This is a genomic window from Streptomyces scopuliridis RB72, assembly GCF_000718095.1.
GTDB lineage: Bacteria > Actinomycetota > Actinomycetes > Streptomycetales > Streptomycetaceae > Streptomyces > Streptomyces scopuliridis.
Map to the genome: position 1 here is coordinate 115,343 of NZ_JOEI01000012.1, position 111,024 is coordinate 226,366.

At 69.8% G+C, this 111,024-nt stretch carries 121 protein-coding genes and 1 tRNA gene (1 of these 122 running past the window's edge); 88 read left to right on the forward strand and 34 right to left on the reverse strand.

Translation table 11 applies throughout. The annotated features are described in order from the left end of the window. The first annotated feature begins 87 nt into the window (after positions 1-87). The 12 genes from IF11_RS0116765 (at position 88) to IF11_RS0116825 (ending at position 16,945) form a co-directional block, all read left to right on the forward strand. A complete protein-coding gene (locus tag IF11_RS0116765) occupies positions 88-1,422 on the forward strand; it encodes an ABC transporter substrate-binding protein (protein ID WP_030352410.1) in 1,335 nt (444 codons plus the stop codon). A 19-nt stretch (positions 1,423-1,441) separates the two neighbouring features. Next, positions 1,442-2,383 carry a carbohydrate ABC transporter permease gene (locus tag IF11_RS0116770; protein WP_030352411.1) on the forward strand — a complete coding sequence of 314 codons (942 nt, stop codon included), beginning with the start codon at positions 1,442-1,444 and terminating at the stop codon, positions 2,381-2,383. A gap of 1 nt (position 2,384) precedes the next feature. Further along, positions 2,385-3,296 (forward strand): carbohydrate ABC transporter permease, encoded by a 912-nt coding sequence (locus IF11_RS0116775; protein ID WP_030352412.1) that lies wholly within the window; start codon positions 2,385-2,387, stop codon positions 3,294-3,296. A 5-nt stretch (positions 3,297-3,301) separates the two neighbouring features. Next, positions 3,302-4,567, forward strand: coding sequence for a 6-phospho-beta-glucosidase (locus tag IF11_RS0116780; RefSeq protein ID WP_030352413.1), 1,266 nt, complete (start codon positions 3,302-3,304; stop codon positions 4,565-4,567). Positions 4,568-4,569: 2 nt separating this feature from the next. After that, a complete protein-coding gene (locus tag IF11_RS0116785) occupies positions 4,570-5,580 on the forward strand; it encodes an N-acetylglucosamine kinase (RefSeq protein WP_407706446.1) in 1,011 nt (336 codons plus the stop codon). A 284-nt stretch (positions 5,581-5,864) separates the two neighbouring features. Further along, positions 5,865-7,307 (forward strand): hypothetical protein, encoded by a 1,443-nt coding sequence (locus tag IF11_RS0116790; RefSeq protein WP_030352415.1) that lies wholly within the window; start codon positions 5,865-5,867, stop codon positions 7,305-7,307. Positions 7,308-7,318: 11 nt separating this feature from the next. Beyond that, positions 7,319-8,377: a glutamate ABC transporter substrate-binding protein gene (locus tag IF11_RS0116795; RefSeq protein WP_030352416.1), complete on the forward strand. Its 1,059-nt coding sequence runs from the start codon at positions 7,319-7,321 to the stop codon at positions 8,375-8,377. Positions 8,378-8,520: 143 nt separating this feature from the next. Then, positions 8,521-9,852, forward strand: coding sequence for a hypothetical protein (locus IF11_RS0116800; RefSeq protein ID WP_030352417.1), 1,332 nt, complete (start codon positions 8,521-8,523; stop codon positions 9,850-9,852). A 46-nt stretch (positions 9,853-9,898) separates the two neighbouring features. Continuing rightward, on the forward strand, positions 9,899-12,670 hold the full coding sequence (locus IF11_RS0116810; RefSeq protein ID WP_078490731.1) for a serine/threonine-protein kinase: 2,772 nt from the start codon (positions 9,899-9,901) through the stop codon (positions 12,668-12,670). Positions 12,671-12,673: 3 nt separating this feature from the next. Next, entirely contained in the window at positions 12,674-14,164 is a 1,491-nt protein-coding gene (locus tag IF11_RS0116815; protein WP_030352419.1) for a PP2C family protein-serine/threonine phosphatase, read from the forward strand. 118 nt (positions 14,165-14,282) lie between these two features. Continuing rightward, the gene (locus IF11_RS0116820; RefSeq protein WP_030352420.1) at positions 14,283-15,641 is read left to right on the forward strand and encodes a vWA domain-containing protein; all 1,359 of its coding nucleotides are present in this window, start codon (positions 14,283-14,285) and stop codon (positions 15,639-15,641) included. 125 nt (positions 15,642-15,766) lie between these two features. Further along, entirely contained in the window at positions 15,767-16,945 is a 1,179-nt protein-coding gene (locus IF11_RS0116825) for an FHA domain-containing protein (protein WP_030352421.1), read from the forward strand. On the opposite strand, the gene IF11_RS0116830 is transcribed toward IF11_RS0116825, so the two are convergent. Then, positions 16,926-17,999, reverse strand: a complete 1,074-nt coding sequence (locus tag IF11_RS0116830; protein WP_030352422.1) for a methyltransferase domain-containing protein — start codon at positions 17,997-17,999, stop codon at positions 16,926-16,928. The genes IF11_RS0116825 and IF11_RS0116830 overlap by 20 nt on opposite strands. Positions 18,000-18,134: 135 nt before the next feature. On the opposite strand from IF11_RS0116830, the gene IF11_RS0116835 reads away from it, so the two are divergent. Further along, positions 18,135-18,539 (forward strand): globin, encoded by a 405-nt coding sequence (locus IF11_RS0116835; RefSeq protein WP_030352423.1) that lies wholly within the window; start codon positions 18,135-18,137, stop codon positions 18,537-18,539. A 36-nt stretch (positions 18,540-18,575) separates the two neighbouring features. Here the strand turns inward: IF11_RS0116835 and IF11_RS0116840 are convergent, their stop codons facing one another. The 7 genes from IF11_RS0116840 to IF11_RS0116870 all read right to left on the reverse strand — a co-directional run bounded on the left by IF11_RS0116840 (position 18,576) and on the right by IF11_RS0116870 (position 27,608). Then, positions 18,576-19,274 carry a DUF8010 domain-containing protein gene (locus IF11_RS0116840; RefSeq protein WP_030352424.1) on the reverse strand — a complete coding sequence of 233 codons (699 nt, stop codon included), beginning with the start codon at positions 19,272-19,274 and terminating at the stop codon, positions 18,576-18,578. Further along, the gene (locus IF11_RS0116845; RefSeq protein WP_030352425.1) at positions 19,271-19,738 is read right to left on the reverse strand and encodes an acyl-CoA thioesterase; all 468 of its coding nucleotides are present in this window, start codon (positions 19,736-19,738) and stop codon (positions 19,271-19,273) included. Before IF11_RS0116845 ends, IF11_RS0116840 begins: the two co-directional genes overlap by 4 nt. 1 nt (position 19,739) lies before the next feature. Next, entirely contained in the window at positions 19,740-21,404 is a 1,665-nt protein-coding gene (gene ettA / locus IF11_RS0116850; RefSeq protein WP_030352426.1) for an energy-dependent translational throttle protein EttA, read from the reverse strand. A gap of 211 nt (positions 21,405-21,615) precedes the next feature. After that, entirely contained in the window at positions 21,616-23,040 is a 1,425-nt protein-coding gene (locus IF11_RS0116855; protein ID WP_240627687.1) for a Cys-Gln thioester bond-forming surface protein, read from the reverse strand. 223 nt (positions 23,041-23,263) lie between these two features. Further along, a complete protein-coding gene (locus IF11_RS0116860; protein WP_078490733.1) occupies positions 23,264-23,809 on the reverse strand; it encodes a single-stranded DNA-binding protein in 546 nt (181 codons plus the stop codon). A 152-nt stretch (positions 23,810-23,961) separates the two neighbouring features. Beyond that, positions 23,962-25,812, reverse strand: coding sequence for a YfjP family GTPase (locus IF11_RS0116865; RefSeq protein ID WP_030352429.1), 1,851 nt, complete (start codon positions 25,810-25,812; stop codon positions 23,962-23,964). A gap of 197 nt (positions 25,813-26,009) precedes the next feature. Further along, on the reverse strand, positions 26,010-27,608 hold the full coding sequence (locus tag IF11_RS0116870; RefSeq protein ID WP_030352430.1) for a dynamin family protein: 1,599 nt from the start codon (positions 27,606-27,608) through the stop codon (positions 26,010-26,012). Between the two features lie 316 nt (positions 27,609-27,924). Between IF11_RS0116870 and IF11_RS0116875 the strand changes: the two genes are divergently transcribed. Together IF11_RS0116875 and IF11_RS0116880 are read left to right on the forward strand one after the other, a co-directional pair. After that, positions 27,925-27,997 (forward strand) — tRNA-Arg (locus IF11_RS0116875). 112 nt (positions 27,998-28,109) lie between these two features. Next, a complete protein-coding gene (locus tag IF11_RS0116880) occupies positions 28,110-29,081 on the forward strand; it encodes a tyrosine-type recombinase/integrase (RefSeq protein WP_030352431.1) in 972 nt (323 codons plus the stop codon). 388 nt (positions 29,082-29,469) lie between these two features. Here the strand turns inward: IF11_RS0116880 and IF11_RS0116890 are convergent, their stop codons facing one another. Then, positions 29,470-29,844: a hypothetical protein gene (locus IF11_RS0116890; protein ID WP_240627949.1), complete on the reverse strand. Its 375-nt coding sequence runs from the start codon at positions 29,842-29,844 to the stop codon at positions 29,470-29,472. A gap of 246 nt (positions 29,845-30,090) precedes the next feature. On the opposite strand from IF11_RS0116890, the gene IF11_RS0116895 reads away from it, so the two are divergent. The 23 genes from IF11_RS0116895 to IF11_RS0117010 all read left to right on the forward strand — a co-directional run bounded on the left by IF11_RS0116895 (position 30,091) and on the right by IF11_RS0117010 (position 41,220). Beyond that, positions 30,091-30,372: a helix-turn-helix domain-containing protein gene (locus tag IF11_RS0116895; RefSeq protein ID WP_030352433.1), complete on the forward strand. Its 282-nt coding sequence runs from the start codon at positions 30,091-30,093 to the stop codon at positions 30,370-30,372. Next, positions 30,372-30,701 (forward strand): hypothetical protein, encoded by a 330-nt coding sequence (locus IF11_RS36725; RefSeq protein WP_037727924.1) that lies wholly within the window; start codon positions 30,372-30,374, stop codon positions 30,699-30,701. Before IF11_RS0116895 ends, IF11_RS36725 begins: the two co-directional genes overlap by 1 nt. Positions 30,702-30,846: 145 nt before the next feature. Continuing rightward, complete coding sequence (locus IF11_RS0116905; protein ID WP_030352435.1) at positions 30,847-31,242, forward strand: DUF6197 family protein; 396 nt, start codon at positions 30,847-30,849, stop codon at positions 31,240-31,242. After that, complete coding sequence (locus IF11_RS37795; RefSeq protein WP_051745989.1) at positions 31,239-31,958, forward strand: hypothetical protein; 720 nt, start codon at positions 31,239-31,241, stop codon at positions 31,956-31,958. The genes IF11_RS0116905 and IF11_RS37795 overlap by 4 nt, the downstream gene beginning before the upstream one ends. Continuing rightward, complete coding sequence (locus tag IF11_RS40880) at positions 31,955-32,098, forward strand: hypothetical protein (protein WP_157848436.1); 144 nt, start codon at positions 31,955-31,957, stop codon at positions 32,096-32,098. The genes IF11_RS37795 and IF11_RS40880 overlap by 4 nt, the downstream gene beginning before the upstream one ends. Further along, positions 32,088-32,480 (forward strand): hypothetical protein, encoded by a 393-nt coding sequence (locus IF11_RS0116920; RefSeq protein ID WP_030352437.1) that lies wholly within the window; start codon positions 32,088-32,090, stop codon positions 32,478-32,480. The genes IF11_RS40880 and IF11_RS0116920 overlap by 11 nt, the downstream gene beginning before the upstream one ends. Then, complete coding sequence (locus IF11_RS0116925; protein WP_030352438.1) at positions 32,477-32,884, forward strand: hypothetical protein; 408 nt, start codon at positions 32,477-32,479, stop codon at positions 32,882-32,884. Before IF11_RS0116920 ends, IF11_RS0116925 begins: the two co-directional genes overlap by 4 nt. Further along, positions 32,881-33,375: a hypothetical protein gene (locus IF11_RS0116930; RefSeq protein WP_030352439.1), complete on the forward strand. Its 495-nt coding sequence runs from the start codon at positions 32,881-32,883 to the stop codon at positions 33,373-33,375. The genes IF11_RS0116925 and IF11_RS0116930 overlap by 4 nt, the downstream gene beginning before the upstream one ends. Beyond that, complete coding sequence (locus tag IF11_RS36730; RefSeq protein WP_037727926.1) at positions 33,372-33,611, forward strand: hypothetical protein; 240 nt, start codon at positions 33,372-33,374, stop codon at positions 33,609-33,611. The genes IF11_RS0116930 and IF11_RS36730 overlap by 4 nt, the downstream gene beginning before the upstream one ends. Then, a complete protein-coding gene (locus IF11_RS0116940; protein ID WP_030352440.1) occupies positions 33,608-34,648 on the forward strand; it encodes a YqaJ viral recombinase family nuclease in 1,041 nt (346 codons plus the stop codon). The genes IF11_RS36730 and IF11_RS0116940 overlap by 4 nt, the downstream gene beginning before the upstream one ends. Further along, positions 34,648-35,424: an ERF family protein gene (locus IF11_RS0116945; RefSeq protein ID WP_030352441.1), complete on the forward strand. Its 777-nt coding sequence runs from the start codon at positions 34,648-34,650 to the stop codon at positions 35,422-35,424. The genes IF11_RS0116940 and IF11_RS0116945 overlap by 1 nt, the downstream gene beginning before the upstream one ends. Then, complete coding sequence (locus tag IF11_RS0116950; RefSeq protein ID WP_030352442.1) at positions 35,421-36,125, forward strand: 3'-5' exonuclease; 705 nt, start codon at positions 35,421-35,423, stop codon at positions 36,123-36,125. The genes IF11_RS0116945 and IF11_RS0116950 overlap by 4 nt, the downstream gene beginning before the upstream one ends. 29 nt (positions 36,126-36,154) lie before the next feature. Next, positions 36,155-36,526 carry a hypothetical protein gene (locus tag IF11_RS0116955; RefSeq protein WP_133243331.1) on the forward strand — a complete coding sequence of 124 codons (372 nt, stop codon included), beginning with the start codon at positions 36,155-36,157 and terminating at the stop codon, positions 36,524-36,526. Then, entirely contained in the window at positions 36,523-37,029 is a 507-nt protein-coding gene (locus IF11_RS0116960; protein ID WP_030352444.1) for a hypothetical protein, read from the forward strand. Before IF11_RS0116955 ends, IF11_RS0116960 begins: the two co-directional genes overlap by 4 nt. Next, positions 37,026-37,340 (forward strand): hypothetical protein, encoded by a 315-nt coding sequence (locus IF11_RS0116965; RefSeq protein ID WP_030352445.1) that lies wholly within the window; start codon positions 37,026-37,028, stop codon positions 37,338-37,340. The genes IF11_RS0116960 and IF11_RS0116965 overlap by 4 nt, the downstream gene beginning before the upstream one ends. A gap of 211 nt (positions 37,341-37,551) precedes the next feature. Next, positions 37,552-37,989, forward strand: a complete 438-nt coding sequence (locus IF11_RS0116975; protein ID WP_030352446.1) for a hypothetical protein — start codon at positions 37,552-37,554, stop codon at positions 37,987-37,989. Positions 37,990-38,062: 73 nt separating this feature from the next. Continuing rightward, on the forward strand, positions 38,063-38,920 hold the full coding sequence (locus IF11_RS0116980) for a helix-turn-helix domain-containing protein (RefSeq protein WP_030352447.1): 858 nt from the start codon (positions 38,063-38,065) through the stop codon (positions 38,918-38,920). Beyond that, on the forward strand, positions 38,917-39,246 hold the full coding sequence (locus tag IF11_RS40185; protein ID WP_106979190.1) for a helix-turn-helix domain-containing protein: 330 nt from the start codon (positions 38,917-38,919) through the stop codon (positions 39,244-39,246). Before IF11_RS0116980 ends, IF11_RS40185 begins: the two co-directional genes overlap by 4 nt. Before the next feature lie 39 nt (positions 39,247-39,285). After that, entirely contained in the window at positions 39,286-39,846 is a 561-nt protein-coding gene (locus IF11_RS37800; protein ID WP_051745990.1) for a WhiB family transcriptional regulator, read from the forward strand. Positions 39,847-39,931: 85 nt separating this feature from the next. Continuing rightward, positions 39,932-40,213, forward strand: coding sequence for a hypothetical protein (locus IF11_RS0116995; protein WP_133243335.1), 282 nt, complete (start codon positions 39,932-39,934; stop codon positions 40,211-40,213). Next, on the forward strand, positions 40,206-40,721 hold the full coding sequence (locus tag IF11_RS0117000; RefSeq protein WP_030352450.1) for a hypothetical protein: 516 nt from the start codon (positions 40,206-40,208) through the stop codon (positions 40,719-40,721). The genes IF11_RS0116995 and IF11_RS0117000 overlap by 8 nt, the downstream gene beginning before the upstream one ends. Before the next feature lie 23 nt (positions 40,722-40,744). Next, positions 40,745-40,954, forward strand: a complete 210-nt coding sequence (locus IF11_RS0117005) for a hypothetical protein (RefSeq protein WP_030352451.1) — start codon at positions 40,745-40,747, stop codon at positions 40,952-40,954. A gap of 44 nt (positions 40,955-40,998) precedes the next feature. Next, a complete protein-coding gene (locus IF11_RS0117010; protein WP_030352452.1) occupies positions 40,999-41,220 on the forward strand; it encodes a helix-turn-helix domain-containing protein in 222 nt (73 codons plus the stop codon). Positions 41,221-41,471: 251 nt separating this feature from the next. On the opposite strand, the gene IF11_RS0117015 is transcribed toward IF11_RS0117010, so the two are convergent. Then, positions 41,472-42,077 carry an FxLYD domain-containing protein gene (locus IF11_RS0117015; RefSeq protein ID WP_133243334.1) on the reverse strand — a complete coding sequence of 202 codons (606 nt, stop codon included), beginning with the start codon at positions 42,075-42,077 and terminating at the stop codon, positions 41,472-41,474. A 44-nt stretch (positions 42,078-42,121) separates the two neighbouring features. Next, positions 42,122-42,382, reverse strand: a complete 261-nt coding sequence (locus IF11_RS0117020; RefSeq protein WP_051745992.1) for a hypothetical protein — start codon at positions 42,380-42,382, stop codon at positions 42,122-42,124. A gap of 186 nt (positions 42,383-42,568) precedes the next feature. On the opposite strand from IF11_RS0117020, the gene IF11_RS0117025 reads away from it, so the two are divergent. The 36 genes from IF11_RS0117025 to IF11_RS40900 all read left to right on the forward strand — a co-directional run bounded on the left by IF11_RS0117025 (position 42,569) and on the right by IF11_RS40900 (position 68,865). Then, positions 42,569-43,375, forward strand: a complete 807-nt coding sequence (locus IF11_RS0117025; protein ID WP_051745993.1) for a hypothetical protein — start codon at positions 42,569-42,571, stop codon at positions 43,373-43,375. Further along, positions 43,372-43,518, forward strand: coding sequence for a hypothetical protein (locus IF11_RS41315; protein ID WP_165840703.1), 147 nt, complete (start codon positions 43,372-43,374; stop codon positions 43,516-43,518). Before IF11_RS0117025 ends, IF11_RS41315 begins: the two co-directional genes overlap by 4 nt. Positions 43,519-43,528: 10 nt before the next feature. Further along, the gene (locus IF11_RS0117035; RefSeq protein ID WP_030352456.1) at positions 43,529-44,053 is read left to right on the forward strand and encodes a hypothetical protein; all 525 of its coding nucleotides are present in this window, start codon (positions 43,529-43,531) and stop codon (positions 44,051-44,053) included. Between the two features lie 553 nt (positions 44,054-44,606). Next, positions 44,607-44,855: a hypothetical protein gene (locus tag IF11_RS0117040; protein WP_030352457.1), complete on the forward strand. Its 249-nt coding sequence runs from the start codon at positions 44,607-44,609 to the stop codon at positions 44,853-44,855. Positions 44,856-45,029: 174 nt separating this feature from the next. Beyond that, positions 45,030-45,452: a hypothetical protein gene (locus IF11_RS0117045; RefSeq protein ID WP_030352458.1), complete on the forward strand. Its 423-nt coding sequence runs from the start codon at positions 45,030-45,032 to the stop codon at positions 45,450-45,452. Then, entirely contained in the window at positions 45,449-46,801 is a 1,353-nt protein-coding gene (locus tag IF11_RS0117050) for a phage terminase large subunit family protein (protein ID WP_051745994.1), read from the forward strand. The genes IF11_RS0117045 and IF11_RS0117050 overlap by 4 nt, the downstream gene beginning before the upstream one ends. A 77-nt stretch (positions 46,802-46,878) precedes the next feature. Then, positions 46,879-49,086, forward strand: a complete 2,208-nt coding sequence (locus IF11_RS0117055) for a phage portal protein (RefSeq protein ID WP_037727930.1) — start codon at positions 46,879-46,881, stop codon at positions 49,084-49,086. Positions 49,087-49,175: 89 nt separating this feature from the next. Then, positions 49,176-49,466 (forward strand): hypothetical protein, encoded by a 291-nt coding sequence (locus tag IF11_RS0117060; RefSeq protein WP_240627953.1) that lies wholly within the window; start codon positions 49,176-49,178, stop codon positions 49,464-49,466. 1 nt (position 49,467) lies between these two features. Beyond that, entirely contained in the window at positions 49,468-49,818 is a 351-nt protein-coding gene (locus tag IF11_RS0117065; RefSeq protein WP_030352462.1) for a hypothetical protein, read from the forward strand. Then, a complete protein-coding gene (locus IF11_RS0117070) occupies positions 49,815-49,997 on the forward strand; it encodes a hypothetical protein (RefSeq protein WP_030352463.1) in 183 nt (60 codons plus the stop codon). Before IF11_RS0117065 ends, IF11_RS0117070 begins: the two co-directional genes overlap by 4 nt. Next, complete coding sequence (locus IF11_RS0117075; RefSeq protein ID WP_051745995.1) at positions 49,994-50,623, forward strand: HK97 family phage prohead protease; 630 nt, start codon at positions 49,994-49,996, stop codon at positions 50,621-50,623. The genes IF11_RS0117070 and IF11_RS0117075 overlap by 4 nt, the downstream gene beginning before the upstream one ends. Before the next feature lie 224 nt (positions 50,624-50,847). After that, a complete protein-coding gene (locus IF11_RS0117080; RefSeq protein ID WP_078490735.1) occupies positions 50,848-52,134 on the forward strand; it encodes a phage major capsid protein in 1,287 nt (428 codons plus the stop codon). Further along, positions 52,134-52,349, forward strand: coding sequence for a hypothetical protein (locus IF11_RS0117085; RefSeq protein ID WP_030352466.1), 216 nt, complete (start codon positions 52,134-52,136; stop codon positions 52,347-52,349). The genes IF11_RS0117080 and IF11_RS0117085 overlap by 1 nt, the downstream gene beginning before the upstream one ends. A 1-nt stretch (position 52,350) precedes the next feature. Next, positions 52,351-52,611 carry a hypothetical protein gene (locus IF11_RS0117090; RefSeq protein WP_051745996.1) on the forward strand — a complete coding sequence of 87 codons (261 nt, stop codon included), beginning with the start codon at positions 52,351-52,353 and terminating at the stop codon, positions 52,609-52,611. A gap of 3 nt (positions 52,612-52,614) precedes the next feature. Beyond that, positions 52,615-53,286 (forward strand): hypothetical protein, encoded by a 672-nt coding sequence (locus IF11_RS0117095; protein ID WP_030352468.1) that lies wholly within the window; start codon positions 52,615-52,617, stop codon positions 53,284-53,286. Positions 53,287-53,309: 23 nt separating this feature from the next. Then, positions 53,310-53,729, forward strand: coding sequence for an HK97 gp10 family phage protein (locus IF11_RS0117100; RefSeq protein ID WP_240627951.1), 420 nt, complete (start codon positions 53,310-53,312; stop codon positions 53,727-53,729). Beyond that, positions 53,729-54,178 (forward strand): hypothetical protein, encoded by a 450-nt coding sequence (locus tag IF11_RS0117105; RefSeq protein WP_030352470.1) that lies wholly within the window; start codon positions 53,729-53,731, stop codon positions 54,176-54,178. The genes IF11_RS0117100 and IF11_RS0117105 overlap by 1 nt, the downstream gene beginning before the upstream one ends. After that, positions 54,175-54,498 (forward strand): hypothetical protein, encoded by a 324-nt coding sequence (locus IF11_RS0117110; RefSeq protein WP_030352471.1) that lies wholly within the window; start codon positions 54,175-54,177, stop codon positions 54,496-54,498. The genes IF11_RS0117105 and IF11_RS0117110 overlap by 4 nt, the downstream gene beginning before the upstream one ends. A 44-nt stretch (positions 54,499-54,542) precedes the next feature. Beyond that, positions 54,543-55,121, forward strand: coding sequence for a hypothetical protein (locus IF11_RS0117115; RefSeq protein ID WP_030352472.1), 579 nt, complete (start codon positions 54,543-54,545; stop codon positions 55,119-55,121). A 94-nt stretch (positions 55,122-55,215) separates the two neighbouring features. Further along, positions 55,216-55,785, forward strand: coding sequence for a hypothetical protein (locus IF11_RS0117120; protein ID WP_051745997.1), 570 nt, complete (start codon positions 55,216-55,218; stop codon positions 55,783-55,785). 139 nt (positions 55,786-55,924) lie between these two features. Then, entirely contained in the window at positions 55,925-59,191 is a 3,267-nt protein-coding gene (locus IF11_RS0117125) for a phage tail family protein (RefSeq protein WP_030352474.1), read from the forward strand. 2 nt (positions 59,192-59,193) lie between these two features. Then, complete coding sequence (locus IF11_RS37805) at positions 59,194-60,609, forward strand: phage distal tail protein (RefSeq protein ID WP_051745998.1); 1,416 nt, start codon at positions 59,194-59,196, stop codon at positions 60,607-60,609. 17 nt (positions 60,610-60,626) lie between these two features. After that, the gene (locus tag IF11_RS37810) at positions 60,627-61,790 is read left to right on the forward strand and encodes a hypothetical protein (RefSeq protein ID WP_051745999.1); all 1,164 of its coding nucleotides are present in this window, start codon (positions 60,627-60,629) and stop codon (positions 61,788-61,790) included. Between the two features lie 3 nt (positions 61,791-61,793). Continuing rightward, entirely contained in the window at positions 61,794-63,002 is a 1,209-nt protein-coding gene (locus tag IF11_RS0117145) for a hypothetical protein (protein WP_051746000.1), read from the forward strand. Between the two features lies 1 nt (position 63,003). Continuing rightward, complete coding sequence (locus IF11_RS0117150) at positions 63,004-63,483, forward strand: hypothetical protein (protein WP_030352477.1); 480 nt, start codon at positions 63,004-63,006, stop codon at positions 63,481-63,483. An 11-nt stretch (positions 63,484-63,494) separates the two neighbouring features. Beyond that, positions 63,495-64,376: a peptidoglycan-binding protein gene (locus tag IF11_RS0117155; protein ID WP_030352478.1), complete on the forward strand. Its 882-nt coding sequence runs from the start codon at positions 63,495-63,497 to the stop codon at positions 64,374-64,376. A 63-nt stretch (positions 64,377-64,439) separates the two neighbouring features. Next, the gene (locus IF11_RS41320) at positions 64,440-64,616 is read left to right on the forward strand and encodes a hypothetical protein (RefSeq protein WP_165840702.1); all 177 of its coding nucleotides are present in this window, start codon (positions 64,440-64,442) and stop codon (positions 64,614-64,616) included. Continuing rightward, complete coding sequence (locus IF11_RS0117165; RefSeq protein ID WP_030352479.1) at positions 64,616-64,876, forward strand: hypothetical protein; 261 nt, start codon at positions 64,616-64,618, stop codon at positions 64,874-64,876. Before IF11_RS41320 ends, IF11_RS0117165 begins: the two co-directional genes overlap by 1 nt. Before the next feature lie 115 nt (positions 64,877-64,991). Then, the gene (locus IF11_RS0117170; protein ID WP_030352480.1) at positions 64,992-66,176 is read left to right on the forward strand and encodes a helix-turn-helix domain-containing protein; all 1,185 of its coding nucleotides are present in this window, start codon (positions 64,992-64,994) and stop codon (positions 66,174-66,176) included. Positions 66,177-66,280: 104 nt separating this feature from the next. Next, positions 66,281-66,769, forward strand: a complete 489-nt coding sequence (locus IF11_RS0117175; RefSeq protein ID WP_133243333.1) for a hypothetical protein — start codon at positions 66,281-66,283, stop codon at positions 66,767-66,769. Continuing rightward, on the forward strand, positions 66,766-66,927 hold the full coding sequence (locus tag IF11_RS40885) for a hypothetical protein (RefSeq protein WP_157848437.1): 162 nt from the start codon (positions 66,766-66,768) through the stop codon (positions 66,925-66,927). Before IF11_RS0117175 ends, IF11_RS40885 begins: the two co-directional genes overlap by 4 nt. A gap of 168 nt (positions 66,928-67,095) precedes the next feature. Beyond that, positions 67,096-67,566, forward strand: coding sequence for a DUF7848 domain-containing protein (locus tag IF11_RS0117185; protein WP_478212552.1), 471 nt, complete (start codon positions 67,096-67,098; stop codon positions 67,564-67,566). Further along, positions 67,563-67,685, forward strand: coding sequence for a hypothetical protein (locus IF11_RS42720; RefSeq protein WP_276311384.1), 123 nt, complete (start codon positions 67,563-67,565; stop codon positions 67,683-67,685). The genes IF11_RS0117185 and IF11_RS42720 overlap by 4 nt, the downstream gene beginning before the upstream one ends. A gap of 190 nt (positions 67,686-67,875) precedes the next feature. After that, positions 67,876-68,037: a hypothetical protein gene (locus tag IF11_RS40890; RefSeq protein WP_157848438.1), complete on the forward strand. Its 162-nt coding sequence runs from the start codon at positions 67,876-67,878 to the stop codon at positions 68,035-68,037. A gap of 95 nt (positions 68,038-68,132) precedes the next feature. After that, entirely contained in the window at positions 68,133-68,630 is a 498-nt protein-coding gene (locus IF11_RS40895; RefSeq protein WP_030352483.1) for a glycine-rich domain-containing protein, read from the forward strand. A 43-nt stretch (positions 68,631-68,673) separates the two neighbouring features. Further along, a complete protein-coding gene (locus tag IF11_RS40900) occupies positions 68,674-68,865 on the forward strand; it encodes a hypothetical protein (RefSeq protein ID WP_133243332.1) in 192 nt (63 codons plus the stop codon). 18 nt (positions 68,866-68,883) lie between these two features. On the opposite strand, the gene IF11_RS0117210 is transcribed toward IF11_RS40900, so the two are convergent. Next, the gene (locus IF11_RS0117210) at positions 68,884-69,138 is read right to left on the reverse strand and encodes a helix-turn-helix domain-containing protein (protein ID WP_030352484.1); all 255 of its coding nucleotides are present in this window, start codon (positions 69,136-69,138) and stop codon (positions 68,884-68,886) included. 861 nt (positions 69,139-69,999) lie between these two features. On the opposite strand from IF11_RS0117210, the gene IF11_RS0117215 reads away from it, so the two are divergent. The 3 genes from IF11_RS0117215 to IF11_RS0117225 all read left to right on the forward strand — a co-directional run bounded on the left by IF11_RS0117215 (position 70,000) and on the right by IF11_RS0117225 (position 73,444). Next, entirely contained in the window at positions 70,000-70,350 is a 351-nt protein-coding gene (locus IF11_RS0117215) for a hypothetical protein (RefSeq protein WP_133243233.1), read from the forward strand. Between the two features lie 177 nt (positions 70,351-70,527). Beyond that, positions 70,528-72,129 carry an amidohydrolase gene (locus IF11_RS0117220; RefSeq protein WP_425315194.1) on the forward strand — a complete coding sequence of 534 codons (1,602 nt, stop codon included), beginning with the start codon at positions 70,528-70,530 and terminating at the stop codon, positions 72,127-72,129. A 67-nt stretch (positions 72,130-72,196) separates the two neighbouring features. Beyond that, positions 72,197-73,444: a lysylphosphatidylglycerol synthase transmembrane domain-containing protein gene (locus tag IF11_RS0117225; RefSeq protein WP_240627639.1), complete on the forward strand. Its 1,248-nt coding sequence runs from the start codon at positions 72,197-72,199 to the stop codon at positions 73,442-73,444. A gap of 221 nt (positions 73,445-73,665) precedes the next feature. On the opposite strand, the gene IF11_RS42105 is transcribed toward IF11_RS0117225, so the two are convergent. Continuing rightward, entirely contained in the window at positions 73,666-74,016 is a 351-nt protein-coding gene (locus IF11_RS42105; protein ID WP_051746002.1) for a hypothetical protein, read from the reverse strand. On the opposite strand from IF11_RS42105, the gene IF11_RS42110 reads away from it, so the two are divergent. Further along, on the forward strand, positions 74,003-74,398 hold the full coding sequence (locus IF11_RS42110) for a fasciclin domain-containing protein (protein ID WP_051746003.1): 396 nt from the start codon (positions 74,003-74,005) through the stop codon (positions 74,396-74,398). The two genes, IF11_RS42105 and IF11_RS42110, sit on opposite strands and share 14 nt — an antisense overlap. Before the next feature lie 133 nt (positions 74,399-74,531). Here the strand turns inward: IF11_RS42110 and IF11_RS0117235 are convergent, their stop codons facing one another. Beyond that, positions 74,532-74,984 carry a hypothetical protein gene (locus IF11_RS0117235; RefSeq protein ID WP_240627638.1) on the reverse strand — a complete coding sequence of 151 codons (453 nt, stop codon included), beginning with the start codon at positions 74,982-74,984 and terminating at the stop codon, positions 74,532-74,534. Between the two features lie 444 nt (positions 74,985-75,428). Here IF11_RS0117235 and IF11_RS0117240 point away from each other — a divergent pair, with 444 nt between their 5' ends. Next, the gene (locus IF11_RS0117240; protein WP_030352490.1) at positions 75,429-76,388 is read left to right on the forward strand and encodes a phosphotransferase enzyme family protein; all 960 of its coding nucleotides are present in this window, start codon (positions 75,429-75,431) and stop codon (positions 76,386-76,388) included. Between the two features lie 94 nt (positions 76,389-76,482). Here IF11_RS0117240 and IF11_RS0117245 read toward each other — a convergent pair whose 3' ends face one another. From IF11_RS0117245 to IF11_RS0117255, 3 genes are all read right to left on the reverse strand, one after another. Next, complete coding sequence (locus tag IF11_RS0117245) at positions 76,483-77,301, reverse strand: SAM-dependent methyltransferase (protein ID WP_030352491.1); 819 nt, start codon at positions 77,299-77,301, stop codon at positions 76,483-76,485. An 84-nt stretch (positions 77,302-77,385) separates the two neighbouring features. Next, a complete protein-coding gene (locus IF11_RS0117250) occupies positions 77,386-77,619 on the reverse strand; it encodes a DUF397 domain-containing protein (RefSeq protein ID WP_030352492.1) in 234 nt (77 codons plus the stop codon). After that, the gene (locus IF11_RS0117255) at positions 77,619-78,479 is read right to left on the reverse strand and encodes a helix-turn-helix domain-containing protein (protein ID WP_030352493.1); all 861 of its coding nucleotides are present in this window, start codon (positions 78,477-78,479) and stop codon (positions 77,619-77,621) included. Before IF11_RS0117255 ends, IF11_RS0117250 begins: the two co-directional genes overlap by 1 nt. 136 nt (positions 78,480-78,615) lie before the next feature. Between IF11_RS0117255 and IF11_RS40190 the strand changes: the two genes are divergently transcribed. Continuing rightward, positions 78,616-79,326, forward strand: a complete 711-nt coding sequence (locus IF11_RS40190; RefSeq protein ID WP_157848439.1) for an ATP-binding protein — start codon at positions 78,616-78,618, stop codon at positions 79,324-79,326. 119 nt (positions 79,327-79,445) lie between these two features. Here IF11_RS40190 and IF11_RS0117265 read toward each other — a convergent pair whose 3' ends face one another. Continuing rightward, entirely contained in the window at positions 79,446-79,907 is a 462-nt protein-coding gene (locus IF11_RS0117265; RefSeq protein ID WP_030352495.1) for an anthrone oxygenase family protein, read from the reverse strand. A 386-nt stretch (positions 79,908-80,293) separates the two neighbouring features. On the opposite strand from IF11_RS0117265, the gene IF11_RS0117270 reads away from it, so the two are divergent. After that, positions 80,294-80,956: a helix-turn-helix transcriptional regulator gene (locus IF11_RS0117270; RefSeq protein WP_240627637.1), complete on the forward strand. Its 663-nt coding sequence runs from the start codon at positions 80,294-80,296 to the stop codon at positions 80,954-80,956. A 67-nt stretch (positions 80,957-81,023) separates the two neighbouring features. Here IF11_RS0117270 and IF11_RS0117275 read toward each other — a convergent pair whose 3' ends face one another. Then, on the reverse strand, positions 81,024-81,884 hold the full coding sequence (locus tag IF11_RS0117275) for an ABC transporter permease (protein WP_030352497.1): 861 nt from the start codon (positions 81,882-81,884) through the stop codon (positions 81,024-81,026). After that, on the reverse strand, positions 81,881-84,517 hold the full coding sequence (locus IF11_RS0117280; protein ID WP_078490738.1) for an alpha/beta fold hydrolase: 2,637 nt from the start codon (positions 84,515-84,517) through the stop codon (positions 81,881-81,883). The genes IF11_RS0117275 and IF11_RS0117280 overlap by 4 nt, the downstream gene beginning before the upstream one ends. Before the next feature lie 136 nt (positions 84,518-84,653). On the opposite strand from IF11_RS0117280, the gene IF11_RS0117285 reads away from it, so the two are divergent. Further along, positions 84,654-85,097, forward strand: coding sequence for a GNAT family N-acetyltransferase (locus IF11_RS0117285; protein ID WP_030352499.1), 444 nt, complete (start codon positions 84,654-84,656; stop codon positions 85,095-85,097). Here the strand turns inward: IF11_RS0117285 and IF11_RS0117290 are convergent. From IF11_RS0117290 to iolC, 7 genes are all read right to left on the reverse strand, one after another. Continuing rightward, complete coding sequence (locus IF11_RS0117290; RefSeq protein ID WP_030352500.1) at positions 85,094-85,687, reverse strand: DUF4291 domain-containing protein; 594 nt, start codon at positions 85,685-85,687, stop codon at positions 85,094-85,096. The two genes, IF11_RS0117285 and IF11_RS0117290, sit on opposite strands and share 4 nt — an antisense overlap. Positions 85,688-85,785: 98 nt before the next feature. Then, positions 85,786-87,627 (reverse strand): asparagine synthase (glutamine-hydrolyzing), encoded by a 1,842-nt coding sequence (asnB, locus tag IF11_RS0117295; protein WP_030352501.1) that lies wholly within the window; start codon positions 87,625-87,627, stop codon positions 85,786-85,788. A gap of 407 nt (positions 87,628-88,034) precedes the next feature. Next, positions 88,035-89,534, reverse strand: a complete 1,500-nt coding sequence (mmsA, locus tag IF11_RS0117300; RefSeq protein ID WP_030352502.1) for a CoA-acylating methylmalonate-semialdehyde dehydrogenase — start codon at positions 89,532-89,534, stop codon at positions 88,035-88,037. Between the two features lie 14 nt (positions 89,535-89,548). Beyond that, positions 89,549-91,423, reverse strand: a complete 1,875-nt coding sequence (iolD, locus tag IF11_RS0117305) for a 3D-(3,5/4)-trihydroxycyclohexane-1,2-dione acylhydrolase (decyclizing) (RefSeq protein WP_030352503.1) — start codon at positions 91,421-91,423, stop codon at positions 89,549-89,551. Beyond that, complete coding sequence (iolB, locus tag IF11_RS0117310; RefSeq protein ID WP_051746004.1) at positions 91,420-92,379, reverse strand: 5-deoxy-glucuronate isomerase; 960 nt, start codon at positions 92,377-92,379, stop codon at positions 91,420-91,422. Before iolB ends, iolD begins: the two co-directional genes overlap by 4 nt. A gap of 16 nt (positions 92,380-92,395) precedes the next feature. Next, positions 92,396-93,277: a Cgl0159 family (beta/alpha)8-fold protein gene (locus tag IF11_RS0117315; RefSeq protein ID WP_030352505.1), complete on the reverse strand. Its 882-nt coding sequence runs from the start codon at positions 93,275-93,277 to the stop codon at positions 92,396-92,398. Further along, positions 93,274-94,308, reverse strand: coding sequence for a 5-dehydro-2-deoxygluconokinase (gene iolC, locus IF11_RS0117325; RefSeq protein ID WP_063759177.1), 1,035 nt, complete (start codon positions 94,306-94,308; stop codon positions 93,274-93,276). The genes IF11_RS0117315 and iolC overlap by 4 nt, the downstream gene beginning before the upstream one ends. 155 nt (positions 94,309-94,463) lie before the next feature. On the opposite strand from iolC, the gene IF11_RS0117330 reads away from it, so the two are divergent. The 3 genes from IF11_RS0117330 (at position 94,464) to IF11_RS0117340 (ending at position 98,400) form a co-directional block, all read left to right on the forward strand. Further along, the gene (locus IF11_RS0117330; RefSeq protein WP_030352507.1) at positions 94,464-95,375 is read left to right on the forward strand and encodes a sugar phosphate isomerase/epimerase family protein; all 912 of its coding nucleotides are present in this window, start codon (positions 94,464-94,466) and stop codon (positions 95,373-95,375) included. Positions 95,376-95,681: 306 nt separating this feature from the next. Next, positions 95,682-97,934, forward strand: a complete 2,253-nt coding sequence (locus IF11_RS0117335) for a glycosyl hydrolase family 95 catalytic domain-containing protein (RefSeq protein ID WP_030352508.1) — start codon at positions 95,682-95,684, stop codon at positions 97,932-97,934. Positions 97,935-98,202: 268 nt separating this feature from the next. Then, positions 98,203-98,400 (forward strand): helix-turn-helix transcriptional regulator, encoded by a 198-nt coding sequence (locus IF11_RS0117340; RefSeq protein WP_030352509.1) that lies wholly within the window; start codon positions 98,203-98,205, stop codon positions 98,398-98,400. Positions 98,401-98,475: 75 nt separating this feature from the next. Here IF11_RS0117340 and IF11_RS0117345 read toward each other — a convergent pair whose 3' ends face one another. Further along, entirely contained in the window at positions 98,476-100,740 is a 2,265-nt protein-coding gene (locus IF11_RS0117345; RefSeq protein WP_030352510.1) for an MMPL family transporter, read from the reverse strand. 144 nt (positions 100,741-100,884) lie between these two features. Here IF11_RS0117345 and IF11_RS0117350 point away from each other — a divergent pair, with 144 nt between their 5' ends. Together IF11_RS0117350 and IF11_RS0117355 are read left to right on the forward strand one after the other, a co-directional pair. After that, positions 100,885-101,526, forward strand: a complete 642-nt coding sequence (locus IF11_RS0117350) for a TetR/AcrR family transcriptional regulator (protein WP_051746005.1) — start codon at positions 100,885-100,887, stop codon at positions 101,524-101,526. Positions 101,527-101,666: 140 nt separating this feature from the next. Then, positions 101,667-101,900: a heavy-metal-associated domain-containing protein gene (locus tag IF11_RS0117355; protein ID WP_030352512.1), complete on the forward strand. Its 234-nt coding sequence runs from the start codon at positions 101,667-101,669 to the stop codon at positions 101,898-101,900. Between the two features lie 506 nt (positions 101,901-102,406). Here IF11_RS0117355 and IF11_RS0117360 read toward each other — a convergent pair. The 3 genes from IF11_RS0117360 to IF11_RS0117370 all read right to left on the reverse strand — a co-directional run bounded on the left by IF11_RS0117360 (position 102,407) and on the right by IF11_RS0117370 (position 107,537). Then, positions 102,407-103,705, reverse strand: coding sequence for a citrate synthase (locus IF11_RS0117360; RefSeq protein ID WP_030352513.1), 1,299 nt, complete (start codon positions 103,703-103,705; stop codon positions 102,407-102,409). A gap of 133 nt (positions 103,706-103,838) precedes the next feature. Continuing rightward, positions 103,839-106,088, reverse strand: coding sequence for an SF1B family DNA helicase RecD2 (gene recD2 / locus IF11_RS0117365; RefSeq protein WP_030352514.1), 2,250 nt, complete (start codon positions 106,086-106,088; stop codon positions 103,839-103,841). A 174-nt stretch (positions 106,089-106,262) separates the two neighbouring features. Beyond that, positions 106,263-107,537 carry an MFS transporter gene (locus tag IF11_RS0117370; protein ID WP_051746006.1) on the reverse strand — a complete coding sequence of 425 codons (1,275 nt, stop codon included), beginning with the start codon at positions 107,535-107,537 and terminating at the stop codon, positions 106,263-106,265. Positions 107,538-107,751: 214 nt separating this feature from the next. On the opposite strand from IF11_RS0117370, the gene IF11_RS0117375 reads away from it, so the two are divergent. Continuing rightward, a complete protein-coding gene (locus tag IF11_RS0117375) occupies positions 107,752-108,747 on the forward strand; it encodes a GlxA family transcriptional regulator (protein ID WP_030352516.1) in 996 nt (331 codons plus the stop codon). Between the two features lie 30 nt (positions 108,748-108,777). On the opposite strand, the gene IF11_RS0117380 is transcribed toward IF11_RS0117375, so the two are convergent. The 3 genes in view from IF11_RS0117380 to IF11_RS0117390 are tightly spaced (at most 11 nt apart) and all read right to left on the reverse strand, a layout consistent with a single transcriptional unit that may run on beyond the window. Further along, positions 108,778-109,602: a sugar phosphate isomerase/epimerase family protein gene (locus IF11_RS0117380; protein WP_030352517.1), complete on the reverse strand. Its 825-nt coding sequence runs from the start codon at positions 109,600-109,602 to the stop codon at positions 108,778-108,780. Positions 109,603-109,613: 11 nt separating this feature from the next. After that, a complete protein-coding gene (locus IF11_RS0117385; protein WP_030352518.1) occupies positions 109,614-110,777 on the reverse strand; it encodes a dihydrodipicolinate synthase family protein in 1,164 nt (387 codons plus the stop codon). Further along, on the reverse strand, positions 110,774-111,024 hold the end of the coding sequence (locus IF11_RS0117390; protein ID WP_030352519.1) for a Gfo/Idh/MocA family protein. 901 nt of this gene lie beyond the right edge of the window; 251 of the gene's 1,152 nt are visible here — the last part of the coding sequence; its start codon lies beyond the right edge, outside the window — the gene reads right to left on this strand; the stop codon is at positions 110,774-110,776. Before IF11_RS0117390 ends, IF11_RS0117385 begins: the two co-directional genes overlap by 4 nt.

Below are 111,024 nucleotides of genomic sequence, written 5' to 3' on the forward strand. Positions count from 1 at the left end.
CGCGGATCCCCGCCCGACTCCTTCCACCGCCCGACACCCCCCGTATCTCCCTTACCGACCCCCGTACCCATCACCGGGAGTACCGCCATGCTCAGAAACCGTCGTTTCGCCGCCTCCGCCGTCGCGGTGGCCGCGATATCCGTTCTCGCCACCTCGTGTACCGGGCAGTCCGGCGCCGACGCGTCCGACGATCCGAACGCCAAGACCTCCATCACCTTCTGGCACGGCTGGAGCGCGCCCGCCGAGGTGAAGGCCATCCAGGAGAACATCGACCGGTTCGAGAAGGCCCATCCGAACATCACGGTGAATGTCGTCGGCAACATCAATGACGACAAGCTCAACCAGGCGCTGCGCGCGGGCGGTTCCAAGGGGCCGGATGTGGTGTCCTCCTTCACCACCTCGAACGTCGGCAAGTTCTGCTCGTCGGGCGCCTTCGCCGATCTGGCCCCGTTCATCGAGAAGTCCAGGCTGGACCTGGAGAAGACCTTCCCCAAGGTGCTCCTGGAGTACACGCGGTTCGAGGGCAAGCGCTGCGCGCTGCCGCTGCTCAGTGACGCGTACGGGCTCTACTACAACAAGGACGCCTTCAAGGAGGCCGGGATCGCCTCCCCGCCGAAGACCATGTCGGAGCTGGCGTCCGTCGCCAAGAAGCTCACGAAGACCAAGGGCGGCAGCTACGAGCAGGTCGGTCTGATGCCGACGTACCACGGCTACGAGACGGTCGTCGACCACTACATGTCCAGCTGGGACCACGCGTACTTCGACAAGGACGGCAAGTCCAACATCGCCAAGGACCCGGCCTTCGCGAAGATGTTCACATACCAGAAGAAGCTGGTCGATGACCTCGGCGGCTACCAGAAGCTGGAGAAGTTCCGCTCCACGTTCGGTGACGAGTGGGGCTCCAAGCACCCGTTCCACACCGGCCAGGTGGCCATGCAGCTGGACGGCGAGTGGCGGCTCGGCATGGCCGAGGACGCCAAGGTGCCGTTCGAGATCGGGGTCGCGCCGATGCCGGTGGCGGACGACGAGGCGGACAGCTACGGCAAGGGCTTCCTCTCCGGCACGATCATGGGGATCGCGCCGCAGAGCAAGAAGCAGAACGCCGCATGGGAGCTGGTGAAGTACATGACGACCGACACCGAGGCGGTCGTCCAGTTCGCGAACGGCATCCGCAATGTGCCCTCGACGCTGGACGCGCTCACATCGCCCGGCCTGAAGTTCGACCCGCGCTTCAAGACCTTCCTCGACATCGCGCAGCATCCCAAGTCCAGTACCCCGCCGGCCGCCGTCAACGGCTCGACGTACCAGCAGACGCTCCAGGACTTCGGGTTCCAGTACGAGCAGGGCAAGGTGAAGGATCTCCAGGCCGGTCTGGAGAAGACCGCCCAGCAGATCGACCGTGACATCGAGCAGGCCCAGTAGCGGGCCGGGAAGTCAACCGATGTCCACGCACACGCTCCGTTCGAAGCGCCGCAGGTCGGCGCTTCGGACGGCGGCGTTCATGTCGCCCTGGTTGATCGGCTTCACCGTCTTCTTCGCGTATCCGCTGATCTCGACCGTCTACTTCTCCTTCATGAAGTACGACGGCTTCAACTCGCCCGTCTGGAACGGTCTGGGGAACTGGTCGTACGTCTTCAGCGACTACCCGATGTTCTGGCCGTCCCTGCGCAACACCCTCTGGCTCGTCGTGATCATGGTGACCTGCCGGGTCGTCTTCGGTCTCGGCATCGGCATGCTGATCACCAAGATCAAGACGGGTACGGGGATCTTCCGCACCCTCTTCTATCTGCCGTATCTGGCGCCGCCGGTCGCCGCGACGCTCGCGTTCGTCTTCCTGCTCAACCCGGGTACGGGGCCGGTCAACACCATTCTCGGGGAGCTCGGCCTGCCGACCCCCGGCTGGTTCAACGACCCCGGCTGGTCCAAGCCCGCGCTCACCCTGCTGGCCGTGTGGGGCATCGGCGACCTGATGGTGATCTTCATGGCCGCGCTGCTCGACGTACCGAAGGAGCAGTACGAGGCGGCGGAGCTGGACGGCGCGTCGGCCTGGCACCGCTTCCGGTACGTGACCCTGCCGAACATCTCGCCGATCGTGATGTTCGCGGTGGTCACCGGCGTCATCTCGGCGATGCAGTACTACTCCCAGCCGCTCGTCGCGGGCAAGGTCGCCTCCGGCGTCATCGGGGGCTCCGGACAGCAGTTCGAGCCCGGCTATCCGGACAAGTCCACGCTGACCCTGCCGCAGCTGGTCTACAACCTGGGCTTCCAGCGCTTCGACTACGGCGCCGCCTGTGTGGTCGCGCTCGTCCTGTTCGCGCTGGCCATGGCCTTCACGGCGCTGCTGATGCGGCGGCGCGGCGGACTGATCGGATCGGGTGACTGAGATGACAACACTCCTCGGCCGGCCCGGCTCGCCGACGACCACCGCGCCCGACGCGCCGGACCGTACGCCCGCCGCCCGCGCCGCGCGCCGCAAGGCGCTGCTGCACTGGATCGCCGTGCACTCCCTGGGGGTCGCGGCCGCGCTCTTCTTCGTGCTGCCGTTCGTCTTCCTCTTCCTGACCTCGGTGATGAGCGACCATCAGGCGCTCACCCGCGATCTGACCCCCAACTCCTGGGAGTGGGGCAACTACGCGAAGGTGTTCGACACCCCGGGCTTTCTGACCTGGTGGAAGAACACCCTGCTGTACGCGGGGCTGGGCACCGTCCTGTCGGTGCTCTCCTCGATCCCGGTGGCGTACGCGCTCGCCAAGTTCCGCTTCCGCGGCCGGCAGCTGTCGCTGATGCTCGTCATCTCGATGATGATGCTGCCGCCCCAGGTGATCATCATTCCGATGTATCTGTTCTGGGCGAAGCAGCTCGATCTGTCAGGCTCGCTCTGGCCGCTGATCATCCCAATGGCGTTCGGTGACGCGTTCTCCATCTTCCTGCTGCGCCAGTTCCTGCTGACGATCCCCAACGAGTACCTGGACGCGGCGAAGGTCGACGGCTGCGGCGAGTTCCGTACGCTGATCAGGGTCGTCCTGCCGATGGCGAAGCCCGGGATCGCGGCCGTCGCACTGTTCCAGTTCTTCTACGCCTGGAACGACTACTTCGGCCCGCAGATCTACGCCTCGGAGAACCCGGCCGCCTGGACGCTCAGTTACGGCCTGGAGTCCTTCAAGGGCGCACACCATACCGACTGGAATCTGACCATGGCCGCGACCGTACTGGTCATGGCCCCTGTGATCCTCGTGTTCTTCTTCGCCCAGAAGGCGTTCGTCGAGGGAGTCACACTGACCGGAGTGAAGGGCTGAGAACCATGAAGCTCGCCGTGGTAGGCGGAGGATCGACCTACACACCCGAACTCATCGACGGATTCTCTCGGTTGAGGGACACCCTGCCGATCGAGGAACTCGTACTGGTCGACCCCGCGGCCGACCGTCTTGAGCTGGTCGGGGGGCTGGCCCGGCGTATCTTCGCCAAGCAGGGCCATCCCGGCCGTATCACCACCACCTCGGACGTGGACGCGGGCGTCGCCGGCGCCGACGCGGTGCTGCTCCAGCTGCGGGTCGGCGGACAGGCCGCGCGCAACCAGGACGAGACCTGGCCGCTGGAGTGCGGCTGCGTCGGGCAGGAGACGACAGGCGCGGGCGGTCTCGCCAAGGCGCTGCGTACGGTCCCGGTCGTCCTCGACATCGCGGAGCGGGTGCGGCGCGCCAACCCCGACGCGTGGATCATCGACTTCACCAACCCGGTGGGGATCGTGACCCGGGCGCTGCTCCAGGCCGGCCACAAGGCCGTGGGCCTGTGCAATGTGGCGATCGGTTTCCAGCGCAGGTTCGCGAAGCTGCTCGACGTCGCGCCCTCCGAGGTGTACTTGGAGCATGTGGGGCTGAACCATCTGACCTGGGAGCGTGGCGTACGGCTCGGCGGCCCCGGCGGCGCGGACCTGCTGCCCAGGCTGCTGGCCGAGCACGGCGACTCGCTCGCGGCCGATCTGCGGCTGCCGCGCGCGGTGCTGGACCGGCTCGGGGTGGTGCCCTCGTACTATCTGCGCTACTTCTACGCGCACGACGAGGTCGTACGGGAGCTGCGGACCAAGCCGTCCCGGGCCGCCGAGGTGGCCGAGATGGAGAAGCAGCTGCTGGAGATGTACGGCGACCCCGCGCTGGACGAGAAGCCGGAGCTGCTGTCCAAGCGCGGCGGCGCCTTCTACTCGGAGGCCGCGGTGGATCTGGCCGCTTCGCTGCTGCGCGGCGGCGGCAGCCCTGTCCAGGTGGTCAACACGTACAACAACGGCACGCTGCCGTTCCTGGCCGACGACGCGGTGATCGAGGTCCAGGCACGGGTGGACACGACGGGCGCGGTGCCGCTCCCGGTGGCCGCGCTGGATCCGCTGTACGCGGGCCTGATCGCGAATGTCACGGCATACGAGGACCTGGCGCTGGAGGCCGCGCTGCACGGCGGCCGTGACCGCGTCTTCAAGGCGCTGCTCTCGCACCCGCTGATCGGCCAGTACGAGTACGCCGAGGCGCTCACCGACCAGCTGATCGCCCACAACCGGGAGCATCTCGCGTGGGTGTGAGCGTGGCGGTGAGCACTGCCGGCGAGACGGTGGGGCGCGCGAGCGTCCTGGCCGTCGACGCCGGGAACAGCAAGACCGATGTGGCCGTGATCGGCGCCGACGGCTCGGTGCTCGGCACGGCCCGCGGGGGCGGCTTCCAGCCCCCGGTCGTCGGGATCGAGGCGGCGGTCGACGCGCTGGCGGTGACGGTCGCCGAGGCCGCCTCGGCGGCCGGGCTGCCGGAGCGCGATCTCGTCGGCCATGTGTCGGCGTGTCTCGCCAACGCCGATCTCCCTGTCGAGGAGCGGGAGTTGGCCGAGGCCGTGCAGGCGCGCGGCTGGGGGCGTACGACGGAGGTACGCAACGACACCTTCGCGATACTGCGCGCCGGTCTGCCGACCGGCGCGGAGCCGCGGGGTGTGGCCGTCGTCTGTGGCGCGGGCATCAACTGCGTGGGGATGCTGCCGGACGGCCGTACCGCGCGGTTCCCCGCGATCGGGCGGATCTCCGGTGACTGGGGCGGCGGTTCGGGCCTCGCGGAGGAGGCCCTGTGGTTCGCGGCGCGGGCCGAGGACGGCCGCGGCGAGCCGACGGAGCTGGTACGGACACTGCCCGGCCACTTCGGGCTCGGCTCGATGTACGAGCTGATCGAGGCGCTGCATCGGGGGCATATCCCGTTCGCACGCCGGCATGAGCTGACGCCGGTGCTGTTCGCGACGAGCGCGGCGGGCGACGCGGTGGCCCGTTCCGTGGTCGACCGGCTGGCCGAGGAGGTCGTCGTGCTGGCCGCGGTGGCGCTCGGCAAGCTCGGGCTGCTCGACGAGGAGGTGCCGGTGCTGCTGGGCGGCAGTGTCCTGGCGGCCCGTCATCCGCAGCTCGACGCCCGGATCGCGGAGCTGCTGGCGGCCAGGGCGCCCAAGGCGGTCATCGGAGTCGTGACGGCGCCGCCGGTGCTGGGGGCCGCGCTGCTCGGTCTCGACCAGGTGGGGGCGAGCGCGGAGGCGCACGCCAGGCTCGGGGCCCATTACGCCTGACCCGGTTACGCCCGGCCCGGGACGCCGCAGGACGGGATCCGGGCGGGCCGAACGCGTACGAAAGCCCCGTGAACGGGAACCGCTCACGGGGCTCCGGCGTATTCATGAGGGGAAACGGCGGGAAGACGGCGGCAAGCCCGACCGGCCGCGGTCGGCGCGAGCAGGACAAGATCCAGTCAACCCTGGTGTAGTTGTCAGTGCCTGCGGCCATACTGCTGACCTGGAGTTGTCTCCCGACCCGCAGGGGACGGGCCGCCGTCGTCCATGACCAAGGGGGAGGTCACGTGACAAACCAGCCGAATGTGCGCCCCGCGCCACCGTCGGCCCCGCAGCACGCGCCGGCGCAGCCTCCGATGCCTCCGTCGGCTCCGCAAGCCGGTCCGCCGCCCGCGCGCCGCGCGGCGTGGGCGGAGACGACGGAGCGGCTGCGCGCGGCCGCGACGACCGAGCCCGGCCGGCTGCGGATCATCGGCGCGGCCCTGGCCCTGCTGGTCGTGGCCTTCGGGGCGGTGACGGCATGGGAGGCGTCGGACCGGTTCACCGCCGCCGATGACGTGGTGAACCGCAGTCAGCCGCTGAGCGTGGACGCGGCGGACATCTACCGCTCGCTGGCCGACGCGGACACAGCCGCGGCGAGCGGCTTCCTGGCGGGCGCTCCGGAGCCCGCCGACATACAGAAGACGTACCGTACGGACATCACGACCGCGTCCGGGCTGCTGATCACGGCCGCCACGCACACGGACGGTGCCAGCGAGTCGGGCCGTCAGATCGCCACGCTCAACGAGGGGCTGCCGCGCTACACCGGCCTGATCGAGCAGGCCCGCGCCTACAACCGGCAGGGGCTGCCGCTGGGCGGCGCCTATCTGCGGTACGCGAACCAGCTGATGACCAACGAGCTGCTGCCCGCCGCCGAGAAGCTGTACGCGGCGGAGACGGACCGGCTCGCGACGGACAATGACGACGCGCGGCTGTGGCCGTTCGTCTCGACGGCGCTGGGGGCGCTGGCGTTCGGCGGTCTCTTCTGGGCCCAGCGGCGCAACTACCTGCGGACGAACCGGGTGTTCAACCACGGTCTGCTCGCCGCCACCGCCGCCTCCACGGTCCTGCTGCTCTGGCTGGCCGCCGCGCAGACCGTCGCGCGCTCGGACCTGGACAACGCGCAGACGCACGGCCAGGCATCGCTGAAGGTCCTCAACGACGCGCGGATCAACTCGCTCAAGGCCCGCGCGAATGAGAACCTCACCCTGGTCGCGAGGGGCGCCGTCCTCAACGAGGACAACAAGGACAAGTACGAGACGGACTACACCACGGGCATGGACAAGCTCAGCGTCGCGCTCGGCAGGGCCAAGGAGCTCGCCGACAACAGCGACGGACGTACACCGGTGAACGACGCGATCGCCTCGGTCTCCGAATGGCGCGGGCGCCACGCCCTGGCCAGCAAGGCCGACAAGGCCGGTGACTACAAGACCGCGCTGGCGAAGGTGATCGGGACGAAGGACGCCACGGGCGAGTCCTTCCGCCAGAAGGACTCCACCGGCGAGTCCTTCCGCCAGGTCGACTCGTCGCTGAAGCTGGCGATCGAGCTGGAGCAGAAGGAGTTCGACACCTACGCCTCGGACGGTCTCGGCGCACTGGACGGTCTGGCGATCGGGGCCGGCGCACTGGCTCTGGTGGCCGCGGTGGGCACGGTCCTGGGGATCGGCCGCAGGCTTTCGGAGTACCGGTGAGAGGGGGAGGGATGACCTCGACGGACAGGTCGCGCCGGCCGCGCGGCCCCGGCCCGTTCCGCGGACTCCGCGGCTGGGGCGGTGTCTCGGCCATGGCGGGCGCCTGTGTGCTGACGGCCGCGGTCACCCTGCTGCCGCTGACCCGTACGACCTCGGAGGAAACGGAGCGCTCCGAGCAGCGCATCGCCACGGCCCTGCCCGCGAAGGCCGACGACTGCCCGTCCCCGGAGGCCAGTCTCCGGCCCGTCGACGACGACAACGCGCCCGGCGTCAAGGCGATCAGAGACCGTACGGGTGATGACCGCAAGCTGATCGTCGGGGTCGACCAGAACAGCTACCGCTGGGGCGCCCGCAACCCGGACACCGGCGATCTGGAGGGCTTCGACATCGATCTCGCGAAGGCCATAGCGACGGACATACTGGGCAGTCCGGACGCCATCGTCTTCCGTACCATCCCCACCAACCAGCGGATCGAGGCGCTGAAGAGTGGCACGGTGGACCTGGTCGTCCGGACGATGACGATCACCTGCGAGCGACTCAAGGACGTCTCCTTTTCCACCGCCTACTTCCAGACGGGCCAGCAGATACTGGTCCCCAAGGGGTCGACCATCACGGGGTACGACGAATCGCTGGCCGGGAAGCGGGTCTGCACGGCCGAGGGTTCGATCGCGAACGAGACACTGAAGAGTGAATCGTTCGGCGCGATATTCGAGGACGAGAATGAGGGGAAGCCTTCGGACAAGGACCAGTTGACGGTGCCCAACCAGCTCGACTGCCTGGTCCGGCTCCAGTTGGGCGAGGTCGACGCGCTGATGACGGACAACGCCCTCGCGGCCGGCCAGGCCGCCCAGGACCCGGCGGTCGAGCTGCGCGGGAAGCCGCTCAAGCCGGAGTACTACGGTGTCGCCGCCAAGCGCGGCAACGACGACCTGGTGCGCCGGGTGAACCATGTGCTGGAGGAGTACCGCGCGGGCGGGCCCAACAGCCCCTGGATGACGTCGTACAGGGAGTGGCTGGCGGCCGGGCTGCCGGGCATCACGAAGCCGCCCACGGCCGCGTACAGGGACTGAGGGGCCAGGGACTGAGGGGCCAGAGACTGAAGGGCCAGGGACTGAGGGGCCAGCGGCCGGGACCAGCGGCCGAGGATCATCGGGATGTGTCGCGCCGCGCCGGCGTTCCGGCAGGGCCGAAGAGACGAGCGGAGAGGTGAGCGATGGGCGTCACGGGTTCCTTCCCCGACTCGACGGGGAGGCCACCGGGACCGGTGATGGACCGGGACGAGGTGGACCGCGCCCTGTCACGCCTCGAAGCGGAGTACGAGGCGATCGAGACGTCGCTGCTCGCCCTCCAGGACCACGCGGGCCGCAGACTCCTCGAAGGCGCCGAGCTGACCGGCGTCACCAGGGACCGCTGGGCCTCCGCCGAGCTGTCGATCACCCTGCTCTGGACGTACTTCGACAGCTACACCGCGGCGCTGAACGGGGCGCGCGAGGCGCGCGCCAGACGGCGCTGGCCCAACCGCGACGATCTGCTGGAGCTGACGGAGGCACTGCGCGGCCGTGCTGTCGTGATCGCGGGCGCCGCCGGGCAGCGGCCCGCGTCCCTCACGGGACCGGCGAAGCTCTCCGAGCGCTTCACGCTCGCGGAGCTGGTGGCCAGGATGAACGAGCTGTACGCGTCATCCCTGGACATGGTCGTGGCCGCCGACTCGGTGTGGTCCGCGCTGCCCGCGCGCATCGATCTGCTCTCCGCGGAGCTGCGGCGCACCCGCTCGCTGGCGCACTCCGTCGGCGTACGGCCCGGCGAGCATCCGGCCGGTGACGACCTGGAGTCGATCACGCGGGAACTGAGCACGCTGCGCGACCAGGTGATCTCCGATCCGCTGGCGTTCTGGCGGCCCGCGCCCGGCAGTTCGGCGCCGGGCGGCGGCCGTCCCGACACCGAGCGGTACGACCGGGCCGCCCGCGCGCTGGAGGACGTACGGCGCGAGATCGAGGCGGTCCTGCGAGTGCGCCAGGACTCCGAGGAACGGCTGATGCGGCTGCGGGACGTACTGTCGCGCGCGGACCGTACGCTCACCGAGGCCCGGTCGGCGCGCGGCGAGGTGCTGGCGAAGATCGCCGCCTCCGAGGTGCCCGCGGTGAGCGGTCCGCCGACGGCCCTTCAGGAACGGCTCTCGACCGCCGCCGAGTACCGCAGACACGCCCAGTGGCACCGGCTCTCGCCGCTCCTGGAGTCGCTGGAGCGGGACGCCGAGGACGAACTGCTGCGGGCCCGCGAGTCCTTGACCGCGGTCACGGCACCGCTGGCGGTCCGCGCGGAGCTGCGCGGCCGGCTGGACGCCTACAAGGCGAAGGTCGCCCGGCACGGACTGGCCGAGGACCCGGTGCTGATCGAACGGTACGACGCGGCGCGCCGGATGCTGTGGAGCGCGCCGTGCGATCTGCGCGTGGCCGAGGAGGCGGTGCTGCGCTATCAGCGGGCGGCGGCGGATGTGCTGGTCCCCCGCGGGCCCGGACCCGCGGACCGCAGGGGGGACTCATGACGGAGCGAGGCGCGACAGGGATGTCAGCGGGCCGACGGGGGGACAGATGAGCGGGACGAACGCATGCCAGCGCCCCGGCTGCGAGGGTTCGTACGAAGACATGGGCGGCGGTGAGCTGTACTGCGACACCTGCGGTCTGGCGCCCGTCGTCTCACCCAACGGATCGCTGTCCTCGCCGCCCACCGGCATCACGGGCGGCGGCCGGAGCAGCGGTTCCGGGCGTGGCTCGTCCTCGCGCTCGTCGTCCGGCTCCTCCGCACGGGCCTCCTCGCGGAGTTCCTCACGCTCCTCCACGTCCCGGCGCTCGGTCTCCGGCCGGCTCTCGCGCACGCTCTCCGGGCGGCTGTCGACCCAGTCGGTGTCGGTACGCAGCTCCGGCTCGTCCACGGCCGCGTCGGGCCGTAACCGGCTGGGCGCGGGCCTTGTCTCCGTACCGGACGTACCGCGCCCGGACCCGCGCTCCGCGGTGATGGAGCACCCGGAAGTGCCCGAGCGCAAGCGGTTCTGCTCGCGCTCGGACTGCGGGGCGCCGGTGGGCCGTGCGCGCGGGGACCGGCCGGGGCGGACGGAAGGGTTCTGCACCAAGTGCGGGCACCCGTACTCGTTCGTGCCGAAGCTGCACGAGGGCAATATCGTGCACGGCCAGTACGAGGTGGTGGGGTGTCTGGCCCACGGCGGTCTGGGCTGGGTCTATCTCGCGATCGACCGCGCGGTCTCGGACCGCTGGGTGGTCCTCAAGGGTCTGCTGGACACCGGCGACCAGGACGCCATGGAGGCGGCGATCTCCGAGCGCCGCTTCCTCGCGGAGATCGAGCACTCCAACATCGTCCGTATCTACAACTTCGTGGAACATCTCGACCAGCGCACCGGCTCCATGGACGGCTACATAGTCATGGAGTACGTCGGCGGCAAGTCGCTCAAGGAGATCGCCAACGAGCGGCGCACCGCCGCGGGCAAGCGCGATCCGCTGCCGGTGGAGCAGGCGTGCGCGTACGGCATCGAGGCGCTGGAGGCGCTCGGCCATCTGCACAGCCGCAATCTGCTGTACTGCGACTTCAAGGTCGACAACGCGATCCAGACCGAGGATCAGCTCAAGCTCATCGACATGGGCGCGGTCCGCAGGATGGACGACAACGAGTCGGCGATCTACGGCACCGTCGGCTATCAGGCGCCCGAGGTCGCGGAGGTCGGCCCGTCGGTGGCCTCCGACCTGTACACGGTCGCCCGCACCCTGGCCGTGCTGACCTTCGATTTCCAGGGCTACACAAACGTGTTCGTGGACTCGCTCCCGGACCCGGACAATATCGAGGTCTTCCGGACGTACGAGTCCTTCTACCGGCTGCTGGTCCGGGCGACGGACCCGGATCCGGCGCGGCGCTTCTCCTCGGCGCGGGAGATGGCGGAGCAGCTGACGGGCGTGCTGCGGGAGGTGGTGGCGCTGCAGACGGGGCGTCCGCGTCCCTCGCTGTCGACGCTGTTCGGTCCCGAGCTGCGGGTCACGGACACGGAGCTGTTCGCGGAGCTGACCGAGGAGGTCTCACGGCTGGGGGCGCGGCCCGAACCGGCGCGGGGCGGCGGCCTGTTCGGGCGGCGCGCCAGAGCGGCGGGCCCGGCCCTCACGGGCGGCAACGGGACGGGGGCCGGGGCGGTCCTGCCGTCGGGGGCCGGGGCTGGGGGCAGTCCTGGGGGCGGTGCGGTCGCGCTTCCGGCGCCGGGCGCACGGCCCGGCGTTCCCGGAGCCGGTGGACTCGTCCCGGCGGCCCCGCCGTATCTGCCGGCGCCCCGCACCGAGGCGGCCCCGGGCGCGATGGCTCCCGGGGCGGGCGTCTCGGGTATCACGAGCCCCACGGGCCCGGGCGTGCCGCGGCTCGCGCCGCTCGACACCCGCGCGGTCGCGCTGGCACTGCCCGTACCGAGAGTCGATCCGAACGATCCGAACGCCGGATTCCTCGCCGGTCTGCTCGCCTCGGCCCCCGCCGAGCTGATCACCGCGCTGGCCGCCGCCCCCGCCGACTCCGTCGAGCGCGGACTGCGCGAGCTGCGCGCCCGGCTGGAGATGGGTGAACTGGGCACGGCCGCCACGTCGTTGGCCGCCCTGGAGGAGCGGCGTCCGGACGACTGGCGGGTCGTCTGGTACCGGGGCGTCGCCTCGCTCGCCACGGGCGACCACGAGACCGCGGCGCTCTCCTTCGACGCGATATACGACGCGTTCCCCGGCGAGCCGGCCCCGAAGCTGGCGCTGGGTGTCTGCGCCGAGGTGCTCGGCCAGCTGGACAACGCCGCCGAGTACTACCGCCTGGTCTGGACGACCGATCCGAGCTATGTCAGCGCGGCGTTCGGCCTCGCCCGGGTGCAGCTGGCCGCCGGTGACCGGGCCGGTGCCGTACGGTCCCTGGAGTCCGTGCCCGAGGCGTCGATCCACTACACGGCGGCGCGGGTCGCTGCCGTACGGGCCAGGCTGCGGCAGCGTGGGGCGCCGGCGGCCGCCGCAGGTCCCGGCCAGGAGCGGCCGCTGATCGACGATCTGACGGCGGCGGCCCATCAGGTGTCCGCGCTCCAGCAGTTCGGTCTGGACGCGGTACGGCGCGAGCAGTTGTCGACAGAGGTACTGGGGACGGCCCTGGACTGGGTACTCTCCGGTAGTCCCGGCTCCCGTCCGGTGCGGGCCGTGCTGCTCGGCAGTGAACTGGACGAGCGTGGGCTGCGTTTCGGACTGGAACGCTCGTACCGGGTACTCGCCCGGCTCGCTCAGCGCGGCGAGGAGAGGATCGAACTGGTGGAGCGGGCCAACCGTTTCCGCCCCCGGACGTGGGTGTGATTGATGTCCCAGAAGCCCGAGTCGGCGCAGCTGCCGACCTGCCCCAGCTGCGAGGAGCCGCTGGAGTCCGGCGACCTGTTCTGCGGCGCGTGCGGTTACGACCTGTCGGTCGTGCCACCGCGCCCGGACGACAGACCGACCCTCGTGATGAACGGCCTGGGACCGGCGGAGCCCGAGGCCCGCGTGCCCGATGCCCCGGTGGCCGGTGCTCCGGTGAGTGGCGCTCCGGTGGCCGGTGTGGAGTGGCCCACGGTCACGGGCACCGACAGCTCGGGTACGCCGGCGCCGCTGCATCTGCCGGAAGAGCTGCTGGGGCTGGAGTCGAGCGGCTCGCGGCTGCCCGCCCATCCAGGTGACTTCGAGCTGCCCGCGCCCGGCGCCGTGGTCCGGGACAGCTCGGCGCGCGACTACGCGCATCAGGAGAGCACGGGCCCGGCGAGCACAGCCCCAGAGAGCGCCGGCCCCGAGAGCGCCGGCCCCGAGAGCGCCGGCCCGGAGAGCCCGAACCGGGACGTCGCCGATCCGCGCACCGCGGACCCCGGCGCGGCGCTCCCGTCCGGCGGCAAGCTCTGTGTCGCCTGCCGGGCAGGACGGGTCGACACGGACGGCTACTGCGAGAACTGCGGACACGCCCAGCCGCGCGAACGTGACCATGTGGAGCAGGAGTTGGGCGCGGTGGCGGCCGTCAGCGACCGCGGGCTGCGCCATCACCGCAACGAGGACGCGTTCGCCGTGTCGTCCGCCGCCCTGCCGGACGGCTCCCCCGCCGTGGTCGCGGTCGTCTGTGACGGTGTGTCGTCCGCGACCCGCCCCGACGAGGCCTCGGCCGCGGCGGCCGCCTCGGCGAACGAGTCCCTGCTGGCCGCGCTGGAGCGCGGTACGCATCCGCAGCAGTCGATGCACGAGGCGATCGTGGTCGCGGCGGAGGCGGTCAACGCCCTGGCCACGGCCCCGGGCGGCGGAATGGAACACGACCCGCACCGCCACCAGAACGCCCCCGCGTGCACCATCGTCGGCGCGGTGGTCGCCGGCGGTCTGCTGGTCGTCGGCTGGATCGGCGACAGCCGGGCGTACTGGATCCCCGACGACCGCGGCGGCCCGCCCGCCCGGCTCACCGAGGACGACTCCTGGGCCGCGCAGATGGTCGCGGCGGGTCTGATGAACGAGACGGAGGCGTACGCGGACGCCCGCGCCCACGCCATCACCGGCTGGCTCGGCGCCGACGCGTACGAACTGGAGCCGCACACCGCCTCGTTCAAGCCGGACCGGCCCGGTGTGGTGGTGGTCTGCACGGACGGTCTGTGGAACTACGCGGAGGGCGCCGACGAGATGGCCAGGGCCCTGCCGGCCGACGCGTCGCAACGGCCGCTGCACGCCGCCCAGGTACTGGTCGGGCACGCGCTCGACGGTGGGGGCCACGACAACGTAACAGTGGCGGTGCTGCCGTTCGCCCTGCCACCGCAAGGGGCAGGATCCGCCTACAGCTCGGCGTGAGTCCCGATCTCGATCACGCATGCCCTTGAACTGACCGATTACTGATCAATTGAAGACCTTTTACTGCCCCTTTCACTGACTTGTCTCTGCTGTGTGGAGCGTCAAGGAGCCGATACAGATGGCGAACTTCTCCAAGTCGAACGTGCCGCGGTTCTCCGTCGACGTGTACCAGAACGAATACCTGCCGGAAGGCGGGCGCGAGGTCAACGCGATCGTCACGGTCACCTCAACAGGGGGCGGCACGACCGGTGGAGTGCCATTGGCAGGAGCCTCGTCCACGCCCTCCGCCCTTCCCGGGCACAGCCCGAACGCGGCCGTGGTGATCATGGTCGACTGTTCGGGGTCCATGGACTACCCGCCGACGAAGATGCGCAACGCGCGCGACGCCACGGCCGCCGCCGTCGACACCCTGCGCGACGGCGTCGCCTTCGCGATCGTCGACGGTACGCATGTGGCGAGGGAGGTCTTCCCGGGCAACGGGAGACTCGCGATCGCCGACAGACAGACCAGAGCCCAGGCCAAGGAGGCGCTGCGCCGGCTGAGCGCGGGCGGCGGTACGGCCATCGGCACCTGGCTGCGGCTCGCCGACCGGCTGCTGGCCACGGCCGATGTCCCCATCCGGCACGGCATCCTGCTCACCGACGGCCGTAACGAGCACGAGGCGCCGGAGGATCTGAAGGCCGCGCTCGACTCCTGCGCGGGACGGTTCACCTGTGACGCCCGCGGTGTCAGCACGGACTGGGAGGTGAAGGAGGTCACGGCCATCGCCTCCGCGCTGCTCGGGACCGCCGATATCGTCGCCGATCCGGCCGGCCTGGCCGCGGACTTCACCAGCATGATGGAGAACGCGATGGGCAAGGAGATCGCGGATGTGGCGCTGCGGCTGTGGACACCCGTCGGCGTGGAGATCGCCTTCGTCAAGCAGGTGGCACCCACGGTCGAGGAGCTGACCGGCCGGCGTACGGAGGCGGGGCCGCGGGCCGGGGACTACCCCACCGGGTCCTGGGGTGACGAATCGCGCGATTACCACCTGTGTGTACGGGTTCCGGAGGCCGGGATCGGCCAGGAGATGCTCGCCGCGCGGGTCTCGCTGATCCTTCCCACGCCGGGCGGCGGCGCTCCCGAGGTGCTGTCGCAGGGGCTCGTACGGGCGGTGTGGACGGACGACATGGCGGCCTCCACCTCGATAAACCCCCAGGTCGCGCACTACACGGGTCAAGCCGAACTGGCGCAAGTCATCCAACAGGGTCTGGATGCACGTAAGTCGGGCGATTTCGACGGCGCGACCGCGAAACTGGGACGTGCGGTGCAGCTCGCCGCGTCGTCGGGGAACGCCGATACCGCGAAATTGCTTTCGAAGGTGGTGGACGTCGTCGATGCGGCGACAGGTACTGTGCGACTGAAGGCGAAGGTCGCGGACGCGGACGAGATGACCCTCGAAACGCGCTCCACCAAGACCGTTCGCGTCAAGAAGTAACCGCGCGACGAAGCGCGTAACGAAGCATCCGCGCAACCAAGAGTCCGCTGCACGAAGAGTTCGCGGTACGGAGACACAGAGAACAGCGGCCTGCGGGCCGGACGAGGAGAGGGGGAAGCGCCGACATGCCGACCTGCCCGAACGGACACCAGTCGGGTTCCGACGACTGGTGCGAGGTCTGCGGCCATCGCATGGCCGGTCCTGGCGCTCCCACGGGTGCCGTACCACCACCTCCCCCGCCGCCGCCCGCGCCGGGCTACGGCTATCCGCCGGGCCCCGGCCCGGGCGCCACCGCCCAGGCCGAGCTGTGCCCGCAGTGCCGCACTCCACGCGAGCCCATGGCTCCGTTCTGCGAGGAGTGCCGCTGGAACTTCCTGACGAACACGGCGACGTCGTACACCCCGCTGGCTCCCCAGCAGCCGAGCCCCGGCAGTCCCGTGCCCGGGCTGAACCTGCCGCCGGGCTTCCAGGCCCAGCAGCCGCCCCGGCCGCCGGATCCGTACGAGTACCAGGGCTCGCGGCCCTCGCAGCTGAACCGGCCCGCCGAACCGCTGTCGCCCGAGCCGCCGTCGCCGCCTCCGGCGCCCTCGCCGCAGAACCCGCACCAGCAGGGGCCGCCGCCTCCGCCGCCGTATCAGCAGCAGGGACCGCCGCCTCCGCCCGCCTTCCAGCAGCAGTCGCCTGCCCCGCAGGCGCCCTCGCCGGCGCGGCCGGCCGACGACGACTGGATGCTGCCGCCGCCCTCGGCGGCATCCGGCCCGGCCCAGCCCCAGGCCCCGGCCCATCCCCAGGCACCGCAGTCGCATCAGCAGTCGCCGTCGTCACAGCAGTCGCAGGCACACCCTCAGGCGCAGGTGCCCCAGCAGCACGACCCGATGCGGCAGTACCAGCAGGCACCGGCCACCTGGACGGCGGTCATCGGCCCCGACCGTGAGTACTTCATGGCGATGATGCAGCGCAGCGGCCCCGAGGCCACCGGGCTGAATCTGCCGGCGTACTCCCCCGAGCAGCATCTTCCGCTGGCCGGGAACCAGGTCTCCATCGGCCGCCGCCGGCACTCCACCGGTGAGTCCCCGGAGATCGACCTGTCCGTCCCGCCGGAGGATCCGGGCGTCTCGCACCAGCACGCGGTCCTGGTCCACCAGCCGGACGGCAGCTGGGCCGTGGTCGACCAGAACTCGACCAACGGCACCACGCTCAACGGCGCCGAGGACCCGATACAGCCCTATGTCCCCGTCCCGCTCAAGGACGGCGACCGGGTGCATGTCGGCGCCTGGACGACCATCACGATCCGTCGAGGCTGACACCGCCGGGGCTGAGGGGCCATACGTACGGCCCCGCCGGGTCGTCCAGCCAGGCCCACTGACGGCCGCCGGTGATGGTGACGCCGAACCGTTCCCGTTCCGGGCGGCGCTCGCGCTCCCAGAGGGAGAGCGCCTCGTGCGGATCCAGGCTGCCCGAGGTCAGGGTGAGCAGGAAGCGGAAGAGTTCGTTCTCGCTGGCGCGCCTCGGCAGTCCGCCGAGGGGCCGGCGTGCCAGGGCTCTGCTCCCGGGCACGCCGCGCAGCGGTACGAAGTAGGCGGCGGTGTTCAGGAAGTGCCCCTCCGCGCAGGTGCCGCGCTCCCCCTCACCGCGCCCTCCCGCACCGCCCTGCGCGCCGTTCCCGTGCGCCCCCCTCCCGACAAGGAGGTTGATCAGTCCGGTGGCGAGCGGTGCCAGGATCCGCGCCCCCGGCCGGCACTGTGCCAGCCAGGCCGTCGGCACCGACGGCAACGTGCAGGTCGCGATGATCCGGTCGAACGGAGCGCGCTCCGGGCAGCCGCGCGCGCCGTCGCCGGTGATGACGGCGGGCCGGTAGCCGGCCGCGGCGAGATGGCTGCGGGCGGACTCGGTGATCTCGGGATCGACATCGACGGTGGTGACGAGTTCGTCGTTCAGCCGGTGACAGAGGAGGGCGGCGTTGTAGCCGCTGCCCGCGCCGATCTCCAGGACGCGGTCCCCGTCCCGTACGTCCAGCTCCACCAGCATCCGGGCCATCAGCGAGGGCTGGCTGCTGGACGAGATGAGCTCGCCGTCGCGCACCCGGGTCGCGAGCGGCGCGTCCGCGTACGCCCCGCGCAGCCAGCGGCGGCGCCGCGCCGGGTCGGGGTCACCGCTCCACAGCCGGTCGTAGCCACCGGGGCGGCCGACGAAGTAGTACGGCACGAAGAGATGGCGCGGTACCGCCTCGAACGCCGCCCGCCAGGCCGGGTCGTCGAGCGCGCCGGTCACGGCGATCTCCCGGATCAGCCCGGCGCGTGCGTCGGCGACGTCCGCCTCGTCCGGCGGCCCGTACACGTCCTCCCGGTGTGCGCCCATCTCTCCACTGTCCTGGGTGAGCGGCCGGGAAGCGAGTGGGCCTTGGCATCTGCGCGCCAGTATCGGACAGGCGGGACTTTGAAGACAGGCCCTAGGCCGGAGGTCCTCCGCCGGGCCGTCTGAGACCATGGACTGGTGAACGAGATTCCGCGGGGCACGCTTCAGGAGCAGACCTTCTACGAGCAGGTCGGCGGCGAGGAGACCTTCCGGCGCCTGGTCCACCGGTTCTACCAGGGGGTGGCCGAGGATCCGCTGCTGCGGCCGATGTACCCCGAGGAGGATCTGGGCCCCGCCGAGGAGCGGCTCGCGCTCTTCCTGATGCAGTACTGGGGCGGCCCCCGCACCTACAGCGACAACCGCGGCCACCCCCGGCTGCGGATGCGCCACGCCCCGTTCACGGTGGACAGCGCCGCGCACGACGCCTGGCTCAAGCACATGCGGGTGGCCGTCGAGGAGCTGGGGCTCTCCGAGGCGCATCAGCGGCAGCTGTGGGACTACCTCACCTACGCCGCCGCCTCCATGGTCAACACCGCGGGCTGATCTCCCCCGCGGGTCCCCCTTCTTTTTGGGACGTGTTCAGAGCGGGGTGACCGTGAGGCCGCCGATCCCCGCGCGCCGTACCGCGATCGAGCCGTACGGCGTGCGGAGCCGGAGCCAGCTGCCCGACTCCAGCAGCGCCACCGGCTGTTCCTCGACGGGCGCGGCGGCCGGCACCATCGCGCGGACCGGCCGAAGGAACCCCAGCGACTGCGCGGCATGCACGGCCCGCAGCGGCAGACGCGTGTCGCCGAGGGTCCGGGACCAGATCTCCCGGCCGATGCGGTCGCGTTCCGCACGGGTCCTGTCGCCGGGCGACAACTGCTCGTCGCGGGACCGGAATTCGGCGACCGCGACGGTCAGCGCACGGCGCATGGCGTCCGCGCCGGGCAGCCCAGGCACCTGCCGCCAGCCGCCGCGCGGCGGCAGCACCCCGGCCCAGGGAGGGCCGGTGACGGCCGCCGGGACGACCGCGCTGCCCGCCGCCTCGTCGATCGCTTCGAGGAGTTCCCCGGCGGAGACGGTGACATCGAGCACGTACGGCGCGGCGAGCCTGGCCGTCCGGATGGCGAGCACCTCGAAGGACGCCGGCCGGCCGAACACGGCGAGCGCGCCGCCCCCGGCCTGGAGCCGTACCGCGGCGGCGCGGTCGTAGTGGATCAGCCGGGCGAGGAAGGCGCCGAGATCGGCCGCCTCCCGCGCGTCGGCGAACTCCACTGTCCGCTCGGGCGCTGTCATGCCGCGAGCGCGTCCTTGTCCTCGGCGTCCTCGGCACTCTTGTTCGTGCCGGTGGCGTCGTCGTCGAGGTACTTCAGGAGATACATCCTCTCCTCCTCGGTGATCCGCCGGGGCCGCCCGGCCGCCAGGTCGTACGGCACGACGACCGTCGAGGCCCGTACGTACACCTGGCCCTCGTCCTTGATCTCGTACGCGATCGTCAGCGACGCGGCGTTGATCTTCGTCACCCACGACTCGATGGTCACCGGCTCGTGCCGGTGGACCAGCGGGCGCTTGTAGTCGATCTCGTGCCGGGCCACCACGGACCCACCGGAGAAGGACGGCGAGCCGTCCCCCGGCGCCAGCCGGAACATGAAGTCGATACGGGCCTCCTCCAGATAACTGATGAAGACCGCGTTGTTGACGTGCCCGAAGGCGTCCATGTCCGACCAGCGGAGCGGGCAGCTGTAGAAGTGGCGGGACATCTCAGCCTCGCGTCAGCTTCTTGTAGGTGGCGCGGTGCGGACGGGCGGCGTCCGCACCGAGCCGCTCGACCTTGTTCTTCTCGTACGACTCGAAGTTGCCCTCGAACCAGAACCACTTGGACTCGCCCTCGTACGCCAGGATGTGCGTGGCGACCCTGTCCAGGAACCACCGGTCGTGGGAGACGACCACGGCCGCGCCGGGGAACTCCAGCAGCGCGTTCTCCAGCGAGGACAGCGTCTCGACGTCCAGGTCGTTCGTCGGCTCGTCGAGGAGCAGCAGATTGCCGCCCTGCTTGAGGGTCAGCGCCAGGTTCAGCCGGTTGCGCTCACCGCCGGAGAGCACACCGGCCGGCTTCTGCTGGTCCGGGCCCTTGAAGCCGAAGGCGGAGACATAGGCGCGCGAGGGCATCTCGACCTGGCCGACATTGATGTAGTCCAGCTCGTCGGAGACGACCGCCCACAGCGTCTTCTTCGGGTCGATGTTGCCGCGGCCCTGGTCGGCGTAGCTGATCTTGACCGTGTCGCCGACCTTGATGGTGCCGGAGTCCGGCTCCTCGATGCCCTGGATCATCTTGAAGAGCGTGGTCTTGCCGGCGCCGTTCGGGCCGATGACCCCGACGATGCCGTTGCGCGGGAGCGAGAACGACAGGTCGTCGATCAGGACCTTCTCGCCGAACGCCTTGGAGAGGTTCTCCACCTCGACGACGACGCTGCCGAGCCGGGGGCCCGGCGGGATCTGGATCTCCTCGAAGTCCAGCTTCCGCATCTTGTCGGCCTCGGCGGCCATCTCCTCGTAACGGGCCAGTCGTGCCTTGGACTTGGCCTGCCGCCCCTTGGCGTTGGAGCGGACCCACTCCAGCTCGTCCTTGAGCCGCTTGGCGCGCTTGGCGTCCTTCTGGCCCTCGACCTTGAGACGGGCCTGCTTGGTCTCCAGGTACTTGGAGTAGTTGCCCTCGTAGCCGTGGAGACGGCCGCGGTCGACCTCGCAGATCCACCCGGCGACATTGTCGAGGAAGTACCGGTCGTGGGTGACGGCGACGACGGTGCCGGGGTACTTGGCGAGGTGCTGCTCCAGCCACTGCACGGACTCGGCGTCCAGGTGGTTGGTGGGCTCGTCGAGGAGCAGCAGGTCGGGGGCTTCGAGCAGCAGCTTGCAGAGCGCGACGCGACGGCGCTCACCACCGGAGAGGTTGGTGACGGGCCAGTCGCCGGGCGGGCAGCCGAGCGCGTCCATGGCCTGTTCGAGCTGGGTGTCCAGGTCCCACGCGTTGGCGTGGTCGAGGTCCTCCTGGAGCTTGCCCATCTCCTCCATCAGCGCGTCGGAGTAGTCGGTCGCCATCAGCTCGGCCACTTCGTTGAAGCGGTTGAGCTTGCCCATGATCTCGGCGGCGCCGTCCTGGACGTTCTGCAGGACGGTCTTGGACTCGTCCAGCGGCGGTTCCTGGAGGAGCATGCCGACGGTGTATCCCGGGGAGAGGAACGCGTCACCGTTGGACGGCTGCTCCAGACCCGCCATGATCTTCAGCACGGTGGACTTACCGGCGCCGTTCGGACCCACCACACCGATCTTCGCGCCCGGCAGGAAGCTCAGCGTCACGTCATCGAGGATGACCTTGTCGCCGTGCGCCTTACGCGTCTTGCGCATCGTGTAGATGTACTCAGCCAAGAGAAACCGTCCGGCAATCGAGAAGGGCCAATGTGCGGCTCCGCCGCGTGAGGGCAGATACACGCCATCTTGCCGCATGTCCATCCCCTGATGGAAACCAGTACCGCTCCCCGGACCTCTCCCAGGGCCTCTCTCAAGCCCGTGGCCCCCGGCACGCGGGTGCGTACCGGGGGCCACGGGCTGCGAGGTCTCACTCAGCGCGAGATGTCGCTCACTCTCCGGGAGTCGAAGGAGTGGCCGCGTTCTTCTTACGGAGAAGGAACACGGCGCCGCCGCCGAGCACGACGAGCGCGATCGCGATGCCCGCGATGACCGGGGTCGCGCTGGAGGAGCCGGTCTCCGCGAGGTTGTCCGTGGCACCGGTGGAGGAGCCGCCGGCCGAGGCCGGGAGGGGCTCCGAGGACTCCTGCTGGGTCACGGGGCCCGAGTCGCTGGTGGTCAGGCAGTCCAGGACGCCCTTGAAGTTCTGCGTGAACCCGGCGGGTCCGGTGATGGTGAAGTCGTACGCCTCGTCCTCGCCGACCGGGACGGTGACGGTCTTGGACTCACCGGCCGGGACCGAGTGCTCGGTGCCCTTGAGCTCGAAGACGAACGGCTCGTCGCCCTTGTTGGTGGCGGTGATGTCGACGCCACCCTCGGCGCAGTTCTTCTGCGCGGTCACGGCGGGGATCGCGCCCTGCTCGGCCCAGGTCGCGGTCGCCGTCGCCGAGACCGTGGACTCGCTGGACCCGGCCAGGATCTGCGTCTGGCTCTTGGTCACACCGGCGAAGGCGCGGCCGACCGGTACGGAGGTCGTGGCCTGCACGCCGAGCGAGGCGGTGCCGTCGGAGGCGTCGGACGGGACGTCGAAGTACAGCTGCGTGCCGTTGGCGGCGGTGGTGACCGGGGCGCCGTCCTTGTCCGTGATCGTGACGCCGCTGGCGGCGGCGTCGGCGGGCGGCGTGACGGTGACACCGGCGGCGTCGGTGTGGACCGTGATCGGGCCGAGCTTCTCACCGGCCTTGCCGGAGACCGCGCCGGGCTGGAGCGTGAGGGACGCCTTGGGCTCGGCGGCGTCCTGGGCGCTCTTCTCCAGCCAGTCGGCGAGCTTCTCGGCCGCCGGGTCGCTGGCGTCGACATCGGCGTTGTCCGAGTAGCGCCAGATGGCGACCTGGGTGCCCGCCGCCGCCGTCTTCTCGGTGAGCGGCCCGGTCTCCGCGCTCTGGGCGAGCGCCGAGAGGTCGTCTATCTGCGGGTAGGAGTGCTCCAGGATCCAGCGGATCTTGCCGGCGTTCTTGTTGGCGCCGAGCGAGGTCTGATCCCAGGGGGTCTCCAGGTACTTCGCCTGGTCCTGCGTGGGGTTGTGGATATCGATGCAGTACGTCTTGAGCTTGCCGCCGCCGTCCACGGTCATCTCGAACAGCCCGGCGGGGAGTTGCTGGTCCTTGCCGTCGTTGTGGAGCACGGCGCCGTCGTAGGTCTTCAGTCCGTCGAGGGTGGCCGCGGCGCCGCCCTGATGCTGGGGGACCTCGTCGGCGGTGGCCGCCCCGGCGCCGGCCACCGAGCCCATGGCCACCAGTCCCGAGACGAGTACCGCGGCGGCGAGACGGGCGGCGCCTCGCCTCCGTACGGATGACGCAGATATCGCAGAAAACACAGAATTCCCCTTCGGGCGAGGTTCTTTCGCGGTGAACGCGTGGGGGGATGCCTCGCCAGCAGACTCAAGTGCCCCGTGAGTACTCGCGAATCCTATGGACGGCGAGAACCGCCGGAGTCCACTCACGCACTCTGATAACCGTTCCGAATCGGAATCGTTATCGACACTCCGGCAGAGCTATGCAAGGCGACCGAGTATATCGACATGTCTCCACAACTCACGCTCAGGGAACGGCAGTCGACGCCGTGACCAGCGCGCGGGCGGATGCCGCGTCCGGCGCCCGGTCCCGCGTCCCGTCCGGCGTCCCGTCCGGCATGGGAATCGGCACCTGGTCCGGTCCCTGAAGCCCCGCCCGCCCCCGCTCCTCCCCCTCCGTCGCGGACTTGTGACGCTCCGTCAGGGAAGGAGTCGCCCTGGTCACGCGTCTGAACGCGGCCGTCCCCCGCGTCAGATCGTGTCCGACCGCCACCGCGTCGATCTCCACCGATGTCCGGCGCTGCCCTTCCCGTTCGTCCTCCCGTACGCGCAATCGGCCGTGCACCACCAGCGGCTCACCGACGGAGACCGAGGCGGCCAGATTCGCCCCCAGCGTCCGCCACGCCCACACCGTGTAGAAGCTCGTGGGCCCGTCCGCCCAGCCGTTCTTCTGCCGGTCCCAGCGCCGCCCGGTCACCGCGAATCGAAACCGGGCCACCCCGCCCGAGGCCGACTCCCTGAATTCCACCCCTGTTGCGACATTCCCCACCACGGTTACCACGGTGTCGTTCATAACGGCCCCTCCCCGTCCGGCTGCATTGACTGATCCCATGCTGGACCGGATGGAAAGAATGCGCTGTCGCCTGTGCATTACCTGTCAGTTGTGGAAAACCCCGTCACCCGTTCACCGGTCCGGCATCGCCCCCGCCGACCCCGCCGGCCGCCTCATCCGCCCGAGCGGGAAACGGTCACGTACTGCTCCCGCACCTCCCGGTAGCGCATCAGCTCCGCCGAGATCGGGTCCAGCACCCTCGCCCGCCCGCAGGCCGCCGCCGCCTCGCGCAGCCGCCGCTCGGCGTCCTGCCCGTACCGCCGCGCCGGCCCCATCGCGGCCGCCCCGCACGCCCACTCCACGAACGGCCCGCCGACGATCCCGGCGAGCATCACCAGCACGGGCGGCAGCAGCCCCGGTTCCAGTACGCCGATGATCTGCCCCACCAGCCACAGCGCGCCGTAGATCTGGAGCAGCGTCATGGATGCCTGCGCCAGCACCGCGGCGGGCCACCAGGTGGGCCGCGGCGGCCGGCTGCTCGGGGTCGCCGCCGTCAGCGCCAGCTCGTCCAGCGCCTCCGGCAGCCCCTCCGCGCCCCGCGCCGCCGCCTCGCGCACGGAGTGCGCCCAAGGCGCGGGCAGCCCGGCGGACGCCTCCTCCGCCACCGTACGTACGGCCTGTTCGACCCGCTGGCGTGCCGTCAGCTCCTCCTCCGCGGTCTCCGGGGGCCGCGACGTCTGGCCGCCGGGCATCCGCGTGGACTCGTACCACCGCCACAGCCGCAGCCAGGGCGTCCCGCACGCGCGCCCCGCGTTCCTGCGCCAGGCGCGCTCCGCCGCCTCGCCCGCGGCCACCGCGCCGACCGCCCAGGCCAGCCGGTCGGCGAACTGCTCACGGGAACGCTCGCCGAGTCCGGCACGCCCCTCGGCGACGTACGCGGACCGCAGCCGCCACGCCGCCGCGTCCACATCGGCGGAGAGCCGCCGTTCCGCGGCGTTCCGCTCCTGGACGAACCGTCCCAGCAGCTCGCGCAGTTCGCCCACGCCGTGCCCGCTGAGCGCGGAGACCGCGAGGACCGTGGCGCCGGGCTCGCCGTGTTCGCCGAGGGCCATCCCGTCCTCGTCCAGCAGCCGGCGCAGATCGTCGAGCACCTGGTCGGCGGCGTCGCCGGGCAGCCGGTCGATCTGGTTGAGCACGATGAAGGTGATCTCCGCGTGGCCGGCGAGCGGTCGCAGATAGCGCTCGTGCAGCGCGGCGTCCGCGTACTTCTCGGGATCGACGACCCAGATCACCGCGTCCACGAGCGCGAGCACCCGGTCCACCTGCTCGCGGTGGCGGACGACGGCCGAGTCGTGGTCGGGGAGATCGACGAGGACCAGGCCGTGCAGCTCCTCGTCGCCGTCCCCGCCCGCCAGCGGCTTGCGCCGCAGCCGTCCGGGGATGGCCAGCCGGTCGAGCAGCCCCGCAGCTCCCTCGGACCAGACGCAGGCGATGGGGGCGGAGGTGGTGGGTCTGCGCAGGCCCGTCTCCGAGATCGGCACCTCGGCCAGGGCGTTGAACAGCGTCGATTTGCCGCTGCCCGTCGCTCCCGCGATGGCGACGACGGTATGGCGCGAGGAGAGCCGCTGACGGGCGGACGCCTCGTCCAGTACGCGCCCGGCCTCGGCAAGTACGGACCCTTCGAGCCGGGTCCTCGACAGTCCCACCAGCTCGCCCAGGGCGTCGAGACGTACCCGCAGGGAGCCGCCGTACGCGCCCCCGATGGGCGTGTGGGCCTCGGACTCGTCCGAACCGTCCCCCGGGCCGCCGTCCAGCCCGTCCACGCCGCTGAGGCCGTCCGGAGAGCCCTTCCCGCCGGCGCGGCGGGCGATCAGCCCGTCGTCCCAGCCGCCGGCGGAGCCGCCGGGCTCGTCGGGGGCGGGTTCGAAGGCGACGGACTCGGGGCCCTCATGGGGCTCTTCGGACTCCACGGCCTCGTCGGGCTCCCGGGGCTCCCCGGATTCCTCGGATTTGACCGACTTCATAAATTTCGCGGGCTTCATGAATTTCGCGAACTTCCCGGACTTCCCGGGCTCCGTGGCATTCTCGGCGCCCTCCACTCCATTCTCAGAAGCCTTATCAACGCCAGCAGCCCCAGCAGCCCCGGCAGCCCTGTTGGTCTTATCAACCTCATTGGCCTCGCTGGTCCCACCAGCAACATCAGTCACCTGAGACACATCGGTCACCTTTCCCTCTGGAGTACGGACAGCGCGGCGATCAACTCGGCCTGCGGCTCCGGGGTCACCTCAAGCGCGTCGAGGGGCGCCAGCCGCCGGTCGCGCTCCCCGTGCAGTACGCGATCGATGTACGTCGTCACCAGCTCGCCGCCCCGGTCGCGCAGCCGCAGCGCCACGTGCGCCCCGACCCGCTCCGCGAGCCGCTCCCCCGCGAGCCGGGCCCGCCGGCCGCCGAGCAGGGCCGCCGCGAGCAGCGCCGCGACGGTCTCGGCGTCGGGCGCGGGGGTCCGTTCGAGCCGGCGCACCTCCTCCTCGGCCAGTTCCTCAAGGACGCGGCGCCAGCGGCGTACGGCCATCCCGACCCGTTCCGCCGCCTCCCCGTCCGGTCCCGGCATGGGCAGCGTCCCGGCGGCCGGCTCGTGCCCCCACGCCTCCTCCACCCGCTCCTCGGCGGCGGCCACCGCGCACTGGAGGAGCGCGCCGAGGCTCTCCGCCAGCGAGTCGAGCAGCTCGCGCGCCGAGCTGTCCCGGGGATAGCCACGCCAGCGCGTGCGCGCGTCTCCGGCGAGCACGGCGCCGCGCTGGAGCTGCCGACGCACCCGGTCGCCCTCGCCCGCGTAGGCGTCCTCCACCGCGCCCGTCAGCCGCACGGCGGCGGCGTACTGCGCGGCCACCGCCCCCGCCAGCTCCGGCATCCGCGCGTTCAGCGAGTCGATGACCCCGGCCGCGGTACGCACCAGTGCCTGCTGACGAGCCGCCGGATCCTGCACCCGGTGCGCGAGCCAGGCGAGCAGCGGCGCGACGGCGGTGGTGGGCAGCAGCCCCCGCCCGGCGCCCGCGGACTCGGGCAGTTCGGGGATGGTGAACCGCGGTACGTCACCGAGCCCGGCCCGGGTCAGCAGTGCCGCGTACTGCCGTGACACCTCGTCGATCACCTGGTGCGGCACCCGATCGAGGACGGTCACCAGCGACGCGTCGTACTCCTTCGCGGTACGGAGCAGATGCCAGGGCACGGCGTCCGCGTACCGGGAGGCGGTGGTCACCATGACCCACACGTCCGCGGCGCAGATCAACTCGGCGGCCAGCAGCCGGTTATCCACCACGAGCGAGTCGATGTCGGGTGCGTCGAGCAGTGCGAGCCCGCGGGGAAGGGCGGCGGCGGTGTCGATCCGCAGCGCGCTCTGCTCCACGGCCCCCGTGCCGTCCGTACCGATCCCCGCGTCGTCCTCCTGCTGCGGCAGCCATACGCGCGTCAGGTGCGGCAACACCCGCATCCCGGCGAACCAGTGGTGGTCCTCGGGGTGGCAGACCAGTACGGGGGTACGTGTGGTGGGCCGCAGCACCCCCGCCTCACTGACCCGCCGTCCCACAAGGGAGTTGACGAGCGTGGACTTCCCGGCACCGGTGGACCCCCCGACGACGACGAGCAGGGGTGCTTCGGGGTCCCTGAGCCTGGGCAGCAGATAGTCGTCGAGCTGTGCCAGCAGCTCGGCCCTGGTCTGCCGGGCACGCGGCGCCCCGGCGAGAGGCAGTGGAAGACGCACGGCAGCGACACAGTCGCGCAGTGCGGAGAGTGCGTCGATCAGCTGGGGCCGTACATCCAAGGTCACCACATGCGAAGAATGCCCAATTTTGGAGCCTTTTTGAAGCGTATGGACATCCCTGCGCGCCGATCACATACTCGGGACAGACGGGACGAGTGGGGCGCAGGCATAACGACTGCACAACACCCGGGGCGCCGAGCGCCAAAAGCGATGCGGGAATCGCACCTGCCTGCGATTATCGGTTCGCTTCACTGAACCTCCACAACGTGCCACGGGCGTGAAGCAACCGGGTCAAGGCGATCGGAGCCCTATCCTTGTCCCGGCGAGGTCGCGGAACCACCCAACCAGGGCTCCAGGTCACCGAGGCCACCACCCGGCCCCCGTAGCTCAGTGGATAGAGCAGGTGCCTTCTAAGCACTTGGCCGCAGGTTCGAGTCCTGCCGGGGGCGCTACGCGCGATGACCAGCGGAAACGCTGGTCATCGGCGTTTCTGGCTCAATGTACATCGCTACCGGACCAAGTGCCTTGACTGTCCACGATAGTGGACGCCATGGTGGCTTCATGACAGCCGCGCGATACAACTTGGCCCCTATGTCTGCCTCTTGGATCCGCTCCCTGCGATCCCAGAACCTTGCCGACAACACCATCCGTGTCTACACGCGTGCCGCCAGTGACTTCGGTGCCTTCCTTCTCGACGAGGAGATCGGCTACCGTCCGCCGGTCGACGACGACGGCACCGAGGGACGCCCGGCGCCGACCTCGCTGGAAGAGATTCACCGCGAGCACGTCGAGGCGTACATCACGGCCACCATGAAGCGCACCTCTGCGAGCACCGCAAACCAACGCTTCCGCAGCTTGAAGACCATGTTCAACTGGCTGGTCGACGAAGAGGAGATCGACCGCTCACCCATGCGCACCATGAAGCCTCCGACGATCCCCGAGGTGGAGGTCCCGATCATCAGCGAGGGCGACCTCTCGAAGCTCTTCAAGGCGTGCTCGGGCAAGACGTACGCGGACCGGCGAGACACCGCACTGCTGATGCTGTTCCTCGACACGGGCGTCCGGCTCTCGGAGGCCACGGACCGAAGAGTCGAAGACCTTGACCTGGACTTGAAGGTGCTGCACGTCCTCGGCAAGGGCTCCGTGCGGCGTCCCGTGCCGTTCGGGCGGACGTGCGCGACCGCCCTGGACAGGTACCTGCGGGCGGCGGCGAAACACAAGGGCAAGCCGCTAGAGGGCGACATGTGGCTGTGGTGGGGCGAGCGCAATCGGGGGCAGCGGCTGACCTTGTGGGGTGTGGGCACGATGCTGAAGCGTCGGTGCGCGGAGGCCGGCATCGAGGAGTTGCACCCGCACCAATTCCGGCACACGTTCGCTCATCAGTGGAAGGTCAACGGGGGCAACGAGGACGACTTGATGCGGATCACCGGGTGGAAGTCTCGTCAGATGCTGACGCGCTACGCCGCGTCTGCGGGCTCGGAGCGGGCGGCGCTGGCTCACCGGAGGCTGAGCCCCGGCGACCGGCTGAAGTAGCCGGCCGCCGTTGGGGTTCAGCGTCCGGTCCGGGCCAGTTCGAGGCTGCCGACGAGCCGTGGTACACGCACACACAGGAGCGTGATTGCTACGGCTTCCTCGATCTGGCTGGGGTCGTACGCCATCCGGACACGGTCTCCGAAATCTCGGTACATCATGGGAATGCCGTCGTCCAGGTCTGCGCATTCCACTCGAACACCCGTCACATGGCCCCCTGTCCCGCTGGCTCCGGCATGCCGGTTCGCACACGCGTTCGTTTTGCGCGAGGTCCAGTAACCATACGGCTACGCAACCCATTGGTGCAGGCCATAGGGAGAATCGGGGGTGCACACTCCGTATTGTGACCGTTCAGAGATCGTTGCTTTTATATGACAAACAGGGCGGCTAGTCAGCCCTCTTCATCCCAACGCTCAGCCACAGCACGGGACTTGGGGGCGTCCGCGAGAGACGCGTCAAGGCGATGAATGAGGATGGCCGGCGCACCGCCCGCGAGCTCCGACTCGGCGTAACCGATCACCTGGAAGTGCGCCGCCGCTGCGACAACTTCGCGCGGCAGCCCGAGGCCGGCCGCGAGGGCGGACACCAGCGGAGGCGTGATGGTGTATCCGTTCCCGGCGATGATTTTTCCGACCAGCGACTTACTCGGGGACCATCCACTGTCCGGGTCCACGGCGATCTCCGAGAAGTCGCGCGTACTCCACCGCTTACCGATGCCGACGTGCTGTTGCACCAGCTCAGTCAGCGCATCACGCTGCTCGGGCACCACAGTCACCTCTCTCACTGCCACGTCCACACCTTCCGAGTGGGGATTCCCGGAAATGCCAGGTCAGAGCGCACAACCTTTCGCGCTCGCTGGCCATTGTCCACGATCAGGGGCGCAGCGGGGTCACCCCGGACGACTCCGACCAGATATTGCCTAACCGCAATCTCGCCCACGATCGTGGACACCGCTCAAGCGATGTGCTTTAGTGGGGCTGTCCACAAACGTGGGCAGCGCAACGGAGGCACCATGAAGGAACCCAGGCTCCGCCTGATCGACCCGCACGTCCTGCGGCACCTCATGCAGCACGCACCGGACGGGCGTCCCATCAGCGGCAAAACCCTCGGGGACCGAGTCGGCCTCTCCAAGAGCAAGATCAGTGCACTCCTCCACGAAGAGCGCGCCACCGTGACGCCAGGGACCGCCGAGCGCATCGCGACCACCCTCGGAGTTCACACCGGCGCTCTCTTTTTTGAGCCATTGTCCACGCCCATGGGCATGGACAGTCGGATCGGAAAGGACACACCCTGATGACCACGAGCGAGCGCTCCCAGCGCATGCGGCTCGCCGCACACAAGAGCTGGGGCAACACGGTCGACCGCGCCAGCCGTACGGCCGCCGCCCGCAAGGCGTCGCACCACACACGGTTCCTCAACAAGGCCCGCGAGATGCACCCGAACGCGACCGCCAAGCAGATCGAGAAGGTCGCCGAGTCGCTGCGGTCGGCGCACTACACGGAGCTGGCGCTCAAGTCGGCGCAGGCCCGGCGGATCAAGAGCGAGCAGGCGAAGACGGCGAAGCGGAAGCAGGTCGCGCAGGAGATCGCGGCGCTGTCGGCCGGCCGTCCGGCCGCTGCCTGACTCGCCTCATGAAGCGGGGCCGCCCGGACGGCCATCCGGAACGACCCCTGGCAGTCCACCAGAACAAAGAGAGAAGTGGATCACCTTGAGTACACAGACTATCCGTCCCACGGATTTGCCCGCCGGTCACCGGCGGACGGTCCGGGTGGACGTTGAGGTTCCCCGCCCGACGACTGTGTCGGCCGTGTTCCGGGCTGCGGCCCGTGTGATCGCGGCGAATGGGCACTACCAGGGCGACTTCGTGCCGGATGTGTTCGACCGGGAGATGTGCGTCCCGCACTTCCTGCGGCCGATGTCGATCGTGGCCGCGCTGAAGACGGCGGTGACCGGGGATCCGCACCGTACATCGCTGCTGGCGGATGAGGCGATCGCTGTGCTGGCGCTGCGGCTGGAGGTCAACGGCGAGATGGGCCCGTTTTACGGGGACATTTTCTCGCTGGAGGAGCACATCGCCGCGTGGGGCGATGTGCCGGGCCGGACCGTGGAGTCGGTTGTCGCGGTGCTGTACGCGGCTGGGGACGCTGCGGAGGTGTCGGCATGAGCGACTCGATCTCCGTCCGGATCACGCTGGACTCGTACGACCTGATGCACCCGCGTGAGAAGCAGACGCAGGTGTACGTGCAGATTCCCGAGGTGGCGCGCGTCTCGTACATGCTGCCCGCCGAGCGGTTCCAGGGGCTGAAGGACCGTGCTTGGCCCGAGGTGTTGGACGTGGCGGACGAGCACTACGAGCGCGGGTGGGCCGTCGAGGATTCGACGACGGTGGCGGCTCGCGCTGCCGTTCGGGCGTGGCTGCGGGACGACGCGAACCGCGATGAGATGCAGGCCGCGTTCGAGGCGGACCACGCCCGTCGGGACCCGGTGGCGCGGAAGCTGTTGGAGGAGAACGAGCGGCTGCGGGCCCGGGTCGCCGAGCTGGAGCAGCTGGCAGTAGCCGCCCGCGCCTTGCACGTTCAGTACCCGGACTCCGAGCACTGCCAGCACGACGGCGAGTCCTGGCCGTGCCCGACGGTGGAGGCGCTGAACGCGCACAACACCGCGCCCGGCCCGGACGGTGAGGCCGACCGCATCGTGGCCTACCGCAACTCGGACCGGCCCGGGGTGCTGCTGTGCCGGGAGCACGGCGACGGCTGGGTGGGTCTGACGCCGCTCACGTCCGAGGACCTGCCCGATGGCGGGCTGTGCACGTGGGGCTGGCCGAAGTCGGAGCAGTGCGGCAGGGACGTGCTGATCACCGAGGCGGGTGATCCCCGATGACGGTCCTGCTGTGGATCTCGTACGCCCTGATCGCGTGGGGCCTCGGCTGTGCCGCTCTCGTCGCGATCGTCGACGACCACCACCCGTTCGCGTACCTCGCCGCTCTGCTGCGCCCCCACGGAGGCCGCAATGCCCGCTGACCTGAACCCCAGCAGCAAGCCGCCGTTGTCCGTGCGGCTCCGCTCCGACTGGCTGCGCGGCATCCTCCGCGTCGACCCCATCCGCCACCACACTCTGATCGGCCTCGTCCAGCACTGGGGCGACGCGGACGCCCGCGAGGACGTCATCACCCAGCTCGACGCGCTCGCCGAGGCCGTCCAGTCCCCGCGCGAAGGGGAGTTGGACGCGCTGACCGAGGCGGTAGAGGACGCGGCGGCTCTGGACACGGCCGAGATCGACATCAGCCTGTCGGATGCGTTGCGGCTGCGGGATGAGCTGGACGAGGCGATCGATCGCCTGTCTCGGTTCAACCCGCAGCGGCTCGCAGCCGTGCCGTCCCTGCCCGAGCGGAGGACTGCATGAACGCCGAGACCCATCAGGCCGCGCTTATCGTCGCGGACCGAGCGAGCAGCGCGGACGACTGCCGGACGCTCCTCGAAATGCTGGGGCTCAAGCCCCAGTCGAAGCGGCGGCGCGGTGGCCGGCCGCCCGTGGACCACGGGCACGGCGACCACCGAACGTACAACAAGGGCTGCCGCTGCGACGACTGCCGGGAGGCTCAGCGGCTGCGCGGGATCAAGCAGCGCGCAGGGTGGGCACAGGACCCGTCGGCCGCTGACCGTGCCGGGCACGGCAAGCCGTCCACGTACAAGAACTACAAGTGCCGGTGCGAGCCATGCTCGAAGGCGAACAGTGCGGATGTGGCTGCGTTCCGAGCACGGCGCCGTCAGAGCGCCGCGATGGCGGAGACACGTGGTGCCGCATGAGCGCCCGCGAGACGTTGCACTCCGACCTCCTCACCACACCCGCCGCCCAGAAACTCCCGCAGCCTGAGGGATGGGCCAGCACCCGGATCAAGCGGTACCGGGACGAGGTCCGTACCGAGACGCTGGCCGAGGTCGCCGAGATGCTCGACCGAGTCGGGCACCCCGCCGCCGCGCTGGTCCTCCGTTACGCCGACGAGGCCGCTGGGCCGGAGGAGAAGACCACCCCGAACGCTGGGACTGCGGTCACTCCTCAGCTCGACAGCATCACACGCCAACAGCGGCTCCTCTCCACCATCCGCCAACAGCACGGACGCGGACGCTGGCGCACCAGCCGCGTCGAACACCTCTACCGCGACTGGGGCGTCCACTACCCCCGCAGCAATGCCCGCTCCGATCTGCAAGCCCTGCATCTGGCAGGCCACTTGACGGAGCGCGGACCGGTCGACGGCCGCTTCTACACCCTCAACACCCGGAAGGACGGCCAGCGATGACCGGACCCGAGCACTACCGCAAGGCCGAGAAACTGGCGAAGATTGCCGCCCGCTACCGGGAGTCGAGTGACGCACTCGCGCTGATCGAGCTGGCACAGGTCCACGCGACGCTCGCCCAGGTCGCCGCCACCGTCGAGCAGGCCAGCAACGCCGCCATCGCGAGTGACATCAACAGCAGCACCCTCGCCACCTGGTACGAGGCCACGCACACCGCGACGGGTGGCGATGCCCTGTGACGACCGTCGCGCAGGCCGGGGCGAGCACCGCCCCGGCCGCCGGCCGCCGGGTCACACCCACCGGCCGACTCATCCTCCCCGCCGACGCCGACCGTGCCGACTGGCTCACAGCGCGCCGCTCCGGCATCGGCTCCAGCGACGTCCCTGCCCTCCTCGGCCTTGTCGAGCAGAACCCGCCGCTGAAGGTCTACTTCGACAAGACCGGCCGCGACGTCGATGACGCGGGCGAAGCCGCCTACTGGGGCATCGTCAACGAAGAGAACGTGGCTCGCCGATGGGCCATGCAGTCCCGCAGCGTAGTCCGCCGCGTCGGCCTCGTCGCCCACCAGGACCACCCGCACTGGATGACCACCCTCGACCGGCGCGTCACCAAGTGCCCGCTCTCGGCCGACGAGCAGGCCCCCTGCGCGCTGGAGGTCAAGACCCGCTCGGCGTTCAAGGCCGCGCAGTGGCACGCCGGAGCCCCGGACGACGTCCTCGCCCAAGTCCTGTGGCAGATCGCCGTCAACGGCTACGAGCACATGCACTACGCCGTCCTCATCGGCGGCAACGAGTACCACCAGGGCACCGTCCGCGCCGACCAGTACACGGACGTGATGGCCGACATCACGACCGCGGTCGACCGGTTCTGGTTCGAGCACGTCCAGGCGCAGGTACCGCCCGAGCCGATCGGTGACGGCGACGCCCTCACGAGGCTGTTCCGTCGCCTGCATCCGGCCCGCTCCGGCACGGTCGACATCGACCGCCACGACGACGCCTTGGATGCGCTCCTCGACTACGGCCGACACCAGCGTGCCGAGTCCGCGGCGAAGAAGGCCAAGGCCGCGGCGAAGGCCCGCATGATCGCCGCTCTCGACAGCGCGCAGTCCGCGCTGATCGGCGGGGAGCGCGCCTACTCGCTGGAGCCCAGCAACGCCGCGCCGCGCGTCGACTTCGAGCAGCTCGCCGAGCGCTGGCCCGATGCCTACGCCGCGTGCGTCGCCCCGAACCCGACTGAACGCATCGACATCGCCAAGCAGTACAAGGGGGACTTCTGATGGGACTGCGCGAGAACGCAGCCGCAGCGGCCGGCCGTGAGCTGACCGCCAACGAGCACGACCGCCCGGCCGAGCCGGAGCCCGCGCCGCTGCCGGACCCGATGGCCGACTACGAGCCCGGCGACGACGACCCGGAGATGGTGCCCGTCCACATCGCCTGGCTCCGTGTCCGCAAGGACGTCCGCGCCATCGCCAAGGGCGAGCAGTACAACGGCGGCGGCACCCGCTTCAACTTCCGTGGCGTCGACACCGTGGTCAACACCTTCGGCCCGGTCACCCTCCGGCACGGCATCAACATCTTCCCCGTCGGCATCGACGCGGAGCACCGGGACACCACCACGTCCAAGGGCAACAAGATGCGCGAATGCACCGTCACCGTCTCGTGGATGGTCATGGGCCCCAAGGGCGACACCCTGCCCGCGCTGCTGAAGACGCGGGGCGAGGCACTCGACTCCGCTGACAAGGGCACGGCCAAGGCCCAGTCCGTGGCACTGCGGGTGCTTCTCCTGACCGGCGGCCTCACCCCGACGCACGACAAGGACCCGGACTCCTCCCACGTCGAGCGCGGTGAGGCGCCCATCCGGCCGGCCGTCCAGTACCTCGACGAGATCACCCACCCCCAGACCAGCGCCGGACGCCTCCGACAGATCCACTACGAGCTGAAGCAGACCGGCCAGCTGGGCGCGCTGCTCACGAACGAGGTCGGCGACGAGGAACGCGCGGGCGACATGGTCGTCCGCATCGGCAAGGAGCGCGCCGCCGGGGGTGCCGCATGAGCTGGCACCTCGGCCGTATGACCGGCTTTGACCTCGAAACCACCGGGCCCGACCCTCTCACCGCCCGCATCGTCACCGCGTGCATCGTCCAGTGCGGCGGCGGCTCTCCGGTCGACTCGGCAACGTGGCTGTCCGACGTAGACGGCGAGGAGATCCCCGACGAGGCCGCCGCCATCCACGGCGTGACAACCGTCCGTGCCCGTGCGGAGGGTGCGCCGCTCGCGCAGGTCGTCGCCGAGCTGCTCGCCGGTCTCGGGCAGGCGATCGTCGCGGGCCTGCCGATCGTCGCGATGAACGCAAGGTATGACCTCACGCTGCTGGACCGCGAGGCCGAGCGGTACGGCCTCGATCCGCTGCCCATCGGACCGGTCATCGACCCGTACGTCATCGACAAAGCCGTCGACAAGTGCCGGCGCGGCTCCCGGAAGCTGACCGCCCTGTGCGACCACTACAAGGTCCCGATCGGCGACGCCCACCAGGCCGACGCCGACGCGATCGCCGCGTGCCGCGTCGCCTGGCGACAGGCCACCCGGTACGAGCAGGTCGCACGGATGACGCTGCCCGAGCTGCACCACGCGCAGGTCGGGTGGGCGGCGGAGCAGGCGGCGAGCTTGCAGGAGTACTTCCGCCGCAAGGACCCGACCGCGGTCGTCGAGGGCGCCTGGCCGCTCATCCCACGCCAGCAGGGCGGTGACGCCTGATGTGGATCTCCCGCACCCGCTACAGGGACATGCGCACGCAGATCGAGCAGTTCGTCGACCAGCGTGACGAAGCCCGCCGCGACGCCGCCGCGCACCTCGGCGCCGCCCGGCGCACCGCCGCCCGCAACACGCACCTCACCGAACAGCTCCAGGACGCACGCGCCGAAGACCTCGGCGACAGCATCACGGACGCCATCGGCTACGAGCGGCGCATCGTCCGCATGACGCGCGCCGTCGCCCGCCTGTCCGCCGCCCTCACGAGCGAGACCCGCCGCGCGGACCGTCTCCAGCAGCGCCTCGACTCCGCGCTCGGACTCGACAGCCCCGCCATCGCAGACGGCGCCCTGTGGCAGCAACACCGCACCGACAAGCCCAAGCCCGAACCAGGGGGCAAGCCGTGACCGCTCTCTTCGATCTGACCACGCCCGTGGTCCCCGCCCCGGCCCTCGCACCGGCGGCGGGGACCACCCGGCCCACCTTCACCATCGCCCTCCCCACGGGCGTGAAGCTGCTGAACAGCAACCAACGCCTTCACCACGCGCCGAAGGGGAAGCTCACCCACGCGCTCCGCGCCGCCGCCATGGAAGCCGTAGGCGAGAACCCGGCGCTCATGGAAGCGCTCGCCGCCGCCAAGCCCGGCCCACTGTTCGAGCGCGCTCACATCCTCGGCATCTACCGGCCCCGATCCGTCGGCCGCTGCGACCCCGCCAACTGGTACCCCAGCTTCAAGGCCGCCGTAGACGGCATCGTCGATGCCGGGCTCCTCGACGACGACGACCACACCCGCCTCGTCGGCCCGGACATGCGCCTCGGCCGGAAGATCAAGGGCGGCCAACTGGTCCTCGTCATTCGCGGCCTGGCCGTCGGCGAGCAGTGGCCGGACCTCGGGCAGGTACCCCAGTGACCGACACTCTGTTCGACCTGCCCGCCGTCCAGCCGACGACGTGCGCCCGATGCGACGACCGGCCCGCCGAGGTCACCGTCACCGGACACGCCAACCTCCTCGGCGGCATGACGGCCGACGGGTTCGCCCCGTTCGCGCCCGTACCGGTCGGCCGAATCCCCTGGACCCGCCACACCGCCCCGACCGCCTGCTGCTACCGCTGCGCCCGCTACCTCGCATGGGCCTGGAACGCCCCGTACGAGGTGGCGCGCCCCCATCAGGAGCGCATCGTCGTCATGGCCGTACCGCTGGAATCGGCGGCGGTCGCATGACCCGCCGGCCGCGTCCTCAGCCCCCGCCCGGCCTCCTCGACTGGCGGGACAACTCCCACTGGTCCACCCGCGAACGGCCCTGCCGTTACTGCGGGTTCGGCACTCACCTACGCGATTCCCGACGGAAACCCGCACACAAGGTCTGCGCCGAATTCGCCCTCGCCCAACAGGTCGCCGACGCGGCCGAAGCCTACGGAAAGGACACCCTGTAATGCCGAAGCTCAGCCCCACCCAGGCCCCCGAGGTCAAGCTCGACTCCGCCGCCGCATCCGTCGAAGTCAGTCTCACCACCGAACAGCGCCGCGGCCTCTTCGAGAAGCCCGGAAGCGTCGTCGTCGCCATCGTCGAGCTGACCTCGAAGTCGTACACCGGCCACGCCGAGGGCGAAGAGAAAGAGCCCCAGGTCAAGGTCCGCGTCACCGGCTGCGAAGTCGCCCGCACCGACGCCGAAGCCGCGACGCTCCTCGAAGCGAAGCGCGCCATGTGGAGGGCCCGCCGCATGGACGGCACGTTGGACGAGGTCGGCCCCGGCCCCCGCGACCCCGAGGCCGTCATCGGTACCGCGTTCGCCGCATACCCCTCCGAGGACGAGTACAAGGCCCACGAGCGCGCCCGCGAGGCCAAGCGCCGCGACGAGTACGTGCGCTAACTGCCGCACTCCGGCCCGGGGCCACCGCGCCCCGGGCCCCATCCCCACCCGCACCACAGCGAGATGAGAATCCGTGAGCAGCAGCGACCGTGTGCAGACCGTCCGGAACGCGTGGATCAACGCGCTTCGCGCCGAAGTGCTGCGCGACGGCGTCCCCGCCGAGCTGCCACGGATCGCAAACGTGGGCGTGTGGATCGCCACGTACGCCGATGCGGACGGCGGCGGCGCGTTCCCCAGCCGCGAGACCCTCGGCACCCTTGCAGGGTGCGCGCAGGAGACCGTCACCCGGTGCGTCAAGGTCCTGATGGCCGTGGGGATGCTGGCCCGCAGGCGCCGGCCGAACGCCTCGTCGGTCTACCAGCTGCTCATCCCGGTGTCCCGGCCTGACTGGGCTGCTCACATCCACCTGTACACGGACACCCGGCAGCGCAAGGCCCACGCCGCGAAGAAGGCCGAGCAGATCACCGACGTGGTACGGAAGACGACTTCCACCGTACGGACAGCGTCCGTGGACGCGGACCGGACAGCGTCCATGGACTGTGTTCCGGACAGCGTCCACGGCGGGCGTTCCGAACCCCCTCCGGAGGGCCCGGACAGCGTCCATGGACGCCCCCGGACAGCGTCCATGGACGCCTTCCGGACAGCGTCCATGGCGGGCCCCTACCAGTACAACCACCCCTATGGGGTGGACCCAGACCCCGACCACAACATGGCTGAGCCCGAACCTCAGCCACAGGTCCGCGCGGGCGCGCGAGGGGAAAACGATTCCTCCCCCCAGCCACCCGCCACAACCAGCACCAGCGACGAACCACCACTCACCTTCGCCCGGTGCAGCACCTGCGGCGAACGCATGATCCCCGACCCCAAACGCCCCGACCGGACCACACACACACGCTGCACCCCCATCGCCGCCGAACGGACCGCGTCATGACCACCCGCCACTGCCTCCACTGCCCCAACCCCGCCGCCCACCAGCGCCGCGTCTGCAACCCCTGCCGCAACCGCCTCTACCGCAGCAACCGCCGCAACCGCCGCCGCCCCTACCAACCCCGACGCGACCCCGAGCCCTTCAACATCGACACCGCCGTCAACACCCGCCGCCCCCTCCCCGGCATGACCTCCGAAGAACGAGCCGCAGCAGGCGTCCAACTCACCGCACACGGCCTCTCCGCACGCCAAATCGCCGACATCTTCAGCGTCACCACCCGCACCGTCGCCCGCTGGCGAGCAGCAGCACGCACCACACAGGCAGCTTGACCAACCGCCCCACGACCAACCACCCCCAGGGGAGCCGACATGACCACCATCCCCGTCCCCGCGTTCCTCAAGGGCACCAGCACCGCGGCCTGCGCCACCAGCGACCACGACCCCGAGCTGTGGCACTCCACCGACCCGTTCGACGAACTCACGGCCAAGCAGATCTGCGGGGCCTGCCCGCTGCTCCTCGCCTGCCAGGCCCACGCCCTCGACACTCGGGAGCGGCTCGGGACATGGGGAGCGCTCACGGCCGGCGAGCGGCACCGGCTGCGCACCACGGATGGGTCGTGGCTGGACGCGGCCGGTCGTGTCCGGCTGCCGTGCGGTACTCCGCGGGCGTACTCGGCGCACCACAGGTTCGGTGAGACGCCGTGCGACGTGTGTGTGGCCGGGCATGAGGCGCGGGTGCTGAAGCAGCGGTTGCGGCTGTTGGAGGCCGCTCACGCCGCGGGCGGCACCTACGCGGGTGCGCAGCTGCACCGGCGGATGGGAGAGGCCGCGTGCGGGCCCTGCATGGCGGCACAGGCCCGGTACAACGCGACCCGCCCAAGGGCTCGTCAGCGCGGCTCACAGGCCCAGCCTCAGGCGGTCGCCGCGTGATCGACACCGTGCTGTTCGTGCTGCTCGTGGTCGTGGCGGCCGGCCTGCCGCTGGCCCACTGGGCGTACCCGCCGTGGCGGCGCCGGTGAACAGTCGCGCCCTCGGGCTCGTCTACCCGCTGCTGCTCCTCGGCGCCGTGCTGGTCCTCGTGGTCCTGCTGGCCGCCGAGGGCCGACGGGATCGGCGAGCGCGAGCCCGACGCGCGGAGCAGCTGGCCCGCCCGCCGGCCGTCTCGTTCGCCGCGCTCCTCGATGAACTGGCCATCCACCGCGAGGCCGTGCGGCACGCCTGCTGCGCGGGCTGGTGGACGCCCGGACACCTGTACCGGCATCACCCCGACTGCACCAAGGAGCAGCACCATGCCTGAACCCGCCCGCCTCGTCGCCGCCGCTATCGACCGACTGACGACGCAGGTGGAACGCGTAGCCGACGCCCTCACGACGACGCCCGTCACCACCACCGACGACACCCCGTCGACGCCCGACGACGAGCCCCGCTGCATCTGCGGCGACCCCATCGCACTGACCGGCGACCCGGCCCGCTGGGCTCACCGGCCCACCCCCGGCCTGCCCAACCTCGACGCCCACAAGGCCCGCCCGGCCGGCGCGCCGGACTTCGCCAGCCCGGTTGCCGGAAAGCGGCGACACACGGCCGACACGATCACCGACGACGAACTGGACGAGCTCTACGCCCGCATCACCACGCTGGAGGCCGTGGCCGCCGGCAACAAGCGGCACGTCCAGACCATCGTGCCCGAGATCGACCGGCTCACCGAGGAGCGCGACGGCCTCGTCGCCGAGCTGGCCCGCGTCCGCCGCGCTCTCAACGGAACCAACGAACTGACGGGCCGGGAGGCTCCCGGTCCGCCATCCTGAAATCGACCACCGAAGGGGAAACCATGCCCGACCACCACACCACCTACTTCATCCAGTCCCGCCCCGCGCCCAGCCAGCCGTGGCGGAAGGTACCCGGAGTCCATGTCGGGTGGGACACCAAGGCCAAGGCCCTGGAGAAGCTTGCCTATCGACGCGAGATGCAGCCGACCTGGGAGCACCGGCTGATGGAGCGGATCACCACGATCACCGAACAGCCGACCGACGAAAACTGACCCACTGCCCCGGGAACCGAGCCACACGACCGCGAGGAGACCCCGTGACCGAGCCCAGCCCCCGCAAATACCTCAAGGGCGACGAGCGCATCAAGGTGGCCGTCGACCTCAAGGCCCGGTACGAAGCTGGGTCCACCATCCGTCAGCTCGCCGAGGAGACCGGCTACTCACACGGTGCCGTGTGCGGTCTCCTACATTTCGTCGGCACTCGGATGCGGCCGGGCGCGGTGGATCAGGACCCCGCCCCCGGCAGCGAGCCAGCCTGACCGCGGCCCGCGAAGCGCGACGCCCCGCGCCGGCCTCCTACGCCGCATCGCCGCCCACATCGACGTACACGGTCTGATCATCAAGAACGCCGCATCAGGAATGCCCGTCGGTGACATCGCCGACCTCATCGGCGTCACCGAGTCATACGCCTACCGCGTGCTTCGAGCAGATCAACGCTAATCCGCGCCCCGGCCACGCAGACGCCCGCCGCCCCAACCCGGGACGACGGGCGTCGACACGTTCAGACGGCCTACGACGCGTACCGCGTCACCTCCGTCACTCGGCACTCCACCGTCACCGTGACCTTGTCCAGGCTCTGCGCTGTGGTCTCCACCTTCTGCCCCGCGGCGACGTTGTTCGACGCGGCAAGAGCATCACCCAGCCGCTTCCCCGACTCATCGACGAACTCGACGGACACGATGTAGTTCGACTCCTTGCTTGACCGATTCGTGATCAACACGTCAGCAGACGGCCAGTCCGTGAGGTCATCCACCGCACAGCCGGTGATTTTCACGTCCCCCTCCGGCCCGTCTGTCGGCTCGGCCTTCGCTGGAGCCTCGGCCGGCGCGGCTTCCGCAGAGCTGCTCGGCGACGAGTCCGCGGGGCTCGCCGCAGCTGACCGCTCCGTTGTCGCGACATCATCCGCGCCCGAGCTGACGAGAACACCGAGCAGCACCATCAGCACCAGGCCGCCCGCGATCGACAGGCCAACGATCAGGCCCGTGTTCGACTTTTTCGGCGGCGGTGCTCCCCAGCCCGGCCCCGGTGGCTGCTGCCCCCACGGCTGCTGCTGCCCATGCGGCGGCGGATACCCATTCGACACAATGACCCCCCAGGTCTGGAATGTGGCGTTCACCGTACGGCCGCCCGCCGACAACGGGCGTCGTCGTCGTCAATCCGTTACGACGACGACCGGTTCTTCCCTGCCGCGATCTGCCCCGCGGTCTCCCCCGTTGTCCCGATGCGCTCGCCGATCGCCCGGTACGTATGCCCCTGCGCCTTCGCCGTGATGACCGCCTGCTGCCGCACATCGGCCAACATCCGATGCAGCTCGGGCCACTCGCGCAGCAGCTCGGAGCAGGCCGCCGCCCGGTCCACCGCGTCAGGGATCGCCTCCAGCGCCCGCAGCGCAGCACGCACCGCCTCGACCTCGTTCGCCATCTCGCACCTCCGCGCGGAGCGTAGGGCTGCACAACCACTCACCCAAGGGGTACCCTCTGACTTCCAAGGGGTACCCCTTGGGCACGTCAGACGGGCTACGACGCCCGCCAGACACCCAACAACTGAACGAGCCCCGCAGGTGCGCTAACACCGAAACGGGGCTCTGACCACCGGAGAGTGACCTCCATGGGCTGGAAGAAGCCTCGCACATCCCCGCCCCCAGCGGGACCCTGGTACGCCAGACTCGCCACCAGCGCCGGCCGCCCCGCCGTCCTCGCCGCCACCCTCGTGATGTCGATGCCCGGCGAATACCACGTCGCCAAGTTCGCGGGCTGGTCCGACCCGTGGGCGTACGGCATGCCGTTCTCCCTCTCGGCCTACGCGGGTATCGCCGCCGTCGTCGCCGCGACCCGGCCCAAGGGCGCCCGCGGCCGGTTCTCCGCGACCGTAGGCGCAGTGTTCGCGATCATCCTTGCGCTGGCCGCACAGGTCGTCGCGCACCTCGTGAACACCGGACACATGGACCACAACCAGGCATGGTTGATCGCCGTGACGTCGATGGTGCCCCCGGCCGTCCTCGCGCACCTTCTGCACCTCGCCGCTACGCCCGACGAGGGTGACGCCCCGTCGACCAGCGTCGACACCCCCGCCACCGCGCCCGTCGTCGAACAAGCCGAGCGGATCGAGCAGGCGCCCGTGTTGCCACCCCTGCCGAAGCAACCCCCGGCCCCGCAACTCCCTCCCGTCGAGGAGCAGCAGCCCGCGCCGATCGTCTACCGCGATCCGCGCTGCGCCGCCATCCGCCCGCTGTACGACGGCGGCACCCGGCCCGGCACCGCCGCCATGCGCGACGCGCTCATCACCGCCGGACACGGCCGCGTCGGCGACTCTACTATTCGCGGCGTTATCCGCGCGGAGATCGAGCAGCATGAGCCGCGCCTCGCGCAGCTCCCGCCCGCGCTGCCCATGCCGCGTGCTGCGGGGCAGCCGTGATCGCCGCTGTGTTCTTCGCCGGGTGCGCGCTGCTCGCGCTCCTCGGCCTCTGCGCCATCGCGCTCGATGACGTCCCCACGATCTCCGGGACCGTCGCCCTCCTCCTCACCGCCGCGGCCATCGTCGCCGCCCTGTTCCACTGAGGACGCGCTCATGAACCTCGGCAACATCACCACGTACAACGTCGTCAGCCTCGGCGGCGTGACCGTCGGCCTGTCCCTCCTCGCGTGGGAGATCACGCGCTGGTGGCCCGGCCGTAAGAACCTGCTCAAGCTGAAGAAGCTGCTCGACCTGCTGCCGTTCACCCTCGCGGCCTTGTACGGCATGCTGCTCATCCTGTCCGCCGGAGGCATCCTCGGCGGCGGCGCGAACGTTGCTCTGTGGGGCGGTTCGGAGATCGGCGACGCCACCCTTCAGTACGGGCTCGGAGCAGGAACGCCGGATGCCACCCGCACCAGCAACCTCGTCTTGACCGATGGCGGGCATGCGTTCGTCATCGTCTGCACCGTGATCCTGTTCGCCATCTGGACGAAGCGCGGCGGGTTCCGGTGGGACCTGGCGCGCGCGGTCTTCTGCGGCATCACCCTCGGCCTTTCAGCTGGCGTCGCGGGCATCGCCGGGTACGTTCTCTCGCCGGTCGTGTCGGCCGCGGGTGACTCGATCGTGGGCCTGCTGTGAACGCCCGTGGGATCGCGGCGGACGTCGTCGCACGGGTCACCGGTCCAGTCGTCGCGGTGTATCAGCGGCTGTGTCTTGGCACTGGTCAGATGGTTCATGGGATCGGTGATCTGCTCGCCCCGGCAGCGTCCGGCTGGGGCTTCCTTCCTCGGTGCGGCGGGTGTGTTCTGGCTCTGTGGTTCGCCGGGCGCCTGTTCGAGCGGGCGCCGCATGCGGTCTTCGCGATGCCGGTCGTGTGGCTGCTGGCCGCGTGGCACATGTCTGATTCGTCCGCCACTCCCCCACCGGAAGCGACGGGCCCTCTTGGGGACATCTACGCAGATGAGAGCGCTGACGGCGCGAGAGTGGTCCGCTCCCCGGAAGGGGTTATGTGCATCGTGCACCCGGTACGGAATGAGGTGTCGGATCATGCCGCTCCGTAAGACCATGCCCATGGCCCCCGGAACCCGGCCGGACCCGAAGCAGGAGACGACCTACCAGGCGTCGCGGGGCGGCTGGGTCAAAACACCAAAACAGCCAACCCCGGACACACCGAAGACGGGACGATAGCGACGTGGATGTATGGATCGAATTCACGGACACGGGCAAGGACGCCCACATCACCATGGACTGCGTGCCTCGTGCGGGAGAGATCGTGCTGTGGCTGGACAGCGTGATCGAGGACGGGACGGAGTATGACCACGACGTTGAGTACGTCGTCGAGTCAGTCGACTGGACACTCAACAAGCGCGACGACGAACCGGGGCACGCGCGGCTGCGTCTCCGCCCGTCCGGACCGGATGAGGGAGTGACGCCGCTCTAAGAGCCGCGCCGCCTCCTGCCGTCATCCCTCCGCGCCTCAGGCTGCTGCGCCGCTGGACCCGAGCCCCTCACCGCACCCCGTGGGTGAGGGGCTCGCCCATGCCCGCGACATACAGACCCCAAGATCCCGCAGCGCCCGAAATCCGTACCCTCCCCACCAGGGAGGCGACTGCACATGGCGACCAAAACGAACGCGGACATCGCGCGACAGCGCGAGGACGAAGTCATGCTGCTCCGCACCCGCGACCGCCTCCAGTTCCGCGAGATCGCCGACCGCATCGGCGCTGACGTCAAGAACACGTACGAGGCGTGGAAGCGCGGACGCACCCGCCTCCATGCCGAGGCCGCCGAGGCGTTCGGCGCGTACGTCGGAGAGCAGCTGGCCACCTGCCGCCAAGTCATCGACGGACTGATGCCCATGGTGATCGCAGGAGGCATGCACGCGCCCAAGGCTGGCGAGGCCATCGTCCGCGCCATGGACCACGAGGCGAAGCTGCTGGGTCTGTACGCCCCCGTGCGCGCGAACGTCACCGTCACCGACGAGATGACCGCCCGCGTGAAAGCCCTCGCCGACGAACTCGCAGGGCTCGACGCATGACGACCGCCACCGAGGGCCTGGACGCGCGCCTCGCCGCCATGTCGCCGGCCGAACTGGCGCTGCTGGAAGAGGAACTGCGCGCGAAGGTCTGGGCGAAGCGGTGGGGGAAGTGGACCCCGTATCCGTGGCAGGTTCCGCCCGAGCACATCGAGACGCTCGGGTGGTGGCTCCAGCTCGGCGGACGCGGCACGGGCAAGACGGACGGCTGCGCCCGGTACATGGTGGAGCACGTCAACGGCCCGGCCTGCGACCCGCGGTTGAAGGGCGGCCACCGTATGGCGATCATCGCGCCCACTCAGGGAGACGCGGTTGAGGCGTGCGTGAACGGGCCGTCCGGGCTGAAGGGGCACGACCCGCGCGTGGTGCTGAGGACGACGACCGGCGGTACTTTCGCGCGCTGGCCATCCGGTGCCGAGGCAAAGCTGTTCGGCGCACACTCTCCCGACGACGTCGAACGCCTCCGCGCCGGCGGCAACAGGTGTCTCGTGTGGATGGAGGAGGCCGCCGCGATGCGCCGCCTCGGCGCGGCCATCACACACTCCGAGATGGGCCTCCGCATTGGCCCGAACCCCCACTACATTGCGTCCACCACGCCGAAGCCACGCACCGAACTGATCGAGCTGACCCGTCGTACGGACGTCACCGTCACCCGCGGCCGGACCCGCGACGCCGTGCACCTCCCCGAGGAGCAGCGGCGGAAGCTGATCGAAAAGTACGCGGGCACCCGCATGGAGAAGCAGGAGCTGGACGGGCTGCTGCTGGAGGACATCGAGGGCGCCCTCTGGAGCCGCGCCGGCCTGGATGGGACCCGCGCCGGCGCGGCCCCGCCCATGTCCCGAGTCGTCGTCGCTATGGACCCCGCCGCCACCTCGAACGAAGAGTCCGACGAGATGGGCATCATCGTTGCCGGGCTCGGCCAGCAGTACATTCCCGACCTCAACGGCACACAGCGCCAACACGGGTACGGGCTCGATGACCTGTCCGGCCGCATGCCGCCGTTGGACGCTGCCCGGCGCGCGATCAAGGCGTACCACCAGCACCGCGCGGACGCGATCGTTGCCGAGGTCAACAACGGCGGCGACTGGATCGGCACCGTGATCCGGCAGATCGACCCGACCGTGAACTACCGGACCGTACGGGCCACCCGCGGGAAGCTCACCCGCGCGGAGCCGGTGGCCGCGCTGTCGGAGCAGCAGGCCGTGCACATCGTGGGGAGCCTGCCGGAGCTAGAGGAGCAGCTCGTGTCATGGGTTCCCGGCGACGCGTCGCCCGACCGTCTGGACGCGTGGGTGTGGGCGCTCACGGATCTCATGCTCGCGCCCGCGGGCAATTTCGCCGCGGTCGCATAGGAGGACTCGTGAGGAACGCAAGGAACCCCCAGCTTCGCCGAGCAGCCGAAAGGCGCGCCATCGGCGGTGGGCTGGACATGCTTCGAGACCGGCGGCCAATCACCGTTGCGAGCATCGGTGGGCAGCAGTCCCTCACGCTCGATCTCGACGCGGAGGCCCGCGGCTACGCCCACAGCGCGGTCGCCTACCGGTGCGTCGCGGCGATCGCCGACAACGGGTCGTCGGTGCCGCTGGTCGTGCGCCGGCCGGACGGCTCGGTCATCGAGGGCCACGACATCGCCACCCTGTTCAACAAGCGGCCGAACCCCCAGATGTCCGGCCGCGTTTTCAAGAGCCTCATCCTTCAACAGGGCGAGTTGGCCGGGCAAAGCTTCGTATGGCTGGACCGCGGAGAGACAGGGCTCGGCCCTGTCACCGAGGCGCACATCGTCTTCGACCCTGTGGACGTCATCGTCGACAAGCCGGTGGCGCAGCGGCCGACGATCGCGAACGTGATCGGGTTCATCATCAGGCGGGCGGACGGCGTGCGGGTGCCGGTCTTGCCTGAGGAGATGCTCTGGCTGAGGTATCCGCACCCTTTCGACCCCCTGGGGTGCCTCGCCCCGTGGCGAGCCGCGCGCCACGCGGTGGACATGGATGCGTACGCCCGCGAGTGGCAGCGCTCCAGCTACAAGAACGGGGCGTCGCCGACGGGCGTCGTCTACCTCGGCCAGATGGAGCCCAGCGAGCTGACCAAAGCCCGCGCCATGTGGCGGTCCGAGGTCCAGGGCCCGGCCAACGCTGGGAAGAACCTCCTCGTCTCCAGCCCGCCCGGCGGCGGCACGCCCATCTCGTACGCCAGGGTGTCGCTGACGGCCGAGGAGATGGACTACCTCGAATCCCGCGTGGCCAATGCGGCTGAGGTGATGATGGCGTTCGGGGTACCGCACGACTACCTGAGCGCGGGCACCACGTACGAGAACCGCAGCGCAGCGAAGACGCTGCTGTGGTCGGACACGATCGCGTCGAAGCTGGAGCTGTTCGGCTCCGACATCGACCGTGTCCTGCTGCCGTCTGACTCGGAGGAAGCGGGATTCGATCTGTCTGGCGTCGAGGCGCTTCAGGAATCCCGCACTGCGCTCGTCGACCGCACGGTCAACCTGGTGGACTCCGACGTCCTGATGATCGATGAGGCACGCGCCGACATCGGCCGCGACCCCCTTCCGGGGCGGACCGGTCAGGTCACCATCAGCGCGTACCGGGCGCAGTACCAGGCCGCTCCGCCGCCGCTGAACAGGGCCTCGGAGATGCCGGAACTGGAGGACGCGTTCCGGCGGGCGGTCGTGGAGGTACTGGCGCCCGTCGTTCAGCAGATGACGCAGCTCAACGCCCCCGCGACGCCTCGTCGTCTGGAGCTGACGCGTGCGGACGACACCCCGTCGTCGCCGTCGCTCGCGGACATCAACGACGCGTACGACTCGCTGGAGGCGACCGGCCGCCGCGCAGTGGAGGCCCTCGCGAAGGAGCAGCAGACCCGCGTACTGCGGGACTTCGACCGGCTGATGGCCAAGCCCAACCGATCCGCCGAGTGGCTGACCGAGGTACGCGCCCAGGCGTGCGCCCTCGCCCGCGAGCAGCTGCTCACCCTGGCCCCACCGGACCTGGATGTCGTCCCCGCCGCGCGCGCGACCGCGCTGGACGTGGCCGGCGGCCCCGACGGCTGGGAGGAGCGCATCAAAGCGCGGGAGATCTTCGACCCTCGGTACTGGCGTCGTCGTACAGCGGAGGTGCTGCGCCCGTTCGTTGAGCGGGCGTGGAGGCGCGGGGGCGTGTCCATCACGGGTTCCTTCGACCTGGACGAGCCGGATGTGGCGGGCGCCCTGGACGACCGGGTCGACGAGTTGGCCGGGCAGGTGACCCGGACGACGGAGCAGGTACTGCGGTCGCAGCTGCTCGCGCACGGGGTGGCTGAGGGGGAGTCGGTGCCGGAGCTGCGGGCGCGGATTCAGCGGGTGTTCGCGGACCTCTCCGACTACCGGGCCACGATGATCGCCCGCACGGAGAGCGTGGGCGGGTACAGCGCAGCGTCGCACATGGCCGCGCTGGACGCTGGCGCCGTACGGAAGACGTGGCTCAGCACCGACGACACCCGGACCCGGGCGACGCACCGGGCGGCGCAGGGCTCCAGCGTGGCGCTCAACAAGCGGTTTCCGCTGACCGAGTCGCGGTGGCCTGCCGATCCGGCCGCCCCGGCGAATCAGTCGATCCAATGTCGATGTGCTCTCACGTTCGAGTTCGAGGAGTAGCCCCGGATGCACATGCCGACGCGGGAACCGAAGCGGGGGCCGGTCTGGCCGCCGCCTCCGCCGCCTCCACCACAGAAGGAGTCCTGACCATGGCCAAGCAGAAACCCCCGACGCAGATCTCTTCGGCGCAGCTCGGCTACGTCGGGCCGCCGCGCACCCCGGAGCCCCGCCTCTTCACGCTGGAGCGGGACCAGGACATCACCGGGGTATCCGGTACGGGCACGGTCGCCGACGGCGTGGTCTGGCCGGACGGCACCGTGTCGATCCGCTGGCGCGGCGAGCGCCCGAGCACTGTCTTCTGGGAGTCGCTGGAGGACGCCGAGGCAGTACACGGTCACGGCGGCGCGACGCGCTTCGTGTGGGCAGAGGAGTGCTGCTGACATGGCAACTCTGCTGCGGGGCGAGGCCCCCGTGATCCTCCAGCCTGCCGGGCACGACCAATACGCGGGCGCCTACTGCCCGCCCGGGGTGCCGTTCGCCGAGGTGCGCCGGGGCCCGTTCGACGGGAAGCAGGACATCGTCGTACGCCCCGACGCCGACGGCGGTTTGCCCCAGCACATGACGTTCGGTGGCGGCGCCGTCGTTTACGAGTACGACGGCCGCGACAAGAAGCAGCGCGCCGTCTACCGGTACGCCCCCCGCCTGTCCCCGTCCCACCAGGCCGTCATGGACGGCGTGGCCGAGGTCTACCGCGAGCACGCACTCAACCAGGCGAAGGAGCAGGGCCGATGAAGGTTCTGATGATCGAGTGCCCGTACTGCCACGTCCAGCAGCCCGCCCGCATCACCACCGTGGCAGACGTCGACCTCGCCCGCGATGACCTGCCCGACGTGGTGCCCGTGACGCAGACCGCAGACCTGCGGCCCGCTAAGACGCACGCGCAGACGTGCAGGAGCAGGAGGACCCGATGAGCGAGTTGGAGTTCAGGTCTCTGGAGGACATCGAGTGGCGAGTCGACGAGGGCGGCGAGGGCACGTTCCAGGGCCTCGCCTGCCGGTACGGGGTCGTCGACTCCTACGGCACAACGTTCCACCCGCGCGCGTTCCGCAAGGGGTTGAAGGGTCAGTACGCCCTCCTCTTCATGCACAGCCCGTTCAGCCCGGTCGGGACGTTCACCGCTGAGGAGCGGGACGATGGGCTGTACATCTCCGGCCGGTACGACGAGACGACGGCGGGCCAAGACGCTCGGACGATGGCTCGGTCCGGGTCGGCGTCCGAGCTGTCCGTGGGGTTCGTCCGCACGGATCTCCCGCCGTGGGAGAAGCTGAAGGAGATGTCCGACGAGGAGCGCGCGGACGTGCTGGAGAACATCCGGGGCGCCCGCCTAGTGGAGGTCTCGCAGATCACCGCGCGCATGGCCGCCGTGCCCGGGTCGAAGCTGAAGACCGTACGGTCCGCGCTCGGTGACCTCTATGAGCAGGTCGACGCTCCCACCCTTGACGACCACGCTCGCGTCGCCGAGGGCGAGACGACGGCCGATGAGCAGCGCATGGAGGAGCGTCTCCGGCGGGCCGCGCTGCTGCGCCTGGTGTCCTGAGCGACGGCCGACGACGTACGTCAACCACCGTCGTCGCCCTGCGGCATACAGACCCCGCAGACGCGACACCGCCGATTCGATCTACCCTCCCCCCATCCGGGCGCTTACACCGGACGTGAAAGCCGTGAGCATGCCGGGCGCGATCCACCGGCCGTGAAAGACGGACCGCAGACCCCCAGACCTCTGGGCGGCTGCGAGCCGTCCACGGACCGGAAAGGACCGCCATGGGCAACTTCGCCAAGGTGCGCCCCATCGGTCGCCGCCGCGACGGACGACCCATCTACCCCATCAAGGGCGGCGCCCCCACCCTCACCGAACAGCGCGACGAGATCGTCGCTCTCCTTCAGGACCCGAACTACGACGGCGACGTCGAAGAGTTGATCCAGCGAGCCGACGAGATCAAGGGAAAGATCGATCTCGCCGAGCAGCGCGCATCCCGACTGCGCACGCTCCAGGGCGCCGTACCGCCAGGCGACCCGCAGCCGACACCGGGCCAGCGGCAGACACCCGGCATGCAGCCCGACGAGCAGGGCAATCAGCACCCGCTCACCGTGGCCGAGAACTTCGTCCGCTCCAAGGCACTGGAGCAGTTCAGGGCGAACGGGAAGCGCGGACAGTTCGGCGTCGAACACCGCGCCGCACCGGCCGGCACCGTCACCACGGGCACGCAGCCGCAGCAGAACACCCGCATTCCGGGGATCATCCCGAACAATCCTGACTTCCCGCTGCTGGTGGCGAACCTGCTGGACCGGCAGACGTCGGACGGGACCACGCTGGAGTACATGCGGGACACGTCCGGCCCGCAGGCGACGTGGAACAAGGCGGCGGTTGTTGCCGAGGGTGCGGACAAGCCGAAGAGCGGCCCTTTCAGCTTCGACCTGATCACCACCACCCTCAAGACCGTTGCCCACTGGGTGCCGATCACGAGGCAGGCCGCGGACGACAACGGGCAGCTGGTCGGTTACATCAACGGCCGTCTCACCTACGGTCTGGACTACAAGCTCGACCGCGAGATCCTCACCGGCAACGGCACTACCGAGATGCAGGGCATCCTCACGACTGCTGGCATTGGCGCCTACCAGCCCGGCAGCGGTTCGACGGATGCGAAGCTCATCACGGTCCGCAAGGCGAAGACGCAGGGCGAACTGGCGATGTACCCGCCGGACGCCATCGTCATGAACCCGCTCGACTGGCAGGACATCGAGCTGGACACCGACGCGAACGGCCAGTTCCGCGTCATCACCACGGTCACGGACTCCGGCGCGCCCATGCGCATCTGGGGCCTGACCGTCGTCACCTCCGTCGCCATGACCGCGGGTACCGCGCTCCTCGGCGGCTACCGCACCGGCGCCACCCTGTGGGAGCGGCAGGGGATCACGATCCTCATGACCGACAGCCACGCGGACTACTTCACCGCGAACACGCTGGTCATCCTCGCCGAGCGGCGCGCGAACGTGGCGGTCCATACCCCGCAGGCGTTCGTCAAGATCACGTTTGCGGCGCTGCCGTAATGGCCGGGGTCCAGAAGCAAATCACCCTCGTCAAGGGCGGTACCCGCAAGGACGGCCAGGAGGTCAGCGACATGCGTGTCGTCGGCACCGCCCCGGCCCTCATGGACGGGACAACGAAGCCCACCGTCAACAACATCGCCGCCGCGCCCACGCAGGCGGACTTCAACGCGCTGCTCGCCGCTCTGCGGACGCGCGGCGTCATCGGAGGTAGCTGACATGGCAACGCGCAAGAGCGACGAACGGCCGGCCGCGACCGTTCGCACGCAGGAGTACGCCGCGGGCACCGGGTGGCAGGTGGGGCAGACCGCGCCGGAGGATGCATACCGGTCCCTCGACGGCCACGGCCACAACACCCCGGTCGGTCCGGTCGTACACGAGCACCCGGGCGGTCACGCGCGGCAGATCGTCACGAAAGGCGCGGTCGTCACCGACGGCGTACGGCGCGAGCTGGACGCGGCCGAGAGCGACGAGGGCTGACCGATGGCCTACTGCTCTGTGGCTCAGGCGCGCGACGCGGGGACGACCGGCACGGATGCCGAGGTCGCCGCGTGGATCGCCGCTGCCACGGAGCGCATCACCCGCTACACCCTTCAACTGTTCGAGCCAACTCCCCTGGTGGTGGTGGCGGACGTGGCGCCGGATGGACTGGTCATCCTCCCGCGCCGCATCCGCACGGTCACGTCGGTGACCCCCGTCGTCGTCAGCGACGACGCCCCGTCGTTGCCTTCGTCGGCATGGCGGGTCACGTCGTCTGACGTGCTCGGATCCATCGACGCCGTGCGTCTGCGGTGGGGTGGCTACGACGACCTGATCGCCGGAGCCGAGTCGTACAACGGTGGCTGGCGCGGGCTGTTCGACCGGTGGGGCATGGAGCAAGCCCGGGTCGAAGGGATCTTCGGGTACGCGGAGGTGCCGCTCCTCGTGACGCAGGCGTGCGCGCTCCTCGCCGCGCACATGCAGGCGCAGGCCGCCCCCTCGGACGCGGACGCCGTGCAGAATCCCGGGCTCGACGTGGACGACGAGGGCAACAACGTCCGCATCGAGGAGGAGACGACGACGCCCGTCGCCCCGTCGGCGTCCACCGGATCGACGCAGGTTGACGCCCTCCTCGTCGGCTTCCTGAACCGCGCATCGCTGATCGGCGGTGTCTGATGGCCGTCTCCGGCAGTTTCTCCATGGACGCCCGCCAGTTCGAGCGCGGGCTACGGCGGTGGGTCGGACGGCTCAGCACCGAGTCAAAGCGCGCCGCCGACCGCACCGGTACCCGCGTACAGAACGAGGCGCGCCGCCGGGCCCCGGTCGACACCGGTCGGCTCCGCTCCAGCATCGTCAGCCGGTCCGAGGACCGCGGCCGTACGTATGACGTGACCGTCGGCACGACCGTCACCTACGCCGAGGACGTCGAGAACGGCACGGCGCCGCACCGCATCTACCCGCGTACGAAGCGGGCGCTGTACTGGCCCGGCGCTGCGCACCCGGTGGCCTATGTCGACCACCCCGGCACTGCTCCGCATCCTTTCCTGGCCCCTGCTGTCGCCATGGCAGAGACGTTCCTCCGCGAGGAACTGGCGCGCGCCGGAAGGCGGGTTCGTTGATGGCCGCCACAACGTCCGGCGCCGTGAAGGCGTACTTGGAAGGGCTCGCGTTCGGTGTGCCGGTCTTCCGCGACGGGCCCCGCCCTGGGCAGGCCGAGCCGTACATCGTCGTCACCGAGGCCGTCTCGACGGGCCTCGACGGGCCTGGCAACGGCGACTTCGGTGCACCGGACGCTGAGATCAACATCATCGAGACCGTCACCGTGGATCTGATCCAGCGCGCCCGGATCAAGATCGGCGGCATCACACGGAACGCGGAGAGGTACGGGCTCGCCGAAGCGATTGCCCACGCCCTCCACGGATGCCGGCTCACTGCCCACACCGCCCCGGTGCACGCCGTGCGCGTCCAGGACATCGACCGATTCCCCATCAGCGACAACCGCACCCGGTCATCGATCACCGTCATCATCCGCCGCCAGCTCCTCGCCACCGAGGTGACACCCGCATGAGCACCGTCACGTACCTGTCCCTGCTCCGCGCCGCCGTCATCAGATCTCTCGGCCCCGCGTGGCCGGCGCCGGTCGGCTCCACCCAGCTCCGCATCGACCCCGCGGCCGAAGTCACGGACGGCGCTGTTGTCGTCTACGAGACCGAGGGCATGCCGGGCACCACCTGGTGGCTCGTCGATGGCGTGGTCCCGTCGCAGGATGCGGGGCTCGTCACCGAGCAGCTGGCGGCGCTGGTGCCTGGCTCTGTGCTGGAGACCATCCCGGATCCGTGGGCTGACGCTTCGCCGCCCACCGGCACGTACGGCCTCGACACCCCATAACCCGCCACCCGGGCCGAACTCCGGCACCAGGAAGGACAGACATCATGCCTATCTCGCGAGTGACCAAGCTGTACGCGGTGGAGGACTGCAAAATTTTTCCGCTGCTGTCCGATCCCGAGGGCGGTACCGCCTCGTACGGGGAGGGCATCGACGTCCCCGGCATCAAGAGCATGGAGATCTCTGGTGATGTGGAGGTCAAGGAACTGCGGGGCGACAACGGCCTGCTGGACTCCGACGCGTCGATCTCGAACGTCACGGTCAGCTACCCGCACGCGAAGCTCAGCCTCGATGTGCTGAAGGCGCTGCTCACCAGCACGGTCACGGACTCGGGCGTGAGCCCGGCGCAGAAGTCGAAGTGGTCGATGAAGCAGGGCGCTAAGCCCCTCCCGTACAAGATCATCGGGAAGACCCCGACGTCTGGTGGTGACCTCGTCGGCGGCGACGTCTACTTCACCCTCTTCAAGTGCGTCATGTCGTCCTTCCCCGGGCTCGGCCTGGCCGAAGAGGACTACCGCACGATCGAGAACGAAGCGCGCGCAGTGCCGCTGATCAGCACCGGTGAGTGGGTCGACGTCGAGATCCACGAAACCGCAGCCGCCATCCCGACCACCGCCACCCCGTGATCCCCGGGCGGGCGCCGTGCTGCACACACCGCCGCCCGCCCGGCCCATCCCTCTCCCGCAGGCCGAAACCCGGCACTCACCCACGGAGACCATCGTGACCACAGCAGCACCCCTTACCAGCCTCGGCCGAGAAATCACCTTCGCCGACGGCACCACCGCCCGACTCCGCTACAGCCTCGGCAGCATTGCCCTGCTGGAGCAGCGCCACGGTGGCATCGACGGCGTCCTGAGCGTCTTCGAGAAGATCGACGGCCAGTCCGGCATGACCGGCGTCATCATCGGCCCGATGCTCGAACTCGTCGGCGCCGGCCTCACCGGGTCGGGCGGGTTCGTACCGCACATCACCGAGCGCGTGACGACCGTCCGCGAGGAAACCCCCGACGGCCGGAAGACGTCCCGCGACGTACGGGAGATCACGGCCGTGCGCTACGTCCGGCAGAAGGACCGCGCCGAGCTGGGCGATCTGCTGGACTTCCGCGACTTCGAGGGCCTGGTGGACGCGATGACGGCCGCGTTCGCGGAGGCGTTCCCCCAGGGGGAAGCGGAAGCCCCGGCGGGGGCGCCCGTGACCGAGGTGACCATCCCCGACACCTTCCGTGGGACGAACTCTTCTACCTCGGAACCGTCCCCCTTGGACGCTCCGACGCCGCTTTCTGGGAGCTGACTCTCGCGCAGCTCCTCTCTCTGGCTGACCAGCACCGCCACGCCTCCGGCAACAGCGGACCGGCAGCCCCCGAGCCCTCAGGCGGAGAGTCCCTACTCGGATTCGCCGCGATGCGCCGTACCTGAACGGAGGTGACCCCATGGCAGGAGACGACCCGGACCTCACTGGCCGCCTCAGGCTCGACCTGTCCGGCCTCATCTCCGGACTGCGCCGCGCCCGCGCCGTTACACGCCGGGAAACGAGCCGGATGGTTCGGGATGCAAACGGCCGCCTCCGTGATATTGATACCGGCCGCTTCGTCTCCGACGTACAGCGCACCTCGCTCTCCCTGGCCGGACTGCTGACCGGCCTCAGAACGGGGCTCGGCCGCGTCGCCGGAATGATCGGCAGCCTCGGCCGGCTGGCCGCCCCGTTCGCCGCGGCGGGCGCGGCAGCCGGATCCCTGCTGCCCCTGCTGGCGAGCGTCGGGACTGCGCTTGCCCAGATCGCACCAGCGGCGGCACTGGCCGTGTCCGGGGTCCTCGCCATCGGCCTGGCCGTCGGAACGCTGAAGCTGGCCATGTCCGGGGTCGGCGACGCCGTCACCGCGGCGCTGGATCCCAGCGACCCGGAGGCGTACGCCAAGGCGCTGGAAGGGCTGGCCCCGGCGGCGCGGTCGTTCGTTGGTGTCATCCGGGAGATGCAGCCCGCGTTCGAGTCGCTGCAACGGGCCGTGCAGCAGCGGGTGTTTGCCGGGCTGGACAAGCAGCTCACAGCCACGGGCAAGGTCGCCCTACCCGTGCTGCGGCAGTCGCTGCTCGACACCGCGGGGTCTCTCAACGCCATGGGTCGGGGCGTGCTCACCGCCGCCCGTGGCCTCGCCAAGGACGGGACGCTCGGTACTGCGCTGAAGGGCGCCACCAGCGGACTGAAGGAGTTCGAGCGCGCGCCTGGCCAGATCGTCACAGCGCTGGGTCAGATCGGCGCCGCCGCCGCGCCCGCTTTCGCCCGGGTCTCCAAGGCCGGCGGGTCCGCGTTGGACCGGCTGGCCGCGAAGATCACGGCCGCGTTCGAGTCGGGCGGCATGGAGCGGGCCATTGAGCAGGCCATCAACTTGTTCGCTCAGCTCGGCAGGGTCGCGGGCAATATCGGCGGGATCATCGGCAACGTTTTCGGTGGGCTGACCGCGAGCGGCCAGGGGCTGTTCGGGACGCTGGAGCAGATCACTGGGGCCCTGAAGGACGCGACCGCCACCCCAGGGTTCCAGCGCGCTCTTCAGGCGCTCTCACAGACGATGGGCGTTGTCGCGCAGACCGTCGCGCCTTTGCTGGGGCAGGCCCTGGGTGTCCTCGGCCCGGTCATCGAGGCGCTTGCCGGGCCCGCGCAGCAGCTGGTGCGGACGCTCGGCGACGGGCTCAGCCGCGTGATGACCGCGCTCGGCCCCGTGCTGGTTGCCGTAGCGGGCGCGGTGGGTGACCTGGTGGTCGCGCTGCTGCCCGTCATCGATCTCGCCGCTGATCTGGCCGTTGCGCTTCTGCCCGCGCTTGTGCCGCTTTTCCAGAATCTTGGGCTGATAATTCAACAGCTTGCCCCGTTTATTCAGCAGCTCGCTGAAAATATAGCCGCTCAACTGGTTCCAATTCTCGGCGCAATTGGTCCAATTCTTTCGCTGATTCTTCCTCAATTCGTGGAGCTAGCGGAGCGACTTTTCCCGCTGCTTACCGAAACGCTTTTGCAGCTTCAACCTTCCCTTCTGAAACTTTCTACCGCGCTCGCCGGTTTGCTCATTTCACTAGCGCCCATCATTGCGAAGTTCCTTGAATTCCAAGTCGCACTATTGGACAAGCTACTTCCGGCAGTTCAGCCCATCATCGATATCATCCTGAAGTTGGCCAACTGGGCGCTTACGACCCTCGCTGACATCATCAACCGGTACATCATTCCCACCATCAATACCCTGGTGGCGCTGTTCAACGGTGACTTCCGTGGTGCGATCCGGGGAGCCGTGACGGTCGTATCGAACATGACCACGGACGCGAAGGCGCGTTTCGAGGACATGCGGCGCAAGTCCGTTCAAGTAGTCACCTCGATGGTCACGGAGATCCCGGCGGCTGGCCGCAGAATGGCGGTGGGGTTCGCAACAGCGCTCATCAGCATGGTGACGGATGCCACGAAACAAATCCAAGGTCTTCCGGGCCGGATCCGCTCGGCTTTCCCTGCGGCTGAGGGAATCTTGAGACTAGCCGGTCAGGGGATTATCCGTGGGCTGATCGCTGGCATTGAGTCGATGATCCCCAGTCTGAGCGGTGTCTTCGCCGGTATCACCAGCCGTATCCCGGATTGGAAGGGCCCGAAGAAGAAAGACGCCGCGCTGCTGACTCCGGCCGGTAAGTCGATCATTAAGGGTCTGATCGCCGGTATCGACGCGAGCACAGCGTCTCTCAAGTCGAAGCTGAACAGTGTCACCACCGTGATCGAGCGTGCGATCAGCATCAACTCCGGGAACCGCAAGAAGATCTCTGGGCTCGGCTCGCTGCTGGCTCGGGTGGCGAAGGACAACACGAGGCTGCTGTCTCTGGCGAAGTCGCGGGACGCGGTGGCCGCCAAGCTGAAGACGGCGCAGAAGGCCCTCGATGATGCGGTGAAGGCGCGCAGCAAGGCGGCGGCTGACTTCACCAGCGGCATCCTCGGCGAGGCCAACATCACCACCGGGTTCAGCCTCGTCAACTCGGTCACAGCGATCACGGTCGGGCTCCAGCAGGCCGTCAAGAAGACGCAGGCGTTCGCCGCCAACCTCGCGAAGCTGAAGGCCGCCGGCCTACGTGGCGACCTGCTGGGGCAGATCGCCGACGCGGGCGTGGACGGCGGTGCGGCGACGGCCGAAGCGCTGGCAAGGGCGACCCCGGCCGAGCTGAAGAGGATCAACGATCTCCAAGCGCAGCTGGCGAAGGCCGCCGGGACCGCCGGGAACACTGCGGCGGGCGCCCTGTACGACGCTGGCGTGAAGGCGGCGCAGGGGCTCGTTGACGGGCTGAAAAAGCAGCAGGGCGCCATTGAGAGCCAGATGAAGAGGATCGCCGACGCCATGGTGAAGGCCATGAAGAAGGCGCTCAAGATGCGGTCGCCTTCGCGCCGCGCCCGTGAGATCGGCGTGCAGTTCATGGAGGGCATGCCGAGGGGCTTCGAGGCGATGCGCTCCACGGTGGCCCGCTCTGCGGCCTCGGTCGCCAACGCCGCAGCGACGGCGGCGTCCGGGGTGGCCGCCGTCGTACCGAGCATCCCGGCGCCGGGGCAGCTCACCGCCGCGTACGCGGCTCCAGCCGGCGGCGGGGACACGACGAACAACTTCTACCTCTCCGGCGGCGAGGCCAGCCCGGACGGCATCCTCCGCGCCCTGTCGTGGCGCGGCCTCGTAGGGAGGCGCTGACCATGCCGCAACAGGCCATAGGACGGATCCAGTGGGGTGACCTGCTCTTCGGCCCGGGATCGCAGTACGTCGTCACCGCCGTGGATGGCCTCGACGACATGCCGGATATCCGCGCGCAGGACATCGAACGGCCCGGCCAGCACGGCGACTACACCGGCCCCGACTACACCGGGCCGAGAGTCGTACAACTCGGACTCGGACTACGCGGGCAGACGCCCGACGACCTGCGCGCGCTCGCCCTGGCGCTCCGGGACGCGACGCAGCCGCAGCGCCAGCCCGCGCCGCTCCAGTTCCTCGACCAAGACGTCCTCGTGTTCGGCAAGGTCCGCCGCCGCTCGATCCCGTACGACGCCGAGTACCTGTGGCGCCTCGGCTCGGCCGCGCTGGAGATCTACTGTGCGGACCCGTACCTCTACGGGCTGGAGGAGCGGTCGGCGAGCACCACGGCGTACTCGCCGGCGGCCGGCCGTAAGTACCCGCTGCCGTACGCAGGGCTCGGACCCGCCGTCCGCAACCTCGTGCTGAACCCCAGCTTCGAGGAAACTTTCACCACCGAGACGGCCGGTTTCGGCAGCAACAACACGCGGTCGCGTGTCAACACCGAGTCGTACGTGGGGCAGTGGAGCGTGCAGCACGCCATCTCTGTGGCCTCGGCGCAGGGCGGCACGTCGTGGAACATCGAGCCCGTCTCGGCGGGGAACACGGTCCAGTTCGGGGTGTGGGTGAAGATCCCGGCAACGGGTATCGCGGCGCTCGAACTGTGGTGGCGCAACCAGACCACGAACCTGTTCACGCTGCCTGTCCTCGCGTCCGCCGCCCCGGGATCGTGGGCGCGGGTCTCCGGCTCGTACACCGTCGCCGCCGGGCAGACGTGCGACCGGGTCGCCGCGGTCGCCACAGCGTCAGCAGCGGGGGCCGCCACATGGTGGGCAGACGCCGCCATGGCCGAGGCCGGCCCCGTTCTGCACCCGTACATTGACGGTTCGCAGGGGGGCAGCTTCTGGGAGGGGACGCCGAACGCCTCCGTGTCGCAGCGCCCTGCGGGCATCGGTCGCGTCTATGGCAGCTCGGGCACGTCCGGTCGCCTCACCGCGGTGAACGGCGGCGCGAGTCCGGCTTACCCCGTGCTGCGGGTCGATGGCCCGGTGGCCAACCCCAGCATCGAGCAGGTCACCACCGGATCGTCGCTCGTCCTCGACGCGACAATCCAGCCTGGCGAGTTCCTCACCATCGACACCCGCACCCGGGCCGTACTCCTCATGGGGTCGTCGCCCCGCCGGACGTGGGTGCGGGGCGGCTCGACGTGGCCGCTCCTCATGCCCGGCGCCAACGAACTCGCCTACCGGGGCTCAGCGCTTCCGGGCTCGCCCGGCCAACCGTCCCTGCTCAGCGTCACATGGCGCGACACGAGCCTTTAAAGGAAGGAGACGCTCCGATGGCTGCGATCAACCCCCCGGCATGGATGCAAGCAGGGTCATACCCGGCCCGTACGGACCGGCTCGTCATCAGCGCGCTGCTCGGATACCCGGGATTCCTCGTGGACGAGGCGACCCCCACACGGATCCGGCAGGGCGTGAAGCCCAGCTACCAGAACCAGCAGCTGAAGGTGCGCCCGGCACCGACACCCAACATGACCGTCATCGTGTCCGCCGGATTCGCGTTCATCGACCAGCACGACGCGGGAGGCCAGGGCACCTACGTCTGCGCCAACGACGGCGACGTCAACCTCACAGTCGACCCGGCGGGCGGGGCGGGGCAGTTCCGGCGGGACTGCGTGGTCGCGAGCGTCTACGACGCAGAGACCGCCGGGTCCGTCAGCGAATGGCGGCTTGAGGTCATCAAGGGCACGTACGCCTCGACCGCGGGCGGTGCGACACGGCCATCTCTCCCTCCGAACGCGCAGATCCTGGCCGACGTGACGTTGGCACCGAACCAAACCAGCATCGCCACAGCCAACGTGCTGGACGTCCGGCAGTTCTCCGTGGCGCTCGGAGGGATCCAGCCCATCACCGCGTCAACGGACATGAACCGCCCGCACCCGGGCCAGGTCCGCTACAGGTGGGACACCGACACGTTCGTGTACGGCCGCGCCGACGGGTCAACCGTCAACCTGCTCCAGTCGGGCGGCGCGTCCCTGATCGGTCAGGAGCAGTACGCCCGCAAGACGGTGGACACCACCCTCAACACGACGACCAGCACAAACGATCCGCACCTCACACTGCCCGTCGCGGCGAACGCGGAGTACACCCTCGACGGCCTGCTGTTCGTCCTCGGCGGCGACTTCGCTGCGGACATCAAGATCAGCTATGCATACCCGTCCGGCGCGCAGCTCCACTTCACCGGGCCCGGCCCCCACCCCGCACTGACGTCCGGCGGAAGCGGCGACGGCGAATTCGTGGCGCGCCAGTCCCCAGACGGCATCGCAACAACGATCGGATACGCCTCGTCGACCAGCCGCCTCGGTATCCCCCTGTCCGGGGTCCTGATCACCGGCGGAACCGCCGGGACCTTCACCCTTCAATGGGGAGTCGTCAACAGCGGGAACGCGGCGATCACGGTGCGGGTCCCGTCATACATCGCCCTGAAGCGGAGGGCGTGACACATGGCCAACGCCCCTCTTCTGGCGGCCGATCTCGCCGCGGCCGGCGCCGAGTTTCCCGAGCACACGTACACCTACCTCTTCTGCGACCTCATGACCGATGTGGTCCTGGCCGAGCTCCCGCTCAGCGACGTCACGTACAGCACCGAGCTGAACGGCATCGGCACGCTCCGGGCCTCGATCCCGTACACCGACGAAACGGCCCCGCTGGACCCGGAGGCCGCGTCCACCCCGGGCCGCACCGCCCTGTACGTGGACCGTGACGGCGTCATCGTGTGGGGCGGCATCATTTGGACCCGCCAGCCCAACAGCGGCAGCAGCAGCAAAGAGATCCAGGCCGCCGAGTTTCTCTCGTACTACCAGCGCAGGTACGTGAAGACCACGCTGTCCACGGACACCAGCCTCATCATCAACACCGGCTATGTCCCCGACGGGCAGCGCCTGTACCCGGATCAGAAGTACGTCATGTGGTCGCTGCTCAACTACGCGCACACGCAGACCGGCGGACAACCGGGCATCAGTACGGCCCTGCTCACCGCTCCAGCGCACGGCATCACCCGGAACGTCACCTACTTCGGGTACGAGCGTCCGGAGATCTACAAGGCGATCTCAGACCTTGCGGCGGCCGACGACGGGTTCGACTTCGCCATCGAATGCGGCTGGAACCCGGCGGCGAACAACGTGGCGCCGACCCGCTACCGGCGCGCACGGACCTGGTACCCGCGGCGCGGGCGGACGGCGTCCGAATCCGGGCTCGTCTTCGCGAAGGGCGGGCAAGGCGCGTCGATCCTGTCGTACGACTGGCCGGAGGACGGCACCGCAATGGCTACCGAGATCAGCGGCCTCGGTGACGGCACCGGCGAAGCCAAGGTCACGTCGATCGCACAGGACACAGCGCGGCTCGCCTCCGGCTGGCCCCTGCTGGAACAGGTCACCACCTACGACGGGGTCATCGACCAGGTGCAGCTCACCGGGCTCACCGCGGCAGAACTGGCCGCACGGGGGCAGGCCCAGACGCAGCCGGTGTTCGAGGTCAGCGCGGACACCGACCCTCAGTTCGGCAGCTACGCCGTAGGGGACGAGGCGCTGTTCGTCATCGACCCCGAGCCGACCGCACCAACCGGCCGGTCCGGGGTACTGCGGATCGTGGGCATCGAGAACACCTCGTCGTCTGGGCCCGAGCGTGTCCGCCTGACCTGCGTGGCGGTCTGACATGCCCCAATACGCCACCAACCCTGACTTCCTCCAGCGGCTCGCCACGCTGGAGGAGAGCGTGGAGCAGCTGCGCCGCCGTGGGCGCGAGCGTGACGAACTGCCGTTCTTCGGAACGAACCTTCAGGTCATGCCGTACCAGTCGTACACGTCCATGACCACGGTGTGCGAGACGGTTCTCTCGCCTCGGACGGCCTCGCTGTCCCTCGGCCTGGTGACGATCGGCGATGTCGTGACCTCCGTGAACTCGGGCGGCGACTGGCAGGTCGTGGCGAACGCGGACATCGTCATGACCGGTGTCATCTCGGCCACCTTCAGCTACGAGTTCGCCGCAGCGGTCATTGACCTCACCCCGTACCGGGCGCTCACCGAACTGAAGATCCTCATCCAGGCGCGCAGGACGGCCGGCGCCACGACCGGCGGAAAGTTCGGCACCGGCGGTGCCATCGCGATCGCTCCCCGCTACGCACGACTTATCTGAAAGGAACGGCTATGGCTACACCCCTGTCATCTGCGGCGTTCATCGCGGCCCTGCGCGCTGAGGGCCTGCGCGTCATCGAGACGCCGGGCTGGGCCACCCACAACCGCAACCACATGGGTCTCTGGGGCCCGCTACACGGTGTGATGATCCACCACACGGTGACCTCCGGCACGGCCGCCACGGTCCGGCTCTGCCGGGACGGGCACAGCGCCCTGCCCGGCCCCCTCTGCCACGGCGTTATCGCCAAGGACGGCACGGTCCATCTCGTCGGCTACGGCCGTGCGAACCACGCGGGCCTGGGCGACGGCGACGTCCTCCAGGCCGTCATCGCCGAGGCCGCGCTGCCCGCCGACAACGAGGCCAACACCGATGGCAACCGCTACTTCTACGGCTTCGAGTGCGAGAACCTCGGCGACGGCAAAGACCCGTGGCCCGCCGCGCAGCTGGAGGCGATAGAGAAGGTCGCAGCGGCGGTCTGCCGCGCGCACGGCTGGGGCGCGGCCTCGGTGATCGGACACCTGGAATGGCAGCCGGGCAAGGTCGACCCGCGCGGCTTCACGATGGCCAGCATGCGCGAGCGGATCGCCGACCGACTCGACGCGGGGAAGCCCAAGCCCCCGGCCAAGCCCACGCCGCCCCCCGCGAAGCTCGAACCGTTCCCCGGCGCCGCCTTCTTCGCGGTCGGCCGGCGCAGCGCCGTCATCACCGCGATGGGCAAGCGGCTGGTGGCCGAGGGCTGCGGCCGGTACGCCGTCGGGCCTGGCCCGGTGTGGTCGGACGCCGACCGCAAGTCCTACGCCGCCTGGCAGCGCAAGCTCGGCTACTCGGGGAGCGACGCCGACGGCACCCCCGGGCGCACCTCCTGGGACCGCCTCAAGGTCCCCAACGTCTGACCCGACTTGGAGGACCATCACGGTCTTCCATGCATCTGACCTGCACCAATGAAGGGATTCATCATGAGGATTTCCAGCTTCGCGAAGGCCGTCGCCGCTGGCGTCGCCGCCGGTTCCGCAGCCCTCGCCACCGCCGTCCAGGACGGCTCGTTCACCACCGGGGAGGGCGTCACCGTCGCCCTGGCCATCCTCGGGGCCCTGGGTATCACGTACGCGGTGCCCAACAAGCGGCCGGCCTGATGGGCACAGCGCCCGACCCGGGCGTGTACATCAGCCCGGCGCAGACCTATCAGGAGGTGAGGGACCTGGCCCGCACGGTCGACCGGATCGAGTCCAAGCTCGACGGCATCCTCGACGAGAACAAGGACATCCGATCCGACGTCGCCGACCACGAGACCAGGCTCCGTGTCCTGGAACGCGGACGCTGGCCGCTGCCCACCCTTGGCGTGCTCGCCGGAGTAGCGGGCACCGCCACCGGCCTGATCGCGCTCTACCGCTGACCTGCACGCACCGCGCCCCTGCTCTCCCACGGGAGGGCAGGGGCGCTTTCGTATACCCGCGGAGCCGACCGCAGGCGAGTACGGTTCTGGTGTCGAAGTCAGAACAGGAGCCAGTATGCACGCTCTGCCGCATGACCACACCGGCGCGCGAATCAAACGGCTGCGCCTCGAACGGCATCTCACTCAACGGGCCCTATCCGACCTGTCTGCGGTGCCATACAGCACCTTCACCAAGACCGAACAAGGCGTCCTGCCCGCCACCCCTCACGTCATCGCCAGCCTGGCGCGCGCGATGCGTGTCGAAGTCGCCAGCATCACCGGCCAGCCCTACTCCACGGAGCTGCGGGCCGATGAACTGGACGTGCTGATCCGGCCGATCCGTGAAGCGCTGGACGTCTACGACTTGGGCGCCGACCCCGACATCACGCCACGCGCTCACCAACTGCTCAGCGACGACGCGGAGGGGCTACTCGTCTCCGTTCGTGCGGGGGAGATCAAGCAGGCCGCGAGCCAGGTGGCCGGCCTCATCCAGGAAGCGACCACCGCGGCGCACTCCGCTGGGACCACGGAGGGCTGGCTGCTGCTGGCCAGTACCTACCGGACCGCATACGACGTCGCCTCGAAGCTGGGCTTCGGAGATCTTGCGACGATGGCTCTGTCCCGCATGGACTGGGCGGCACAGCGCGGATCCGACGCGGTGATCGGCGGCATGTACCGATACATGCGTGCCCTGACCTATCTCCGCGATGGCCAGTACCGCACAGGAGAACGCCTGGTGAAGCTCGGCCTGGCCACGCTGGACCAGGCGGACCCAGGGCGAGAGCGCGACGTCGTGACCGGCCAACTCCACCTTGGCGCGGCCGTCATGGCCGGTCGCGCGAAGGACCAGGACCGCGCCGAGGGCCACTTGGACGAGGCCAAAACGATCGCAGACCGAACCGGCGAGGCTGTCCCCGTGCACTGGCTGGCCTTCGGCCCGACAAACGTAGCGGTGCACCGCGTGTCTGTCCTCGCCGAACTGGACGAGTACGGGGCCGCAGCAGAAGCCGGTCAGAACGTGGTTTTCCCCGAGAACTGGCCAGCGTCCCGGAGGAGTCACCACCACGCCGAAATGGCCCGCGCACAGATGTGGACCGGAGACATCGACCGAGCTTTCAAGAATCTGTTGTCCGCCCGGAAAGCCGCACCTCAGCAGGCTCGGCATCACCCGACTGTCCGCGAAACCTACGCGGGACTAGAAGCGGCCAAGCGCCAACTGCCAGACAGCTTCCTGTCCTACGGCTCTTGGCTGTCCGTCTGACGCTCCGTGAAGCTTTGGCCCTGACTATCACCAAGTCGTGATAGTCAGGGCCTTTCCACAGCTCCAACATGGCTCCACTCGTCCACGAGCACATGGAGCCGACCATGTCCACACCCTCACCGATGGCCACACACGGCGCAATCGCCCGGTGGCTGACGTCCTCCAGCCGCGCCCCCGCCGTCGCCCACGAGGCGTGGCAGAACGACCGCCCGGCCATGCTCCGCACCGGCCGCCCCTACGACGCCGTCCGTATGCCGCGCTCGCTGGTCCACGCGGCGGCCGAGAGCAGCGCCCCGGATGTCGTGGCCGCCATGCTGGCCGAGGTCCTCGACGGGCCGGTGATCTGCCACCCGGGCGCCTGGTACTACGCGCTCGTTCCCCCAGAGACCTGCCGATCGTGGCGGGCCGCAGAGGCTGTGGTCCGCGGCCCGGGTGCCTGGCTCGGCATTCCCCGGCCCGACCGTACGGAGCCGACACCGGTCACCCCGTACTGGGCCGTGCCGGTGGAGCAGGTCGGGAAGCTGTGCACCGCCGAGGCCGTGGCCGAGCTGCTCCGGGTCGGCCGGGCCCGGCTCGAAGGCGCTTCCTTGTGATCGCCGACGAGACGCCCCGTACCCACATCCCCTCGCTCTGCTGGATCGAGCGGCCGGACGACGTACTGCACTGCACCGAACACGAGCAGCACGACGGCGACCACTACCACGCCTACACCCGCCTCTTCTGGCCACGCCAGGCGGGTGAGACACAGTGACGGTCACCAGGACCCGCGCGTACACCACGCCCGCCTGCACGATCGACGAGCACGGCGAATGCCCCGGCCCCGGAGAGACGCGGCTGCCCTGGCAGACCACCACCCAGCCGGCCATCGAAACTCGTCACTGCGCCTGCCCCTGCCACCGGAAGGACGGAAAGGGTGGCGATGACGAATAAGTCGATCCTCCTCCGGTCCGTCCGGTGGCTGCTGAGTCCGGATCCCGAGCGCGGCGCGACGCATCGGATCGTCTACGACGCGCAGTGCGAGACGTGCGAGGAATCGGCGGACACGTCGATCGGATCCCGGGTGGCGCCGGAGGTTTGGGCGCTGACGCATACCGGTCGCCACCCCGATCACAGGACTTTCATAGCTACGCAGCGAACCGTGTGGCGTGCCGCCCCTGCGACAGGGCGGGGCGGCCGGGACCTCGGCGACGTCGAAACCCTGATCGAGCGCACGCGGGACGGTGCGGGACCGAAATCCGTGCGCCATCAGCGTGCCGACTGGAACCGCCGGGTGCGGGACTGGGCGAACCTGCATGGATTCTTCGTCAGCGCCGGCGGGAGTATCCCGCACTCAATCGTGGCCCACTACCTATCCGTCCACCGCGACGACCCTCCGCCGGAGGCGACGTGACGCAGCACACCAAGGACGCGTACACGACGATCGCAAGGTGCTGCGCGGGCGTGTGGCTGCTGATCGTGTCGCTCGTCGCAATGGTCCTGGCAACCGCCGCATGGCTGGTCCGGGACTGACACACAGAACTCCGCATTCCCCGCCCCCGTGGGAGTGCGGACAGGGGCAGGGCCGGCGCATGTCACGGCCGTCGGTCCTGCCCCGATAAAACTCCCCGCGCACAGCACGCGACGTGTGGGCGAGGGGGCGCCGGCCCCAGGCGCTTCCCAAGAACCGGACTGCAAAAGGCAGTCCAAGAGGTACCGGAGGATGAACGAATTGGTCGACTTCAAACGCAAGGTCGGCACCGCTGGCGCCTCGGATGGGGTCTCCGTCCGGAAGGACAAGTCGGCCAAGGCCGCGACGCCGGATCCGAGCGGAAACCGCGCGGAGCGGCGGGCAGCCGACAAGGAGGCCAAAAAGAAGAAGTAGGGGACCCGCTGACCCCCGCCCCGGCCGGCCGTATCCCAGCAAGGAGACCGGCCGGAGCGGCTGCACCACCCATCCACCAGAACAGGAGGCACCCCATGAGTATCACCACCGAGGCACCCGTCACACGGGACGCCCGCGACCTGCTCACCGCCGAGGAGCTGACGGCCGTCAGCGCCACCGTCCAGCTCAACAACCCCGGCATGGCTCTGAGCGTCGCAGAGTCGATCGTCCTGGAGGCCCTGAAGTTCGAGGCCGCCTGCGCCGCGCACCCCACAGCCCGCCTCAAGCCGTCCCGCGTAGTCGACGAGGGCTGGCACGCGCTGATCCTCCACACCCGCGTCAAGGCGAAGCTGGCCGAGCGACTCGGCCTGTTCGTCCACCACGTCCCCGAGGCCCCCGACACCGGCCGCCACGACCCGGACGCCCTGGCCCGCACCCAGGCCGCGATCTCGGCGGCCGGCTACACCCCCGTACCCGCCATGTGGACCGGCCCGAGCGACACCAGCATCCCCGTCGCCGCCAGCTGCGAGCACTCCCCGCCGCCGCCCGAGGGATCGTGCACCGGCGACTGCTCCAACACCGGCCCGAACTGACGTCTCATAGCGCCGGGCACTCCGGCGGCCCTACCGTCAGAGGATGGAGAACGAGTCCGACATGGGCGAGTGGATCAACCCGCGATATGCCGAGGTGATGGCCCGCTACCGGACCGCGAAGTCCGCGGCCGGTGAACCGAAGCGACGCAGCGGCTGGTCGAAGCGACCGTACGGTGACCCGTTCGTCATCGTCGTCGACCCGACGACCCTGGCGCCGTACACAACGGGCCGCTGAATACCGCTCCGGCCGGCGTCACGGCGCCGGCCGGGGCTCTTCTCTCACAAGGTGCGCGAGGGGCACGCCGATCGCGTCGGCGATCCGGATCAGGGTGTCGAGCAACGGAGACGAGTGACCCTGCTCAATCCGGTTGTACTGCGCGAGCGTCATTCCGGCTCGCAGCGCAACCGCCTCTTGGGTGAGGTTCGCGTGCAGCCGTGCGGCGCGGATCTGATCGCCGATCTCCCGTCGGCGGGCGAGCACGCGCTCGGTCGGGCGGGGAGATGGCACCTGCCCACGTTCCCCGCCGCAAGATCACTTGTCTTTACGATGCATCGCATAATGTTTGATCTTGATCACTAGGGGTATCGGCCACGGGCGACTCCCCACCCTGAATGTCCGCCCAACACCGCGGCGGACCGAGGGGGCAACGGTAGGCATCTCGCGCGAGGTCAGCCGATCCACCCAGATGGTGGAGCCGACGTCCCTGGGTCGCCCTGCGCTCCGTCTTGGAGCGCAGGGCGATGAAGTACGGACCATCGGTTCTCCGTCAAAGTTCACAGAGATAGGCCAAGTGCCTTTCCCTACTTTGGTTCAAGCGGAGCAGGGGAAACGCAGGTCAGCACATCGCTCAGACACGCATACCTTCTAAGCACTTGGCCGCAGGTTCGAGTCCTGCCGGGGGCGCTTTTCTACGCGCGGTGCACGGCCCTCCCTCAGGGAGGGCCTTTCCGCAGGTCCGAGGCACCCTAGCGGGCCTGGCGTAGCGCTGACGTAAGCACCGGTACCGGTCCGAACTGCCCGACCGGGCGGTGGATTTCATCGCTCGGCCGGTACGGGACCCCGCAGCTGGGTACCACCGCGTCGGCCGTGCCGGCCGGATGGCGGGCGCGGGCGCGGGCCGAGGAGGAATCCCCCTCTGTGGCGAATGAAATCACATTATGCGTAGCGGATTACATATTCCTCTGGCTAGGAAATGCCATATGTCACATTGATTCCCGGCGTGCGCCGGGGCTTTCTTCTCGCGTGAACGCCGTATTCACCGATATCGCGGACCCGTACGGATGACATGCGCTCTTCCCCTCTTCCCCGCGTGCTTTCCGAGGTGCCATAAAGGGCGGGGGAAATTCCCCGCCAAGGAATGAGGGAAGCATGCGTAGATTGCGTGGCAAGGCAGGGGTTCTCGCGGTTCTCGCCGTACTCGCGGTCGGCGGTACGGGAGTCGCCTCGGCCGTACAGACGGACGGTTCCGGCTCCGGTTCCGGCGAGCCGCACGTCGAGTACACCGGCGTCATCAAGGGCCCGGAGAACGCGAACGTCCACAAGGCCAAGCGCCTGAACGCCGAGGAGTGGGGGCTGATCTACAACACGGAGACGGTCCATCTGAAGTGCAAGAGCCGCGGCGGCGGACACACCTGGTACCAGCTCGCGGGGCAGCCGGACAGGTGGATCGTCGGATTCAAGCTCGAAAATCTCACCCCCGGAATTCCAAACTGTCTGTGACGGTTCCGGGAAACCACTGAACATATGCGGCCGCGGCGGCACACTTCAGTGATATGCCTCCACGGCCGTGCTGGATCACCGGGTGTCAGGTGCCCGGTGATCCGGCGATTCCGGCGATTCCGGCAGTACCCGCGATCAGACAAAGACGAAGAAGACAAGGGAGAGCGAGGATCACAAGTGATACGGCAGAAGACGGCGACGGCGTACGGCGCGGTCCGTACCCTGCGCAACGTCCGGCTCGGCGCCGGCGGCCCCATGTGCGACGTACGGATCGAGGGCGGGCGCGTCAGCGAGATCCACCCCGGCGGCACGGTGACGGCACCGCGAGGCGTTGGCGGGCCGGACGTCGATCTCGACGGCCGTACGCTGCTGCCCGGCTTGTGGGACGCGCATGTGCATATCGTCCAGTGGGCCGTCGCCCGCCGCCGTCTCGATCTGGCGGGCACAGGCTCGGCGCGCGCCGCAGCGGAGGTCGCCAGGGAACGGGCCGCGTCGATGGGCCCCGGTGAACTGCTCGTCGGCTACGGCTTCCGGGACGGGCTGTGGCCGGACGCACCCCACAAGGATCTGCTGGACGCCGTGCTCCCGGACCACCCGGTGCTCCTCGTCAGCGCCGATCTGCACTCGGCCTGGCTCAACTCCCCCGGGCTCGCGCTTCTCGGCAGGGGCGACCACCCCAACGGGCTGCTGCGCGAGGAGGAATGCCTCCGGGCCACCGCCCAACTGTCGTCCGTGACCACCGAGATGAGCGACGCGTGGGTCCGGGAGGCGTGTGCCGCGGCGGCACGGCGCGGCATCACCGGCATCCTGGATTTCGAGTACGCGGACAACGTCACCGACTGGACCCGCCGGATGACAACCGGTCCGGCGGCTACAGCCGCGGTCGGCGGCGATACGTCCGGCCTCCTGATACCGACACCGACCCGGCCCCCGATACCGATACCGGCCCCGATACCGGTCAGAGTGGCCGCCGCCGTCTACCCCGAGCATCTGGACGCGGCCATCGGCAGAGGGCTGCGTACCGGCGTCGCGCTGCGTGAGGTCCCCGGCGGGCTGCTGGAGACCGGCCCGCTGAAACTGTTCACCGACGGCTCACTGAACACCCGAACGGCCCTGTGCCACGACCCGTATCCCGGCATGCCGTCCGGCGGCCCCGGGGAGTACGGGCTCGCCCAGGTCACTCCCGAGGCGCTGACCGCCGTGATGCGCCGGGCCGCCGCACACGGTATCGAGCCCGCGGTCCACGCCATCGGGGACCGCGCCAACGAGATGGCGCTCGACGCCTTCGAAGCCGTCCGCTGCCGGGGCAGGATCGAGCACGGCCAGCTCCTGCGTCCCGAGGACATACCGCGCTTCGCGGCTCTGGACGTCACCGTTGGTGTACAGCCCACGCACGCGGTGGACGACCGGGATGTCGCCGACCGGTACTGGCACGGCCGTACGCACCGCGCCTTCCCGTTCGCGGATCTGCTCGCCTCGGGGGCCGCGCTGGAGCTGGGTTCCGACGCGCCCGTGGCGCCGCTCGATCCCTGGCGGAGCATCGCGAACGCCGTCGCCCGTACCGACGACGCCCGCCCCGCCTGGCACCCGGAACAGCGGCTGTCCGTCGCGCAGGCCCTGGCGGCCTCGGCCCGCGGACGCCGTTCCGTACGGGTCGGGGACCGCGCCGATCTGGTGGTCGTGGACGTGGATCCGCTCACCGCCGACTTGGCCGTGCTGCGCGACATGCCGGTGTACGGAGCGATGCTCGCCGGTGCCTGGACCCATCTCGCCGCCTGAGCCCCGCCCCTGGTGACGGCGCGTACGGGCAGGGCCGGAGAGCCGGCCGGGTCGTATCGTGGAGAGCGTGGCGGGCCGCCCCGGGGGGCACAAGGGGGCCTCGCGCCACGCCCCGGCCTCGCGACACGGCCCGGTCGCCGCGGTCGCGTCGGTACGTCCGCTCTGGTGGGCCGTGTCGGCCCTGCTGGTGGCGGCCGCCGTGGTCGTCGCGCTCACCCGGCGCCACGAACTGGTCAACGCCGTAGATCTCATCGATGACGTCCGGCTGCCCAGGCTGCTGGTCGCCGCCGGGTTCGAGGCGGCTTCCCTGGCCTGTCTGGCGGCCGTGCAGCACTGGCTGCTGAGCGCGGGCGGTGCGCGGATCCGGCTGCGGGTCGTCGGCGCCGTCGTGCTGGCGGCCAACGCCATCGCTGGGGCGCTGCCCGGTGGGGCGGCGTTCGCGGCGGCGTGGGTGTTCCGGCAGTTCCGCCGCCGGGGCGCGGGGCAGGTCCTCGCCGGGACCGTACTGGTGGTCGCGGGGCTGCTGTCCGGGCTGAGCCTCTTCGTACTCCTGATGGCGGGCGTACTGGCGGCCGGTTCATCGGGCCCGGTGGCCGGGGTGCGGCCCGTGGTCATCGGGCTCGCCGCGGTGGCGGTTCTGGTGGTGGGCGTGGCGGCCGGCCTGTTCCGGTTTCCCCGGGTAAGGCGCAGGGCCCGTCGGGTGTGGCGGCGGATCGGACTGCGTTCCCGGCGGCTGTGGGACATCGAGCAGGCGCTGTCGCATCTGGCCCGTCAGGTCCGTACCACCAGGCCGGGGATACGCCCGTGGCTATGGCCGTCGTCACTGGCAGTGCTCAACTGGGGCTTCGACCTCGCGTGTCTGGTCGCGTGTGTGTGGAGTCTCGGGCTCGCCGTACCGTGGCACGGCGTTCTCGCGGCGTACGCGCTGACGCAGTTCGCGGGAAGTCTGCGGCTCACGCCGGGCGGTCTCGGCGTGGTCGAGACGAGCCTGACAGCGCTGCTCGTGCTGTACGGGCTGAGAGCGGAGCAGGCGATCGCCGTCACCCTCCTGTACCGGGTGCTGAGTTACTGGGTGCTCCAGCCGGTCGGCTGGGCGAGCGGGCTCGGACTGACGCTGAGCCGTGGCCACGCCGGACCCGATGCCGACACCAGCCCCACCGCCGGGCCCGACACCGGCCCCACCACCAGGCCCGGCACCAGCCACACCACCGGGCCCGACGCCGGATCCGACACCAGGTCCGCCCCCGAGTCCGCCCCCGAGTCCCTCTCCGACAAGGGGCCCGACGGCGAATCCACCCCCGACAGCCGCGCCTGACCTGGGCATACCTCTCAAGATGCTCAATTCCACCCAGTGCGGCTACGCTTTATGCGGTGGCTTGACCGAACGACAGGCCGGACCGGTGACAACTCCCCGTCCGGCATCCCGCGCCACCGGCAGGATCGGCCGCCCCGGCCGCCATCGACGCCTCCCGGGCCCGAGCCGGGGCCCTCCTCCCACAGGAAGAGGAATCGAAACATGAAGTCCTCCCGCATGCGTCACACCGTCGTGGCCGCTGCCGCCGCGGTGGTCCTCCCGGTCTCCCTGGGTGTCACGGCACCCCAGGCCTTCGCGGACCCCTCCGCGCCCGGCACCCCCACAACGCCGAGCGCGCCCGTGACACCCAGCACGCCCACGTCGCCCAGCGGGTCCACGTCACCGAGCACCTCCGCGTCGCCGAGCGAGTCGACGTCACCGAGCACGTCCACCTCGCCCAGCCCCTCCACCTCGCCGAGCAAGACCGCGGTGCCCAGCGCGGCCGTCCCGTTCGGTCCTGGCTGCTCGTCGATCCCGAAGACCGGCACCGGCAGCTTCGCCCAGATGGCCAAGGAGCCGGTGGCGACGGCCATTTCACACAACCCGGACTTCGCCACGTTCGTCGCCCTGGTGAAGAAGGCCGGGCTGACCAGCAGGCTGAACACCGCGAAGGACGTCACTCTCTTCGTGCCGACCAACGAGGCGTTCAAGAAGCTCACGACGGCGCAACTCGACCAGATCAAGAACAACGAGGCGCAGCTCAGGAAGGTCGTGAAGTACCACGTGGCGGAGAAGAAGATCGCCCCCGATCTGCTCCCCAACGGCGTCTTCTCGACCTGGGAGGGCACGACCCTCTCCACCTCGGGATCCGACCGGACGTTCAAGGTGAACGACACGGCGAAGATCCTGTGCGGCAACATCAAGACGGCGAATGCCACGGTGTACACCATCGACACCGTCCTGACGCCGAAGTAGCGCGTCACCGAAGCAGCGCGCAGGCCGTGCCGCCCCCATTCCACACCGGAGAGGAGGCGGCGAGCGGAATCGCGTAACGGAAAGGGGCGGGCCCGCCGAGCGGGCCCGCCCCTTTCGTCGTGATGATGACGCGTCAGATGCCCGCCGAGGCCATTTCGATGGCGGAGCGGTAATTCAGCGCGGTCGCCTTCACACAGGCGCCATACGTCCGGTCATTGGCGACCACGAGGAAGTAATCGCGCAGATTCTTCCAGTAGTTGACGAGATAGCCCAGCCCCGGAATGAAGCCCGCGGGCCGGGGTACGAGGGCGAAGGCCTCGGAGCACTTCAGGATCTCGCCGGTGGCCGTCGAGAGGATGGCCGCCACATCGCTGTTCATGTTCCAGCCGGCGGCCAGCGAGTCGTTCCAGATGGCGCCGGCGATCTGACGGAGCCGCTCCTGCTCCTCCGGCGTGGGATCGCTGCTGAACGCGATGCTGTCCGAGGTGGCGGCGCGCGCGACCGGCGCCTCTGGTGCCCCGGCCGCCGCTTGGGCCGCTCCCGCCGTGCCGACGGACAGGACCGCCCCGGCGGCGATCAACGCCACCGCCGACGCCCATCGGGATAATCTCCGCTCAACCATGTTCTCCGCCTCTCCCCTGAAGCTGACCCAAGGTCCACGGTGGTGCTGGAACTCGTCCGGTCGGACGCTGTCGCGCCGAGCCTCCCGTTTCCGCCTCAGGGCCGTCAACGGCGCAGATCAAGCCGCGTGGCGGTCCGCAATCGATCGAACATCTGTTCTATGATTCCCCCGGCCCGCCCCGTTACACGTCCTTGATCAGGGACGTTGTCCGGGCGCCCACCCCAACGCCATGCGCTCCGGAGGAATCATGCGACCTGTTCCCGCCCCCGCCCGTCTCGCTCCCGTCCCTCTCCCCGCGCCTCCTGTGCTTCCCGTACTCCCTGTGCTTCCCGTGCTTCCCGTGCTTCCCGTGCTTCCTGTCGCGGCCGTCGCGGATCTGTCATCACGACCGTCACCGAGGTGGGGCGCATGAGTCACGGTCACGTCAAGACCCTGCCGCCGTCGCTGCGGGTATGGGCGGAACGCGTCGTCGGACCCCTCTCCGCCGTACGGGACGCGTCACATCCGCGCGAGACCTCGCGGGTCTGGGATGTCACCGGCAGCCGCGGCCGGCGCTTCTTCATCAAGCAGTCGGCGAGTGCGGCGTTGTACGAACGGGAGACCTTCGGGTACCAATCCGCCGTACCCGCCCTGGGATTCGGCCGCGCCCCGCGGCTCGTGGAGACCGACGCCCGGCAGCTCGCCCTGCTGCTGACCGCGGTGCCGGGCACCCCCGTATCGCGGCTGACCCTCTCGGGACCGGAACACCGTTCCGCGCACCGGCAGTTCGGGGCCCTGCTGCGCCGTCTGCACGGCACGGACAAGATGCCGGGCGCCGGCCGGCGGGAGGCCCGGGGCGCGCTGGAGCGGCTGGCCGACGACGCCGAGTACCACCTCGCGCGCGCCGGTGACCTGATGTCCGAGAACCGGCGCGCGCTCGTACGCCGCTCGGCCGACCACGTACGGAAACTGACCGATCTGCTCGCCCCCGCCCATATCCATGGCGACGCCCAGGAGCGCAACGCCCTCTGGACCGGCCCGGCGGTGCCGGGGCAGCGGGCGTCGGCATGGCCGGCACCGGGACAATCGGCATCGGGACAGCTGGCCGTCATCGACTTCGAGCGGTCCCGGTACGCCCCCGCCGTACAGGACTTCGTACGGCTCGCCTGCGGCCCCTGGCAGGACCGCGACGATCTGCGCGCCGCGTTCTTCCAGGGGTACGGCCGCCCGCTGAGCGACGCCGAGCGCCAAGCGCTGCCGTGTCTGGCGGCGCTCGACGCCGCGAGCTGTCTCGCGTACGGGCCGGACCATGGCGAACACGACGTCACGGCCCGGGGGCTCCGTACGCTGGCCCGCCTGGAGAGCGGCGCCTGGGGCACGTTCGTATGACCGGACGGCGTACGGGCACGACCAGCCGGCGCGTGGGTACGACCGGACGGCGTACGGGTACGCCCGGACGGCGCGCGCGTGGAGCCCGCCGCCGCTACGGCTTGCGCGCCACACCCGCGTAGATCGAGACCGCCGCATCGGTGACGCCGTCCCCCGGTTCGTCCTCCGGGCGCCAACGGTGCGGCACCGCGAGGCCGGGCTCGACGAGTTCCAGCCCGTCAAAGAAACGGAGCACGTCACTCCGGGAGCGCACCTGGGCGGGGATACCGCCGCGGTGGTAGACGGCGATCACCCGCTCCCACATCTCCGGCGCGAAGTCCGGAGTGCAGTGGGAGAGGACCAGGTAGCTCCCGGAGGGCAGCGCGTCGACCAGACACCCGACGGTCTCGTACGGACGGAACTCGTCCGGCACGAAATGCAGCAGCGCGTTGAGGGACAGTGCGACCGGGCGTGTCAGATCGATCGTCCGGTGCAGCCGCTCCGACTCGATGATGCTCTTCGGGTCCCGGACGTCGGCGTGGATATACGCGGTACGGCCCTCGGGCGTGCTGCGCATCAGGGCCTCGGCGTGCCGCAGGACGATCGGGTCGTTGTCGACGTACACAACACGGGAGTCCGGGGCGGCCTCCTGGGCAATCTGGTGGAGGTTGGGCCGGGTCGGGATACCCGTACCGATGTCCAGGAACTGCCGGATGCCGGCCTCGGACGCGAGCCAGCGGGTCGCCCGGTGCATGAAGTGACGGTTCGTCTGCGCGCAGATCTTGACGGTGGGGAAGACCGACTCGACGGTGGCCGCGGCCAGTTGGTCGGCTTCGTAGTAGTCCTTGCCGTTGAGGTAGAAGTCGTACATCCGGGCGGGGTGGGGCTTGGTGGTGTCGATCTCGTCTACCGACGGGTGGTCGAGGTCCGTCATGCGGGGCCGTCCATTTCTGACTCGTGGGGGGATTGCTGGGGAGGCTGGGGGGTAGTGGGGCGCGCCCGGCGGGGGGGATGGCGGCTACAGCAGGAAGTCGGCGAGACCATTCTTGGCGCCCGCGACGAAGTCGGCCATGGCGGCCGCGGTGCAGATCAGGGTCGGCCCCGACGGATCCGCGGACTGGCGGATCGCCACGTGCTCGCCGTCCACCTTCTTCGTCTCGACGCAACTGCCGCCGTTGGGACCGCTCCACGGCTTCTCCCAGCCGTCGGCTCCCAGTTCGTCGGCCGGCATACCGTTGAAAATCTCCCGCATTAGAGCTCCTTGCGTATCCCTAGGAGAAAAGCTCTGGTTTCGTCAACGGGTGCCGCCCGGGCGGACATATTGTCCAGGACTTCCAGATAGGCGGCGATATCGGGGCGCTGATCCATATAGACGGCGCCGGTCAGATTCTCGGTGTAGACGACATCGGGCAGTTCGGGTATATCGAACCGGAAGAGATGGAACGGTCCGAACGCCCCGAGATGCGGCCCGATCGCGAACGGCATGATCTGCAAGGTGACGTTGGGGATCGCGGTGGCTTCCAGCAGCCGGTCGACCTGCCCCCGCATCACCTCCGGATCGCCGACGGGTCTGCGCAGGACCGCTTCTTCCATCAGAATCCACAGAAAGGGCGCGTCCGCCTTGGTGAGCAGCTGCTGACGCTTGACGCGCAGCGCGACGCGCCGCTCCAGCTCCTCGGCGTTACGGTGCGCGCCCGCCCGCAGCACGCCGCGGGCGTACTCCTCGGTCTGCAACAGGCCCGGCACATAGTGGGGTTCGTACGTCCTGATCAGACTGGCCTGGTCCTCCAGGCTGATGTACGCGCTGAACCAGCCGGGCAGCGCGTCCCGATAGCGATGCCACCAGCCGGGCTTGTTGGCGCCCTTGACCAGCTCGGCGAACTCCTCGGCCTCGCTCTCCGTGACTCCGTACGCCCGCAACAGCAGCAGGACATAGGGGAGTTTGAGGCTGACCTCGGAATTCTCCATACGCCGAATGGTCAGCGGAGCGACATCCAGGACTTTCGCCGCCGCCTCACGGGACACCCCCGCCTTCTCGCGGAGCGCCCCGAGCCGCTTGCCCAGAACGATACGCAGGACGGTGGGCGCGGTTCCCGGACGAGCCTCACTCATGCGGGGTCTCCTGACGTCGACTCATCTCACAAAGTCTGACAGGTGAGTGGTGCTCTATCCAGAGAGATGTGGAGCATTGTGAAATTATCAGAACGATCGGTTGCGGCCTGTGACCGCCAGCGCTCATAGTGAACGCGTGGCTCACATCACGGATCACCGTGCACACAAGCAACCCCAGCCCCTCGCCGGGGAGTTACAAGCGCGTGCTCGGCACCCCTGGGGTGCCTGGTGTGCCTCGGTCAGCCGACGGGACGAGGGAACCGGCCCCGGCCTCCGTACGCGTACGCACAGTCACGACACCTACGGTCATGACGCGTACGGGTACGAGACGTATGGGCACGAGGCGTACGGACACGACGCGTACCGGCACGACACGTGCGGGCATGGCGCGCACGGCCACGACGCGCACAGACACGACGTGCGCGAACACGGCCGGCACGCGGCGTACAGAAGCGCCTTCACGCTCCCCAGCAGACGGGACTCCGTCGCCAGAGCGCGGCACTGGCTCCGTGATGAGCTTCAGCGGTGGAGACTGCACACGGATCTGTGCGATGTCGCCGTCCTCGTCGTCTCCGAGCTGTTCACCAATGCCGTGCTCCACACGGCCAGCGCGCTGATCAGCTGTGAGGTGCGGCTCCTGGCCGAGCATGTACGGCTCGACGTCCACGACCAGGGCGCGCGGGACGGAGCGCCCAGCCCCCGCAGCCCCGACTCCCGCGCGGAGAACGGGCGGGGACTGCTGCTGGTGGAGAGTCTGGCCGAGGCATGGGGCGTCGGATCCCGCGAGGGCGGGGTGGGGCGCACGGTCTGGGCGATGCTCCCGCTGAGTCACGGGTCCGGCGTCTGAACGGAACGTCGGGCCGAGGGCTGTCGCCGGTCCCGACCGGCAGTACAGGGGTCTGCCGATCGGGCCGGTTCAGCCGGGCCGATCCGGCCCGAGCCGGACTCGGCCCGGCCCGCGGCGGCTCACGACAGCGCGGCGCCGACCACCAGCGCGAAGGCCGCGACGGAGAAGAGCGTGCGGATGAGGTGGAAGGTGTTCCACCGGGACTCGAAGGCCGCGCGCGCCACACTGTCGGGTGAAGAAGTGGCCGATGCCAGCGCGTTGTTGAGCGGGACGTTGCCGCCGATGGTCACCAGGTGATTGAGGACGGCGCAGACCAGTCCGGCCACCAGGAGCCAGCGCTGCGTGTCCGAGCGCCCGTCGACGGGTACGGCGAGCGCCGCGGCCGGGAACGCCACCACGGCGAGGAAGGTCAGCAGGAAGACCGGGCGGGGCACATACTCGTTGACCCGGCGCATGGCCGCGACGAACTGCTCGTCGTTCAGCCGGCCCAGGGCGGGCATGATGCCGGTCTGGAAGATCAGAAAATACCCCGCGAACAGACCCGTGGAGATCGCGGCGAGAGCGAGCAGCAGAGTGGCCATGCGCACATCATGGCGCACGAAAAGGCTGACAGGGCGGGGTTCTTGAGCGCTTCTCGATCACGCTCTTGAGCGCTTCTCGATCACGCCGATCGATCGCCGATCAGGCACCGCCATTCGCCGCCGATCACCCAGACTGCGGGAGTATGGGCCGGTTGTGGAAGCTCTGGCATGGAGTCGCCACTCTCCGTACTGGCACTTGTCACGGTGAGCAATGATGTGCGTACATGGAGTGGCGTACGGCTCCGAGGGGATGGCGGGGGTGGTCAGCCGTGGCAGAGGTTTCGGGTTCTGTGCTCAACAGGTCGACATTACCGGTGGGCGGAGCGCGGGAGGACGTGGGGGACACGCCCCATCCGCCCGGCCGGCCGATCCAGGGTGTGCGGGAGGTGACGGCGACGTTGACCGCCCTGGTCCGTTCCGCCCGCCAGGAGTTGCTGATCTTCGATGACCCGGGCAGTTGTCTGGGGCAGTGCATTCCGGAGCAGTTCCTTGAATTCGCGGGCGCCTGTGTGCGGGCGGCGGGTGAGCAGAGCTGGCATGACAGCGGCCCGGGAGGCAGAGCGCGGGGCCGGTCGAGCGCGGTCGGCGTCCGCAGGATCGTGCCGCGCCATGGGCTCGCCGGGCTCTCGTACCCACTCCCCCGCGACCTGCCGGGCCGGGCCAGACAGACGGACTCCATCCCGTTCAAGATGATCCTGGTGGACCGCTCGGTCGCGGCGGTCCCGCTCGATCTCCAACTCCACTACCACGGGCTGCTGTTGATCCGCGATCCAGTGGTCGTCCAAGCCCTGGTCCGTACGCACCAGACGTGGTGGGACACGGGCGAGGAGCTGCCGACCGCCGCGCTCCCCTCGCCCGGGGGGCTGCCGGGACATCTACGGCCCGTCCTGGAGGCGCTGCTCGCCGGGCTCACCGACGAGACGGCGGCGACACGGCTGGGCATGTCCAGCCGTACGTACAGCCGTCGGGTGGGCGATCTGCTCACCGCCCTCGGCACGACGAGCCGCTTCCGGGCGGGTGCGGAAGCGGCTCGAAGAGGGTGGATCTAGGCCCTGTACATCCTTAGCCCTGGCTAAGGGCTTGCAGGGAAGCAACACCTTGATTCCCTGCAAGCCCTTAGGAAACAACGTCCTTACGGGAGAAGCCCCGGAAAGCCAGCGCGAACAGCACCACGGCGTAAGTCACCGAAATCGCCGTGCCCTTCACCATGCCGCTCCACTCCAGCTGGGGTTGGAGCGCGTCCGCCCAGGCGAACTGCCAGTGTGCCGGCAGGAAGTCCCGCCAGGAACCGAGCGCCGTCACGGCGTCCAGCACATTACCGATGATCGTCAGCCCGACCGCCCCGCCGACCGCTCCCAGGGGTGCGTCGGTCTTGGTCGACAGCCAGAAGGCGAGGCCGGCGGTCACCAGTTGGGAGACGAAGATGAACGCGACGACGAGTGCCAGCCGGGGCACCGCGTCGGCGGTGGCCAGGGAGCCGCCCGTCGGCAGTTCGAGCGGCCCCCAGCCATAGGCCGCGGTGCCCGCCGCCAGGGCGACCAGCGGCAGCAGCAGCATCGCTGCGGCGCTCATGCCGAGCGCCACCGCCAGCTTGCTCCAGAGCAGCCGGGCCCGTGGCACGGGCGCGGCGAGGAGATACCGCAGCGAGGACCAGCTCGCCTCGGAGGCGACCGTGTCCCCGTGGAACAGCGCGACGGGCACCACCAGCAGAAAGCCCGCGGAGACGAAGAGGCAGGTGGCCGCGAAGTTGGCGCCGGAGGCGGTCGCGGTGTCCATCAGGGTCACCCGGCCGTTCTGACCGCCGGCGTCCGGGGTGCCGCCGATCGCGAAGGCGACGATGAGCACGAACGGCAGCACGGCCAGCAGGATGCCCATGGCCAGCGTCCGTCTGCGCTTCAGCTGCCGCAGCGCCTCGACCCGCAGCGGCAGGGTGCGCCGGGCCCGGTAGCCGGGGGCCGATTCCATCAGCGCGCTCATGCGGAGCCTCCTGAGATGAGGGTGAGGAACGCGTCCTCCAGGCGGCGGTGCGGTCCGACACCCGTCAGCGGGACGTCCAGCCGGATCAACTCGGTGACCAGGGCGTTGGTGCTCGCCCCGTCGAGCCGTACGAGCAGACCGAGTCCGTCGTCCGTGCGGACCGCCGAGCCGATGCCCGCCAGCGCGGCGATCTTCTCGACAACCGGCTCCGGCACCTCCTCGGCGGTGGTGACGAGCAGGGTGTCGCCCGCGCCGGTGATCTCCGCGACCGGGCCGGCCTGGACGAGCTGCCCGCGGTGCATGACGACCAGATGCGTACAGGACTGCTCGACCTCGGAGAGGAGGTGGCTGGAGACGATCACGGTCCGGCCCCCGGCCGCGTACCTGATCATCACGTCCCGCATCTCGCGGATCTGGGGCGGGTCGAGACCATTGGTCGGTTCGTCGAGGATCAGCAGATCCGGCATGCCGAGCATGGCCTGGGCGATCGCGAGCCGCTGTCGCATGCCCTGCGAGTACGTGCGTACGGCCCGCGCGAGCGCGTCGCCGAGCCCGGCGATCTCCAGGGCCTCCTCGATATGGGAGTCCTCGGCGGGCCGGCCCGTGGCCCCCCAGTACAGCTCCAGGTTGGCCCGGCCCGACAGATGCGGCAGGAAGCCCGCGCCCTCGACGAACGAGCCGACCCGGGAGAGCACCGGAGCACCCGGCCTGATGGCGTGTCCGAAGACACGGATCTCGCCCGCGTCGGGGCTGATCAGCCCCATCAGCATGCGCAGGGTGGTGGTCTTGCCGGCACCATTCGGCCCGAGAAGACCGAGGACCTGGCCCTTTTCGACCTGGAAGGAGAGATCACGGACGGCGTAGCGGTCGGCGGCCCCGGCGTACCGCTTCGTCAGCCCGGTGATCCGCAGCGGCACCTCGGCGAGCGCGGGATCGGGCGCTGGCGCGCTGGTGCGGCGCCGGGCGGTGAGCAGCAGTGCGGCCGCGATCAGTACACCGGCGGCCGGCAGCCCCCACGTCCACCAGGGCAGCGCGGTGGATCCGGTGGTGAGCGCGGGCACGGTCGGTACGGTCAGCGGGCCGTCGACGGAGACCCGGTAGGTGGCCGGGGCGGCCGGTGAGGCATAGCCCAGGTCGGTGGCGGAGAGGACGACCCGGAGCCGGTGTCCCGGGACGACCTGATGGTCCACGGCGGGCAGCGTGAGCTCCACCGTCCTGCCCTTGCGCGCGTCCTCGACCCGTACGGGCGCGACGAGCTGCGAGGGCAGCACCTGCTGGCGGCCGTCGGGCCCGACGTCGTACACCTTGGCGAAGAGCACCGCGTCACCGCTGTCGGAGGTGACGGTGGCCCGGATGGTCGGCGAGCCGGTGATCCGCAGTGACCGGTCGAGCGGTGCGGAGTCGAAGCGCGCGTGCTGTCCGGGGAAGTCGAGGGAGAGCCCGACGCCGAGCGTGGAGAGCTGGGAGAGTCCGCCGCCGACGCCCGGCACGGCGGAGATGGCCGGCGGGCTCCCGCCCGGCGGGTTGGCGAAGGTCTGCGTGCCGCCGTTGAGCGGGACGCTGATGGTGCCGCTCTCCAGGCCGGGGTAACGGTCGCTGCTCGCGCCCCGCAACAGGGCCTGCCCGTCGGTGGAGTCGACGCCTCCGGTCCGGCTGACGCGGAACGCGGGGCCGGTGTCCGCGCCCTTGTCGTCCTTGAGGTAGCGGTCGAACCAGGAAGTGATCCGGCTCTGTACCCGGCCGCTCTCCTGGTCACCACCGTCGTGTCCGCCCGCCATCCAGTCGACGTCGACGGGTGCGCCATTGGCGCTGATCGCCTTCGCCATGGCGTCGGCGTGGCCGAGCGGGAAGAGGGAGTCGGTCTGGCCCTGGACGATCAGCGCGGGCACATCGATACGGTCACCGACGGCGGACGGGCTGCGCTCCTCCAGGAGCTTGCGGGCGGCCGCGTCCGGCGTGCCGGAGACCGCGACCCGCTGGTACATGTCGCACAGCTCTTTCTGGAACGTCTGGCAGCCACCGCCGGTGGAGAAGAAGATCCCGGCCCAGAGCTTCTTGAAGACGCCGTCGGGGAAGAGCGCGTCGGCGAGGTTCCAGTACGTGATCAGCGGGGCGATCGCGTCGACCCGCTTGTCGTAACCGGCGGCGAGCAGCGAGATGCCGCCACCGTACGAGGCGCCGGTCACCCCCACTCGGGGATCGCCCTTCGCGTCGAGCCGCACCTCGGGCCTGGCGGCGAGCCAGTCGATCATCCGGGAGACGTCCTTAACCTCGTGATCGGGGTCATTGAGCCCAATCTCGCCGGTGGACTTCCCGAAACCCCGCGCCGACCAGGTCAGCACCGCGTACCCGTCCCGGGCGAGCTTCTCGGCCTGGGTCCGTACGTCGTCCTTGCTGCCGCCGAAGCCGTGCCCGACCAGCACGGCCGGCCGGCGCCCGCTGCCCGCGGTGAAGTACGAGGTGTCGATCCGGGCGCCGTCCATCGACAGCACCTGGTCCGTACGGTGCACGGCGGGCGCACCGTCCGAGGCGACGGCGGTCCAGGTCCCGGCTCCGACGAGCACGGCGGCGACGCCAAGGCCCGCGAGCCATCGCGCGCGCAGCCGAAACCGGCGGGGGGTTCGTAGCTCCATGCTTGAACCCTAAACGGGCCCCGGACCCGGCCGTACTGACACCGGTCGGAACTCGAAGGCATCCCCGGGTAGTACGGGTAGCCTCGGCGTACACCAGACGCGGTATGCGGGCCTTGCCGAGGAGACGGGAACAGAGATGGAGATCCGTCGGGCGACGACGGTCACCGAACTGATCGCCGCGCAGCAGCTGTACGACGCCCCGGCCCGCCCCGCCTGGGCAGAACGCTTCCTCGCCGCCCCGGGCCACCTGATGCTGATCGCCTACGCCGACGGCACCCCGGCCGGAATGATCTCGGGCATCGAGATGCTCCACCCGGACAAGGGATCGGAGATGTGCCTGTACGAACTGTCGGTGGCGGCCCCCTACCGCCGCCGCGGCATAGCCCGAGCCCTGACCAACGCCCTGGCCACCGAGGCCCGCGCACGCGGCTGCTACGACATGTGGGTGGGCGTGGACACCGACAACGCCCCGGCGTTGGCGCTCTACCGCGCGACGGGAGCCGAGGACGACGGCGAATTCGCCATGCTGACCTGGCACTTCACGCCGGTTGACGCGGACGCGCCCCGGGACGGCGCCTAAGCCTGGAGCCGTCCGAGGAGTTCGTCTCCCGCCGGGTAGCCCGTCTCCTCGGGCAACAGCTCTCCGGCGGCCGTCAGTTCGCCCTCGCGTACCAGCCCGTGAATTCGGTGCGCGAGCGGCGTCACATCCCGGATGGACACGGTCCACTCGTCCGCGTACCGCCGCGCCGCCTCCCCCGACAGCCCGAGCTGAAGCGAGCGGTGCGGCAGCGCCCCGAGGTGCAGATCCCGCTCCGGATCCCACTGCACACGGGCGGGAGAGCGCTTCAACTCGCGCTTCCAGAGCGCCGGATCCGGGTAGAGGGCGCGGTCGTAGTGCGACAGACAGGCATGAGCCAGCGCCCACTCGAACCCGTCCCTGGAGATCTCCACGGCCAGTACGGTCGTCTGATCCTCTTTGGTGCCCCAGCCGCAGCGGTACATCATCCACAGGAAAGACGGCTTGATCCAGGTCATCCGGTCGCGCTTCCACGCCGCCGGGAACCGGCCGTCCCGGGCGGCGGGAAGGCCGAGGGCGGGCGGGTAGGCCTGATAGACGGTGATCGTGGATGCCGTGTGCAGCGCGCGTATCCGGTACTTCGGTTCTGACATGGGACCAGCGTGCTGCGAGGTGCCCGGGGCGGCCACCGGTTTACGGCGGATCACGGACGCCGAGCACACCCCCGGGCCCCGGGCCCCGATCCGCGTCCTCAGGTCAGAGTGATCTCCGGGTTGTAGAGGTCCAGCCAGATCGCCAGGTCCAGCGTGCGTTCCAGGCCGCGCCTCGATGCCTGGGTGATCTGTGGGGTGTCGCGCTCCGTCACGTGTCGGACCCGGTCGGCGTCGACCAGTTCGAAGACCCGGTGGGACGGGTTGGCGAGCAGGTCCTTGGCGTGTTCCTGGAGGGCGATGGCGTACTTGGGGTCCTGGGTGGACGGGTAGGGGCTCTTCACCCGGTCGTACACCGATTTCGGCAGCAGGTCGGCCGTCGCCTCCCGCAGCAGGCTCTTCTCCCTGCCATCGAAGGACTTCAGGGACCACGGGGTGTTGTAGACGTACTCGACGAGCCGGTGGTCGCAGAACGGCACCCTGACCTCCAGGCCGACCGCCATGCTCGCGCGGTCCTTGCGGTCCAGCAGGATCCGAACGAAACGGGTCAGGTGGAGATAGCAGATCTTGCGCATCCGGTACTCGAAGTCGCTCTCACCACTGAGGCGTTCGATGTCGGCGACGGCCGTCGCGTAGCTCTCGCGGAGGAAGTCCGGCAGGTTCACGGCCGTGCTCACGTCGGTGCGCAGTACGTCGGAGTCGTCGCCGAAGTGGTCGGCGATGCGCACCAGCCACGGGAACATCTCGGCCTGCCTGGCCTCCTCGTCGAAGAACTGGAGGTAGCCGCCGAAGACCTCGTCGGCCGATTCGCCGGAGAGCGCGACGGTCGAGTGCTTCCGGATGGCCCGGAAGAGGAGGTAGAGGGAGGAGTCCAGGTCGCCGAAGCCCATGGGGAGGTCGCGGGCCCGGATCATCCGGGCGCGTACGTCGGGGTCGGCCAGGGCGTGGGAGTCGAGCACGATGTCCTGGTGCTCCGTGCCCGATGCGCGCGCGACGTCGTGGACGAACGGGGTGTCCGGGGTCGCGCGCAGTTCGTCGGCGACGAAGTTCTCGGTATGGCCGAGGAAGTCGACGGAGAAGCTGCGGACCCGCTCGCCGGTTTCGGCCAGTTGACGCGCGGCCAGCGCCGTCATGGCGGAGGAGTCGAGGCCGCCGGAGAGGAGCGTGCAGCGCGGTACGTCCGCGACCAGCTGGCGCCGCACGATGTCGTCGAGGAGGGTGCGTACCCGCGCCACCGAGGTGTCGCGGTCGTCGGTGTGCGGGCGGGTCTCCAGCGACCAGTAGACCTGCCGGCGCAGTCCGTCCCTGTTCAGGGTCAGTACGGTGCCGGGCTCGACCTCGCGCATTCCGTCCCACACGGCGTGGCCGGGCGTTTTCACGAAGGCGAAGAGTTCACGCAGTCCGTCCAGCCGGACGCGGGCGCGGGCGAGCGGGTTGGCGAGGATCGCCTTGGGCTCGGAGCCGAACAGCACACCGTCGGGGGTCGGATAGTAGTAGAAGGGCTTGATGCCCATCCGGTCGCGGATCATCACGAGCGTGTCGGTGCGGCCGTCCCAGATCGCGAACGCGTACATGCCGTTGAGGCGTTCCGCCACGGCCTCGCCCCACTCGTGATAACCGTGCAGGACGACCTCGGTGTCGGAGTCGGTGATGAACCGGTGGCCCCGGCCCGTCAGTTCGCGCCGCAGTTCGGTGAAGTTGTAGGTCTCGCCCGAGTAGACGAGCGCCAGCGTGCCCTGCGGGGTATCGAGCGTCATGGGCTGACGTCCGCCCGGCAGGTCGATGATCGCCAGCCGGCGGTGGCCGAGGGCCGCGGGGCCGCTGATCCAGGTGCCGCGGTCGTCGGGGCCCCGGCAGGACATGGTTTCCGTCATCGCATCCAATGTTTCGGACGCGGAACGCAGATCACGGTCGAAGGAGACCCAGCCGGTGATGCCACACATGTGTGTCCTCCTGCTTCCGATCCCAGGCCGGAGCGCAGGTCGGAGACCGTGGACAAGCCTGGGGTTCACGGCAGGACGGGGCACCGGGCCAGATCAGTTGTATCCAGCACCTATGTAACGAGCGTGAGTCATACGACTGCGCCCGGTCAACGCGGTCGCCCGGCGCCCGGTTACGCGAACCGGGCGCTTTCAGCCGTACGCCGCGAAAGGCGATGAACTGGCCTGGACCGGGATCCGGGGCGCGCCACGGCCGTTGCGGCGCCGCGCGCCGGGGAGGACGGCCCGATCAAGCCACGGGCAAAGACTTCATCAACCGGCCGGCGGCCGTGCGCCGCACACACCTGTGGCCCGTACGACGCGTGACGTCGTACGGGCCACAGGCTGCGGTCAGGGCCGGGAGCGGCGTGTCAGTGGTTGCGCGGGAAGCCGAGGTCCACGCCCGCCGGAGCCTCGGACGGGTCCGGCCAGCGGGTGGTGACCACCTTGCCGCGCGTGTAAAAGTGCACGCCGTCGTTGCCGTAGATGTGATGGTCGCCGAAGAGCGAGTCCTTCCAGCCGCCGAAGGAGTGATAGCCGACGGGCACCGGAATCGGTACGTTCACGCCGACCATGCCGGCCTCGATCTCCAGCTGGAAGCGGCGGGCGGCGCCGCCGTCGCGGGTGAAGATGGCCGTGCCGTTGCCGAAGGGGGAGGCGTTGATCAGCTCGACGCCCTCCTCGTACGTCTCCGTACGCAGCACGACCAGCACCGGGCCGAAGATCTCGTCGCGGTACGCGTCGGAGTCCGTGGAGACCTTGTCGAGCAGCGAGAGCCCGATCCAGTGGCCTTCCTCGAAGCCCTCGACCGTGTGCCCCGTACCGTCCAGGACGACTTCGGCGCCCTGGGCCGCCGCGCCCGTGACATAGCCGGCGACCTTGTCGCGGTGGGCCTTGGTGATGAGCGGACCCATCTCGGAAGCCGGGTCGTTGCCGGGGCCGATCTTGATCTTCTCGGCGCGCTCACGGATCTTGGCGACCAGTTCGTCCCCGATCGCGCCCACCGCCACGACCGCCGAGATCGCCATGCAGCGCTCACCGGCGGACCCGTAGGCGGCCGAGACCGCCGCGTCCGCTGCGGCGTCGAGGTCCGCGTCCGGCAGGACCAGCATGTGGTTCTTGGCGCCGCCGAGCGCCTGGACGCGCTTGCCGTTGGCGGAGGCCGTGGTGTGGATGTAGCGGGCGATCGGGGTGGAGCCGACGAACGAGACCGCCGCCACGTCCGGGTGCGCGAGCAGGGCGTCCACCGCGACCTTGTCGCCGTGCACGACATTCAGCACACCGTCGGGCAGCCCGGCCTCGGCGGCCAGCTCCGCCAGCAGGTTCGCCGCCGAGGGGTCCTTCTCGCTGGGCTTGAGTACGAAGGTGTTACCGCAGGCCACCGCCAGCGGGAACATCCACATCGGCACCATCGCCGGGAAGTTGAACGGCGTGATGCCCGCGACCACACCCAGCGGTTGGCGGATCGAGGAGACATCCACCCGGCTGGATACCTGTGTGGACAGCTCGCCCTTGAGCTGGGTGGTGATCCCGCAGGCCAGCTCGACGATCTCCAGGCCCCGGGCGACCTCGCCGAGCGCGTCCGAGTGCACCTTGCCGTGCTCGGCGGTGATCAGCGCGGCGATTTCGTCGCGGCGGGCGTCGAGCAGCGCGCGGTAGCGGAAGAGGATGCCCGTGCGCTGGGCGAGGGACGAGGTTCCCCACGTGGCGTACGCGGCCTTCGCGGCGGCGACCGCGCTGTCCACCTCCTCGGCGGAGGCGAGCGCGACCTGTGTGGTGACGGCGCCGGTCGCCGGGTCGGTCACCGGGCCCCAGTTCCCCGACGCGCCCTCGACGGTCTTGCCACCGATCCAGTGGTTGACGGTCTTCATTCCGTTTTGCTCCTTCACAGCTGGCGGCGGCGGGCGGCTACGTGCCGGTCGTACTGCTCACGGGCCTTGACCGCGGACGGGCGCGTCGCGGTCTCGGCCACGGGGACATCCCACCACGCCTGGGCCGGAGGGACGCCCGACACAGTGTCTGCCGTTTCGGTCTCCACATAGACACATGTGGGAACGTCGGCGGCGCGCGCCTCCGCCAGGGCTTCACGCAGGTCACGAACCGTCTTGGCGCGGATCACCCGCATGCCGAGGGACGCCGCGTTGGCGGCGAGGTCGACGGGCAGCGGGGCACCGGTGTAAGTCCCGTCGTCGGCCCGGAAGCGGTAGGCCGTGCCGAACCGTTCCGCGCCGACCGTCTCGGACAGGCCGCCGATGGAGGCATAGCCGTGGTTCTGGAGGATCACCACCTTGAAGGGCAGCCGCTCCTGGACGGCCGTGACGATTTCCGTGGGGTTCATCAGATATGTGCCGTCGCCGACGAGCGCCCAGACCGGCCGGCCCGGCGCCGCGAGCTGCACACCGATGGCCGCCGGGATCTCGTAGCCCATGCAGGAGTAGCCGTACTCGACGTGGTACTGGTCGCGGGAGCGGGCCCGCCACAGCTTGTGGAGATCGCCGGGGAGCGATCCGGCCGCGTTGATGACGATGTCCTCGTCGGTGACCAGGGCGTCGAGCGCGCCGAGGACCTGGGCCTGGGTGGGGCGTACGAGATCCTCGTCGGCGGCGAACGCGGCGGCGACGCGGTACTCCCAGCGCTCCTTGTCCTCGGTGTACTCGGCCGCGTAGGCGGGCGCGACCCGGTGGCCGACGAGCCCCGCGGCGAGCAGTTGCAGCGCCGTACGGGCGTCCGCCACCAGCGGGTCGGCCACGAGCTTGTGGGCGTCGAAGCCGGTGATATTGATATTGAGGAAGTGGACGGCGGGGTTCGAGAAGAGCGTGCCGGACGCGGTGGAGAAGTCCGACCAGCGGGTGCCGACGCCGATCACCAGATCGGCGGTCCTGGCCAGTTCATTGGCGGTGGCCGTGCCGGTGTGGCCGATGCCGCCGACCTCGCAGGGGTGGTCGTACGGCAGCGAGCCCTTGCCGGCCTGGGTGGCGGCGACCGGAATACCGGTCTCCTCGGCGAACGCGGCGAGCACGTCCTCCGCCGCGCTGTGGTGCACTCCGCCGCCCGCGACGAGCAGGGGGCGGCGGGCTTCCCGCACGAGCCGTACCGCCTCGGCGAGTTCGTCGGGATCGGGCGCCTGACGGCGGACTCGCCAGACGCGTTCGGAGAAGAACTCCTCCGGCCAGTCGTACGCCTCCGCCTGCACGTCCTGGGGCAGGGCGAGGGTGACGGCCCCGGTCTCGGCGGGGTCGCTGAGCACGCGCATCGCGGCGAGCGCGGCCGGGATCAGCGCCTCGGGGCGGGTGACACGGTCGAAGTACGTGGAGACGGGCCGCAGGGCGTCATTGACGGTGATGTCGCCCGCGCTGGGCAGTTCGAGCTGTTGCAGGACGGGGTCGGCGGGTCGGGTGGCGAAGGTGTCACCGGGGAGCAACAACACGGGGAGGCGGTTGATGGTGGCGAGAGCCGCACCGGTGACGAGGTTGGTGGCGCCGGGACCGATGGAGGTGGTCACGGCATGGGCGGACAGGCGGTTGCTCTGGCGGGCATAGCCGACGGCGGCGTGGACCATGGCCTGCTCATTGCGTCCCTGCAAGTACCTCATCTCCGAGGCGGACTCGACAAGGGCTTGGCCGATACCCGCCACGTTGCCATGGCCGAAGATGCCCCAAGTGGCGTTGATCAAACGTTGCTTGTGGCCGTCCCGCTCGGTGTACTGCCGGGACAGGAAACTGATCAGCGCCTGGGCAACGGTAAGACGACGCGTACTCATCGGGAATCCTCCTCGGCTGCGGGCCGGGCCGCGGCCCCGGGCTTCGCGGCTCCGCGTTCAGGCTCAGGTTCAGGCTCGGCCGATGCCGCCTCGTACAGCGGCAGCCGGGGGTCGACGGTCAGCCCCGGCCAGGTCTCCCTGATCCAGCCGTGGTCGGGGTGGTCGCTGATCAGCCATTCCCGCGACTCCCCCGGCCCCGCCATCACATTGAGGTAGTACATGTCGCGGCCCGGCGAGGCGATGGACGGGCCGTGCCAGCCGTCCGGGATCAGGACGGTGTCGCCCGTACGGACCTCGGCGAGCACATCCGTACCGCCGGGCCGGGACGGCGAGACCCGGTGATAGCCGAGGCCGTCGCCGTCGATCTCGAAGTAGTAGATCTCCTCCAGCTCGGACTCGACGCCCGGCCGGTGCTCGTCGTGTTTGTGCGGCGGGTACGACGACCAGTTGCCGCCCGGGGTGAGCACCTCGACCGCGATGAGCCGGTCGCACGCGAAGACTCCCGCCGCGCCGAAGTTGTTGACCTGGCGCGAGCAGCTGCCCGCGCCGCGCAGCTCGACGGGAACCTCCGGCGCGGGGCCGTAGCGAGCGGGGAGTCGTCGCTCGCACTTCGCTCCTGCCAGGGCGAAGCGGCCTCCCGCACCGGAGGCGATCTGTGCGTGGGCATCACGCGGCACGTACGCGAAGTCCGTGACTCCGCTGAACACGCTTGCCCTGCCCCGCAGTTCAAAGAGTTTGCCCTGCGTGTTCACCGTACAACCGCCGGTGAGCGGAAGAACGATCCACTCGCTGTCCCCGGCGGCCAGCGCGTGCGTACCGCCGGGCGGGAGCTCCAGGACGCGCAGACTGCTGTGTGACCAGCCGGCCCGCCGCGGATCGATGTCGAGGGCGTACGGTCCCGACGCGGCGCTGCCCGCGGGTACGTACCAGCCGTACGGTTCGTGGTTGGTCGTCATGAAGTCTCCGTACCCCCTAGAGCAGACCCACGGCCGTATCGACGGCACGGGCCACATCCCCGTCGACCGGATAGAGCAGCGAACGGCCGACGACCAGCCCCCGGACGGTGGGCAGTTGCAGCGCCTTGCGCCATTTCTCGTACGCGCCCTCCTGATCGCCCCCGATCTCGCCGCCCAGCAGGACGGCCGGGAGTGTCGAGGTCTCCATGACCCGGGCCATATCGTCGGGGTCCTGGGTAACGGGAACCTTCAGCCAGGTGTACGCGGAGGTACCGCCCAGTCCGGAAGCGATGGCGATCGAGCGCGTCACCGCCTCCGCGCCCAGATCGGTGTGGAGCCGGCCGTCCGCGCGGTAGCAGATGAACGGCTCGACGAAGACCGGCAGCCTGCGTTCGGCCATGGCGTCGATGGCGCGGGCGGTGGAGTGGAGCGTGTCGAGGGAGCGTGGGTCCTCGTAGTCGATACGGAGGAGCAGTTTGCCCGCGTCGAAGCGGAGCCTGGCGAGGTCCTCGGGGCGGTGTCCGGTGAAACGGTCGTCGAGTTCGAACGCGGCGCCGGCGAGGCCGCCGCGGTTCATGGAGCCGACGACGACACGGTCCTCCAGGGCGCCGAGGAGCAGCAGGTCGTCGAGGATGTCCGCGGTGGCCAGGACGCCGTCGACACCTGGGCGGGAGAGCGCCAGACAGAGCCGCTCCAGCAGATCGGCGCGGTTGGCCATGGCGAGGCGCCGGTCCCCGACGGCCAGGGCGCCGCGGGCCGGATGGTCGGCCGCGATGATCATCAGCCGGCCGCCGGCGCGCAGCAGGGGGCGGCGAGTACGGCGGGCGGCGGCCTCGGCGACGGCTTCGGGGTGGTACGTACGCAACCGGACCAGTTCGGACACATCGACGCCACTCATGAGAGAGCCTCGGGGGTTTGCGCCGAAGACCGCGCAGAAGCGGACGCCGTCATGGCGGAGGCCGCGGGATCCCCCGCCGCGACCCGTCCGTCGGCGAGCGTCCGGGTGACCTCTCCGTCGTACGGCATGGCGGAGGAGCAGGCGAGACGGCCCGCGACAATGGCCCCGGCGGCGTTCGCGTACCGCATGATGCGCTCCAGATCCCAGCCGGCCAGCAGCCCATGGCAGAGGGCGCCGCCGAACGCGTCCCCCGCGCCGAGTCCGTTGACGACGTCGACGGGGACGGGCGGCACTTCGGCCCGGGTGCCGTCCCGATGGAGGGCGAGCACGCCCTTGGGGCCCTGTTTGACAACGGCCAGCTCCACCCCGGCGGCGAGCAGCGCCCGCGCGGCCGCGTGGGGTTCGCGCTCGCCCACGGCCACTTCGCACTCGTCGAGATTGCCCACGGCGACGGTGGCGTGGCGCAGCGCCCGCGCGTATGCCGCGCCCGGCTCCGCGCCGTCCGGCCAGAACATCGGCCGCCAGTCGAGATCGAAGACGGTGATCCCCGATTTTCCGCGCGCTTCCAGCGCGGCGAGGGTCGCCGTACGGCTGGGCTCCGCGCACAGGCCGGTGCCGGTCATCCAGAAGATTCGGGCCGAACGGATGGCGTCCAGGTCCAGTTCGTCCGGATGGATCTCCAGGTCGGGGGCCTTGGGCAGCCGGTAGAAGTAGAGCGGGAAATCGTCCGGGGGAAACACCTCGCAGAAGGTGACCGGGGTCGGATACGCGTCCACCGCCGTCACCCAGCGGTCATCGACCTCGAACTCCCGCAGCGCCTGGTGCAGATAGTCCCCGAACGGGTCACGGCCCGTACGGGTGATGACGGCGGCGCGCCGGCCGAGCCGGGCCGCCGCGACGGCGACATTCGTCGCGGAGCCGCCGAGGAACTTCCCGAAGGTGTCGACCTGGGCCAGCGGGACCCCGGTCCGCAGCGGATAGAGGTCCACCCCGATCCGGCCCATGGTGATGACGTCGTACGGCTCAGGCATGCGCGTCCCTTCGGTTCGACGGTCACTCCGATGTCATTCCCACGTCCACGTCACTCCCAGGTCTAATGCCCGCTCCGGAGCCCTGTCAACGTTTTGTCCTTACATTCGGACGAAGGGGTTGACACTCTTTCCGCACGGCCGGAAAGCTGACCGGTATGACCTCTTCCGTACCCACGTCCAACCGCATCCGGGTCGGGTCGGCCCCCGATTCCTGGGGCGTGTGGTTTCCCGACGATCCCCAGCAGGTTCCCTGGCAGCGTTTCCTCGACGAGGTCGCCGAGGCGGGCTACGAGTGGATCGAACTCGGCCCGTACGGCTATCTCCCCTCCGACCCCGTCCGGCTGGGCGAGGAGACCGCCCGGCGCGGACTGAAGGTCTCCGCCGGAACCGTCTTCACCGGGCTGCACCACGGCCCCGCCGTCTGGGAGAAGACCTGGGCGCACGTCGCGGACATCGCCGCGCTCACCCGGGCGATGGGCGCGGACCATCTGGTCGTCATCCCTTCGTTCTGGCGCGACGACAAGACCGGCGAGGTGCTGGAGGACCGCACCCTGACGGCGGAGCAGTGGGGCGATCTGACGACGCAGACCGAGCGGCTCGGCCGTGAGGTGCGGGACCGGTACGGGCTGCGCATCGTCGTCCATCCGCACGCCGACACCCATATCGACAGCGAGGAGAACGTCAGCCGCTTCCTCGACGCGACCGATCCCGATCTGGTCTCGCTCTGTCTGGACACCGGGCACTACGCCTACTGCGGCGGCGACAGCGTCAAACTGATCGAGACCTATGGGGAGCGAATTGGCTATCTCCATCTCAAGCAGGTGGACCCGGAGATCCTCGCCGAGGTCGTCGCGGACGAGGTGCCGTTCGGGCCGGCGGTCGGGCGCGGGGTGATGTGCGAGCCGCCGGGCGGGGTTCCCGCGCTGGAGCCGGTGCTCGCCGCGGCGCGGCGGCTGGATGTGGACCTCTTCGCCATCGTCGAACAGGACATGTATCCGTGTCCGCCGGACAAGCCGTTCCCGATCGCCGCACGCACCCGCCGTTTCCTGCGGAGTTGCGGCGCCTGACGTACCGCGCCGGCGCGATGCCCGGACGCCGCTCCGCGGCCGGCCTGACGCCCGGACAGGATCCGAGAGGTCCTGTCCGGGCGTTTCTGCTTCTCCATCCAACAGCCCAACCGACCCCATTGATCCGATCTCTCTTCGCATTGCCTTCTTGACAGGGACACGACTGCGGCAGGATCGTCCCAGTAAAGGGATATTCCTGAACCGCAGACAGGGGCTGTCGTGCATTCACCTGTTCCTCCACCTTCATCGCACCCCGGATTCCTCGGAGGTATCACGCGAGCGGGACGCGTCTCACGGCGTACGTTCATGACGGCGGCGGGCGCGGCGGCCTTCGCGGTCTCCCCCCGTACCGCCTGGGCACGGACCTCCGACGGTGATGGCGGCGATGTGCGCGGCGGGAGCGGTGACACGGACCCACATGGACGCATCCTTCTCGACGCGGCCATGAAGTGGCGCAGGCTTCCGGGCGGTTGGCAGTCCGCGCCCTTCTTCGGCAATGGCTTCCTCGCCGCCCATCTCTACAGCAAGGCCGGCGAGGGCAACGCCCTGAGGATCATGCTCAACCACTCCCTCGTGCAGGACCAGCGCGGGCAGTGGGAGGCGGCCATCGGCTACTCCCGGCTGCCGGTCGGCTATCTCACCCTGACGTTCACGGGCACGGTCACGGATGTCGACTGGTCCCTGGATCCGGCGACCGCCGAGCTGAACGGCACGGTCACCACCACTGCCGGCGGCGTCCGGATGCGGATGCTGATCCTGCGTCAGAGCGATGTGCTGCTGGTCTTCCTGGAGCCCACGGCGGGTGAGCGGAAGGCCGCCTGGGCGTTCACCGCGCTGCCGTCCGCGACCACCAGGACCAGTCGCGTACCGCCGGAGTACACCGCCAACCCCGATCCGGCCGCGGGGCCCGGTTTCGTGGAACAGCCGCTGGACGCGGGCGGCGGGTACACCACGGCGTGGCGGGAGATCCACGAGGGCAGCCGGCGGCTGCTCGCGGCCGGCATCGCCTACGGCTTCCCGGATTCGACCGGCCGCGAGCGTGCGCTGTCGGCCGTGGACCGGGCGCTGACGACCGCCCCGGACGCGCTCGTACGCGAACACCGCCGGTGGTGGGGCGACTTCTACCGGCGCAGTCTGGTCTCGGTCCCGGACAAACATCTCCAGCGCTTCTACTGGATCCAGCTCTACAAGATGGCGTCGTCCACCGGGAAGGACTCCCCCGTACTGCCCGTCTTCGGGCCGTGGTTCCCGGAGACCGGCAACAACTGGACCAATATCTGGTGGAACCTCAACACCCAGGTCGCGTATCCGCTGATCAACGGCTCCAACCAGCTGGAACTGGACGCGATCACCCCCACCTTCCGTACGTACCACCGCAATCTGGAGCTCAACATCCACCCTGCCTACCGGGACGGCGAGAGCTACGCGCTCTGCCACCCGGGCGACCGGGAGCTGCGTCCGGGCCCGCGCTATGTGGGAGTGCCCGGGGTCAGCCCCAACGACCACACCGGCAATCTCACCTGGGCCATGCACAATGTGTGGCTGTCCTATCGGCACTCCATGGACCGGCGGATTCTCCGGGACGTGCTGTATCCGGTGCTCAGCCGGGCCATCGCCTATTACGCGCGTTTCCTGACCGAAGGGTCCGACGGCCTGTTGCATCTGCCGGAGACCCGGTCACCGGAGTACGCCAACGCGTCCGACTGCACCTACGACCTGTCGCTGATCCGCTGGGGCTGCCGGACACTGCTGGAGGCGGCGCGGGCACTGCGGATCGACGACGCGCCGACCGCGCGCCTGCGCGACATCCTGGCCCGGCTGGTGCCGTACCACCGGGGCGAGCAGGGCGTGCTGATCGGCGCGGAGGTGCCGCTCACGGAGTCACACCGGCACTACTCGCATCTGCTGTGGCTCTACCCCCTCCAGGAGTCGCTGGACCGTACGAGCTTCGAGCACTGGGCGGGCATGAGGGAGCGCTGGCACGGCTACAGCTTCGCGGCCGCCGCCTCGATGGAGACCCTCTTCGGCAACGCGGACCGGGCGCTGTCGTATCTGAAGTTCTTCACCGACGGGAACACCGTCGACGGCACGCAGCTGACGCCGAACACCATGTACCGCGAGGGCTCCAACTTCGCCATCGAGAGCCCGCTCGCCGCCGCCCAGTCACTCCTGGACATGCTGGTCCAGAGCCATGGCGGTACGGTCCGCGTGTTCCCCGCCATCCCCTCGGGCTGGGCGGACGCATCGATTCAACGCCTGCGTACCCAGGGCGCGTTCCTCGTGGACGCGTCACGTTCGGCCGGCCGCACCGACTGGGTGACGGTACGGAGCGAGGCGGGCGCGCCACTGGTGCTGGAGCACGGCATCGACGGCGTGATCGACGTACGTGACGAGCGCGGCCGGAAGCTGCCGTACCGGGGCACCGGGACCATCACCGTCGATCTGCCCAAGGGCCGTACCGCCGTGGTGACCCGAAGGGGCTCGGACCCGGTGCTACGACCGCGCGATGTACCGGCGGACGGCACATACCCGCAGTGGGGGCTGCCCGAGCCGGACTGACGTAAGGCGCCTGACATCACACAACTGACGTGAGTATCCACGCCACATGAGGTGCACGCGCCATATGTGACGCATGTGCCACAAAGATCCCTCTACCGTCACACATATCTCGATTACACGGTCCTTCCGTCACAGGGCGGTGACAAATCCGCTCTCTTCATCACTCTGTGTCGCTCAAAGGGCACAGGCTGGTGATCACCAGCGTCGTGCCGCAGCTCCCCCGACGGCCCACCGGCCTCCCTGCGGCGGACGCGGGGAGGTGCCACTGATGACGGACAAAAGGCTCTGGTCCTACAAGGAGATCGCGGCGCACATCAGGGTGCAGCCGGACACCGTCCGCTCGTACCGCAAGCACGGACTGCTTCCGCCGCCCGACCATGTGGAGAACGGAAAGCCCTACTGGTACGCGGACACCGTCCGCGCCTGGGTGGCACAGCGTCCCGGTAACAGAAGCAACAGAGGCTGAACGAGGCGCTCACTATCGGCCCGCCGTGGGACCGCACCAATCCAGTACGGCCCCACGGCCCCCGTTCCGTCCCGGTCAGACGCCCGCTGTATCCCGGTCCCGGGCAGCGGGCTCCGGCCGCGCCGGATCTCCCGTATCCCCTTCGGCGACCGGCTTCGACTCGCCCTCACTCAGCCCGAACCGGTCATGGAAGCGGCGCAGCGGCCCAGGGGCCCACCACGTCGCCCTGCCCGTCAGCTTCATCACCGCGGGCACCAGCAGACTGCGGACCACCATCGCGTCCATGAGCACGGCGAGCGCGATACCGAGGCCCAGCATCTTGGTGTTGGTCACCCGGGAGGTGCCTATGCCCACCATGACCACCGCGAGGATCACGGCTGCCGCGGTGATCAGTCCTCCGGTGCGCCGGAGGCCGAAGGTCACCGCCTGTTCGTGGTCACCGCTCCGGTCGTACTCCTCCTTGATCCGGGAGAGCAGGAACACGCCGTAGTCCATGGAGAGTCCGAAGGCGACACAGAACATCAGGACCGGCAGGGTCGTTTCGATGTCGCCGGTGGCGGTGAAGCCGAGCAGCCCGGAGAGGTTGCCGTCCTGGAAGACCCAGACCACCGCCCCGAACATGGCCGTGAGACTCAGCGCGTTGAGCACGACCGCCTGGACCGGAATCAGCACGCTGCCGGTGAGCAGGAAGACCAGCAGCAGGGTCACCACCACGATGATGGCCACCGCCCAGGGCAGCCGGTCGGCTATCGCGTCCTTGGAATCGACCAGGACGGCGGCGGTGCCGGTCACCGACGTGTCGAACGCGGCCGGTTCCGCGCGGATGTCCCGGACGAGCTGCTGGGCTTCCTGGCCCACCGCCTCTCCCTCGGCCCGCACCGTGAAGTACCCGTGTTCGCCCGAGGTGACGGGACCATCGACCCCGAGCGCCCCCGGCAGAGCCGCTATCCGGCTGCGGTAGTCGGCGTATTCGGCAGGCGTGGCAGCGCCCTCCACGAAGACCTCCAGGCTTCCGCTGGGGCTCCCGGGGAAGCCGTCCCGTATCTCCTCCTGGACCACCCGGGAGTCGGCGCTCGACGGCAGCTGACGGTAGTCGGCGGTGCCGAACGTGGCTCCCAGGAAGGGCAATCCGAGCACTATCAGCCCGGCCGCCGTCGCCAGGGCGAAGACCGGCGCCCGGCGCATGACCAGCGCTGCCGTACGCCCCCAGCCGGCCCCCGGCTCGGCGGACGCGCCCGCGACTCCGGATCCGTCCCGCGCCCCGGACTTCCGCCGCCCCCGGCGCAGCAGCACTCGCAGATCCAGCGCGTTGACCCGGTGGCCCAGCAGCATCAGCGCGGCCGGCAGCAGTATCAGCGCGGCGGCCGCCGCCAGCAGCACCACCGCGATCCCGGCATAGGCGAAGGACCGCAGGAAGTACTGGGGGAAGACCAGCATGGCGGCCAGCGACACCGCAACGGTGAGCGCGGAGAACAGCACCGTCCGCCCGGCCGTACGCAGCGTGACCCCCACGGCGTCCCGTACCTCGGCGCCCTCGGCCAGCTCCTCGCGGAACCGGCGCACGATGAACAGGGCGTAGTCGACGGCCAGTCCGAGCCCCAGGGCCGTGGTGAGGTTCTGTGCGAAGACCGAGACATCGGTGAGCTCGGTGATCCCGCGCAGTACCGCGTTCGTCCCCAGGATGGCGACGATGCCGAGCCCGAGCGGCAGGAGGGCGGCGACCGCGCTGCCGAAGACCATCACCAGCAGCACCAGCGTCACCGGCAGGGCGATCAGCTCGGCCCGCAGCAGATCCTCCTGGATGATGTCCTGCATCTCGTGCTGTACGGCGACGGGTCCGCCGAGCGAGACCTCCAACGGCCCGTGCGTACCACGGAATTCCGGCGCTATCCGGTCCAGGGCCGCAGCAGCCGTCTTCTCGTCGCCCTCGATCCTCGCCGCGATCAGCGCTTCCCGGCCGTCCTCGGCGCGCAGCGCGGCCGATCCGGTCCCCCAGTAGGACCCGACCCCGGTGATGCCCGGCTCGGCCGCGAGCCGGTCGGTGAGGCGCTTGGCCTCCGCGGCCACCGCGGGGTCGTCCACACTCCGGCTGCCGCTGTCGACGAGCAGCAGCAGATTGGGCTGGGAGGCCGGGAACTCCCGCTCCAGCGCCTGGGTCGCGTACGTCGACTCGGCGTCCGGATCGGCCCAGCCGCCGCTCCCCATCCGGTCGGCGACGCCGCTCCCGGCGAAAACGGCCAGGGCCGTGATCACCAGCGCGACCAGCAGGGAGAGCCTCGGGCGCGCGGTGACGAACCGGGTCCATCCCCCAAGACTCGGTCCAGTATTGACTTCGGACATGGTGCGGTGTCCCCTTCACCGTGACCCGTGGCATGGGTCAGTCATTGCCATAGAATAGACAAACACGAGTCATCGCTCGCATAAATCAATAATGCGAGCCGCCACTCGCGTTTGTCAACCGATCCAGGAAAGCCGGGGATTCACATGCCGGAGGCCAAGAACGGCAGCGAGAGCGGGACGGCGAAGCCGCGCCGCCGTCAGGCCCGCGGCGAGCGCCGCATCGCCCAGCTCCTCGAAGCGGCGGCCAACGTCTTCTGCACCACCGGCTACTCCGGGGCGAGCACCAACTCCATCGCCCGCGAGGCCGGCGTTTCCCCGGGCACGCTCTACCAGTTCTTCCCGAACAAGGAAGCCATCGCCGTCGAGCTGGGCGATCATCTGCTGACGCGCTGGCGCGCCACCTACGGCCAGGCCTTCACCCCGGCCCATCTCGAACTGCCGCTGGACCAGTTGCTGGACGCCGTCCTCGACCCGCTGATCCAGTTCAACTTCGAGAACCCCGCCTTCGGTGTCCTCATGCACGGCCCCGACATCCCCGGCCAGGTCACCCGGGAGCACGACGCCCTGCATTCCTCCATGCTCACCCGGGTCGAGGAAGTCCTCGCCGGCTACCTCCCCGCGACGCCGGAGCCCGACATCACCCGGGTCGCACACACGGTCTTCGCTGTGTTCAAGGCCGGCATGGATCTGATCCTGGCCGCGGAGCCCGCCGAACGGGACGCGTACACCACCGAGCTGAAGGCGGTCCTCTTCCGCTATCTGGATCCGCTCGTCGGGGATTGCTGAGCCGGCGCCGGCCGCCGGGACCGAGTTCAATTTCATACCCCCTAGGGGTAAAGTCGTAGACGCCGGGGAGTCACGCGGCCCACGCGCACCCCTGGCGCATCACCCACCCCTGCACCCAGCCCGCGAAGAGGAGAAACGCCATGACCGCCGAGACGAAGAACCAGGTCACCACCGTTTACCAGGTCACCGGTATGACCTGCGGCCACTGCGAGGGGGCCGTCGCCGGCGAGATCTCCGGGATCGCGGGCGTCACATCCGTGGAGGCCACGGCCGCCACGGGCCGGGTGACCGTCGTTTCCCAGGCCCCGCTGGACGAGGAAGCCGTACGCGCCGCCGTCGACGAGGCCGGCTACGAACTGGCCACACAGGCCTGACCGCACGATCGGAGGCATGGACCCGCCCATTCCTCCGTTTATGCGGTTAGCACCTTCTATGCGCCTGTGGTCCTTCACATGCACCACAGGACCTTCACAAAGAGATCTAGATCACATAGATTGAGGGGTAACCATTAGGTCGACTCGCGAGTCTAAGAGGACGATGCCAGAGAACGTCTTGGGGGACGTTCGACGGGATCGTGTGGGATGTCTTGGGGGACATCTCATGCACGCGATTGGCCGGGGCACGTGCACCGGGGAGCTTTGAGCGGCCCTCCCGTACGTACCCCGGTCCGACCGCTAGTAGCCGTTGATGGTTACGGCAGACGCCCGGCCCGGATCCCGTGGGGGGAATCCGCTCCGGGGATATGGAAAGCGCCCCGTTCGCCGACCCGTGGGGGGATCGGCGGCGGGGCGCTTTTCGCTGCGTACACCCGGCATACACCGGCGTGCGCGGTACGAGCAGGCGCGCCGGGCCACAAGGGCCCGGGCGCGGGAAGCGTGGGTCAGCGGGACTCGACCGGGACGAAGTCGCGCAGGACCTCGCCGGTGTAGATCTGGCGCGGACGGCCGATACGGGAGCCGGGCTCCTTGATCATCTCGTGCCACTGGGCGATCCAGCCGGGCAGCCGGCCGAGCGCGAAGAGAACGGTGAACATCTCGGTCGGGAAGCCCATGGCCCGGTAGATCAGACCGGTGTAGAAGTCCACGTTCGGGTAGAGCTTCCGCTCGACGAAGTAGTCGTCGGCGAGCGCGTGCTCTTCGAGCTTGAGCGCGATGTCGAGTAGCTCGTCGGACTTGCCGAGAGCCGAGAGGACGTCGTGCGCCGCCGCCTTGATGATCTTCGCCCGGGGGTCGAAGTTCTTGTAGACGCGGTGCCCGAAGCCCATGAGCTTCACGCCGTCTTCCTTGTTCTTCACCTTGCGGATGAAGGAGTCCACGTCGCCGCCGGAGGCCTGGATGCCCTCCAGCATCTCCAGCACCGACTGGTTGGCGCCACCGTGCAGCGGGCCCCACAGGGCGCTGATGCCGGCGGAGATCGAGGCGAACATGTTCGCCTGCGAGGAGCCGACCAGCCGCACGGTGGAGGTCGAACAGTTCTGCTCGTGGTCCGCGTGCAGGATCAGCAGCTTGTCGAGAGCGGAGACCACGACCGGGTCCGGCACATACTCCTGCGCCGGGACCGAGAAGGTCATCCGCAGGAAGTTCTCGACGTACCCGAGGTCGTTGCGCGGGTAGACGAAGGGGTGGCCGATCGACTTCTTGTACGCGTACGCCGCGATGGTGGGCAGCTTGGCGAGCAGCCGGATCGTGGAGAGATGACGCTGCTTCTCGTCGAACGGGTTGTGGCTGTCCTGGTAGAACGTGGACAGCGCGCTGACCACGGAGGACAGCATCGCCATCGGGTGGGCGTCGCGCGGGAAACCGTCGTAGAACCGCTTGACGTCCTCGTGCAGCAGCGTGTGCTGGGTGATCTCGTTCTTGAACGAGGCCAGCTGGTCGACCGTCGGCAGCTCGCCGTTGATCAGCAGATACGCCACCTCGACGAAGCTGGAACGCTCCGCCAGCTGCTCGATCGGATAGCCGCGGTAGCGCAGGATGCCCTGCTCGCCGTCGAGATAGGTGATCGCGGACTTGTAGGCGGCGGTATTGCCGTACCCACTGTCCAGCGTCACCAGACCGGTCTGAGAACGGAGCTTCCCGATGTCGAAGCCCGTATCGCCGACGGTGCTGTCGATCACCGGGTAGGTGTACTCGCCGTCGCCGTACCGCAGTACTACCGCGTTGTCGCGTTTCTCGCTCACGTCATCCCTCACCGACGTAGTGCCTCTTCTTCGAGGTGCCCTGACTGTCTCTACCATCCCCCATTTGGCTCAGGAGAGTGCACTCGGGGTCGGCCTTTAGGCCTTTTGGCGGCACTCAGTGCCGCCAACCTGCTCATCCTGCCCCCTTCGCCCCAGTTGTGGGAAGCCGAGGTGCGGAAAGACCCGTCAGCCGGTGGCCGAGGGCCGTGAAGCGTCTGCCCGCGGAGACCGTGCGCACCGCCTGTCCTATGGCCTTGCGCGAGCCGACCAGCACGACGAGCTTCTTGGCGCGGGTGACCGCCGTGTAGAGCAGATTCCGCTGGAGCATCATCCAGGCACCGGTGGTGACCGGAATGACCACGGCCGGATACTCACTGCCCTGGGAGCGGTGGATCGTCACGGCGTACGCGTGCGCCAGCTCGTCCAGCTCGTCGAAGTCGTACGGCACCTCCTCGTCCTCGTCCGTCAGCACCGTCAGTCGCTGGTCGTCCATGTTCAGTGAGCTGACGACGCCGACCGTGCCGTTGAAGACGCCGTTCTCGCCCTTCTCGTAGTTGTTGCGGATCTGGGTGACCTTGTCGCCGACGCGGAAGACCCGGCCGCCGAGCCGCTTCTCGGGAAGATCGGGCCTGGCGGGGGTGATGGCCTGCTGGAGCAGGGCGTTCAGCGCGCCCGCGCCGGCCGGGCCGCGGTGCATCGGCGCCAGCACCTGCACATCGCGCCGCGGGTCGAGACCGAATTTGGCGGGAATCCGATGGGCCGCCACCTCGACGGTCAGCCTGCCCGCGTCCTCCGTCTCCTCCTCGACGAAGTGGAAGAAGTCGATGAGGCCCTGCGTGATGGGCGGTACCCCGGAGTTGATGCGGTGGGCGTTGGTGACCACCCCCGACTGCTGGGCCTGCCGGAAGATCCGGGTGAGCCGGACCCGCGGCACGGGGCCGCTTTCGGCCAGCAGATCGCGCAGCACCTCACCCGCCCCGACCGAGGGAAGCTGGTCCACATCCCCGACGAGCAGCAGATGCGCGCCCGGCGCCACCGCCTTGACCAGCTTGTTGGCCAGCAGCAGATCGAGCATCGACGCCTCGTCGACCACCACCAGGTCGGCGTCCAGCGGGCGGTCCCGGTCGTACGCCGCGTCCCCGCCCGGCTTGAGCTCCAGCAGCCGGTGCACGGTGGACGCCTCGGCCCCGGTCAGCTCGGCGAGCCGCTTGGCCGCCCGTCCGGTGGGCGCCGCCAGCACTACCTTGGCCTTCTTGGCCCGCGCCAGCTCCACGATCGAGCGGACCGTGAAGGACTTGCCGCAGCCGGGGCCGCCGGTCAGAACGGCCACCTTCTCGGTGAGGGCGAGCCGGACCGCCTGCTGCTGCTCGGGGGCCAGCTCGGCGCCCGTACGGCCCGCCAGCCAGGTCAGGGCCCGGTCCCAGGCCACGTCCTGGAAGGCCGGCATCCGGTCCTCCCCGGTGCGCAGCAGCCGCAGCAACTGGGCGGAGAGGGACAGCTCCGCGCGGTGGAAGGGGACCAGATAGACCGCGGTGACCTCCTCCTCGCCGCCGTCCGGCCCCGGCACCCTTTCCCGTACGACCCCCTCGTCCTCGGCGGCCAGCTCGGCGAGGCACTCGATGACCAGGCCCGTGTCGACCTGGAGCAGCTTCACGGCGTCCGCGATGAGCCGCTCCTCCGGCAGGAAGCAGTGGCCCTGGTCGGTGGACTGGGACAGGGCGTACTGGAGCCCGGCCTTGACCCGCTCCGGGCTGTCGTGCGGGATCCCGACGGCCTGGGCGATCCGGTCGGCGGTGAGGAAGCCGATCCCCCAGACGTCGGCCGCCAGGCGGTACGGCTCGTTCTTGACGACGGAGATCGAGGCGTCCGCGTACTTCTTGTAGATGCGGACGGCGATGGAGGTGGAGACGCCCACGCCCTGGAGGAAGACCATGACCTCCTTGATGGCCTTCTGCTCCTCCCAGGCGGCGGCGATCCGCTTCGTCCGCTTGGGGCCGAGGCCGGGGACTTCCACGAGCCTCTTGGGCTGCTGCTCGATGATGTCGAGGGTGTCCAGGCCGAAGTGCTCGACGATCCGGTCGGCGAACACGGGGCCGATGCCCTTGATCAGACCGGAGCCGAGATAGCGGCGGATGCCCTGGATCGTGGCGGGCAGGATCGTGGTGTAGTTCTCCACCGTGAACTGCTTGCCGTACTGGGGGTGCGAGCCCCAGCGGCCCTCCATCCGCAGTGACTCACCGGGCTGCGCGCCGAGCAACGAGCCGACCACGGTGAGGAGATCGCCGCCGCGGCCGGTGTCGACGCGGGCGACCGTATAGCCGTTCTCCTCATTGGCGTACGTGATCCGCTCAAGGACGGCTTCGAGCACAGCGGAATTGGACATGATCCGACGCTACCGCCAGGGTCCGACATCACGGCCGCCCTGTGGACAACTGCCCCCTGTGGACAACTACTAGGGGCCCGGTCCACCGGACCGGGCCCCACGCGCTCCCCCCTCGACAGAGCCTTCCTGATCCCCCCGGATCCCTCCCCCGAAAGCCCTGTTGACGTATACGACTCACGTCACCCCGGAAGGGTTGCACGGTTCCTCTGCGTAATTTTCCCGGCCCGCGGCCGGGCGTCCGCGGATGACGAGAGCGAGCAGCGCGGCCATCGCGCAGAGCGCGCCGGAGGCCACCCAGACCGGGTCGTACGTCCCGAACGTGTCCCGTATGACGCCGCCGAGACCGGCCATCAGTCCGGCGCCCAGCTGGTGGGCCGCGTTGACCCAGCCGAAGACGATCGCGCTGTCCGCGCCGTAGAACTCCCGGCAGAGTGCGATCACCGGCGGGACGGTCGCCACATCGAGCAGCCCGAAGAACACCGCGAACACCACCAAGGGCGGTCCCGGGGTGGCGGCCATCAGCATCGGCAGCAGGACGAGCGAGATGCCGCGCAGCACGAAACAGCCCGCGAGGAGCCGCCTGGGGTCGTACCGGTCGGTCAGCCAGCCGGAGCCGATGGTGCCCGTCACATTGCAGATGCCGATCAGCGCGAGCAGCGAGGACGCGGTCGTCACGGCCATGCCGTGGTCGTGGGCGGCCGGGGTGAAGTGGCTCCACATGATGCCGTTGGTGGAGGCGCCGCAGACCGCGAAGACCCCGGCGAGCAGCCAGAACGGGCCCGTACGCGCGGTGTCGAGCAGCACCCGTACGGTCCGCCGGGCAGCGCCGGGCGCCGGAGCGGGGCGCGGTACGAACTCCGCACCGCCGTACGGCTTCAGCCCGCCGTCCGCCGGGTGGTCCCGCAGGAGCAGCCGGACCAGCGGAAGCAGGACGAGCGCGGCGAGCGCCACCGACACCAAGGCCGGGCGCCAGCCGTGCCGTTCGGTGAGCCAGGAGAGCACCGGCAGGAAGACGAACTGGCCGAAGACCCCGGCGGCGGTGAGGATGCCGGTGACCAGACCGCGTCCGCGGACGAACCAGCGCTGGGTGACGGTGGCCGCGAACGTCATCGCCATGGCGCCGCTGCCGAGGCCGACCAGCAGCCCCCAGAAGAGGGTGAACTGCCAGGGCGCATTCATCACGGTGGTCAGCAGGGCGCCCGTGGCGACGACGGCCAACGCGGCGAGGGCGGTACGGCGGATCCCGAACCGGTCCATGAGCGCCGCCGCGAAGGGGGCGGTCAGGCCGTACAGCACCATGTTGACGGAGACCGCGACACCGATCGTGGCACGCGACCAGCCGAAGGCACCGTGGAGCGGGGTGACCAGCACCCCGGACAGCGTGGTGAAGGCGCCGGCCACCACGATCGTCAGAGCCGCGGCGAGGGCGACCCACCAGGCGCGGTGCACGCGCGGGCGGCCTGCGCCGGGAGATCCGGGCGGCGTGTCGGCGGGCGCCGTCTCTGCCGCCTTCGGTGCTTCCGGTGTCCTCGGTGCTTCGGGTGCCTTCGCTGATTCCGGTGCTTCCGGTGATCGCGCTGTCCGGTGGGTCATTCCTCGACCGTGCGGCAATCGGTCCGGCCGATCGAGTTGCCCGATGGCCAGGACGGGAAAGGTTCGGGCCATGGCCGCCTTTGTTGCTTCCGACCGCCATCGCGTCGCCGTGCTCGTCCGCCCCGGTCTGCTCCAGATGGAGCTGGGCATCGTCCATCAGCTCTTCGGCCAGGCCGTCTCGGCTGCGGGCGATCCACTCTATACGGTGCTGACCTGCACGCTTGTCCCAGGAGCGGTACGGACGGATGGCGATGTCACGTTCAATGTGGCGCACGGCCCCGAGCTGCTGGCCGAGGCGGACACGGTGATCGTCCCGACCTCGGACGAGGATTACACCCCGGTGGACGGCCGGCTGAGCCCGCCGCTCGCCGCCGCGCTGGCCCGGATCCGCCCCGGCACCCGGATCGCCTCCATCTGTACGGGCTCGTTCGTCCTGGCCGCCGCCGGGCTGCTCAAGGGGCGGCGCGCGACCACGCACTGGAAGTCCTGCGACCGGTTCCGCGAGCTGCATCCGGACGTACGTCTCGATTCCGACGTGCTCTATACCGAGGACGGGGACGTGCTCACCTCTGCGGGCGTCGCCTCGGGCATCGATCTCTGTCTGCATATCATCCGCGCCGACCACGGCGTAGCGGTCGCCAACGCGGTGGCCCGTACGACGGTCGTACCACCGCACCGAGACGGCGGCCAGGCCCAGTACATCCGCCGTCCGGTCCCCGAGGCGACGGGCTCCTCCACGGGCGCGGCCAGGGCATGGGCCCTGGACCATCTCGAACGTCCGCTGCCCCTGCGGGAGCTGGCTGCCCTGGAATCGATGAGCGTACGGACGTTTACACGCCGGTTCCGTGAGGAGGTCGGGCTCTCCCCCGCGCGGTGGCTGACCCTTCAGCGCGTCGAGCGGGCCAGACAGTTGCTGGAGGAGAGCGACCTCCCCGTCGACCGGGTGGCGGCCAACGCGGGCTTCGGTACGGCGGTCTCGCTGCGGCACCACCTCCTGGAGGCGACAGGGGTGACACCGACCGCGTACCGAAGGACGTTCCGCGGCCCCCGTGGAACGCCTCTGTAGAGCGCGCCGTAAAGAACGCGTCCATGGCTTCTATAGAGCGTGTTGTACGTACCGTCCGATGACCTCGGTGAGCAGTTCCACGCCGTCCCGCGCCCACAGTTCGTCGTTGAACAGCTCCACCTCGATCGGGCCGGTATAGCCCGCCGTGTCGACCCGTTCCCGCCAGGCGCGCATATCGACGGCGCCGTCCCCGATCTGGCCACGGCCGTTCAGCACCCCGGCCGGGAGCGGCGTCGTCCAGTCGGCCAGCTGGAAGGTGAAGATCCGCGCCCCCGCGCGGGCGACGGCCGCAGGCGCCCGGTCGTCCCACCAGATGTGGTACGTGTCGACGGCCACCCCCACCTGGTCTGCGGGGAAGCGTTCTGCCAGGTCAAGAGCCTGGTCGAGGGTGGAGACCACACAGCGGTCGGCCGCGAACATCGGGTGCAGCGGCTCGATGGCGAGCCGCACCCCGCGCTCCGCCGCGTACGGCGCCAGTTCGCCCAGGGCGTCGGCGATGCGTTCGCGCGCCCCGGGCAGATCCCGGCTTCCCTCCGGGAGCCCGCCGGAGACCAGGACGAGAGTGTCCGTGCCCAGCGCCGCCGCCTCGTCGATCGCCGAGCGGTTGTCGGCCAGCGCCTCGGCCCGCCGGCCGGGGTCGACGGCGGTGAGGAAGCCGCCGCGGCAGAGCGTGGTGACCGCGAGGCCGGCGTCCCGTACGAGCTTGGCGGTGGCCTCGATCCCGTATGCCTGGACGGGCTCGCGCCACAGCCCTACCCCCGGCACACCGAGGCGTACGCACGCCTCGGTCAGCTCGGGCAGCGACAGCTGTTTCACCGTCATCTGGTTGATGCTGAAGCGCTTCAGCTCCACCATGGGCCCCTCGTTCACTGGTCCACTCCGTACACGCTGAGCAGGGATGTCATCCGGGCCTCCGCCACCGCCGGGTCGGGGAACAGACCGAGCCCGTCGGCCAGTTCGTACGCCCGCGCCAGATGGGGCAGCGAGCGGGCCGACTGGAGGCCGCCGACCATAGTGAAATGGTCCTGGTGTCCGGCCAGCCAGGCCAGGAACACCACGCCCGTCTTGTAGAAGCGGGTCGGCGGCTGGAACAGATGCCGGGACAGCTCGACGGTGGGATCGAGGAGTTCCCGGAAGCCCTTCGTATCGCCCGTGTCCAGGACGCGTACGGCTTCCGCCGCGAGCGGCCCCAGGGGATCGAAGATCCCGAGCAGCGCGTGGCTGAAGCCCCGCTCGTCGCCCGCGATCAGCTCGGGGTAGTGGAAGTCGTCGCCCGTGTAGCAGCGCACACCCTTGGGCAGCCTGCGGCGCAGTTCGATCTCGCGCCGGGCGTCCAGCAGGGAGATCTTGACGCCGTCGACCTTGTCCGGGTGCTCGGCGATGACCTGGAGGAACGTCTCGGTGGCCGCGTCGAGGTCCGTGCTGCCCCAGTAGCCCGCCAGCGCGGGGTCGAACATCGGGCCGAGCCAGTGCAGCACGACCGGTTCCGACGCCTGCCGCAGGAGATGGGCGTAGACGGCGAGGTAGTCGTCAGGACTCTTGGCGGTCGCGGCGAGGGCCCGCGACGCCATCAGGATGGCCTGCGAGCCGGTCTCCTCGACGAGCGCCAACTGCTCCTCGTAGGCCGCCCGGACTCCGTCCAGTGCGCCGCCCGTCGCAGGGGTCAGTTGGTCGGTGCCCACGCCGCACGCGATCCGGCCGCCCACCGCCTTCGCCTCGGCGGCGGAGCGGCGGATCAGCTCGGCCGCGCCCGCCCAGTCCAGGCCCATGCCGCGCTGCGCGGTGTCCATGGCCTCCGCTACACCGAGGCCGTGCGACCAGAGATGGCGCCGGAAGGCGAGGGTGGCGTCCCAGTCGACTGCGGCGGCCGCGTCGGGGCTGACATCGGCGTACGGGTCGGCCACGACATGGGCCGCGGAGAAGACCGTACGGGAGGCGAGGGGAGCCCTGCCCGCGGCGAGGCGGGCGGGCTCGGAGCGAGGCGTGTACGTACGCGATCCGCCGCCCGGGGATGGCAGTCGGAGGGTCACAGCGACAGCTCCGGTACCTCGAAGCGGCGGCCCTCGGCCGAGGACCGCAGCCCCAGCTCGGCGAGTTGCACACCACGCGCGCCCGCGAGCAGATCCCAGTGGTACGCCTCACCGAGCGCCACATGGCGCAGGAACAGCTCCCACTGTGCCTTGAAACCGTTGTCGAACTCGGCGTTGTCCGGCACTTCCTGCCACTGGTCGCGGAAGGATTCGGTGGCGGGCAGATCGGGGTTCCAGACCGGCTTGG

Bases quoted from the DNA above. Each gene is read 5' to 3' on its own strand.
- IF11_RS0116765 (WP_030352410.1), top strand. From the start codon at position 88: ATGCTCAGAAACCGTCGTTTCGCCGCCTCCGCCGTCGCGGTGGCCGCG.
- IF11_RS0116770 (WP_030352411.1), top strand. From the start codon at position 1,442: ATGTCCACGCACACGCTCCGTTCGAAGCGCCGCAGGTCGGCGCTTCGG.
- IF11_RS0116775 (WP_030352412.1), top strand. From the start codon at position 2,385: ATGACAACACTCCTCGGCCGGCCCGGCTCGCCGACGACCACCGCGCCC.
- IF11_RS0116780 (WP_030352413.1), top strand. From the start codon at position 3,302: ATGAAGCTCGCCGTGGTAGGCGGAGGATCGACCTACACACCCGAACTC.
- IF11_RS0116795 (WP_030352416.1), top strand. From the start codon at position 7,319: ATGACCTCGACGGACAGGTCGCGCCGGCCGCGCGGCCCCGGCCCGTTC.
- IF11_RS0116800 (WP_030352417.1), top strand. From the start codon at position 8,521: ATGGGCGTCACGGGTTCCTTCCCCGACTCGACGGGGAGGCCACCGGGA.
- IF11_RS0116810 (WP_078490731.1), top strand. From the start codon at position 9,899: ATGAGCGGGACGAACGCATGCCAGCGCCCCGGCTGCGAGGGTTCGTAC.
- IF11_RS0116815 (WP_030352419.1), top strand. From the start codon at position 12,674: ATGTCCCAGAAGCCCGAGTCGGCGCAGCTGCCGACCTGCCCCAGCTGC.
- IF11_RS0116820 (WP_030352420.1), top strand. From the start codon at position 14,283: ATGGCGAACTTCTCCAAGTCGAACGTGCCGCGGTTCTCCGTCGACGTG.
- IF11_RS0116825 (WP_030352421.1), top strand. From the start codon at position 15,767: ATGCCGACCTGCCCGAACGGACACCAGTCGGGTTCCGACGACTGGTGC.
- IF11_RS0116830 (WP_030352422.1), bottom strand. From the start codon at position 17,999: ATGGGCGCACACCGGGAGGACGTGTACGGGCCGCCGGACGAGGCGGAC.
- IF11_RS0116840 (WP_030352424.1), bottom strand. From the start codon at position 19,274: ATGACAGCGCCCGAGCGGACAGTGGAGTTCGCCGACGCGCGGGAGGCG.
- IF11_RS0116845 (WP_030352425.1), bottom strand. From the start codon at position 19,738: ATGTCCCGCCACTTCTACAGCTGCCCGCTCCGCTGGTCGGACATGGAC.
- IF11_RS0116860 (WP_078490733.1), bottom strand. From the start codon at position 23,809: ATGAACGACACCGTGGTAACCGTGGTGGGGAATGTCGCAACAGGGGTG.
- IF11_RS0116865 (WP_030352429.1), bottom strand. From the start codon at position 25,812: ATGAAGTCGGTCAAATCCGAGGAATCCGGGGAGCCCCGGGAGCCCGAC.
- IF11_RS0116880 (WP_030352431.1), top strand. From the start codon at position 28,110: ATGACAGCCGCGCGATACAACTTGGCCCCTATGTCTGCCTCTTGGATC.
- IF11_RS0116895 (WP_030352433.1), top strand. From the start codon at position 30,091: ATGAAGGAACCCAGGCTCCGCCTGATCGACCCGCACGTCCTGCGGCAC.
- IF11_RS36725 (WP_037727924.1), top strand. From the start codon at position 30,372: ATGACCACGAGCGAGCGCTCCCAGCGCATGCGGCTCGCCGCACACAAG.
- IF11_RS37795 (WP_051745989.1), top strand. From the start codon at position 31,239: ATGAGCGACTCGATCTCCGTCCGGATCACGCTGGACTCGTACGACCTG.
- IF11_RS40880 (WP_157848436.1), top strand. From the start codon at position 31,955: ATGACGGTCCTGCTGTGGATCTCGTACGCCCTGATCGCGTGGGGCCTC.
- IF11_RS0116920 (WP_030352437.1), top strand. From the start codon at position 32,088: ATGCCCGCTGACCTGAACCCCAGCAGCAAGCCGCCGTTGTCCGTGCGG.
- IF11_RS0116925 (WP_030352438.1), top strand. From the start codon at position 32,477: ATGAACGCCGAGACCCATCAGGCCGCGCTTATCGTCGCGGACCGAGCG.
- IF11_RS0116930 (WP_030352439.1), top strand. From the start codon at position 32,881: ATGAGCGCCCGCGAGACGTTGCACTCCGACCTCCTCACCACACCCGCC.
- IF11_RS36730 (WP_037727926.1), top strand. From the start codon at position 33,372: ATGACCGGACCCGAGCACTACCGCAAGGCCGAGAAACTGGCGAAGATT.
- IF11_RS0116945 (WP_030352441.1), top strand. From the start codon at position 34,648: ATGGGACTGCGCGAGAACGCAGCCGCAGCGGCCGGCCGTGAGCTGACC.
- IF11_RS0116950 (WP_030352442.1), top strand. From the start codon at position 35,421: ATGAGCTGGCACCTCGGCCGTATGACCGGCTTTGACCTCGAAACCACC.
- IF11_RS0116955 (WP_133243331.1), top strand. From the start codon at position 36,155: ATGCGCACGCAGATCGAGCAGTTCGTCGACCAGCGTGACGAAGCCCGC.
- IF11_RS0116975 (WP_030352446.1), top strand. From the start codon at position 37,552: ATGCCGAAGCTCAGCCCCACCCAGGCCCCCGAGGTCAAGCTCGACTCC.
- IF11_RS40185 (WP_106979190.1), top strand. From the start codon at position 38,917: ATGACCACCCGCCACTGCCTCCACTGCCCCAACCCCGCCGCCCACCAG.
- IF11_RS37800 (WP_051745990.1), top strand. From the start codon at position 39,286: ATGACCACCATCCCCGTCCCCGCGTTCCTCAAGGGCACCAGCACCGCG.
- IF11_RS0117000 (WP_030352450.1), top strand. From the start codon at position 40,206: ATGCCTGAACCCGCCCGCCTCGTCGCCGCCGCTATCGACCGACTGACG.
- IF11_RS0117005 (WP_030352451.1), top strand. From the start codon at position 40,745: ATGCCCGACCACCACACCACCTACTTCATCCAGTCCCGCCCCGCGCCC.
- IF11_RS0117020 (WP_051745992.1), bottom strand. From the start codon at position 42,382: ATGGCGAACGAGGTCGAGGCGGTGCGTGCTGCGCTGCGGGCGCTGGAG.
- IF11_RS0117025 (WP_051745993.1), top strand. From the start codon at position 42,569: ATGGGCTGGAAGAAGCCTCGCACATCCCCGCCCCCAGCGGGACCCTGG.
- IF11_RS0117035 (WP_030352456.1), top strand. From the start codon at position 43,529: ATGAACCTCGGCAACATCACCACGTACAACGTCGTCAGCCTCGGCGGC.
- IF11_RS0117045 (WP_030352458.1), top strand. From the start codon at position 45,030: ATGGCGACCAAAACGAACGCGGACATCGCGCGACAGCGCGAGGACGAA.
- IF11_RS0117050 (WP_051745994.1), top strand. From the start codon at position 45,449: ATGACGACCGCCACCGAGGGCCTGGACGCGCGCCTCGCCGCCATGTCG.
- IF11_RS0117055 (WP_037727930.1), top strand. From the start codon at position 46,879: ATGCTTCGAGACCGGCGGCCAATCACCGTTGCGAGCATCGGTGGGCAG.
- IF11_RS0117060 (WP_240627953.1), top strand. From the start codon at position 49,176: ATGGCCAAGCAGAAACCCCCGACGCAGATCTCTTCGGCGCAGCTCGGC.
- IF11_RS0117065 (WP_030352462.1), top strand. From the start codon at position 49,468: ATGGCAACTCTGCTGCGGGGCGAGGCCCCCGTGATCCTCCAGCCTGCC.
- IF11_RS0117070 (WP_030352463.1), top strand. From the start codon at position 49,815: ATGAAGGTTCTGATGATCGAGTGCCCGTACTGCCACGTCCAGCAGCCC.
- IF11_RS0117075 (WP_051745995.1), top strand. From the start codon at position 49,994: ATGAGCGAGTTGGAGTTCAGGTCTCTGGAGGACATCGAGTGGCGAGTC.
- IF11_RS0117080 (WP_078490735.1), top strand. From the start codon at position 50,848: ATGGGCAACTTCGCCAAGGTGCGCCCCATCGGTCGCCGCCGCGACGGA.
- IF11_RS0117085 (WP_030352466.1), top strand. From the start codon at position 52,134: ATGGCCGGGGTCCAGAAGCAAATCACCCTCGTCAAGGGCGGTACCCGC.
- IF11_RS0117090 (WP_051745996.1), top strand. From the start codon at position 52,351: ATGGCAACGCGCAAGAGCGACGAACGGCCGGCCGCGACCGTTCGCACG.
- IF11_RS0117095 (WP_030352468.1), top strand. From the start codon at position 52,615: ATGGCCTACTGCTCTGTGGCTCAGGCGCGCGACGCGGGGACGACCGGC.
- IF11_RS0117100 (WP_240627951.1), top strand. From the start codon at position 53,310: ATGGACGCCCGCCAGTTCGAGCGCGGGCTACGGCGGTGGGTCGGACGG.
- IF11_RS0117105 (WP_030352470.1), top strand. From the start codon at position 53,729: ATGGCCGCCACAACGTCCGGCGCCGTGAAGGCGTACTTGGAAGGGCTC.
- IF11_RS0117110 (WP_030352471.1), top strand. From the start codon at position 54,175: ATGAGCACCGTCACGTACCTGTCCCTGCTCCGCGCCGCCGTCATCAGA.
- IF11_RS0117115 (WP_030352472.1), top strand. From the start codon at position 54,543: ATGCCTATCTCGCGAGTGACCAAGCTGTACGCGGTGGAGGACTGCAAA.
- IF11_RS0117125 (WP_030352474.1), top strand. From the start codon at position 55,925: ATGGCAGGAGACGACCCGGACCTCACTGGCCGCCTCAGGCTCGACCTG.
- IF11_RS37805 (WP_051745998.1), top strand. From the start codon at position 59,194: ATGCCGCAACAGGCCATAGGACGGATCCAGTGGGGTGACCTGCTCTTC.
- IF11_RS37810 (WP_051745999.1), top strand. From the start codon at position 60,627: ATGGCTGCGATCAACCCCCCGGCATGGATGCAAGCAGGGTCATACCCG.
- IF11_RS0117145 (WP_051746000.1), top strand. From the start codon at position 61,794: ATGGCCAACGCCCCTCTTCTGGCGGCCGATCTCGCCGCGGCCGGCGCC.
- IF11_RS0117150 (WP_030352477.1), top strand. From the start codon at position 63,004: ATGCCCCAATACGCCACCAACCCTGACTTCCTCCAGCGGCTCGCCACG.
- IF11_RS0117155 (WP_030352478.1), top strand. From the start codon at position 63,495: ATGGCTACACCCCTGTCATCTGCGGCGTTCATCGCGGCCCTGCGCGCT.
- IF11_RS41320 (WP_165840702.1), top strand. From the start codon at position 64,440: ATGAGGATTTCCAGCTTCGCGAAGGCCGTCGCCGCTGGCGTCGCCGCC.
- IF11_RS0117165 (WP_030352479.1), top strand. From the start codon at position 64,616: ATGGGCACAGCGCCCGACCCGGGCGTGTACATCAGCCCGGCGCAGACC.
- IF11_RS0117170 (WP_030352480.1), top strand. From the start codon at position 64,992: ATGCACGCTCTGCCGCATGACCACACCGGCGCGCGAATCAAACGGCTG.
- IF11_RS0117175 (WP_133243333.1), top strand. From the start codon at position 66,281: ATGTCCACACCCTCACCGATGGCCACACACGGCGCAATCGCCCGGTGG.
- IF11_RS0117185 (WP_478212552.1), top strand. From the start codon at position 67,096: ATGACGAATAAGTCGATCCTCCTCCGGTCCGTCCGGTGGCTGCTGAGT.
- IF11_RS40890 (WP_157848438.1), top strand. From the start codon at position 67,876: ATGAACGAATTGGTCGACTTCAAACGCAAGGTCGGCACCGCTGGCGCC.
- IF11_RS40895 (WP_030352483.1), top strand. From the start codon at position 68,133: ATGAGTATCACCACCGAGGCACCCGTCACACGGGACGCCCGCGACCTG.
- IF11_RS40900 (WP_133243332.1), top strand. From the start codon at position 68,674: ATGGAGAACGAGTCCGACATGGGCGAGTGGATCAACCCGCGATATGCC.
- IF11_RS0117215 (WP_133243233.1), top strand. From the start codon at position 70,000: ATGCGTAGATTGCGTGGCAAGGCAGGGGTTCTCGCGGTTCTCGCCGTA.
- IF11_RS42105 (WP_051746002.1), bottom strand. From the start codon at position 74,016: ATGGCCGTCGCCACCGGCTCCTTGGCCATCTGGGCGAAGCTGCCGGTG.
- IF11_RS0117240 (WP_030352490.1), top strand. From the start codon at position 75,429: ATGAGTCACGGTCACGTCAAGACCCTGCCGCCGTCGCTGCGGGTATGG.
- IF11_RS0117245 (WP_030352491.1), bottom strand. From the start codon at position 77,301: ATGACGGACCTCGACCACCCGTCGGTAGACGAGATCGACACCACCAAG.
- IF11_RS0117250 (WP_030352492.1), bottom strand. From the start codon at position 77,619: ATGCGGGAGATTTTCAACGGTATGCCGGCCGACGAACTGGGAGCCGAC.
- IF11_RS0117255 (WP_030352493.1), bottom strand. From the start codon at position 78,479: ATGAGTGAGGCTCGTCCGGGAACCGCGCCCACCGTCCTGCGTATCGTT.
- IF11_RS0117265 (WP_030352495.1), bottom strand. From the start codon at position 79,907: ATGGCCACTCTGCTGCTCGCTCTCGCCGCGATCTCCACGGGTCTGTTC.
- IF11_RS0117275 (WP_030352497.1), bottom strand. From the start codon at position 81,884: ATGAGCGCGCTGATGGAATCGGCCCCCGGCTACCGGGCCCGGCGCACC.
- IF11_RS0117280 (WP_078490738.1), bottom strand. From the start codon at position 84,517: ATGGAGCTACGAACCCCCCGCCGGTTTCGGCTGCGCGCGCGATGGCTC.
- IF11_RS0117285 (WP_030352499.1), top strand. From the start codon at position 84,654: ATGGAGATCCGTCGGGCGACGACGGTCACCGAACTGATCGCCGCGCAG.
- IF11_RS0117290 (WP_030352500.1), bottom strand. From the start codon at position 85,687: ATGTCAGAACCGAAGTACCGGATACGCGCGCTGCACACGGCATCCACG.
- asnB (WP_030352501.1), bottom strand. From the start codon at position 87,627: ATGTGTGGCATCACCGGCTGGGTCTCCTTCGACCGTGATCTGCGTTCC.
- mmsA (WP_030352502.1), bottom strand. From the start codon at position 89,534: ATGAAGACCGTCAACCACTGGATCGGTGGCAAGACCGTCGAGGGCGCG.
- iolD (WP_030352503.1), bottom strand. From the start codon at position 91,423: ATGAGTACGCGTCGTCTTACCGTTGCCCAGGCGCTGATCAGTTTCCTG.
- iolB (WP_051746004.1), bottom strand. From the start codon at position 92,379: ATGACGACCAACCACGAACCGTACGGCTGGTACGTACCCGCGGGCAGC.
- IF11_RS0117315 (WP_030352505.1), bottom strand. From the start codon at position 93,277: ATGAGTGGCGTCGATGTGTCCGAACTGGTCCGGTTGCGTACGTACCAC.
- iolC (WP_063759177.1), bottom strand. From the start codon at position 94,308: ATGCCTGAGCCGTACGACGTCATCACCATGGGCCGGATCGGGGTGGAC.
- IF11_RS0117330 (WP_030352507.1), top strand. From the start codon at position 94,464: ATGACCTCTTCCGTACCCACGTCCAACCGCATCCGGGTCGGGTCGGCC.
- IF11_RS0117335 (WP_030352508.1), top strand. From the start codon at position 95,682: ATGACGGCGGCGGGCGCGGCGGCCTTCGCGGTCTCCCCCCGTACCGCC.
- IF11_RS0117340 (WP_030352509.1), top strand. From the start codon at position 98,203: ATGACGGACAAAAGGCTCTGGTCCTACAAGGAGATCGCGGCGCACATC.
- IF11_RS0117345 (WP_030352510.1), bottom strand. From the start codon at position 100,740: ATGTCCGAAGTCAATACTGGACCGAGTCTTGGGGGATGGACCCGGTTC.
- IF11_RS0117350 (WP_051746005.1), top strand. From the start codon at position 100,885: ATGCCGGAGGCCAAGAACGGCAGCGAGAGCGGGACGGCGAAGCCGCGC.
- IF11_RS0117355 (WP_030352512.1), top strand. From the start codon at position 101,667: ATGACCGCCGAGACGAAGAACCAGGTCACCACCGTTTACCAGGTCACC.
- recD2 (WP_030352514.1), bottom strand. From the start codon at position 106,088: ATGTCCAATTCCGCTGTGCTCGAAGCCGTCCTTGAGCGGATCACGTAC.
- IF11_RS0117375 (WP_030352516.1), top strand. From the start codon at position 107,752: ATGGCCGCCTTTGTTGCTTCCGACCGCCATCGCGTCGCCGTGCTCGTC.
- IF11_RS0117380 (WP_030352517.1), bottom strand. From the start codon at position 109,602: ATGGTGGAGCTGAAGCGCTTCAGCATCAACCAGATGACGGTGAAACAG.